Source organism: Corynebacterium crudilactis (assembly GCF_001643015.1).
Taxonomy (GTDB): Bacteria; Actinomycetota; Actinomycetes; order Mycobacteriales; family Mycobacteriaceae; genus Corynebacterium; species Corynebacterium crudilactis.
Window position 1 is genome coordinate 230,687 of the sequence record NZ_CP015622.1, and the last position, 115,343, is coordinate 346,029.

Genomic DNA, 115,343 nt, shown 5'->3' on the forward strand with positions numbered 1-115,343 from the left:
TTGATGGCGAGAGCTACGAGTTTGCGTGGTCACCCACGCATACGCTTCTCGACGCTCTCCTCCACGCCGATTTACCCGCCCGCTATTCCTGCATGGAGGGGCATTGTGGAACGTGCCAATGTAGTTTGACCGGCGGACCTTCTCATATGCTCAACAACGAAGTTCTGAGTGAGTATGAGATCACCGCCGAAAACCAGGTATTGGCCTGCCAAACAATTCGTGATGCGGCAGGCCCGTACCACTGTTCTTTTGATGATTAGCTCTTGTTAATGACATCCATCGCTTCTTGATAATTTGCTGTTGCTGCATCTTTGCCGTTCCAGCACGCAATATTGCGGACTTCTGGCAGCATGTCGCGGTGGAAGACAGGATCCAATCCAGCCTTCTTTTGGATGGTGTAATTCCGCAGCAGTTTCACTGCGACTCCACCCAGTGGGATGATTGCTGCCAGGTTGATAAGCACCATGATGCCTGCGAAAGTATCGCCCAGTGCCCAAATCAATGGCACTGAGGAAATCGCACCAAAGAACACGCTGGCCAAGACCAAAAGGCGGAAAATAGTCATCACAGTCTTGGAATCAGTAAAGTATTGAATATTTGACTGCGCCAAGTAGTAATTTCCCAGTACGGAAGAAAATGCCAGGAAGAACATCACTGCAGTAATAAAGTGAATGCCCCAATCGCCAACCACATTAGCTAGTGCTGCCTGTGTTAATGAAGAAGATTGAATTTCTCCCGTTGCGTATTCCACGCCGGAGAGCAAAATAATAAAAGCAGTTATGCTACAAACTAGCAGTGTGTCGAAATATACGCCCAAAGTCTGCACTAGACCCTGCTTGACGGGGTGGGACACTGTTGCAGTTGCAGCAGCATTCGGCACAGATCCTTCGCCAGCCTCATTAGAGAACAAACCGCGGCGCATACCATTCATGAACGCCAACCAGAATGCGCCCCATACAGAAGCAGTGGCAACCGGACGGAAACCGAAAGCACCAGCAATGATGTCATTGATCATCGCAGGGACCTGCTCAATGTTGATCACAATGACCAGCACGCCAACGATAATGTAGGCACCCGCCATGAATGGCACCATCCACTGAGTGACATTCGCGATGCGCTGCACACCACCAAAAATCACCAAGGCAGAAAGTGCAGCCATGCCCAATCCAACCAGTGCCTTTGCAGTGGTGGATGGGGTACCAAGCGATACCGTGATGGCCTCAACAACTGCGTTGGACTGCAACGCATTGTAGACAAAACCAAAGGTCAACGTGATAGCGACGCCAAAGACTACCGCAAGCCACCGGGCATTGAGACCCAGTGTCATGTAGTACGCAGGTCCACCACGATAGCTATCGCCATCCTTTACTTTCCACAGCTGTCCAAGTGTTGACTCGATAAACGATGTTGCTCCACCCACGAGCGCAATGATCCACATCCAGAACACCGCACCAGGGCCGCCAAGCGTAATAGCCAAAGCAACACCAGCAACATTTGCTGTACCCACACGTGAAGCCGCCGAAATAGTAAAGGCCTTAAACGCAGAAATATCCTGCTTATCTGCGAATTCACCTTCCTTAGCTGGCTTTTCGACGACAGCCTTGAACATTTCCGGGATCATCCGAATCTGAACCAGCATCGTTCGCCCGCCAAAATAAAGGCCAGCAGCAACAAGCAGGAAGGGCAAGATCATCCACAAATTGTCATTAATGACATTGGTGAAGAATGTCTCCAATATATCCATGCGCAGAATATTACGCCCGTGCTTCTTGTCTCCTCGTAAAGACCTAATCATTGATGATCAATCGTTATGTCGGGCTGTGTACAAGTGGGCGGATTGGTGCGTGGAAATGTCAGGTTGCGAGAGTAATTCGCCTTGTTTGCACCGTGACGCATCGGCATTGTGTACAAGTGGGCGGATTAGCTTGTGGAGGGGCACATTCTGGCCGGGAGTACGCCTTGTTTCGCACAGGAAGTTGTGGAGTGACAGCAGCGCGGGCGCAACGAGGCAGATTATGGTTCCAAACAGCCAATTTCACCGCACAGTCTGCCTTGTTTGGAACGTCAGGTTGTAGCGCTGTGCACATCAAGGCGGATTAGCACCTGAAACTGCGCACCCCAGTTGTTAGTTCGCCTTGTTTAGCACGCGCGGGAGGCAGCAACAGCACATCAATTTCAGGGAAGAGGGAACCTAACGGCTGGTTTTGGGGTCTAAGTAGGTATGGGGAAAAAACGGCGAGTGTGGACGGCGAAAGAATTGATCGAGAATAACTTTTCGAGGCGCAAGATCAGCAAGATGGTGCAGGAAGGGAAGATTTTTCGGATTTTGCACGGGGTGTATTCGTTGGATCCACTTTCGGGGGAGGTGGCGTGGGCTGCGGTGAAATTGATTAGGCCACATGCAGTGTTGGATGGGAAATCGGCGGTGGAGGTTTATCAGGGGAAGCCGTTGTCGCTGCCATTGCGGGTGCGGGTGAATACGTCGAATGTGTTGCGTGGTTCGCGAAAAGTCGTGGTGGCGGGGAGATCGCAACGGATGAGGTCCACGATTGAGCGTGGATTTCGGGTGGTGTCTTTGGTGGATGCTGCTGCAACGTGTCTTGATGACGGTAACGTTGACCGCTCTGAGCTGCGAAAAGTGGTGGAGATGAAATATAAATCGGGGCATGGGGTGAAGCAGTTGGAGTGGGATCTGAAGAGGCTAAAGACGCGGAAACGGGGGAGGTTGCAGGAGTTTTTGGATGATTGCATTTATGGATCGGATAGCGGTCTGGAGCGGAAATTGATCCATGAGCTGCGCAATGCTGGGTTTAAGACGAGGCAGAATGTGACGATTGATGGGTATCGCTGGGATATTCAGGTGGTGGGGGTCGCGCTGATTGATGTGGATAGTCGGAAATATCATCAGGCGAATTACCGGAATTTCATTATCGATCGCTGGAAGAGCAACGAAGCACTAGTGCAGGGGCATGTGCCGTTGCGGTTTACGGATGATTGCGTGAATTACGCGGAGAAAGACATCATCAAGTTGGTGAGACAGGTGGCGGAGTTTCGGAAGAAACATCCGCGCAGCCGGGTGAAAACTCCAGGCGTTGGGCCAGTGTTTAGGTGGCACAACGCCTTAGTTTTACCGTAGACCGTCTAACCAAGCTTCGATTCCACCATCAAGACTGCTCATGCCGGTGTAGCCAGCTGCTTCTAAAATGGTGATGGCTTGAGCAGATCGGACACCAGCTGCGCAGTAGATAATGACTGGTTTACCTGCGGAAACTGCAGGGGGAACAGCGCCTGATCTAATCGCAGAAAGCGGGACATTGTGTGCGCCGGGAATGGAATATGCGGCGAATTCAGTTGCTTCGCGGACATCAATCAGAGACACACCTTCAGGCAAGGAAGATACCCGAGGAACATCAAGCTCCTCAGCTGAAGCCGAAGGACCAGAAGAACCCGCAACAGCCAGTACCTTATCCAAAACAGAAGGCGATCCAACCACTGGAATATATTCCCAGGTGCCTTCGAGGGAGGAATAGTAGCCGAGCTTTCCGATTAGAGGGGTGCCTACGCCGGTGATGATTTTTAGTGCTTCCATGGCCATTGCGGAGCCAAGAATTCCGACGACTGGTCCTAAAACTCCTGCTTGAGAACAGGATGGGACGGATCCAGGAGGTGGTGGGGTGGGGAAGAGGTCTTCGTAGATGGGGCCGTGGCCTGCGTGGAAGACGGAAAGTTGGGCATCGAAGCCGAGGATGGAGGCCCAGACATGGGGAATTCCTAAGGTGGCTGCTGCCCAGGAGGCGAGGTGTCGGGTGTCGAAATTATCGGAGCCATCCAGCACGACGTCGAATCCGGAGAGTTCAGACAGTGCGTTTGACCAGTCTAATCGTTGCGTAGAAATCGTCACAGCCACAGAAGGATTCAATGCCAGCATGGCCTCGCGGGCGGACTCTGCCTTGGACGAACCCACGCCAGCGGTGGTGTGGATGACTTGGCGGTGGAGGTTAGAGAGATCGACTACGTCATCGTCGATGATGTGAATGTGGCCGATGCCAGCACCGGCTAGGTAAAGGAGGGCGGGTGAGCCGAGGCCGCCGGCACCGATGACGGCGACGTTGGCGTCGATAAGCGATTGTTGGCCGGTCTGGCCGATTTCGCCGAGCATGATTTGGCGGCGGTAGCGGGCGATGTCGAGGTTTTTCATAGGCCGACCCAGTCGATGGAGCCGTCGAGAAGCGTTTGCTCTTTCCAGATGGGGACCTGGGCTTTGACGGTGTCGGCGAGTTCGGAGCAGGCGGCGAAGGCGTCGCCGCGGTGGGCGGAGGCGGCGATGACGAGGAAAGCTGCCTCGCCGATTTTTAGGGGCCCGGTGCGGTGCGCGGTCCAGAGGCGGGTGCGCGGGTGTTTTGCCACAATCCCCAAAGCAATAGTGCGGATGACCTGCGGTGCGGTGGGGTGCGCGGTGTAATCCAGCGAGCTCACTCGCGAGCCACCGTCGTGGTCGCGGACGATGCCTTCGAAGGTGACCAGCGCGCCCATTGCTTCGGTGAGCACGTCTTTTTTGGCGGTCGCAAGCAGCGGTTCGAGTGGCTCGGTGGTGAGGAAGGCGTCGATAAGCTTGCCGGTTTGTGCGGCGACGTATGCGGGATCAGTGTTCATGGTTTCCTTGCAGAGTTCCAGTGATGTGATCAATGAGGGGGTCGAGGACAGCGACGGCATCGCGCGCGGCACCTGTGGAACCGGGCAGTGCCATGATGAATGTGCGGCCGATGATGCCGGCAACAGTGCGGGAAAGCACAGTCGTAGGCACAGCCTGCATGCTGTAATTCCAAAAAGCGTGCGCGATGCCAGGGATTTCCTTATTCAATCGCGGCAGCAAAGTATCTACCGTGATGTCATCGGGAGTCAGTCCCGTGCCGCCGGAGATGAGCACAACCTGCGGATATTTCAACTCGTCTAGGTATGCGGGCAGGTCTGCGTCAGCGACAATGACAGCATCGGGTGTATCAAAACCTTTCGAGCGCAACCACGCGACAAGGATGGGGCCGGAGCGATCTTTATAGACACCGGCTGCCGCGCGCGTGGATGCGACGATCACCAAAGCGGTCATTGCACAGCCCAGTCACCAGATTTACCACCAGTTTTTTCCAGCACGCGAATGCCATCAATCACGGCCATTTTATCCACGGCCTTGATCATGTCGTACACCGTCAGCGCAGCGGTGCTCACCGCAGTCAGCGCCTCCATTTCCACGCCAGTCACCCCACGCGTTTTCACAGACGCCTCAATGCGCACACCATTCTCAAGCTCCTCAAAATCCACCGTAATTTTGCCGAGCGGCAGCGGGTGGCACAGCGGAATAATCTCCGGCGTCTTCTTCGCCCCCATAATCCCCGCAATCCGCGCTACAGGCAGCGCGTCGCCTTTAGGCAGACCAGCACTAAATAGCAGCTTGACGACGTCCCCCCTCATCTTCACAAACCCTTCGGCAACAGCAGTTCTCGACGTTTCATTTTTGCCCGTCACATCCACCATATGTGCGGAACCGTCTTCTCGAACGTGGGTGAGCTCGCTCATTAAATTAACTCCTGTTAGTTGAATGGGTAGATCTTAACGATGTCGTTTTCCTCCACCGTAGTCCGCGCCGGGATCCTGATCAGACAGTTGGCTGTGGCAGCTTGAACCAGCAGGTGGGAACTGGTGCCGAGGAGAGGCGTGGCGAGGACCTTGCCGTTGGCATAATTGATGGTTCCGCGAAGGAATTGTTCCCGGTTGTCTTGCAAGCCCTGGACCGGGGCGGTGATGTGGGCATCGAGGTGGCGGAGCGGCTCGCGGTTGAGCGCTGGCGCGACGAAAAGTGTGAAACTCACCAAAGTGGAAATCGGATTTCCGGGAAGTGAAATGACAGGAGTTTCAGCAAAAGTGGAGATGCCTTGTGGGCCGCCAGGTTGCTGATCGACATGCCCAAACCAGGAGTTCGGGGAGTCTTCGAGGATCTGCCTGAACACCTCAAATTTTCCGTGGCTGATACCGCCAGAGGTGATGATGGCATCTGGTTGGTACTGGTCAATGGCGTTGTCCAGTTCAAAGCGGAGTCGTTCCGGATCGTCGTTGGTGTGTAGTCCTGCGATGACCTCGATGTTGTTGCGGGCGCACAGGGAACGAAGCAGAGGGCCGTTGGCGTCGGGGATCGTGGCGGGGCCGTGCTGTTCTGAAATTTCAGACCCGCCGGTGATGATGAGGACACGTGGCTTTGCTGCGACTTCAATGCTCTTGATCGACTGACTAGCCAACACCCCGCTGTGCACCGAGTTAAGCTCCGTACCTGCTGGAATGATCTCGTCGCCGGCAGTAATATCCGAACCCTGCAGGCGGAGGAACTGCCCCGGTGGGGTGGCGGGAATTTTTACCTGTGGGGCGTCGAAATTTCCCGGTGTGGTTTTCTCCACAGGAATGATCGCGGCGGTGTTTTTAGGAAGGCGCGCACCCGTCATAATCGGCGCGATGTCTTTTTCGATGCCTCGTGGGTACCACTGATCAGGATCATGACCAGCGGGAATGGTTGGACCGACTGCGAAGGTGCCACCGTTAAGATGTGAGGGGCCAAGCGCGAAGCCATCCATTTGGGAATTATCAAAACGTGGCGAATCCCACTGCGCAGTGACCGCTGAAAACGTGCGGCGTCCCAACGCTTCGCGCAGATTCACGAACGTGGACTTTTGTGGGGGAAGCAGCGCTGAAATTTCTGCCAAATGTTGCTCCGGCGAACGAGACATCAATTAAACCTTTCTCACCTTGGAAAACAATCGTAACGCTCCGATGGCTCCAATGATGAGGACATAGACAGCCAAAAGCATAATCACCGCTCCCAAGGCTTTATCCATGTCATTGGAACTCAAACCAAGCTCAATATGCAACGGAATGGTGCGGGTAACACCTGCAATATTTCCAGCAAAAGTCAGTGTCGCACCATACTCGCCCAACGCCCTGGCGAATCCCAAAATCATGCCGGTGAAAATTCCAGGCATGGCCAGCGGAATGATCATCTTGTGCATGATCTCCCAGCGGGTTGCGCCTTCAGTAGCTGCGATTTCCTCAAACTGCTTTGGAATGCCACGCAGTGCAGTAGTCACAGTGGAAATGAAAAACGGCAAGGCCACAAACACCTGGGCAAACACCACAGCCGTGGTGGTAAAAGCAATCGGCAATCCAACCTGATCAAACCAAGAACCTAAAAGACCACGCCTGCCCCACAAAAAAGTCAGCGCCAAACCAGACACCACCGGCGACAACACCAAAGGAGCATAAACCAGCACCGTCAAAACAGATGTCACCCTGGGGTGCGAACGCTCATATAAATGCAGCGCCAACGCCAGCGGGAAACCCATAATTGCGCACAGTGCGGTAGAAAACAGAGCAGTTCCGATAGATAACCGTGCGGTTTCTAAAGCTTCCGGCGCTGTAAGCAACTCCCATGACCTATCCCATGGGATCTGCAACAGCAAAGCAAAAATAGGTCCAATGATCAGCAGCATCGCCAGGGTGGCCGGGATGAGCAGCCACCCTGGGAGGATATGATTCTCGCTTCGACGCGTCTTTGTTTTTGGTGCTTTAGTTTGTGCCAAAACCATAGCTGGCAAGGATCTCCTTGGCACGATCGCTGCTGAGGAACTCTGCGAAAGCCTTCGCTACCTCATTGTCTTCACCGGAGGTGGTCAATGCCATTGGGTATTCGTTGGCGTCGATACCTTCGAGTTCAATGACAGTGTTGTCCTGAGTTTTAGCCAAAGACTGAGCATCGGTTTGGTAAACAAAGCCCGCATCAACTGCACCGGTGGAAATCTTCGTGGCGACATCAGCAACATTGGCTTCCTCAGAGCTGGTGTTCAACTCGATGTCTGCGTAGTCCAAAGCCTCGTGGGTGATGGTTCCACATGGAACTTCAGGAGCGCAGATAGCAACGAGGGAGTCCTTGACGTCGGCAAGCTCTGAAATTTCGCCGGGGTTGCCGTCTGCGGTGACCAGCACCAGCTTGTTGGTAGCGATGACCTTCGAGGTTGCGCCGGCAAATTCTGGAAGTGCCAGCGCATCGTCCATGTTGGCGATGTCCGCAGAAATGAACAGATCAGATGGTGCGCCTTCGCTGATCTGGCGAACCAGCGCGGAAGAACCAGCGAAGTTAAACTCCAACTTTGCATCAGGATTGTCTTCGTTGAACGCAGCCGCGAGATCCTCAGCAACGTTGGTCAAAGATGCCGCAGCGAAAACGCTAGCAGTTCCGGAAACCCCAGCTGCTTCGGTAGCAGAGGCATTCTGGGTGGTAGTGCTTGCGGTGTCTGAAGAAGAGCACGCTACGAGTGAGATACCCGCCGAAATAGTGATGAAACTGTAGAGAGCTCGACGGATACTTTTGTTCATCTGAGTGCCTTTCCTACGGTAAGTTCAGTGCTTAATCAGCATAACTGTGGGGTGGGAAACTTTCAGTGGGATTGGGTGGAAATTAAACGCTCCTTGTTTAAGTACTGCGCCTTTCCTACGATTAGTTCAGTACTTAATCCAGAGGGAAGTTTCAACAACATGGACATTCATTATTTTGCGGCAGCTCGGGCAGCTCGTGGGGTGGCGCAGGAAACTGTGGCACCAAGTGAACTTACACTCAGCGATCTGCTGAAACAGCTCGGTGAGCAGCACACTGAAACCACCGCAGCGGGCATGACGTTGGCGCAGGTGTTTGATCGCTGCACCTTCCTTATCGATGGCCGTTCGGCTGATTCTTCCGCCTCGCTCAGCGGGGCATCACGAGTGGATGTGCTCCCTCCTTTTGCAGGCGGCTAGAAACTAAACACCTTCTTCTGGGTTAGCGTGACGCTTTCGCCGACGTCGAATTTTTCCTCCGACACGGCGTGCCCCTCGGTGGTTTGCACAAGCCACTCGCGGCCCAAATACGTCACGGCTTCCACGGTCGCAGTGCCACCGCGGGTGAGCTGGGCGTCTTCGGGTCGCCATGCCTCCACGGCGTCCCCACGCCGGCGCACATTGAGCTCGGTGGGGGAGAGGAACTCGGCTATTTCTAGGGTTTTTGGCTTTTCGACGAGCTCCTCCGCCTCACCAACCTGCGCGACTTGGCCATCTACCAGCACGACAATTTGGTCGGCGAGCGCGAATGCCTCGGATTTGCTGTGGGTGACGTATACAAACGTCAGTCCCAACGATTGTTGAATTTTGCGCAGATCGGCCACAATATCGCGGGCTAAGGCTTGGTCGAGGTGGGCCATCGGTTCGTCGAAAAGGTAAACCTCTACGTCTCTGACCAGTGCTCGAGCAATGCCGACGCGCTGTTTTTGCCCGCCGGAGAGCTCGGTAATTTTCCGGCGGGCGAGGGGAGCAATTTCGAGCATCTCCAAAACATCACTCACCCGCTTTTTCACCACCTCATCTGCAGTATTGGTGGCTTTGAGCTTGAGCGGAAATGCCACGTTTTCCCTCACATTAAGGTGCGGATACAAAGGCGAATCCTGGAAACACAGCGCAGTGTCACCCAGCTTGGCGATCTTATTCCCAATGCTCACGGTGCCTTCATCGGGTGAATCAAGGCCTGCCAGCAAACGCAGTAACGTGGTTTTACCGCTACCGGACGGCCCGATGATGGCGGTGATGGAGCCTGAGGGGACGGTCAATGACACATCGTTCAAGGCGGTGGCATCACCGAAAAACCTTGATACGTGGTCAATGCTCAGATCCGCCATGGTTAGTCCTTTTTTGCACCGAGGAGGCCGGTAATGGGGCCAAGAACCCAGTTCACTAACGCCAGCACAATCGCACCCCAGAAGGCCGCACCGAAGGTTTCAATGTGTAGACCGAAACCGATCAAATCTGACACATACTCCGCCAGCAGCATGATTACCGCGTTGATGACCAGGGAGAACAGACCCAAGGTGATGATTGTCAACGGCAAACCAAGCAGCTTCAAGACGGGTTTCACCGTGGCATTCAACACGACAATGATTGCTGCCACCGCCAGGAATGTCAGCAGATTGTCATGCTGACCGTCCTGATAGAGAGGTGTGGTGGGAAAACTCAGGGAGATGCCGTCGATAAGCTTAATAACCACCCACAACGCCACCGCGCCTGCTGCGGTGCGCACCGCAAAACGCCAAAGACTACCCAGCATTGATGGCCTCCCACGCGCGCAGCAGCTTGTCAGTTTCCTCGGCGTTGGTCACCGAAATGCGCGCACCCTCGGGGAACGCGCGAATCACGATGCCGTGCTCGGCCAATTTAGCCGCCAACTCAGCGGCGCCCTCGCCCGGCAGCCAGACGAAATTGGCCTGCGTCGGCGCAGCACCAAGCGCTGCCACCACAGCATCACGCTTTTCGACGGTTTCCTCCACCCGTTCCATCAACTCATCGGCAGAATTCAAACTCGCAAGCGCTGCCGCCTGAGCTGCTGAATTCACCGCGAAAGGAATAGCCACCTTATTCATCGCTGCGATGATCTCTGCGTTTCCGAAGGCGTAACCAACACGCAAGCCCGCCAGGCCATACGCCTTGGAGAACGTGCGCAAACCAATCACGTTGTCGTGGCGGTGGATTTCCTCAGTGGCAACTGGGGTGTCGTCCGCGCGGTTGAACTCAAAATAAGCCTCATCCAGCCCAACAACGACATCGTTTGGAACCTTTTCCATGAAATTATCAAACTGCGCCTGGGTGATGGTGGTGCCCGAAGGATTGTTGGGGTTGCAGATGAAAATCAGGCGGGTCTTATCAGTGATCGCGGCTGCCATCGCATCAAGATCATGATTCTGATCAGCAGTCAGCGGAATGGCAACAGGAGTGGCGCCCGCGACCTGCGCGAAAATTGGATAAGCCTCAAAGCTGCGCCATGGAAAAATGACCTCATCGCCCTGAGCGCACGTTGCCTGAACCAGCTGTTGACACAGCGCAGACGAGCCGCAACCTACCGTGACCTGGTCAAACTCAACCTCTAAATGCTCTGCAAGAGCCTCACGGAGCTCAACCGCACCCATATCCGGGTACCGATTAGCCCCCTGAGTAGCCTCCGTCACCGCATCAACTGCTGCCGGGAGAGGGGAAAAACTAACTTCATTACTAGATAACTTCGTAGCATCAACAAGACGACGGCCAGGGACATAAGTAGGGATAGTTGCCAAATCTGCTCTAATCATGATTTACACAGTACTAGCCCCTATGGACACGCATCCGATTAAGTCATTTACCTGCAGGTTTGCTGAAATTTAGCAAGAGGGGGTACTGTAACATATCGGTTCTATCGGCCAGCCCGAGCGAACTAAGGAGACGTGCCAGAGCGGCCGAATGGGACTCACTGCTAATGAGTTGTCCTCTTAACGGGGGACCGGAGGTTCAAATCCTCTCGTCTCCGCTCTAGCTTGATTTCGATCAAGCGAGAAAGCGCCCGTAGCTCAACGGATAGAGCATCTGACTACGGATCAGAAGGTTGGGGGTTCGAATCCCTCCGGGCGCACAAGTAAAACCCCAGGCAAACACGCTGTTTGCCTGGGGTTTTGGTGTTCCTCCCTAACGCTGCCGAGTGTGATGGGGGTAAGCGTGTTGAAATAGCATGGAAAACTAGCCCCTCAGCACGGCATCCTGTAGTCGTATTACAGCTTCGCGTAGTTGTTTAACATGGGCTGAGTCTGAAAGCGCGAGTGCTTCCCTCAGTAGTGAGGTAAATTGCTGATCACTGAATTATGTCAGAAGTATCTTATCTATGACGCTGGACAGGATGTGGGTCGAAGCAGACATGTCTTCGGTGGTAGGCCTGGATGAGTCGCTTTCTGTGCGCGCTTCTAGCTTAAAGTTTATCGTCTCCGAATTATTCGTTGACTGTCCAGTGGACTAAATGTCGTTTTCATGGATACAAACCTCAAGTACGGACCTAAGTTTGATTTTCCATAGTCTCGTATTTCTCTTGATAGGCTCAGGTGCGCATAAAAACGAGGCCTGGTGCGAAAGAAGGTGTGTGCTATGAAGGAATTGGAGCTGGGTGAGGCACGTGACGTTGCTGCAACGTTGGAGGCCATGCCGATCCAGGAAGTCATTGATCAGGTAGAGCGAACCCCAATTACTGAAGGTGCGGTGTTGCTGCGCCTTTTGAGTAAAGATCGATCGTTATTGGTTTTCGATGCCCTGAATCCCCGCCTTCAGGCTGATTTGATTGGTGCGTTCCAGGATGCGGAAGTGTTGGATTATTTTGCGGACCTGGACCCGGATGACCGCGTTTCGTTGCTGGATGAGCTGCCGGCGTCGATAGCCGATGAGCTGCTGCGCAGCCTTGACCCGCAGGCTAAGCAGGTTACGGAGCTGGTCCTGGGTTACGCAAAGCGGTCGGTTGGGCGTTGGATGTCGCCCCAGGTTTTATTGCTTTATGACGACATGTCCGTCGCCGAAGTCTTAGACCATGTGCGTAATCATGCTGCTGAGGCTGAAACGATATATGCCTTACCTATTGTGAATCGTGCTCGACAGGTGGTCGGCGTGGTGTCGTTGCGAAAGCTGTTCATTGCGGATCCTGCATTGAAAGTTTCAGAGGTTATGGTACGCCCGGTTTCCGTTTTGGCTTCCGCGGATGCGGAGGAAACAGCTCGCTGGTTTTTGCAGCTGGACCTTGTCGCGATGCCTGTGGTGGATGAGTCGGACATGCTTGTTGGCGTGCTGACCTTCGATGATGCGCAAGACATTGTGGAGCAAGCAGACTCAGAAGACTCTGCGCGTAGTGGTGGTTCCGAGCCCCTCCAGCAGCCGTATCTTTCCACGCCAATTCGTAAGCTGGTGAAATCGCGCATCGTATGGCTTCTGGTTTTGGCTGTGTCGGCAATTTTGACGGTTCAAGTTCTTGATGTTTTCGAGGCCACCTTGGCCGAAGCTGTGGTCCTGGCACTGTTCATTCCGTTGCTCACCGGTACGGGCGGAAACACCGGAAACCAGGCTGCGACAACCGTGACCCGTGCCCTCGCATTGGGTGACGTTCGAAAATCAGATGTTTTCCGAGTTCTGGGCAGAGAAATCCGCGTTGGCCTCATGCTAGGCGCATTGTTGGGTGCCGTTGGATTTTTGATTGCTTCTCTTGTTTACGGCGTGCCCGTGGGCACCGTCATTGGTCTGACATTGTTGGCGGTATGCACGATGGCTGCATCAGTTGGTGGTGTCATGCCAATTATTGCCAAGGCGATCGGCGCGGATCCTGCCGTGTTCTCCAATCCGTTTATTTCCACTTTTTGTGATGCAACTGGCCTCATCATCTATTTTGCAATTGCCAAGGCGGTACTTGGAATCTAAAAGATTTTTGCTTTTCGACGTCCATTTCCAGTTCTTAACCGCGTTGGCCAGCCTGCCAGCTTCGGCATTTCTATGAAGTTTCTCTGTCGCGGTTAATCATCAAATTTGGAGCAAAGTTAAAAAAATTTTACTTCGCGTAACCATTGCACATTGGGGTGGGGCGGGTGTAATGCAAAACTTAGTAATATTTACCTACCGCCAAGAAACTAGTGGTCAGGCCAATCCTTTAAAAGGTGTGATGATTGACGGGGGAGGGGCTGAACGTGATCTTTCTGCCAATTCGCACTGCGAACGTTAATATTCCCTCGTTGGCTTACATGGTCATTGATGACCGGGCTGAATATGTGAGAAAATCCATCCCTTCTTTAAGCAAGGGAGTGAATTACAGAAAAGGATTGTTCAGCAATGAGCACACCTGACATTAAAGAAGGCTCGGCAGAATCACCGGGCGAAGTAATGGTCGTTGGAGACAGGCGAGAGTGGCGTCGACAAGCAACCGGCATCATTGCCGGCCTCGTCCTAGCCGCCCTGGTCTATCTTCTCTTCCCCTCGAACTCCGTGGAAACCGTCATGCAATCCAGTGGCGTCGATCCAGAAACTGAATACACCAACAACGCGATGCGTCTTACTGCTGCAGTCACAATCTTGATGGCAGTGTGGTGGATGACAGAAGCAATCCCACTAGCAGCAACCGCACTTATCCCGTTGGTTGCATTCCCTGCTTTTCAGGTCGTGGACTTTGGGAAGGCGGCAGCTCCGTATGCCAACCCTACGATCTTCCTCTTCTTGGGCGGCTTTCTCATGGCACTTGGCCTGCAGAAATGGAACCTACACCGACGCATGGCTCTAGCGGTCGTGCTAGCTGTTGGTACTAAGCCAAAGCAATTGGTCTTGGGTTTTATGGTGGCAACTGGATTTTTGTCCATGTGGGTGTCTAACACTGCAACGGCCGTGGTTATGTTACCGATCGGTATGTCGGTACTGGCACTGACCGCTGAGACTGTGGGCGGAATGAAAAACCAAAAGAAATTCGCCACTGGACTCATGCTGTCCATTGCTTATGCTGCTTCCATCGGTTCACTCGGCACCTTAATTGGCACGCCACCCAATGCCTTGCTTGCTGCGTATATGTCTGAATCGCATGATATCCACATCGGATTTGGTCAGTGGATGATTCTGGGTGTACCGATTGCTGTCGTCTTCACCATCATCGCGTGGCTTGTGTTGACCACCGTATTCAAGCCAGAAATGAAAGAAATCCCTGGCGGACGTGAACTGATCAAACGTGAAATCGCTGAAATGGGGCCGTGGACTGCACCTCAGGTCACAGTGGGTGTTATTTTTGCGGCAGCTGCACTGGCTTGGGTCTTCATTCCATTAACTCTAGATTGGACCGGTTCCCAGCTCTCTATCAATGACTCCCTCATTGGCATCGCTGCCGGCCTGCTGATGTTTATCGTTCCCGCTAACTTTAAAACCGGCGAACGCATTCTTGATTGGCGTACTGCAGGCGAACTTCCATGGGATGTTCTCTTGCTTTTTGGTGGCGGGCTTTCACTTTCTGCGATGTTTACCACCACGGGACTTTCCCTATGGATCGGTGAACTAGCTAAGGGACTTGATGCCCTTCCAATCTTCATTCTCATCTTCGCCATTGCTGTCCTGGTGTTGTTCCTGACCGAGTTCACCTCCAACACCGCAACAGCGGCAACCTTCCTGCCAATCATGGGTGGCGTCGCCGTAGGTATCGGACTGACCGCAGGTGGCGAGCAGAATGTTCTGCTGCTGACCATCCCAGTCGCACTGTCCGCAACCTGTGCGTTCATGCTTCCAGTGGCAACGCCTCCAAACGCGATTGCTTTCGGCTCCGGCTACATTAAGATCGGCGAAATGGTTAAGGGTGGTCTGTGGTTGAACATCATCGCAGTCATCCTCATTACGATTTTCACCTACTTCGTAGCGATCCCACTCTTTGGCATCATGCTTTAAAAGTTAACAGGCCCGCAGTGAACGTAAATGGCGTTGAACTGCGGGTTTGTTGTTCTTCCTGAAGCTGTGTAAAGTAATCGTCGTTGCAGAGAACGCCACACGGTAAAAAATCTGCACTGCGCCCGTAGCTCAACGGATAGAGCATCTGACTACGGATCAGAAGGTTGGGGGTTCGAATCCCTCCGGGCGCACAAATAAAACCCCAGGTTGATTAAAAAGTCAGCCTGGGGTTTTCGCGTGCGCCGGTGTGTACTTTGTGCACGTTCGACACCAAGATTTCGGCAAAATGGTGGCCAAAATTAAGAAATCTTGGTGTCGAATTCACATTAGGAATCGCCTGAGAATCATCAGCCGATAAAACTAGAACACTTCGATCCGTGCGCCGAGGGTTTCAGCGTGGATGAGCTGCTTCTCCCAGTTTGGTGTGCCCGGGTGGAGACGGAGCACTGGCCTGGATGAGGTGATGGTAGGGCTAACGGATTCTTTGGCGCGTCGCTGGCCGGAGCGGGCTTCGTAGCGGATGCGGGATCGGTAGCCGTTGTCGGCAAGTTGCTCGATGCTTGGCTGTTCTGCGGTGAGGCCTTCGCGGGCTTCGTGGAGGATCGCCAGTGCTTCGTCGAGGGCTTTGACCAGTGGGCCGGCATTGCTTTCACACATGGCGCGGACGAGTTCTGGGTCGGTGCCTGCAACGCGGGTGGAGTCGCGGTAGCTGCCAGCGGCCAAAGAGAGAGACAGTGCGCCACCGTTGTCACCGACGATGGCGAGGGTTTCAGCCAGGATGTGTGTTAAATGAGACACTCGTGCTGCTGCTGCATCGTGTGGGCCAACTCGGGATGGGACAACTTCAGCGCCCACGGCGAGTGCCATTTGGACGACGTCTTTCCAGATGCTGATCCAGGTGGAGTTGATGTCGGTGCCGTCGAAAAGCTGGTCGAAGGTGACCACCCATACTGCTCGTTTGAACAGTCCGTCCATGGATGCGCTCCAGCCGGAGTTGGCGGTGCCTGCCATGGGGTGGGATCCCACATAGCGGTGTTGCATGTTGCGGGCTTTTACTGCGTCGTAGACGGCGGTTTTTACGGATACGACGTCGGTGAAGCCGTTGTTTGGTGCGTGGGTGTGGATGGCGTCGAGAAGCGAATCGATTGCGGTCATGGGGACCGCGAGGACGATGAGCGCATCTTCGGCGGCTGCACGCTGGAGGGTTGTTTCAAGATCGGCGGAAACGTCGAAGCCTTCGTCGACGGCTGATTTGGCGCCGGAGCGTGAGCGGTTGTAGCCGAAGACAGAGTGGTTGGCTGCATGGAGGTCGCGGAGGAGGGATCCGCCGATGAGGCCGAGGCCCAGGATGCATACTGGGCGGGAAATGTCTTTGGTAGTCACCTGACAAGTGTGGCACATACCTACTACGGTTATCTCTATGAACACTGAAGAGGATGGCCTGAGCTTTGCAGTTACGGCTACCTTAGTTGAAGGTAAATGGCAGGTACGCGAGTTTGAGGATCACTTCTCCAAGCTCTCTACCTCTATTAATGCGGTTCGCTCGCTGCGTAGCGAGGGGCCGGCGTTTGCGCTGTTGTGCGTTGATGATGAATATTTTGTGATGGTGCGTCCCACCCCAAGTAGGGTATTCTTTTTCCTTTCGGATGCGCCGATGGCTGTCGACGATGATTTCGCCGCCGCGGTGATGGATGAACTCGATGCGGATCTTCCAGATATCAACCCTGATGATTTGGACGACATCGATCCATGGCCAGAAGGTGATTTCGATATTTTGGCGGATTTGGGGCTGTCTGAGGAGGTTCTTTCCGTGATTTGCGATGACATGGATTTGGATCCTTCCGAACAATTGCTGCGCATCGCGGAAGAACTCGGTTTTGATAATGATCTGGCTCGGGTGGTGGGATTCGACTAGTGGGCGTTTTACCTGTGCAGGCGCGCATCAAAGACGATGAGCGCCGCATGCGCCATGCTTTGGATATTGCTCGCCAAACCCCTGAGGGGGACGTTCCCGTTGGCGCCGTCATTTACGCGCCGACCGGGGAGATCCTGGCGACCGCAACGAACCGTCGAGAAGCAGACCGCGATCCCACGGCCCACGCCGAAATTATTGCTTTACGACGAGCCGCCCGCCGTTTTTCCGACGGCTGGCGACTGAGTGACTGCACCGCGGTGGTCACTTTAGAGCCCTGCAGCATGTGCGCTGGTGCTCTAGTAGGCGCCCGAATTGGGCGCATCGTCTTTGGCGCTTTTGAGCCGCGCACCGGTGCCTGCGGATCGGTATTTGACGTGGTCAGAGACCCTGCTGTGCTTCATAAAGTGGAAGTTAGCGGAGGGATTCTAGAGCCGGAATGTGCCGAACTTATGACCGAATTTTTTGGCCAACACCGATAACGAGTTCATATCGGTTGTATTAACAAGAAAGCGATTTGCTCAGCATGCTCCTAGGCTGGGGTCATCAAAGTCTGAACCCCTACTTAGGAGATGAGCAACACATGAGCGATTTTTCCAACAAGGCAGAAGATCTCGCCGGCAAAGCTAAAGAAGGCTTCGGCGAGGCAACCAACAATGAGTCTCTTGCAGATGAGGGTCGTGCAGATCAGGCAAAGTCAGACATCAAGGATGCTGTAGAAAACGCCGGTGAGAAGGTCAAGGACGCAGCTAACAAGGTTCTGGGTTCCTTCAAGAAAGACGACTAATTTTCATCATGGGCGCTGGGGTTATCGTTAGATTCCTGAATTAGCGTCTATCCTTTTGGCCGCATTATGGATTTGTTTGGTGCGTCACCGTTCCGATACACTGATTCGCGGTGGCGTGTCCGAGCGGCCGAAGGTCTTCGCCTCGAAAGCGAATGTTGGGCAAACCCCAACCGGGGGTTCAAATCCCCCCGCCACCGCCAGTTGTTAAAACCGGGTCTGAAAGTAGCTAAAACTACTTGAAGATCCGGTTTTTCATATTCTTCAACCTGACTTTTAAAACTATTGCTCGGTTTCCTTAAGTGTCAGGCCCTTGGCGCTGGTGTTGAGCAATCTGGTTGGGGCAACTTCCATACACTGTCGTGTTTGACCAAATCCATAGGTGAGCCATCAGGTGCTTTGGTCTCTATGCGAAGTGAGGCTAAAAACCTGCTTTCAGAGTGTGAGAAAGTGGCCCCACAGAATCGCGTTTAAGGCCCTGTGGGGCCTCAAACGATATTAAGCGCACCTTCTTAAAATTCAACTGCTTAAACGGCCCATAAAAGGTGTCGTCTGTAAAATCTGCGTTGGTCTGCTTTGAGGGACTAAATAAAAATTATGAAAGTTAAGGGTTCTTCAGCTTCCTGAGAAAACTGCATGCATCCCCATTATTCTCAGGCTATGAGTATTCCGATCTTTTATGCAATTGCTGTCTCTGTGTTGGTTGGTGTTTCTATTCTGCGGAAACAGTCGGGGCCAGAGCGGGTATTTCCGTGGTTTTGGGTATTTTTCCCGCTTCTCTTGGCCTCGATTGCTGGCCTATTCGCAGAGATTAAAGCGCTGAGCTATGTCCCATATGGCTGGACTATGAGCGATCCAGCTATATACAGCGATGAGGTTCAGCCAGACTTTTTCACTTCTTATAACACCTCAGCAATGCTGCTTGTGGTTTATGTTGTGACACTTGTGGTGGGCGTCATTGGTTCTGTGTGGTCGTGGAAGAAGCAGCGTATCTAAACAATTTTTCGGGGATTGGCAGCAACCACGGGTAAGTTGGTGGGGCGTAAAAAATTAGTACATTCAGAGGAGAAGCAACCCCGTGGCAAAACTGCTGTTTAGGTTGGGGCGATGGTCTTATAATCGCAAATGGATTGTGATTTCGGCGTGGCTGCTTATTTTGGCTATTGTCGGTGGACTCGCGCTCACGATGCAAAAGGGTTTTAGCAATACCTTCACCATCGATGACACTCCGTCGATTGATGCCACGAAGTCTCTGGTGGAAAATTTTCCGGATCAGACTAACCCCGTCACGGCTGCTGGAGTCAATCTGGTTTTTCAAGCGTCTGAAGGTTTAACGCTTGAAGATCCACAAATGATCACTGCAATCGATGCGGTGGTGGATCATATTGAAACTAATCTTGATGATTTTGGTGGGGGAGAGCGTTTCGGCAACCCTGCAGTGATCTCTGCGGATTTAGAGACCATGGTTATCGATCAGATGACCAGCATGGGATTGCCGGAGGATACCGCGAGGAAAGATGCGGCCAATCTGGCGATTTTGAGCGAAGATAAAACAATTGCTTATACCAGTTTCGATATTGATGTTGACGGTCCAGAGTCTGTCGAAGAGCGCCACCGCGATGTCATCAATGAAGCCATGGCTATTGGTGAAGATCTTGGCGTTCGGGTGGAGGCCGGCGGTGCTGCTTTCGGTGATCCGATTCAGATCAAAACAACCAGTGAAGTTATTGGCATCGGTATTGCCTTCATTGTTTTGATTTTCACCTTCGGTTCCCTCATTGCTGCTGGTTTGCCTCTGCTCACTGCTGTGATTGGCGTGGGTATTGGTGCTTTGGCCATCGTATTGGCCACTGCATTCACAGAGCTCAACAATGTCACTCCAGTGCTGGCTGTGATGATTGGTTTGGCCGTGGGTATTGACTATGCGCTGTTTATTTTGTCGCGTTATCGAGCCGAATATAAGCGGATGCCTCGAGCGGATGCTGCGGGAATGGCTGTGGGTACTGCGGGTAGTGCCGTGGTTTTTGCTGGCGCGACAGTAATCATTGCGCTGGTGGCTCTGGCAATCGCCGATATTGGCTTCCTCACTGCGATGGGTATTTCCGCTGCCTTTACCGTGTTTGTTTCCGTTCTGATTGCCTTGACGTTCATTCCGGCGTTGCTTGGTGCTTTGGGTGGGCGTGCGTTCAAGGGCAAGATTCCTGGCATTGGTGGAAATCCCACGCCAAAGGGCACCTGGGAGCAGGCGCTGAATCGTCGATCAAAGGGCCGTACCTGGGTGCAGTTTGTGCAGAAGGTACCTGGTCTTGTGGTGGCTGTCGTGGTGCTGGGACTTGGTGCTTTGACTATTCCAGCGATGAACCTGGAGCTTTCTTTGCCTTCGGATTCCACCTCCAATTTGGATACCACGCAGCGTCAATCAGCTGATTTGATGGAACAAGGTTTCGGCGCGGGCGTGAATGCACCGTTGCTTGTTATCGTCGATGCTCATGACGTGAACCCGGATGCCCTTGCTCTGCAGCCACTCGTGGAGGCGCAGAAGCCAGCTGAAGGTGACTTTGATCGTGAGGCGGCTGCTCGTTTTGCCACCTACATGTATGTCACGCAGACCTATAATTCCAATATTGATGTGAAGAACGCCCAGATTATTGGTGTGAATGGTGATGCAACTGCAGCCCAAATTTTGGTGACGCCATATACCGGTCCTGCGGATCCTGCGACCACTGAATTGATGCATGTGATGCGTGCACAGGAAACGCAGATTGAAGATGCCACCGGAGTTGCTCTGGGTACTACAGGACTGACTGCGGTGCAGCTAGACATCACGGAACAGCTAGAAGATGCGATGCCTATCTACTTGGCTGTGGTTGTTGGTTTGGCTATTTTCCTGCTGATTTTGGTTTTCCGTTCTTTGCTGGTGCCGCTTGTGGCTGGTTTGGGATTCTTGCTGTCTGTGGGTGCTGCTTTCGGCGCCACAGTGTTGTTCTGGCAGGAGGGTTTCGGCGGTTTTGTGAATACTCCTGGTCCGCTAATTTCCTTCATGCCGATCTTCCTCATTGGCGTGACTTTTGGTTTGGCAATGGATTACCAAGTCTTCCTGGTGACGCGTATGCGTGAGCATTACACCCACCACAATGGCAAGGGGCAGCCAGGTTCTAAGTACAGCGCGGTGGATCAATCGGTGATTGAGGGCTTTACCCAAGGCTCTCGCGTGGTCACTGCAGCTGCGTTGATTATGATTGCGGTATTCGTGGCGTTTATTGATCAGCCGTTGCCGTTTATTAAGATCTTCGGTTTCGCGCTGGGCGTGGGCGTGTTCTTTGATGCGTTCTTCATTCGCATGGGTCTTGTTCCGGCGTCGATGTTCTTGATGGGCCGTGCCACATGGTGGATGCCAAAGTGGTTGGATCGTCTGCTGCCAAGTTTAGATATTGAGGGCACAGCTTTAGAGAAGGAATGGGAGGAGAAGCAGGCTGCGCATTAGACTTAGGTTTCATGTCAGACCTCTCCTTCACGCTAAACAATAGGCTTCCCGATCAGGGCCCCGGCAAGCATGGTCGCACGGGTGTTATTCATACACCTCATGGTGATATTGCAACGCCTGCGTTCATTCCAGTGGCTACTAAAGCCACTGTGAAAACGCTGACTCCGGAACAGATCCGTGAGACCGGCGCTCAGGCTATTTTGTCCAATGCTTATCACCTTTACCTGCAGCCAGGTCCAGATATTGTGGATGAGGCTGGTGGCGTGTCCAAGTTTGAAAACTGGAACGGCCCAACCTACACCGATTCCGGTGGATTCCAAGTGATGAGCTTGGGCTCGGGCTTCAAGAAAGTGCTGGCCATGGACACCACCAACTTGACGCGCAATGACATCAAGGCGGCTAAAAAAGAGCGCATGGCGCTTGTCGACGACGACGGCGTGGATTTCAAATCAGTAATCGATGGCTCTAAGCACCGTTTCACCCCAGAGGTCTCGATGCAGATCCAGCACCAATTGGGCGCGGATATTATCTTTGCGTTCGATGAGCTGACTACTTTGATTGATACCTATGATTACCAGGTTGAATCTGTGGAAAGGACCCGTCGTTGGGCGCAGCGCTGCTTGCTGGAGCATGAGCGTTTGACCCAGGAACGTGTGGGCAAGCCACTGCAGTCCCTGTGGGGCGTGGTGCAGGGCGCACAGTTTGAAGATTTGCGTCGACAAGCAGTGCAAGGCTTGTTAGATCTAGACCGCAAGGCTGCTGATGAAGGCCGACGTGGCTTTGGTGGTTTCGGCATTGGTGGCGCCCTGGAGAAGGAGAACCTGGGCACCATCGTGGGTTGGGTGTGCGATGAGCTGCCTGATGAGAAGCCACGCCACCTGCTGGGTATTTCTGAGCCGGATGATCTGTTCGTGGCGATTGAAGCTGGCGCGGATACCTTTGACTGCGTTGCGCCAACCCGTTTGGGCAGGCGCGGAGGCGTGTACACCTTGGATGGGCGTATGAACCTGACGGGTGCGCGCTTCAAGCGAGATTTCGCCGGTATTGATGAAGAAGTGGGCGGCTACGCCAGCGAGAACTATTCCCGTGCGTATATCCACCACTTGCTCAAGGCCAAGGAATTTTTGGCAGGCACGTTGTGCACCATGCACAACCTGCACTTCATGATCACATTGGTGGATAAGATCCGCGCCAGCATCGATGATGGCACCTATTATGAATTCAAAGAAGAGTTCTTGGGCCGTTATTACGCACCGAAGATTTAGTATCCTTCGCGGCGTTTTACCCACGCGATGACTGCGTAGGTGATCGGCATGAGGAACACTTCGAGGAGTGTTTTCCAGACAAAGCCCACCACCACGTAGTTGATGAAATCAGTACCGGTGGCAATGCCGATCACCGGTGCTGCGATGGTACAAAAGAGCAGAGTATCTGCAAATTCGCCGACAACTGTAGAACCAATAAGACGCGCCCACAGAGATTTCTCTCCGGTGCGTTTTTTGATAGCTACCAACACTTTCGCGTTGAGTAATTGGCCCACAATATAGCCTGCGAGTGAGGCGACAACGATTTGTGGCACTAGGCCTAAGGTGGATTCGAAGGATGCTTGGCCGTCCCAGAAACTTGCTTCTGGCAGCCAGATCGCCACATAAAATGACAACACCGCCAAGATGGTGACACCGAATCCTATGAGGATGGCGCGGCGGGTGGATTTATAGCCGTAACATTCGGCAAGAACATCACCCAGGATATAGGCGATGGGGAAGAGGAAGAATGCACCATCGGTAATCAGTGGCCCAATTTGGACACCTTTGGTGGCATTGATATTGGAAATTAAGAAGACGGTGACAAAAAGCGCAAGCAAAATGGGGTAGAGGCTTGGCGGAACATGAATGAATGTGTTGTTGCCGGACGCAGCGGGTGTGTTGGCTGCGCCCTGCCCAGGCTGGGGTTTTTGTGATGTTGGTTGTTGTTGCACGCCCACAACCTTAACCACTTTTGAGAAGATGAAAAAATTTTAATCTTTGTTTCATCATGGTTTCATCATGGAGGTCTTAACTAGAGATTGTCAGCCGATAAAGCATCTTCTCTCCGAAAGGCATCCCCCTCATGACTATCACCCTCAACCAGCCAGTAACTACTTCCACTGTCTTGCCGTTGCCTGCTCGTTTTCAGGCAAGCTATACGACGCGCTTGGTGGCGGAAGGCGTCGAAAAGCGTGCTTCTGATTTTTGGCTGGAAACTGCGGGCACGCCAAAGGCGGGCGATGTGGTGATTGCTCGCGTAACCCAGATTAATAACCACAAGCGCGTGGAAACTCCGGAATCTCGCAAAGCCATTTTGTTTGAGGGCGCGTTGGTGATGCTGGCGTATGGCAACCGCTACGCTGCGGACCAGTTCTTGGCGCATGTGCCAGAGGATTTGGGACCATGCCATTTGGTGGCAGCCGGCGGCATCGCGGGCACTGTGACCGCGCTGCACGACCGCATGGATGAGCCAACTGAGATTGAACCGCTGGGACTGCTCACCGATGCTAACGGCACCGTCAATGTGCGCGATTTTGCTGCACACCAAAACCCGTTGAATGTGGAAGCAAAGCCGAACCGCCCACAGGTCATTGCGGTGCTTGGTACCTCCATGAACTCCGGAAAGTCCACCACCTTGGCATGCCTAGTCAATGGCCTGGATGCTGCGGGACACAAAGTCGCGGCCGGAAAAATCACCGGCACCGGCGCAGGCAATGACCGCATGATCTACCACGATGCCGGTGCGCACAGCGTCATCGATTTCACTGACTTTGGTTACCCAACCACTTTCAAACTGAACTTCGCCGAAATCCGTGCGCTGAGCATCAACATGATCAACGTACTAGCCGATACCGGTGCAGATACCGTCATCGTGGAAATCGCCGATGGCATCTACCAGGGCGAAACTTCCAGGCTCTTGCGCGATCAGCTGTTCCAGCACAGCATCGATCATGTGGTGTTCTCTGCCGTGGATGCACTGGGCGCCAAGGCTGGTGTTTCTGAACTACAAGCTGCGGGTCTCCACGTTGCCGCCGCCTCCGGTGTGATGACAGCGTCTCCTCTGGCAACCGCAGAAGCCACCGAAGTACTCAACGTTCCAGTCATCCCAACCTATGACCTCACCAACCCAGCGACCGTGACCGCGGTGCTCGCGACGGCACAAAAGTCCCATGCCTAAATTATGGCTTGGCCGACGACGCTCCCTGCTCACCCAACTCGCTTTCCTGGGTGTGCTGCAGGCATTGTTGGCGATCATTTTATCGCTGAGTGTCGCCGCAGTACTTGATGGGGACCGCGGATTAATCGCCCTGCTTTTGGCCACCACGCTGGGCTTAGGCATGGCGCAGTGGATCCAAAAAGTGGTTGCTGAAGATTTAGGCCAACACTATGTGCACGAAGTCCGCCGCGAATTAGTCGGCGCGGCCCTCGTGCCGGGTAAAGCAACCTCTTTGGGCGTGACTGTCACCAGAGCCAGCAATGATCTCACTGCTGTGCGCAATTGGTTGGCCTTAGGCATTGTTCCGATGGTCACCGGCATCCCCCTGATTGGGATTGTGCTCGTGGCACTGTTTGTCCAAGATATCCGCACCGGTGTGGCAGTGGCTGCTCCATTGCTTATCTGCATGGCATTTTTACCCGTGCTTGCCAGGTGGACGTTAATAAGAGCGCAAGAACTGCGCAGCAAACGTGGACGGATGGCCGCACGCATCGCTGATTCCGTGATGGCAGGCGAAATGCTGTGGGCTGTAGGCGGCGTCAACCGTGAGGTCAACGCAGTATCACGAGACTCTGATCGAGTCGTGGTCGCCGCTGTGAAACGTTCCTGGGCCACCGGCTTCACCCGCGCATTAATGGCCATGGCAGCCTCCTTGAGCACTGTCAGTGTCGTGGTCTCAGGACACCTGGACCCCAGCGAAGTCGCTGGAACCATGATGCTCCTTGGCGTTCTTGCCACCCCAGTGACCGAATTAGGGCGCGTAGTGGAATACCGCCAAAACTACAAAGCAGCAATACGCATCCTCATTCCTTTGCTGCAACGCGGTTCCGAATTTAAACAAACCCAAACGCAACTGCCTGGACTAAAAGTCTCAGAAGGAGTTCCGGGCGTCAACGTCAAAGGCATTGCCGCACGCCCAGGAGAACGCATCCACCTCACCGGAGAAACCTGTGACACCCGCGCCTGGATATCCTCCCTGATCGAAGAAGGCGACGGCGTAGTCAACGGCCAACAACTATCCCAACTGCCACTGAAACAACGCAGAATGCTCATCGGTATCGCTTCCACACACCACTACTTAAGCCGCGGCTCTGTATCGCGCTTAGCCAGCATCCGAGTACCCGATGCAACAGCTGAAGAAATCAGCGCAGCACTGGCACAAGTTGGCCTAGACAACGACAAAACCACACAAAAACAACGCCTCAAAAACGGCGGACAACCGTGGAACACCGCCCAGATCAACAAACTCAAACTAGCCAGCGCTACACTGCGCACCCCGCCACTGCTGGTCTTAGAAGGAATCGACCCCCACATAGTGAAGGACTACCCAGGCGTAGTCATCTCCACAGAAACCATCCCAGGCGAACAATGGCGACAGGTCAGCATCTAACCTAGACATATGGCAGGCAGATACGCACCGTCGCCAAGCGGCGACCTTCACTTTGGCAACCTCCGCACAGCACTCCTCGCATGGCTTTTCGCCCGAGCGGAAGGCAAACAATTCCTCATGCGCGTAGAAGACATCGACGAACAACGCTCCTCCCGCGAATCCGCCGAAAGCCAACTCGCCGACCTTTTGACTCTGGGAATCGACTGGGACGGAGACGCCCTCTACCAATCCACCCGCTTCGACGCCTACCGCACAGCCCTTGCCAAACTAGACACCTACGAATGCTATTGCTCGCGCCGGGACATCCAGGAAGCCTCACGGGCCCCGCATGCAGCTCCGGGCGTGTACCCGGGAACATGTAGGGATCTATCCTCGGAGGAACGCGTCGAAAAGCGGGCAAGTCTGGCTACTCAAAACCGACACCCCGCCATCCGTCTGCGCGCGCAGGTGACCGCGTTTGATTTTTATGACCGCCTTCTTGGACCTCAGACCGGACCTGTGGATGATTTCATTTTGCTCCGCGGCGGCCAGGAACCAGGGTGGGCGTACAACTTGGCAGTCGTGGTTGATGACGCATATCAAGGCGTTGACCAGGTAGTTCGCGGCGACGACCTGCTTGATTCCACAGCACGCCAAGCCTACCTCGGCTCATTGCTCGGCATACCAATCCCGGAATACATCCACGTGCCACTTGTCCTCAACGCCCGCGGCCAGCGGCTAGCCAAGCGAGACGGCGCCGTAACGCTTAAAGAAATGCTTCTCGACGCCTCCCTCCCGCAGATTTTCTCCGCCCTCGCCTCCTCCCTGGGCTACGAAGGCGTCACATCCGCCCCACAATTATTGGAAGTCTTCGACCCTGAAAAACTCAGCCGGGAACCCTATATCTATTAAGGACGTTGTGGCGGGGCCATGCCGTCTGGGCCTCCTGGAGCGTTGCCACCAGGACCTCCCATGGACTGAATCTGTTCAGTAGTGGGATCAATAGGGATATCAATCGATGCAATAAACCCATTGGTTGCATCGCCAGTGAGATGCGCCATCTGCTGATCCCAGCCATCGGAAAAAACATTGTCGGATTCGAGCGAAATGTTATTCAGGTTGCTCAAGGAATTGCCATAAACATCAAGTGCATAGACAGAAGCAGCTGCTGTCTCATCCAGAGCAATCTGTGACGTCAAAATATTATTAGTAGAATCCGTGATGCTGGCACGATCTGGGAACACTTCAAAGTGGATATGCGCCCAGCGCCCGGTATAACAACCAGGGAAAATGGTATCGAAAGTAACCTGGCCATACTTATCGGTGATTTGCACTCCACGCAGATAGGTTTCATTTGCGAGCTCAGAGTCATACATTGAGTACCGGCCAGGAGCATCACAATGCCAAATATAAACTGCAGCGCCCTCCATAGGTTGGTTGTTCTTGCTCATATCCACAATATTCATGGTCAACGTCAGTGGAACACCTTCTGCCACTGTGTCGGAGTCGATCGATGTGGTGATGTCTTGGCGCTCCACACCAGAAAGTTCCAACACATCTGGACCATTCGACCCATCTCCTGGATATGGTCCTGCAGTTTCTGATTTCAGCTCAGTAAATGCAGTGACTGCCTCGGATGTAGGCGTAGTCGTCGTAGTGGTGGTGGGTGCAGTTGTTGTGCTGTTTGGCGAACAGGCGGCAAGTGCAACACCAACGCCACTAAGCCCAAGTGCTCCCAGAACTGTCCGACGAGAAAACACAGTCCCCAGATCGAAGCCTAAACCTTGATCTTCTACATCATCTAATTGATGGGGAAGTGTTCTTCCTTCAAATTGACGCATCTGCTCCAACCTTTCCTGCTCGGATGTTTACGCTGCTAGGAATAGGCTAAATCAGATTTATGGACAGTTCCTGAATGCTTGCTGGGTAAAATAATTTAGATCATTACTAAATAGTCGCCCTTTTGTTGGCGGTTTTAAGTGTTGCTGCGGACTGGATATTGGTAGAGGCATTCCAATGTCGTTTACTGGCGTTTTAAGGGGCCGAAATTTTCGAATGAGTGTTTGTATGCCTGAAGATGTCTGGGGTCTTTAGAGGCGATTCTGGAGGGATACTTTTTCTGGGCGTCAGAGATGATTTTTAGCGAAACCAGACTGGGTGACCAAAAGCCAGGGGGCTGGCCAAATTTCGGTCACCTGGTCTGGTGCCGAGTTCTGGGAACCAGACCAGGCGACCAAAAACTTCCCAAAACTCTGTTCCCTTGGTCGCTGTGTCCGGTTTCTAGAATCCGACCACCCAGATCGATGGTTAAAGGGGAAAAGAGGAGTGCTTTTAACTCCCGTATCGATGAAATCCCCAAAAATCCAACCCCGGCAACCCTTGGAGACGAAAAAACAGCCCCTCACAAAAGTGAGGGGCTGTTAAATTTGCGGAGGATAGGGGATTTGAACCCCTGAGGGATTGCTCCCAACCCGCGTTCCAGGCGAGCGACATAGGCCGCTAGTCGAATCCTCCAGCTAGAACGGCTGCAACGCATGGCTGCTTTGTTCTGGAGATTAGATTACACAAAAGTTGTTCAAAAATTCAAATCCGCTCGCAGTTGGCGTTTTCTGGGGACTTTCCGCTAGAGTTGTGCGCAGGATCCCGTGCGGCGTTTATCTTGTGAACTCCCCCAGGGCAGGAATGCAGCAAGGGTCAGCGAGCTCTGACGGGTGCGCGGGATCCGCTTAAACGTCTAGAGTGGTGACTGAAAGGTTACTGCTCTTTTTTTGTGCCCTTTTTAGTCCGTTTATTTTTCCAACATTGCCACCACACGCGGAGGTACGCAGTTATGAGTTCAGTTTCGCTGCAGGATTTTGATGCAGAACGAATTGGTTTGTTCCACGAGGACATTAAGCGCAAGTTTGATGAACTCAAGTCAAAAAATCTGAAGCTGGATCTTACTCGCGGTAAGCCTTCCTCGGAGCAGTTGGATTTCGCAGATGAACTCCTCGCGCTTCCTGGTAAAGGTGACTTCACGGCTGCTGATGGCACTGATGTGCGTAACTATGGCGGATTGGGCGGAATCATTGATATTCGTCAGATCTGGGCAGAGCTGATGGGCGTTCCTGTGGAGCAGATCCTTGCGGGCGATGCTTCGAGCTTGAACATCATGTTTGATGCGATCAGCTGGTCTTATGCTTTCGGTAACAATGATTCGGAGCAGCCTTGGTCTAAGGAAGAGACTGTTAAGTGGATTTGTCCTGTTCCGGGCTATGATCGCCATTTCTCCATCACGGAGCATTTTGGTTTTGAGATGATCTCGGTGCCAATGAATGAAGACGGCCCAGATATGGATGCTGTTGAGGAATTGGTGAAAGATCCTCAGGTTAAGGGCATGTGGGTTGTGCCAGTATTTTCTAACCCAACAGGATTTACTGTGTCAGAGGACGTCGCAAAGCGTCTGAGCACAATGGAAACCGCAGCGCCGGACTTCCGCGTTGTGTGGGATAACGCCTATGCCGTGCATACTCTGACCGAGGAGTTCCCTGAGGTTATCGACATCGTTGGGCTCGGCGAGGCGGCAGGTAATCCGAACCGTTTCTGGGCTTTCACTTCCACCTCCAAGATCACTCTTGCGGGCGCTGGTGTGTCCTTCTTCCTCACTTCTGCGGAGAACCGTGCGTGGTACACAAGCCATGCGGGTATTCGCGGTATTGGTCCAAACAAGGTGAACCAGCTGGCTCATGCGCGTTACTTTGGCGATGCAGAGGGCGTGCGTGCGGTGATGCGTAAGCACGCTGGGTCTTTGGCTCCGAAGTTCGACAAGGTTTTGGAGATCATGGATTCCCGCCTTGCTGAGTACGGTGTGGCGCAGTGGACTGTTCCTACTGGTGGTTATTTCATCTCCCTCGATGTGGTTCCAGGAACTGCTTCGCGTGTAGCTGAATTGGCTAAAGAAGCCGGCATCGCTTTGACTGGCGCGGGTTCTTCTTATCCGTTGCGTCAGGATCCAGAGAACAAGAATCTTCGTCTGGCTCCGTCGCTTCCTCCAGTTGAAGAGCTTGAGGTTGCGATGGATGGCGTGGCAACGTGCGTGTTGTTGGCAGCGGCGGAGCACTACGCCAAGTAATTGAATACCGCGGAGACAGCACATTGGATTAACCGTTTGCTGCCTGGCGAACCAGAGTTTCACCAGGTTGGCGCGTTTAAAGTGGCAGGTTACACGCTTGATGATGAAGCGATTGCGTGTTCTGTTGATTTTGGGCGCGTCAACACTGGTCTGGTCACCGCAAGTGGCGCGGAAACTGTTGATGTGCGCAGTGAAATCCTGTGCCTTGCGCGGGCTGATGTGTCCGTTCCGGGTCGCGCCGTAGGCGCTGCTGCCACCATGCTTCTCGACGCCTCCCTTTCCCCTCAATCCACCATGCGTGCCCAGCCGGGGCAGATCCTTCCAGGAGTGGGCATCATGGCGAATTTGCCGCAAGAAGGCTATTCAGTTGTGCACGGAATTTTGGCGGATCCTCGTATCTGGGGGCCTGAGATTCCCTATGTGCGTGAAGAGGCCGGTCAGGTAAATATCGAAGCTCCCGACGAAGCTGGCGCACTGGCAAGGTTGACGTTGCCACTGCAGCTGATCTTGCTGACCGAAGCGGAGTTTTCCCTGGTTATCAATGAAGGCGGCGATATTTTGTTCCAACAAATGGCGGAGCAAGAAGTCGATCTTCTGGATCTGCATCGCTAAGACGGTAGGCTCAGTTCCGTGGCTTTGTATAGCAAGTATCGACCGGCAAGTTTTGGTGAGCTCGTAGGGCAGTCGCAGGTTACTGACCCCCTGTCTGCAGCTCTAGATAGTGGACGCATCAACCACGCATATCTATTTTCAGGTCCGCGTGGTTGTGGCAAAACATCGTCGGCTCGCATCCTTGCTCGTTCCTTAAACTGTGTGGAAGGTCCAACTTCCACGCCGTGTGGAGTGTGTAATTCTTGTGTGGCGCTGGCTCCTGGTGGACCAGGAACTTTGGACGTCACTGAGCTTGACGCAGCTAGCAACAATGGCGTCGATGATATGCGTGAGCTGCGTGAACGCGCTAACTATGCACCGGCGGAATCCCGCTACCGCGTCTTCATCATCGATGAGGCACACATGATTAGTACGCAGGGCTTTAATGCTTTGCTCAAGATTGTGGAAGAGCCTCCAGCTCACCTCATCTTCATTTTTGCCACCACTGAGCCAGATAAAATGATCGGGACGATCCGTTCCCGTACCCACAATTATCCGTTCCGCCTGCTCACTCCCGGCGATATGCGCAAGGTACTGAAAAACGCCGTCGAGGGCGAAGGTGTGCACGTCGATGAATCCGTCTACCCGCTGGTCATCCGCGCCGGCGGTGGCAGCCCGCGCGATAGCTTATCGATCCTCGACCAACTCATCGCCGGCTCTGGCCCCGAGGGCCTAACCTACGAGCGCGCGTTACCGCTGCTGGGTGTCACAAGCTTCACGCTTATCGACGATTCCATCCACGCTCTTGCCTCCAAAGACAACGCGAGCATGTTCACGACCATCGATGATGTCATCGAAGAAGGCCTGGAGCCTCGCCGTTTCACCATCGACCTGCTGGACCGCCTCCGCGATCTCATGGTCCTCCAAGCAGTCCCTGAAGCTCTCAACCTCGGATTGGTTGATGCTCCGACAGATCGCGCCGATGCTCTCCTAGAACAATCCGCATTGTTCAAGGGCAATGAGCTAGCCAATCTTGCCTCGATGGTGAACTCCGGTCTCGATGATATGCGTGGCGCCACCTCACCACGCCTGCTTCTAGAGATCCTGTGTGCACGTCTCCTGCTGGCCAGTAACACCGTGGCTGTACTAAGCGCAGCGTCTCCATCTGATGCTCCAGCTGTTGCTTCTTCTGGTGGACTCACCGGTGCTGCAGCTGCTCGTGCGAAAGCGCGGGAATATGGCCAAAAGAAAGCAGCGCCAGCGCCAGTTGCTGAGCCTGCTGTGGAGCCGGTGGCTACACCTGTGGCGAAGCCAGTGCCAACAACGCCGCCTGCTCCTGAGCCAGCACCTGCTGCGGAACCCGTGGCGGAGCCTGTGGCAGAACCAGTTGCTGCGCCTGTAAAGGTGGAGGAAGTGAGGCAGGAGGCGAGCGTCGAAAAGCAGCCTGATGTCCTGGAAACAATCCGCAGCCGTTGGGCGGAGCTACGTGCGGCTGTTGGTAAACAAAGCGTACGCACGGAAATTATGCTCACCGAGGCGCGTGTACTAGGGCTTCGTGGCGATACCCTCGTGTTGGGACACAGCACGGGTGCGCTGGCTGCGCGCCTCAATGCGCCTGATCACAACAGCATTTTGGTGAAGGTGCTGGCTGAGGAAACAGGGCAGCAGCTGAAGGTGGAATGTGTCGTCGGGACGAATCCTGCAGAGGCCGGTTTCACCGCTCAGCCTGTGGCACAAAAGAGCACGTGGAACCCGAACCACGACACCAAACCCGCTGCCTCGCATGCACCTGGCCAACAGCAAAATCCACCATCACGCGACTTTGCACCAAGCCAGCCAGAGGAGCCTGAGAGTTCGGCTGAATCTGCACAACCTCAAACAGGATGGGGCCAACCGGTAAAAATCGGTGGACCCGCAGCTGAACAGCAGATCCACACCCCGCCTGCCCAGGTGCCAGCAGCTCCACCTGCTCCTGTTGCGCCTACTGCTTCTGTTGCCGCTGGTGCTCCGGCGAAGCCTTCGTGGAAGGAACGTGCAGAACAAGCCGCAGCTAATGCAGCCCAGCAACGTCAGTCGCGGCAAGGCAGTTCGGAGCCTTTCGAGCGCGGTGTGCCGTTGCCTCCTGAGCCAGACGATCTGCCACCGGATCCTTATGGATACCCAGCTGATGAGGGCATTCCTGGCCGTAACCAAGGATTCCAACAGCAGTCCGCTCCGGAATCTACTCCAGCGGCGCAGCCTGCTCCGTCTGTTGTACAGCCAGTGCCGCAGCCGTCCGCGCAGCCACATAAGTTGTCCGAAGAGGAGCAACTAATCCGTGAGGCCGCTGAAGAACCTGGTCAGATGGATCGTCGCGATGCGAAGACAATCGCCATGGACTTGTTAGCGCAAGAGCTCGGCGCGAAACCTTTGTAAAGGCCTTTGTTGCAGCCGTTGTTGGAGCCTTTGTAAGCCGAGAGCGAACCTGTCAAAAGTAGGGGGCAGGTTCGCAGCGAGATCGGTAAGATCGGGCGAAGAAATCAACAAACCTTATTTAGGAGCCTTTCATGACACAGCCAGATATGTCCCAGATCCTCGCCCAGGCACAGCAGATGCAGGCTCAGCTGCAGGAAGCTCAGCAGGAAATCCTAGCAACCACCGTTGTCGGAAACGCTGGCAACGGTCTGGTTACCATCACTATGGCTGGTAACGGCGAAGTTTCCGCAGTAACCGTTGATCCAAAGGTTGTGGATCCGGAAGATGTTGAGACCCTGCAGGACCTCCTGCTCGGCGCTTTCAAGGACGCACACACCAAGGTGGCTAACGTCGCTGAAGAGAAGATGGGCCCACTGTCTCAGGGCATGGGTGGCCTTTTCTAAGCTGTCCTAAATGCAAGGCCGGGTTCCAGGTGAGCCCGGCTTTTGTCATGTGTGAGATAATGTTGCTTGTCCAATTTCTGTCCAGATAGGTTGTGTAAGACGTGTTTGAAGGCCCACTCCAGGATCTCATCGACGAACTTTCTCGTCTCCCCGGCGTCGGCCCGAAAAGCGCCCAACGCATCGCATTTCACCTGCTCAACGTGGATCCTGTTGATATCACTCGTCTCCAGGAAGCTCTCGGAAGCATCCGTGACGGAGTCCAGTTCTGCCGCATCTGCTGCAATATTTCCCGCGAAGAAGTCTGTCGCATCTGCTCAGACTCCGGCCGCGACGGCGGAACCATCTGTGTCGTCGAAGAACCCAAAGACATCCAGGTCATCGAGCGCACCGGCGAATTCTCCGGCCGCTACCACGTCCTCGGCGGCGCCCTCGACCCGTTGGCCAACATCGGCCCACGCGAACTCAACATTTCCCCCCTCCTGCAGCGCATCGGCGGCGTCCTGCCCGACCGCGAGCTCGCAGATTCCACGCCCGAAAATAAGCTTTTCGACGCAACCCCCAACGTCCATGAAGTCATCCTCGCAACCGACCCCAACACCGAAGGTGAAGCCACGGCCTCCTACCTTGGCCGCCTGCTGAAAGACTTCCCAAATCTCGTAGTCTCCCGCCTGGCCTCCGGAATGCCATTGGGTGGCGACCTCGAATTCGTCGATGAACTCACCCTCTCCCGTGCACTGAGTGGACGCTTGCAGATCTAGTTTCTTTTTGGCTTGTTGGGCTTTTGCCGTTTTGGCGTTTTGTCGTTCATAAGTGGGCGAACTTCGCGCTGGAATGCGCAGTTTGGCGGGGGAGTTTGCCTTGTTGTGTTCGGGGTGAACATAAGTGGGCGAGTTTTGATTTGGAGTTGACCGTTTAGGGGGGAAATTTGCCTCGTTTCGGCCGGGCGAACTTAACAGGGCAATCTTCGTTGCGGAACTGTCGGATCCACGAGGTGGTTTGCCTTGTTACGCACGGGGTGTGCGAAACAGGACAGGCTCTAGGTGGGAATGGGCCGCTCGGAAGACTAACTCGGCTTGTTGTGTTCGCACTACAAGAAAGAAACCCGAGTTTCCTCAAATTAGAAAACTCGGAAGACGGAAAACTAAGCGAGTGGTTCGACGCGGTGGCCGTTGACGGAAGCTAAGCCCAGAGTCACAGGGACACTTTTGCATTTATGGCTAGTCTCCGGCGGTGGATCGGAGCGGTGCACTTTCCTATCCGCGATAGTCGAATCGAAGGATAGTCTGGGCGAGGTTACGTAGCTTCGATATGTAAGGAGAAACTCTCTGCTCTCTGTGCTTCTGGATCAACGAATTACTCCAGTACGGGAAAGTCAAGTCTATTGGGGATTAAGATGTGAAGTGCCGTGGAATAGCAATCATGCTAAATTTGAAGGTATTTTTCCGTGCGGATTTGGGAGGGAAAGTTGAGGCGACCGAAGAGACCTGTCCGAACTCTTTCCGTCCTGGTCATTGTGATCGTTCTGGCCCTAGTTGCGTTGGTGATCCCAGTTGTTGTCTCTGAAGACGACGGTTTTGATTCCGCGGCTGACTGTACTGCCTATGGCATTTCGGCTGGTGATCCTCTATCAACCGCTGATCCGGTGATGCATTCAACTTCGACTGGTCTCTTTGACATATTCGACCAGGATGATGAAGAGACGTCGTGGTACACCAACCCTTGGGACACTGAAGATTACGTTGAGGCCGAGGGGGTGGCTCTGGGGCGGTCGTTCGGTGAACGGCATGACCGCAGCAATTATCATCTGTTCACCCGGGGAGTCGATTTTACTGAGCCGGTGGGTTTGCTGGTTCGCTTGCACGGAGACGGGGCTGAGGAGTATTTGTCCCCAGAGGGATTGAGCGCCTGCCTGGCTCTTGTGGCTGAAACCTACAACATGATCACGCTGGTACCCCGTACGCCAGACCAGCATTCAATGACTTGGTGGAGGAATTTGGAAGAGAATGTTGACTGGCTGAATTTGCTCGTGGCACAGATCAGCACAGAGTATGGCTTGGACGCTGAGTCGGTGTGGTGGATGGGATATTCCGGTGGGGCAGAGCTGATCAGCTACGGTCTCATTCCATACAGTGCAGAGTCTGTCACCGGCGGCGCGATCCTCCTCGGCGGTGGGGGAGCGCCGGAACGAAACCGACTAGATGTTTCTGTTTCTTTACGTGAGAGGATGCCTTTGTACTGGGTGACCGGGCAACGTGATGACGGTACTGACCCTGCGGAACCCTTCAATGCGATTGAAGCAGCGACTGAGGGAGCGCAGTGGTATCGAGATCATGGATTTGCACGCGTGCACACTGATTTCCCGGCCGAGCACGATCATTTCACGTTGCCGCACGCGATTATTCTTCAGGATATTTTGGCAACTGAAATAAAGTAGAAAGAATGCTGATAGTTTTCTTATATTAATTGAATAATTAGATAAGTTCGGGGGGAGCAGATTTTTTGATTTGAAAGGCGGAAAATCGATCCGAAAGTGAGTGGGATTTCGGGATGGATCAGCTTTTCTGCTGGAGGGGGACCTTCTCCCGAAGGTTTCGTGGCCCGTGGTTCAGGTTCCTATGCCGGGAAGTGAACCTTAAATTTAGGGTAAGGTCGGACTATTTCTCCTGCTGAGGCCTGGTGCGGGTGAAATAGGGAGCGATAAAGTAATGCTCAAGTCTTGCCAGCAGTATTTTTTGCTGGCAGGCACAGCTCGCTTTATCCGATGCTCCAAACTTGGCCAACGGCCTCGGTGAGAGCTTGGCCACCGGAAGGTTCGACATAATGAATAGATTTAATATTCCTATATTTCGACATTTTGGAAACCACGCGTTGCTTGCACAGCGTGACTCTTACAGCAGACTACTGCCTCAGGTAACCGCATCTTCTCGTGTTGGCTGTTCAATTACTCGGGGTGTCCGGGCAGAGACCGGCTACCAGTATGCCCCTCATTGCCTTGGATTCCGTCAGAAAGACCTAGTCGTGATGGGCTCGGGGGAATTATGAGCACCCAGGATCATCCGAAGTATGCGGTCTATGGCGTGGAGGTTCCTCCGCCGGAGTGTACTTTGATTGACATTGTCGATGCCACCGTTGCAGCGTACCCGGAAGTCCCCGGGCTGGAAGGCACCAACGGCACCTTAACCTACTCTGAGCTACGTGACACGATTGAGGTGGAGGTATGTAGGCTCCGCTCCGCAGGGGTTGGCCGTGGAGATCGAGTAGGAATCCGGGTCCCCTCCGGAACTGTCGATCTTTACGTCGCAATTTTGGCCACCCTCTACGCCGGTGCAGCTTATGTACCTGTGGACTGGGATGAATCTGATTCCAGAGCTCAGACGGTGTGGGAGGAAGCGGATGTCGCGGTAGTCTACGGTCTAAGCCTTAGCATCGATGTCCGCCGTCATGAACCTAACACTGATCACAGTCGTGCCACCCTAGATGATGATGCTTGGATAATCTTCACATCTGGAACCACAGGTAAGCCAAAAGGTGTCGCCATCACGCACCGCTCCGCTGCTGCGCTAGTCGAATCGGAACGGCTGCTTTACCTGGTTGATGCACCGCTGGGACCACAAGACCGAGTCATGGGAGGACTCTCGGTAGCCTTCGATGCCTCTTGTGAAGAAATGTGGCTCGCCTGGCGTAACGGCTCCACACTGGTGGCGGCTCCGCGTGATCTTGTGCGCTCCGGAGAAGAACTAGGACAGTGGATTGTCGATGAGAAAATCACCGCGGTGTCTACCGTGCCAACACTCGCGGCGATGTGGGATCCCGATTCCCTCACCGCGGTTCGACTACTGATCTTTGGGGGGGAGGCATGCCCGCTCCCATTGATCGAAAAGCTCTTCGTGCCAGGTAGAGAACTGTGGAACACCTACGGGCCAACCGAGACCACAGTGATCGTCAGCGGTCAGCTGATGACTCCGGAACCGCCGGTGCGGATCGGTCGTCCCATCGTTGGCTGGGAACTCGCGGTGGTCAATGAGGACGGCATTCCGGTGAACTGGGGTGAAACGGGTGAGCTGGTTGTCGGAGGTATTGGCCTCGGCCGCTATCTCGATGAAGAGAAGGACCGGGAATCCTACAGGGCTCTGCCAGCCTTAGGGTGGAACCGTTCCTATCACACCGGCGACCTGGTAAAAGCCGAGCCAGAGGGGCTCATCTTCGCTGGACGGGTCGACGACCAGATCAAGATCGGTGGTCGGCGTCTGGAGCTGGGCGAGGTGGATGGCTACCTTAACGACATCCCTGGTGTCGATGCTGCCGCAGCTGCGGTGCGCACCACCGAGTCCGGTAACGATGTGCTGGTGGGATATCTTTCTGGTGCAGATCCAGATGCAATCGACCTGCAGCAGGCCCGTAAGTTAGTCGCAGAGAAGATGCCCAAAGGTGTTGTTCCTTTATTGTGCGTTCTCGATGAGCTACCCATGAAGACCTCCGGCAAGGTGGACCGCAAAGCCCTGCCTTGGCCTTTGGCTACCCAACAGGACACTGGTGGGCTTCCGGAGCGTTACGCTGCCCTCGGTGAACTTTGGGTAGAGCAGCTTGGTCCGGTGTCGCTGACCTCAGACTCCAACTTCTTCGAACTCGGCGGTGGTTCTGTCGCAGTGGCTCGATTGGCTGCCCGTATCCGCGAGACCCACCCCGGAGCGGAGATCGGTGAGCTTTACCAGAATCCTTTCCTGGGAAGGATGTCGCACTACCTGGAGAGCCTGGTGTCGGATTCTGAGGAACGACCGATGCCAAAGCGTATCCCGCGGATAGGAGTTCTGTTCCAGGGCTTTTGGGTGTTATTCCTCTACCTGATTAATGCGCTGCGCTACGTCACTGGCGTCCTAATTGTGGTGTGGCTCTTGGAACGGTTCTTCGATGCAGGCTGGGTTCCTGGAATCTCCGGATTCCCGCTGTTGATTGCCTGGCTGGTGCTGTATTCATTGCCTGGCAAGGTGATGATTACGGCTCTGATCACTCGTCCGCTGACATTCCGGATGAAGGCGGGTCGTTACCGGCGCGGCGGATGGACGCACCTGAGGCTATGGGCGTCGCAACGCACTCTGACTTTCATGCAGTTGGAGAACCTGAACGGCACACCCTTCGCGCCGATGATGCACCGTCTTTTGGGAACGAAAGTGGGACGGAATACCAGCCTCTCCCATTCTCCTTCGGTCACTGGACTGCTGACCATCGAGAAAGGAGCGACGGTCGAGTTTGAAGCGGATCTGGAGGGGTACTGGATTGATGGTGACACTCTAATTGTGGACACCATCACGATCGGAGAAAATGTACGTGTCGGTGCACGCAGCATCATCCAACCTGGGGTGCGAATCGCGCCGGGGGCGGAGATCCTGCCAGGCACCAACGTGGACCGTGACATCGAGGGCCCTGAAACGTGGAGTGGCTCTCCGATGACCTATCAAGGGCCAGCAGGTGAAACCTGGCCTGCGACCACCCCAAGCAACACCCGGGAAACTCCGGTGATGGGTAGGCTTCGTTCTGGACTGACTTACGGTGGTGGTCTGCTGGTGCTTCGAATACTTCAGGTGGCGGCGCTAGTTCCGGGGTTCATGCTGGTTTTCCCATTTGTCTCCCATCTAGAGTTCTATGAACTGGTGTTCCCAATCCTGATAGTGTGGGTGCCTGTTTTCACTATTCTCATGGTGTTCACCTGGCTTCTGGGCGTGGTGATAGTTATTCGGATACTGTCTGTGTTCATTCGGCCTGGATATTTCCCACAGCGCAGTTTTACCGGATTTGCGGTTTGGCTCACGCACACCCTGATGCAGCGCACGCTGATTTCCACGTATCCAATCTATGCTTCCAGTTTCACTCCGCTGTGGTTCCGCTTGCTAGGCGCCCGGGTAGGCAAAGACGTTGAGATCTCCACTGTGGAGACGATCCCGCACCTAACCTGGATCCGAAGTGGCAGTTTTCTGGCTGACCATGCGCTGGCTAATTCCACACGGATGTGTCGGGGCTGGTTGCATGTTGGCACAACAGTGATTGGTGAAGGCAGCTTCGTCGGTAATTCAGCAATTGTTGGCCCGGACCGTGATGTGTCCGACGGAGCCTTGATGGCGGTGCTGTCCACGGCACCGTACCATCCGGAAGCTGGAAGCTCGTGGTTGGGACGACATCCGATGCAGATCACCCGGCAACGAGTCAAGGGCGAGGACAGCCTGACATATAAGCCGCCATTTCAGAGGAAGGTGCTGCGGGCGGGGGTTGAACTCTGCCGAATTATCCCAGCGATGATCAGTAACTGGATGGATCTACTGAGTGTGTACATCCTCACCTCCATCTACATGTACTACTGGCTGGGTGGGGAGACTCAACTTGATTCTCTGATGTTCGCGTCTTTGTGGTCGTGGCCGGTGCTGGTGGCTTCAGGATCTCTTGCCGCGTTGGTTGCGCTGATCGCTAAATGGCTGCTCGTAGGCAGATTCCGGGAACGTAGCGTGCCGCTGTTCAGTTCACTGGTGTGGCGCGGGGAGCTCGCTGATGTCTTCATTGAGTCCCTCGCAATTCCTGGATTCGTCCGGATGAGTCTGGGCACTCCGATGCTCAATCTGTGGCACCGCTGTCTGGGCGTGAAGATCGGTCGGAGCGTGTGGTGTGAGACCTGGTGGCTTCCAGAATTTGATCTCATCAGAATCTCAGACCTAGCTTCCGTCAACCGTGGCACTGTGCTGCAGACCCATCTTTTTCATGACCGCGTCATGTCCATGGAACCCGTCGTCTTGGAGGATGGTGCGACGTTGGGGCCCAACAGTTTTGTTCTTCCGGGTGCTGTGATCGGGGAGTGCACGACAGTGAGGACGGGGTCATTAGTGCAACGTCAGGAAGCCCTCCCTGATAACAGTGAGTGGGCAGGTAACCCCGTGCGTTATCTCGGCAGCACATCCAGTAACGCCGGTAGAGCAGAAACCGGGCAGGAAACCCTAGTTATGGAAGGTGAAGATCAATGACGAGCCATTTGGAAGAGAAACAGGTGCGAGTCCTGGAAGGAGACCTTCCGGTAGATGTTCGACCTCATTCTGGCTGGAGTGAAGAACGTTCGGTATGGACTGGTCATGGCGATGAAGCCCAGCCGATCAAGTTCGGCACCACCGCAGTGGGTACCTATCGGGCGGAGGAAGAATACGGTGCCGAACGGCAGTGGAGCAAGGGGAGGATCATTGGCATCAATGTTGCACGTGGTTTGGCCCTGTTCGGAATGTTTTCGGTGCACACCCTCGATCCATGGAATGAGGAGGCCGAGCGAGTCACCGTCCTGTGGATGATGACCGCAGGAAATGCCGCAGCCTTGTTCGCGGTGTTGGCAGGGGTGGGAATTGCGCTGTCCACCGGTGGATCCAAGGGGCTACGCCCGGAGCGTCGGATCCATGCTCGTGTGCAGCTCTTCGTCCGCGCACTGCTGATTCTCTTCATCGGTTTGCTATCCAATCTATGGCTGGATCCTCCAGTGTTCAATATCTTGCCGTACTACGCGGTACTTTTTCTGCTGGCCAGTCTTTTCCTTGGAGTTCGTAAACGAACTCTCTGCACCTGGGCATTACTAATCATGCTTGCTGGGCCGATCGCACAGTACTTCGTGCGGTCAGCGGAGCCGTATGAACGCATTCTCAGCCCTGTACCTGCGGATTTAATCTCCAATCCCGCAGATGTGTTGGGAACTTTGTTGTTCACCGGAACTTATCCGGTAACGACCTGGTCCGCCTACATGCTTGTGGGGTTGGCTCTTGGACGGATGCAATTGAACCGGATTCAGGTGCAACGGGGGTTGTTTGGCTTCGGCGCGTTTGCTGCAGTATCTGGCTGGCTGATGTCTCGTATGGCGGTTAATTTCCTGGGCGGATATGAGGGCATGCTCTACTCTGAGGTGCGGATTACTCAAGAAATGGTGGAGGCTTTCCTAACAGAAGGACCTGATGAGGATCTGCCGACTTCCTCATTCTGGTGGCTCACTGTCGCGGGGCCGCACACCAACACCTTTTTCTCGCTGCTGTTGAGTACCGGTGTGGCGGTGTCGGTTCTCGGCGCAACTTTGCTGATATGCCGAGTCTTCCCGAGATTGTTGTGGCCTCTGGCTGCAGCTGGTTCTATGACCTTGACGCTCTATGTCTGTCACATGGCTTTTCTGCACTTCTATGCGATCGGTGATTATTCCACAGATCAGGAGCTCAACTTGGCACTGGCGATCCAGATTTTGGGAGTGCTGATTATTTCTGGTCTGTGGAGCTTGCTTTTCCGTCGTGGACCTCTGGAATGGCTGGTGGGTGAGCTCAGTAAGAGGATTGCGGATCCGCGGAGAAAGTCAGCTGAAACTGGTGGTGCCCTGAAGTCTGGTTCGAGGGGTATGACGGGAAGTGGCTGGGGGCGTCACCGGGCAGTAAGTGGCAGACACAGCATGTAGCTCCTCCGGTTACTGCGGGGTGGGACGGGAAGCTAGGCCACCCGGAAGACTAACTCACCTTGTGGCAACAAAGAGAAACCGGGTTCCCTCAATGAGAGGAAACCCGGAACTCAAGAAAAACTACGCCAGGCGTTCGGCGCGGAGGCGGTCGATGACGTCGATGTCCAAAGGCTCCAGATCCTTTAGTGCGACACCCATTGCTTTTGCGAGCATGAGGTCGGCGAGTTGGGGGTTTCGGGCGAGTGCGGGGCCGTGCATGTAGGTGGCGATGATGCTGCCTTGGACGGCGCCTTCGGCGAATTGTTGGCGTTGGTCATCGGTGTTTTCGGAGGCTGCCCAGATATCGGTGTTGCCTTCGCCGCGGACGACTCGGCCGAGTGGTTCGGCGTCGGGGCCGAGCAGGGTGGCGCCCATGTGGTTTTCAAAGCCGGTGAGTCGTTCGGTTAACTCAGCGGTGAATCCGGCGCGGGTTGGTGTTGTTTCGACTTCTCCGATGGCTCGTTTTTGTAAAGAGACGGTGGTGGCGTCGATAAGCCCGAGGCCGTCGACGACTCGGCCGGCGGCGCGGAAGGAATCGCCAAGTACTTGGAGACCTGCGCATACAGCGAAAATTGGGTGGCCGGCGGTGGCTGCGGTTTGGAGGCCGCCGTCTTTTGTGAGGTGCTCGGTGGCAAGGATTTGTGCGGTGTCTTCGCCGCCGCCGAGGCAGTAGAGATCGAGTGAGGAGGGGACGGCGTCGTCGAGGGTGATGCGTGTGATTTCACAGGAGATGCCACGCATGCGAGCGCGTTGGCGCAGTACTAGTGCGTTGCCGTCATCGCCGTAGGTGCCGAGAACGTCGGGGAGGATGAGGCCGATGTTAAGGGTTGTCATTTATTGTTCGGTCCCTTTCTCCAGAGCCTTTTTGAGGTCTCGGAAGGCGGTGTAGTTTGCGAGTACTTCGATGCGGCCGGGTGGGCAGGCAGCGATGGCGTCGACTGGGTTGGCGAGAAGTTCGTGGTCGATGTCGGCGTAGGTGAGGCGGACTGCGAGGTCAGTGCCGCGTTCGCCGGAGGCCTTGACTGAGATGTTTTCGAAGTCTTCGAATTGCACGTCCCAGAGCCAGGAGAGGTCTTCGCCGTCGGCGACTTGGCCATTGACTGCGATGACCAGGCCATCGGCGGTGCGATCAACCATGGAGAGGGCTTCTTGCCAGCCTGCGGGGTTTTTGGCAAGGAGGAGGTGTACTTGGTGCTCACCGACCTGGATGGTGGAGTAGCGTCCGGCCACGTTGTTTACAGAGTTTACCGCTGGCAGTGAAGAAGACACTGGAACGTTGAAGACAGTTGCTGCCGCGATTGCTTGTGCCGCGTTGCCACGGTTGGCCTGACCTGGGAGGTTGAGATCCAAGGTGAGATCGCCGGATGGTGAATGGATGGTATCACCGTCAACCTCCCATGAGGGGGTGGGACGTGCGAAGGTGCGGCCGTCGAGAAGCGACTTCTCGGCGCTCCAGTGACGTCCGTCGTGGAGGATGCGGGATTCGGTGCGTGGGCAGGTGACTGATTCGCCTTGCCAGCCGGTGCCTGCGCCGACCCAGGTGACCTTTTCGGCGTCGAAGGCCACGGAGGTAACCAGCACGTCGTCGCAGTTGGCAATGACGGTCATTTCTGGGCGGGAGCGCACGGCGTCGCGGAGGACGCGTTCGATTTTGTTGATTTCGCCAACACGGTCGAGCTGGTCGCGGGAGAGGTTGAGCAGGATGAGCGCATCGGGCTTGAGGCGCTCAATGGCGGCGGGTACGTGCAGCTCATCGACTTCCAAGACCACGTGTGAGGCGTTTCGGCCTGCGAGCAGCGCAGAAATGATGCCGGCGTCCATGTTGTCGCCGCCTTCATTGGTGGCGACGGTGTAAGTGCTGCGCATCGCGGCGGCCAGCATGCGGGTGGTGGTGGACTTGCCATTTGTGCCGGTGACAAGCACAGTGGGCCGGTTATTGATAAGGGTGGACATGATGTCCGGGTCTACCTTGCTGGCCACTAAACCACCGATCATGCCGCCGGATCCGCGGCCGGTGGCTTTGGATGCGGATGTCGCAACTTTTGCTGAGACGATTGCGGCAGCGCTGCGCAAACGGCGTAGGGGTGCAGGCAGTGAAAGCTTCATGAAAAACGAGTCTAGTTAAGCATGTGCCACTAGTGCTTTTCGACGTCCACTTTCTTGCCTTCTTTTACTCTTTTAACAGCTGCTAAGAAGGCAACATCGGAAAGCAGCGGAATACCTTTGCGCTGGGCATGCATTGCTTTTCCGTCAATATCGCGCGTTTGATTGCACACCACCACAGAAGTCTGGCGGGTGAGCTTTTCCGAATAGGACAATCCCGCATCCACGCTGGCCTGAATAATGATGTCCGGATCCATCTCAATTTCCGGTGCCACAACAACTTCCATGCCGGAAATCAGCGTTTTACCTGGCTCATAAGGACCAGGATTGAGCAGCGTAGGGGTCGTTTCCTGTGCTTGTACTCTGATGATGGAACGCTGCAGCCCAAATTTATCGGCGCGCACTGATTGTGGATCAATTTCCGCGAGCGGTCCGCCTTCCTCCAACGTGCGGTATAGGCTCACTACCAGCATCGTTTCCTCGCGGCAGAGCTCGCGGTGCGGTGCTTGCGCGCGCTCCACAGAAGCCACTGCCAAAGGCGTGTTGAGGCCAAGCGCGTGCGCAACGCCGCGGATGCGTACATCGTCCAAGGTAATTGCTTGTCGACGCGCCGATGCAAGCGTATCGACGATCACCAGCGGCTTTGGGATGTGCCCAACCCGCTGCCTACGGCGGCCACGACCACCACGGCGATTACCACGATTGTTGTTGCGATTTGCTCGTGCCGCATCATTCATAGCGCGCTTAGCTTCAGAGACAATAAAGCCCCAGCCACGTGAAGCATTGTGTATTAATAAGGTACGTCCGTCGATGAGGCGATCCACGCTTTTTAGGATCTGCCCAAAACGCTTTGCAGTGGCGAATTCTTCCTCCGTGACACCATGCAGATGGAACGGGCCTGGATCAGTTTTAGAATCCAAAACGGCATGGAAGGTTTCCACAGGCTCCAACGCAGAAGACAGCGTGACGAGATCGATGGTGACCATTCGTGATGTCGATGGATGGATACCGCTCGACTGAATGGTGACAGCAACAAACGGAGCCGCCTCGATAGCTTCTTGGCGCTCAGCATCATTTTTGGCAGTTTGCTCTTGCGGCTCCCTATTAGTGCTCATTTTAACAACTCTAGTTGTTTGAAGAACTTTCATGGCATTGATTACTCGGTACAGCTGGACGCTGTTATAAACGGTGGATATTAATGTGATGCAAAATACATTTTTCTGATATGTGACTGGCAATGAAATCGACTGTGAAATTCAGTGAGATCCAATGAAATTCATTGATGAGGTATAAATGCCCTCATTTAGGGGTGAACTATAGGCTATTAATAATTAATTTTTAATAAGTTTAAGCACCTTTGAATTAAGCGTGCACTTATGTTTCTGGAGCAAATTCGGATTTCCTCATAAAGTCTTCTTAGAAACCTGAGAAAACTATGAATAGTGCAGGTAAAAGCCCGAAATCTATCGTGATTAAACCATGGCTTCACGGTTATAGTTCAGAACGGAATTAGGTTGACCCGGGCTCAGTGATTGGGAAAATACCTCTCCTGCATTCAAACAAAGAAAACATGTCACATCTGGAAAGGGCGACAATGCTTTTTAATTTAAATAACGGAAGAAGCCGAGAGGGGGTAGCACCTTGGGTTTCATTTGCAACGATTGTTGGTATTCTTGCGCTCATTTTGAGCATGATGACAATCGTCGCGCCGGCACAGGCATCTGCAGATGAAGCAGATACTGCGATTTCGCAAGAAGACACAGTGTCCCCGGCGGAAGATGATACAGTCGGCGATCTTGCTGATTCAATTAATAGCCTGAATAAGATTTTGGATGAGACAAACAAGGCTGCAACTGTTCTCGAGGGTGAAGTAGCTACATTTAACTCGGGCATTGTCGTCGATGTGGAAGAAATTTCCGTCGAGAATGCAGAGAAAGAGCTTGAGGTCGGAGATACCTTTACCGTTTACGGTACTTGGGACACTACCTTGGCTAAAGAGGAAGAAGGAACCTTATTCTGGGTTACCTTTCCTGCGGAGCTTGAGCTCAATGAGCTGCCTCTTGGATATGAAAAACTAACAACTGATGCAGGTGAAGTAATTGGCTTCTCCTTTGATACCGCCCAGGATTTCACCACTGGTGATTGGGAAGTGGAAGCAACTCTTGTTGGGGAAGCTGACTATAGTTTCCTCAACTTCCGTACTTCAGCGGATGCAGAGTTGGATGTTGCAGTTGATCTACCTAACGGTGCTGTTATTGACTCTGGGGCTCGTGCAGTAGCCCGGAGCATTTCTCCACTAGCTGCAGGCGATGATATCTCTGTAACAGTTGACTCCATTTTGAAAACACCTGCGCTTGATCCAGTAACTCAGTTGCAGGTTGGCGATAAGGCCCGTGTGGAGGGAACTTGGGATGCATCACATCTTGCTGTGACTGGTGGAGAAACTTTTAATGTCGGTTTCCCTGCTGAGTTATCCATTCCAGCTGGTTTCTCCTTCAATATGGTTGCAAATAATATTGATGGAATTGATGATGGTACGGTAATCGGTAATTGCGTTGTCAATGCTGATAACTCATTCACTTGTGAGCTTAATGACACTGTTGCAGGTAAAGAGGATGTCAAGGGTAGCTGGTGGATTGAAGCTGGAGCAGTTCGATACACCAACGCAGAAGAGCTCTCCTTCAAGATTCCAGGAAATACTATCACCGTTCCACTGCCTGGCAATGGCGGAGGAATTGACGATGGTTCAGGTCCACTCGAGACTAAGAAGTCCGGTGCTGTTCTTGCTGATAAGAAGTCCATTAAGTGGACTGTAGATATTGCGGGCCCATTGCTTGCTCCTCTCGCAGTTGGTAAAGTTGTCACTTTGGAAGACACCCTTTCAGAAGCTTTGAAGCTGTGTGAGCCTTCACGTGCGAGCCAGTTCAAGCTTTCTGCAGGACGTCCAGGACAGTTGAGCCCTGCTGGAGATCTGGTCATTACTGCCAACCCTGCAGATGCGCAAAAACTAGCTGTCACACTTAACCTCGCTGAAGAGGTTCGTACTGACTATATCTATCGCATTGAGTACATCACTTGTGCTACTGATGGAAATCTACTTCAGGCCGTTGCTGCAGACGATGACACCTACGCCAACGCGATTGTGATTGGCGATAAAACCTATGAAGGTGGCATCGGTAAATACGATGGTTGGAAGCCGCAGGTACTGGGTAAAACTGGTGGACTGTTAGGTGGAAAGGATCGTTTCCAAAAGGCACGTTGGAATATCACTGAAAATGGTGCCAAGCTTGTCGGCTTAGATGAGATCACCATTACTGATACTTTTGGTCCTAACCAAGAAGTTTGTGAAGGTGGATTGAGCATTTCTGTTCGAGAATACTCACACCTTCCAGTATGGAATGAAGAATCTGGCAGGTTTGATACTCCAAGTGTCAACGTGACAAATCAGTTCACTGGTACCACTATTGGTGCTAAGGGTGATACTAGCTTTAGTGCAACCCTGAAGTCAGTAGATGGCTTTGAGTTCAAGGAAAACGCTTATTACAGCTTTACTTACGACAACTGCCTAACCACCGGTAAAATCCCTGATGCTGGGTCTAAGTTCGAGAATAAAGCTGTTTTCAACGGTGCGGAAATTAAGGGATCTGCAAATGCTCCTGGCACTGTTGAGAAGAAGTCTGGCAAGCTGAACACATCTGCTAAGGATGTCGCAGGTGTATCTCAGCCGGCAGGTACTACCTTGGATTGGACGATCACTGTTAGTGGTCAGAAGTTCGAAGATCAAGAAGAGCTCGTCATCACCGATGAGTTCTCAGACACCATGGCTGTGTGTGCTGTTCCAGGAAAAACCCTGAAAGAGCAGCTCAACTTCAAGCTCATGGCAGTAGACTTCGTTGGAAATGGTGGTTTGACTTCTATCGACCTTACCGCTGCAACTGAGGTTTCTCTTGATGGACGTACTCTGGCCTTTACCTTGGATAAGGATGCATTTGGTGGTGTTCACTTCAGCCGTGATTACAACTACGAGCTGACCTACACCCTGTGCACCTCAAGCGGTGGACTTGATGCTCAAGGCACTACTTACAAGAACAAAGCCACAGCAACCGGCAATGAGATGTCTCAGACTGCTACTCAGAACTGGAATGGTGGCGCGGACGGAAGTGGCGTTTCCCGTGGTTCATTCAGCCTTCTGAAGGAAAAATCTTCTGAGTCTGTGCCGTTCGGCTCTGACCTAGTCTTTACTGTTAAGGCTGAAGAGTTTGCTCCAGTTCGTAATGACGCGGGTGTACTTGCTCCGGCAAACCTTGATGATCCTAATGTAAAGCCAACCGCAACTTACGAGATCAAGATTAAGGCAGACGGTACCCCAGTTTCTGGCCACTACAACCGTGGTAACAACTGGCAGATCCGCCTGACTGAAATCGGATTCCCAGAGAATTCTGGCTTCGCCTTCGGTCCAGGTAAGTTCCTGCCAGGACAGGGCGTTACTGTTAACGCTGATGGTTCTCAGGCAATCGTTGCTATCATCCCAAGCTCTAACGTTGGCGTGAAGCTGCAGAACACTGCTACACGTGGTGGCCTAAAGATTACTAAGCAGATCACTGGTAATGCGGCTGATTCTGTTCCTGAAAGCCTCACCTTTAGCGTAAATGCACTTATCGATCTTGATGGTAATGGCACTGTTGATGACACCCAGTCATTCAACCTGCTTGCAGGAATTCCTAAGCAGCTCAATGATCTGCCAATCGGCGCGAAGATCAAGTTCACTGAAAATCAGCCTGCGAATACTGAGACCATCACTTGGGGAACCCCAGTATTCTCACCAGCAGAATTGACGATTGGTACTGATCCTGCAGCGAATATTGTCACTCTGACAAATACTGCAGAGACAGCTCTTGGTACTTTCGATCTGCGTAAGGTTATTCAAGGCACTGAATCTGACAACCCGAACTTGCCAACGACTTACAAGGTCAAGGCTGAATGGGATGGTGGATCCAAGGATCTGAGCCTTCTAAAGGACGGTACTGTCGTTGGATTGGGTCTAGAACTGCCTGCTGGTACCGAAGTTACTTTAACTGAGGAAGTTCCAGGTAATGGAAACAACCTTGAGTGGGCAGCACCTGCATTCTCCGGCAACGGAGTAAGCATCGTGGATGGCAAGGCAGTTGTGACCATTGGTCGTGGCAATGCTGAGCTGACAGTCACCAACACCGTTGTTGAGATGGGTACCTTGCGTATCGCCAAGACTTTGGCAGGTGAAGCGGTAGATGGACTTTCCACTGATTTGATCTTCACTGTTAAAGCTGAATGGAAGCTTCCAAAGGAAGATAACTTCCATTCTAAGGATCTTCAGGTCAAGGCTGATGGCACTCCTGTTGAACTAGGTGAAAGCCTTCCTACTGGTACAGAGGTTCGTTTCACTGAAACTGCGAAGCCAAATGTTCCTGGTATTGAGTGGGGCACCGTAACGTGGAACGGCGATAGCTGGCTCAGCGTTTCAGGCCTAACTGCAACTGGCATTGTTTCTGATGACCCAGCTGAGGGTCGTTTGGTAACTCTGACTAACGAAGCTGTATTTGCTGATCGTCCGGTTTCTATCAAGAAGTCTGTCGAAGGTGAAGCTGCTAACTTGGTCGACCCTAATCTGCGCTACGTTGTTCAGGCAACCTTCCCAGCAACTGGTGAAGTTCGTAGCTTCAACATCGCTGCAGGAAATGCTGCGCTGATTGGTAACTTCCCAGTTGGAACTCAGATTGAATTCTCTGAAGTTGCTCCCGCAGACACTGACCAGATCACATGGGGTGAGCCAGTCTTCACTCCGGGTAATTCCATTACTGTTGGTGAAGATGATCTGACTGTTGAAATTGGTTTGACCAACATCGCGAACCCAACCTTCGGCACTTTCGAGATCAAGAAGTTTGTCACTGGACCAGAGCAGTTTAACGAAAATGTTCCAGCAACCATCGACGTTCGTGCGGAGTGGACTGATTCTGAAGGTCCGAAGAATAAGATTCTTACTCTTCCAACCAATGGATCACCTATTGGATTCGGCGAGGCACTGCTCAATGGAACAAAGGTCAAGCTGACTGAAATTGTTCCTGCTGATGGTAACGGTATTGCATGGGGTCTCCCAGTATTCTCCGGCGATGTCGAGATCGACGGACAGTCTGCTGTAGTAACAATTGGCAAGGACGTTCAGAACGTCAAGCTGAAAAACTACGCTGATACCAACACCGGAACTCTGCGTATCCTCAAGGGCATTAGTGGCGAAGCTGCTGAAGCAATTGCTGACGATGTGAAGTTCACTGTTGAGGCAACTTGGAATGACGGATCTGTCTACCAGACCCGTACCTTGGAAATCCTTCCAGGACAGACCACTGAACTAGGCGAAGATCTTCCAGTAGGCACCGAAGTAACCTTCAAGGAGATCAACCTCCCACAGGATATTCCTGGTGTTGAATGGGGCTCCATCACCTGGGGTACTAACCCAGAAGGAAACAACTGGCTTAAGACGAATGCTGATGGCACCGCCACCGGTATCGTTTCAGACGATCCAAATGAGGGTCGATTGATCACCTTGACCAACGAGGCTTTGTGGAAGCCAGGCGCAGTCTCTTACGAGAAGTACATCTTTGTCGATGGCGTGGACGAGCCAATTCCTGCCACCGAAGCTGATCTTCCAGAAGGAGCTCAGTTCGAGGTTCGAATTGAAAACATCGAGCTGCCTGCTGGTAAGGAAATACCAGCAGATGCTGGTATTGCGATCGGTGACATCATCCTTCTCAATGCTGAGAACAACTTCTACTGGGAGTCTGCAAAGGTTCTGCCTAAGGGAACCAAGATCACCTTCGGTGAGCTCGAGCCAGCACCGCTGCCGGGTATGGATTTTGGATTGCCTTTCTACTACGTAGTAGCTGATGCAACGGACGAACCAGGTGACCGCAACGTAGTTGAGGTTGAAGCTGACGAAGTTGCAGAAATCCAGATCCGTAACCGTCCGATCCCAACTACTGAGGTTGAAGTGGATAAGATCGTCACTGGTCTTAAGGGCAAGGACGTCATGAATGATGACAATGCGTTGTTCCAGGTCACTGCATCTTGGACTGATATTGATGGTTTCGAAAAGGTCTGCGTTCTTAACGTAGTTCCTGGCGAATCTGCAGTACCAACTGAGAACTGTGATGCAACTATTCTTGATGGAAAGGTTCAGTTCCCACTGAACACTGAAATCATCTTCAATGAAACTGGTGCACGCACCGATGTTTCTAACGTGAAGTGGAATGAAGTTGTCTGGACTGTTGCTGGCGATAAGGCTGACCTCGAAGCAATTGAAGGCTCGGACACTGCAGCAACTGTCATCCTCACTGGTGATCCTGCAGAAACTGTGACGCTTGGACTGGAAAACAAGACCAGCTCTAACGGAATGATCATCATTCCAATCCCAATTCCAGAGCTGCCTGAATTCCCAGTGAAGCCAGACGTGCCAGTAACCCCAGATGTTCCTGTGCAACCAGAAACATCAGTTCAGCCAGGTACGCCTGGATCTCCTGAATCTGTAGCTGGAAACAAGCCAGGAGAATCTGTAGCTGGAAACAAGCCAGCATCGGGTGGCCTTGCTTCTACTGGTGCTAATGTTCTCTGGCTTTCTGGAGGCGCACTGCTTTTGCTCGCTGGTGGTACAGCGTTGATCGTCCGCGGACGTAAAAACAAGGAAGCTTAAAGATCTAATCTTTAAGGATTCCTGAATAAGAAAAGGGTGGTTATAGGCAAGATAGTTGGTCTGTAACCGCCCTTTTTCTAAAAATATGACTTTAAGGAGAAAGCAAATGCTCAGCATTCCTTTGTTAATTGAAATCACGGATATCCAGGCAACTGGCTCTGTAGTTACTGATTTCTTGGCACGAATCACTGTTGCGATCTATGACCTTTTCGGAAACACGGGTAGCGTGAGCATTCCTGCTTCCGATATCGGAGATGGCATTATCTTCGAGAACGAGCTTTAAACGGTTCTAGATAAAAGGTGCTGCCCCACACTCTTTAAGAGTGTGGGGCAGCACCTTTCTGTAGCCGAAGTAGAGGGAAACGTCGTAAAGCTTAGACGCCGCCAGCCAGGACTGCCTCGTGGTTGACGTCCAGCGCGCGGTTCACGGCGGAGGTCACTGCCTTGAGGGAAGCGTAGGTGATGGAGCCGGCGATGCCGACGCCCCAGACCTTGCGGCCATTGACCTCGGCAAGGACATAAGCCGCTGCTTCGGCATCATCGCCTGAAGTGCGCGCATGCTGGGTGTATTCCTGGATCTCAACATCAATGTTGAGCTTCTCCAGCGCGTTGGCGTAGGCGGCCAATGGGCCATTTCCATGGCCATCGACGGTGATGTCCTGGCCGTTGTGGACCAATTCCGCGCTGATGGATGCATCCTCATTTTCGTTCTGGGCATTCTCGATGCGCAAAGCGATTTGCTCTACAGGTGCGGTGCGCTCCAGGTACTCGGTGGCGAAGATATCCCACATAGCCTTGGAGTTGACCTCGCCGCCCTCAGCGTCGGTGACGTTTTGCACGACGGCGGAGAACTCAACCTGCATGGATCGAGGGATCTGCAGACCGTGATCGGTCTTCATGATATAAGCAACGCCACCCTTGCCGGACTGGGAGTTCACACGGATAACAGCTTCGTAGTCGCGGCCCAGATCCTTCGGGTCGATGGGCAGGTAAGGAACCTCCCATTCGGTATCGCGCAGCTGCTCCCAGGAGACCTCAGTCGAGCTTGCACCTGGCTGAACCTTAGCTGCCATGGCATCCAGACCCTTGTTCACGGCATCCTGGTGGGAACCGGAGAACGCGGTGAAGACCAGGTCACCGCCGTATGGGTGGCGCTCAGGAACGCGCAGCTGATTGCAGTATTCAACGGTGCTGCGGATCTGGCGGATATCGGTGAAGTCCAACTGAGGGTCAACGCCCTGGGTCAGCATGTTCAGCGCCAAGGTGACCAGGCAGACATTGCCGGTGCGCTCGCCGTTGCCGAACAGGCAGCCTTCGATGCGGTCTGCGCCAGCCATATAACCCAGCTCAGCAGCAGCAACGCCGGTACCACGGTCATTGTGCGGGTGCAGGGACATGATGATGGAATCGCGACGGTTCAGGTTGCGGTGCATCCACTCAATAGAATCTGCATAAACATTAGGAGTGATCATCTCAACGGTGGAAGGCAGGTTGATGATCATTGGGTTCTCTGGAGTTGGGTCCATGACCTCAACCACGGCGTCTACAACTTCCTTGGCGTACTCCACCTCAGTGCCAGTGAAGGACTCAGGGGAGTACTGCCAGCGCCAGTTGGTGTCAGTGTAATCCTGCGCGATGGTCTTGATCAGTTCAGCTGCATCAGTGGCCAGCGTCTTTACCTTCTCCTTATCCATGCGGAACACAACATTGCGCTGCAGGATAGAGGTGGAGTTGTAGAAGTGCACAATAACGTTCTTTGCGCCTTCACATGCTTCGAAAGTGCGACGAATCAGGTGCTCACGAGCCTGCACCAGAACCTGAATGGTGACATCGTCAGGGATCATGTCCTTTTCGATGATCTCACGCACGAAATCAAAGTCAGTCTGAGAAGCTGAAGGGAAACCAACCTCAATTTCCTTGAAGCCCATCTGAACCAGCAGCTCAAACATGCGGCGCTTGCGTTCAGGTGACATTGGATCAATCAGAGCCTGGTTGCCATCGCGCAGGTCAACGGCACACCACTGAGGCGCAACGGTGATTTTCTTATCTGGCCAGGTGCGGTCTGGCAGGGAAATATCTTCTACCTCAACCTCGAAAGGCATGTAGCGCTTAACTGGCATCGAAGAACCGCGCTGCTTATTCCATGCAGGCTGGCCGTCATTGCGAGGACCAGCTGGGGTTTCAATCTTGGCAGGTGCGGAGATGAATGCATCATTAGGAGACATTGTGTTCAACCTTCTTAAAAGACTTCGGGTGGCTCCACGACCGGCAACACCAAACTCCGCGACGGGGTGCCGGTCGTGTTAAGACCTCTGGGACCCGCCGCGGCGAAGAAGAAGTAGATTCGCGCACGAAGTCATGTGGGGAATCCTACATGAAAAATGTGATGGGTGTGACAAATAGGGGGAGTGCTTAGAGATTGCGCGGATAGGGTGTGAAGGTGGGGTAATGAAATAAAGCAGACACGAGGCCTGATAGATATGAATTCGACCAAGAAAACATACAACACCCAGGAGCACTCGTGCCTGCCCTGCCATCATCTATCATTGACCCCCTCTGGCACCAATTCTCCAGGTTAATCCCACCACTGATCGACACCCACCCACTACGCTGTCACCGCCCACGGATCAGTGACCGGATCATCTTCGACAAACTCATCGCAGTTCTCGTCCTCGGTGCCTCCTATCTCAAGATCTCTGATTCCACCTGCTCAGCGACCACACGTCGGGCACGCCGGGATGAATGGATCACCGCCGGAATCTTCCACAAGTTGGAACAGATCTGCCTAGAGTCCTACGACCGTATTATCGGATTAGCCCTGGACAACATCAGTGTTGATGGGTGCATCGTTAAAGCACCGTGTGGTGGTGAGATAGCTGGAAGGTCTCCTGTTGACCGGGGAAAACAGGGCACGAAACGCTCCCTGATGGTTGATGGTAACGGGATTCCTTTGGGGTGTGTGATTGCTGGGGCGAATCGGCATGATTCAATTTTGCTGGTCCCAACATTAAAGACATTATCGAGGTTTGGGGATCATCTACCTGGTCGCATTACGGTGCATTTGGATGCTGGGTACGATTCGAAGAAAACCAGGAGTCTGCTGAGCGAACTCGGTTATGACTGGGTAATTAGTGCCAAGGGGCAGCCTTTGCAGGCTGGGGCTCGGTGGGTGGTGGAACGCACGAATTCCTGGCCCACCAGAGGTTTCAAGAAATTGGGGATCTGTACTGAGCGTCGGGGTCGGGTTGTTGAGGCGTTTATTGCGTTAGCTAATGCGGTGATCATTATCCGCAGGCTGATCCGGGAAGCATGGATCACCTATTGCTGGGACACCCGTTCGACACGTCGGCCTTAACCTATCCGCGCAATCTCTTAGATAGAAATAAAAGGAGGCTAAGTACCAAGAAAGGTACTTAGCCTCCTTTTTAATGTTGTATCTAAAACGCAGGAAGCCTTCTTAAGGCTCCATGCCTTTCCAGAGCAATTCAAAAGCCACCAATGCACGGTCTGTAGCTTCTTGATCTTGGAAGTTTTTCCACGACTGAAAAATTGATAATAAAACGTTCCGTAAAGTGCATCCAAAGCAGCTTCGATATCCACGTCTGCGCGGATTTCATTTCGATCTTTTGCTATTTGTAATGCTTGTAAAGGATATTGGCGTCGTTTTTTAGCATGGAAATTCCAGTACACCTCTTGGAGCTTTGAATCTGAAATAGTGAGAACCATACGTTTTCTGAAACGCTTCTCTGGATAAGTACCGGCTGGTAAAAGGTCGGAATAATTGAAGAATGCATTGATAAATCCGTCTTTAACCGTTCCGGAGAGGTCAATGGTAATTTCACTGCGCAGACAATCATCTAGTGCATCGGCAACGAGGTTGGTTAGCGAAGGCCAGCGTCGATAGACTGCAGCTCGAGAGACTCCACTTTCTTTAACTATCGCGTTAATGGTGACTTTCTCATCACGTTCTATCAGTTGCCGCGCAGCCTCTGTGATTTTTTCTTCGAGTCCTTCCTTCCGAGGACATCCAAGCCGACGGAAACCTCCTTGGAAGGTAGACATGTAAGGACTCCTATTTCAATACTGGCGTTGAGTTGTAGGCAGCGCGGAATGGTCTTTATTCTGGCGCAGGCGTTCAGAACTATAAAGTTTTTATAATATTACCTGTTCAGGGCAATATTTATTCTACGTTTGTACGAAGAACATTTCAGTAGATTTCTCAGCAAAAGGATTGCACAGCGTGCTTGTAGATCTTGAACTTGCCCAAGCTGATTTAAATCCTGCAGGAAAGAGCACTTCTTTATTGTGATTTTGGTGAGGCTGGCAGCGTGCTAGTGCGTGAAAGAGCGACAGTAGCAATAATCATGACCAGTAAGGCTGCCGACATTGCAATCCATTCCCAGTCCACGACTTGGAATTTTTCTCCCAGCACCAAGTATCCCAAGCTAAAAGCAACGATTGGTTCGGCAATAGTCATTGCTGGAAGAGATTTTTGTAGCTCTCCTGCATTGAAAGAATACTGTTGTACTACGGTGCCGAACACTGCGGTCAAGATCAGGCCGTAGCCTTCCCAGTTGAAGATAAGACCCAGGATTCCTTGATTAATAAAGATATCCACAGCGGCTTTGGACATCACTGCAACGTAACCAAAAAGTGCACCTGTAACCAGGCCCAAAATTAAGGCTTTGTCGCGTTTCAATACGTATTGGGCCATGAGCCACATGACACCCATGACTGCAGCACCAATGAGTAGAGCAGGGATCCATCGATCGAGTGGTGGGTGGGGATTGCCTGGAAGTGGGCGCCCCAAAATAATCATGATGCCTACGGCCACGGTGAGTAATAATGCCCAAGAAATTTCTGCCTTACGCAGGCGGTAGCCATTGAAACGGGCTGAAAGTGGCAGCGTAAACATGAGTGATAATACGAGAACAGGCTGTACAACCAGAAGGGTTCCGAAACCTAAAGCGACAGTTTGCAAAAAATAAGCAAGCATTGCTGTACTCATGCCTGCCCACCACATTGGTGTCATCATGGCATTGAGAAGAGGGGAGCTCCTCAGAGTCCCATCTTTTGGGGTGCGGAGCGCGATTCGATGTCGAACGACGGTTCCCCACGCGATTGTTAATGCCGATGCCAGGGCGAAAAGCACGGCGAGCAGATTGCTTTGCACTTGATTCAGGGTAGTGGACTTGACGGAAGCTCGCGAAGTTAACCCAATGTGTGTTGCCGAAGAGGATAAATATACGTATCAGTATGCGGTCTCCGAATGAGACTATGTCCCAGTAGTTGGGATGTGCATCCTAAATTCCCAGCAAGCTCCAACAGAATGAAAACTTTCCTCTGGCTAGGTAGTCACCGTCTATAAAGGTAGAGTTGAGCAAGTAACTGTCAGCACGTAGATCGAAAGGTGCACAAAGGTGGCCCTGGTCGTACAGAAATATGGCGGTTCCTCGCTTGAGAGTGCGGAACGCATTAGGAACGTTGCTGAACGGATTGTTGCCACCAAGAAGGCTGGAAATGATGTCGTGGTTGTGTGCTCCGCTATGGGCGACACCACGGATGAACTTCTAGAACTTGCAGCGGCAGTGAACCCCGTTCCGCCAGCGCGTGAAATGGATATGCTCCTAACTGCTGGTGAGCGTATTTCCAATGCGCTCGTTGCCATGGCTATTGAATCCCTGGGAGCAGAGGCGCAGTCCTTTACTGGTTCTCAAGCAGGTGTGCTCACTACTGAGCGTCACGGAAACGCGCGCATTATTGATGTCACACCAGGTCGTGTGCGTGAAGCTCTCGATGAGGGCAAGGTCTGCATCGTCGCTGGTTTTCAGGGTGTCAATAAGGAAACCCGAGATGTCACCACTCTTGGTCGCGGTGGTTCTGATACCACTGCAGTTGCTTTGGCGGCTGCACTACATGCCGATGTGTGTGAGATTTACTCCGATGTTGATGGCGTCTACACCGCTGATCCACGTATCGTTCCAAATGCTAAGAAGCTAGATAAACTTAGCTTTGAAGAAATGCTGGAACTTGCTGCGGTTGGCTCCAAGATTTTGGTGCTGCGCAGTGTTGAATACGCCCGTGCATTCAATGTGCCACTGCGCGTACGCTCGTCTTATAGTAATGATTCCGGCACACTAATTGCCGGCTCGATGGAGGATATTCCTGTGGAAGAAGCAGTCCTTACCGGTGTCGCAACCGATAGCTCCGAAGCCAAAGTAACTGTCCTGGGTATTTCAGATAAGCCAGGCGAAGCAGCCAAGGTATTCCGCGCATTGGCTGATGCAGAAATCAACATTGACATGGTTCTGCAGAATGTTTCTTCTGTGGAGCACGGCACCACCGATATTACTTTCACCTGCCCGCGTTCCGACGGCCCGCGCGCAATTGAGATTTTGAAGAAGCTTCAGGTTCAGGGCAACTGGACTAACGTGCTTTACGACGACCAGGTCGGCAAAGTCTCTCTCGTGGGAGCTGGCATGAAGTCCCATCCAGGCGTGACTGCAGAATTCATGGAAGCTCTGCGCGATGTCAACGTGAATATCGAACTGATTTCCACTTCTGAGATCCGCATTTCCGTGTTGATCCGTGAGGGCGATCTCGATGCTGCTGCACGTGCATTGCACGAGCAGTTCCAGCTCGGTGGCGAAGAAGAAGCCGTCGTTTACGCAGGCACTGGTCGCTAATTTTCTTTACGTTTAAGGAGTAGTTTTTACAATGACCACCATCGCAGTTGTTGGTGCAACCGGTCAGGTTGGCCAGGTTATGCGCACCCTTTTGGAACAGCGTAACTTCCCAGCTGACACTGTTCGTTTCTTTGCTTCCCCTCGTTCTGCTGGCCGTAAGATTGAATTCCGCGGCACTGAGATTGAGGTGGAAGACGTTACTCAGGCAACCGAAGAATCCCTCAAGGGCATTGATGTTGCACTGTTTTCTGCTGGTGGCTCTGCTTCCAAGCAGTACGCACCACTGTTTGCTGCTGCTGGCGCAACCGTGGTGGATAACTCTTCTGCATGGCGCAAGGACGATGAGGTTCCTCTCATCGTTTCTGAAGTGAACCCTTCCGCTAAGGATGCACTGACCAAGGGTATTATTGCGAACCCAAACTGCACCACCATGGCTGCTATGCCAGTGCTGAAGCCTCTGCATGATGCAGCAGGTTTGGCCAAGCTTCATGTTTCCTCCTACCAGGCTGTTTCTGGTTCTGGCCTGGCTGGCGTAGAAACCTTGGCTAAGCAGGTCTCTACAGTTGGCGATCACAACGTAGAGTTCGTCCATGATGGTCAGGCTGCAGATGCTGGCGATGTCGGACCTTATGTTTCACCAATCGCTTACAACGTGCTTCCTTTCGCTGGAAATCTTGTAGATGATGGCACTTTCGAAACCGATGAAGAACAGAAGCTGCGCAATGAATCCCGCAAGATTCTTGGTCTTCCAGATCTTAAAGTTTCCGGAACCTGCGTTCGTGTGCCAGTGTTCACCGGCCACACCTTGACCATTCACGCAGAATTCGACAAGGCAATCACCGTTGAGCAGGCGCAGGAAATCTTGGGCGCTGCTCAGGGTGTCAAGCTTGTCGACGTCCCAACCCCACTCGCGGCAGCCGGCCAGGATGAGTCCCTGGTTGGTCGTATCCGCCAGGATTCCACTGTCGATGACAGCCGTGGCCTAATATTCGTCGTTTCTGGCGATAACCTACGCAAGGGCGCAGCACTGAATACCATTCAGATCGCTGAGCTGCTGGTTAAGTAACTCCCACAGCTAAAGCCCGCCAGAGCGTTGAGCTCCAGGCGGGTTTTTTCATGCTTGCAGAGCGGAAATAGGGGTTAGCCCCGTGCGGATTTTCCATCTTTGGAAGAGGGTTTTTCGGTGGCAGTTGCGGCGATGAGGTCTGCTCGGGCGCGCGCTACGCGTGAGCGGATTGTACCCACACGGACGTCGGCGATTTTTGCGGCTTCTTCATAGGTATAGCCCAAAACTTGGGTAAGGATTAAGGCTTCTCGACGCTCGGGTGGGAGGGCGTCGATAAGCGTGCGGACGTCAATCCACTCAGACCAGATGCCTGCATTGCTGGCGTCTGTGGCACCTGTATTTTCGTATTCAATGATGGATTTGCGTGGTCGTGCCATGTCATGGCGGATATTGTCCACCCATACGCGCCGGGCAAGTGAAAGCAGCCAGGTGCGTGCGGATGAGCGCGCAGCGAAGCGGGGGAGTGCGCCCATGACGCGCAGATAAGTCTCTTGTGTGAGGTCATCGGCAATTTCATGGCCCCCGAGGTGGGCTAAAAGGCGCCACACATCGTCCTGTGTTTCCCGGATGAATTCAGTGAGCGCGGCGCGGTTTCCACCGCCGGCGGCAAGGGCCAGCTCGGTGACGTGGGCGTCGTTTCGCTCATTGGACTTCACAATGCCACAGAATACCAGCTCAGGCAGGGGTCACACTAAAGGTAGGTCGGGGGTGTCATTGTAGGCAAAAAGAATCAAACTTTTGTCTTTTTGCTGGCAGTTTACGCATGGGTTGCTTAATCGGTGGCGCGAAGCGACATTCTCGGGTAGGCTATTAATGAGAATTAATAAATAGGTATCTCACATAAACGGAAGGAAATGCTTATGTCTGAGAAGTCAGTAGCAGATCAGATCGTAGATCGCGGAATGCGTCCAAAGCTTTCTGGAAACACCACCCGCCACAACGGAGCTCCAGTTCCATCTGAGAACATCTCCGCCACCGCAGGCCCACAGGGTCCAAACATTCTCAATGACATCCACCTCATTGAAAAGCTTGCACACTTCAATCGTGAGAACGTTCCCGAGCGTATTCCTCATGCAAAGGGCCATGGCGCTTTCGGTGAGCTACACATTACTGAAGATGTTTCTGAATTCACCAAGGCAGACCTGTTCCAGCCGGGCAAGGTCACCCCAATGGCTATTCGCTTCTCCACCGTTGCTGGTGAGCAGGGCTCCCCAGATACTTGGCGCGACGTCCACGGCTTCGCTCTTCGTTTCTACACCGAAGAGGGAAACTACGATATCGTAGGCAACAACACCCCAACCTTCTTCCTTCGTGATGGCATGAAGTTCCCTGACTTCATCCACTCCCAGAAGCGCCTTAATAAGAACGGTCTGCGCGATGCAGACATGCAGTGGGATTTCTGGACCCGTGCACCTGAATCCGCACACCAGGTGACCTACCTGATGGGTGACCGCGGTACTCCTAAGACCTCCCGCCACCAGGACGGCTTCGGCTCCCACACCTTCCAGTGGATCAACGCTGAGGGCAAGCCAGTATGGGTTAAGTACCACTTCAAGACCCGTCAGGGCTGGGATTGCTTCACCGACGCTGAGGCAGCAAAGGTCGCGGGCGAGAACGCTGACTACCAGCGCGAAGATCTCTATAACTCCATCGACAACGGCGACTTCCCAATCTGGGACGTCAAGGTTCAGATCATGCCTTTCGAGGATGCTGAGAACTACCGCTGGAACCCATTCGACCTGACCAAGACCTGGTCTCAGAAGGATTACCCACTGATCCCAGTCGGTTACTTCGTTTTGAACCGCAACCCACGCAACTTCTTCGCTCAGATCGAGCAGATTGCACTGGATCCAGGCAACATCGTTCCAGGTGTCGGCCTGTCCCCAGACCGTATGCTGCAGGCTCGTGCCTTCGCATACGCAGATCAGCAGCGTTACCGTATCGGTGCTAACTACCGCGATCTGCCAGTGAACCGCCCAGTCAACGATGTCAACAGCTACAGCCGCGAAGGCTCCATGCAGTACATCTTCGACGCTGAAGGTGAGCCTTCCTATAGCCCTAACCGCTACGACAAGGGCGCAGGCTACCTGGACAACGGCGAGGATTCTTCCTCCAACCACACCTCCTACGGCCAGGCTGAAGACATCTATGTCAATCCAGACCCACACGGCACTGACCTCGTTCGCGCTGCATACGTCAAGCACGAGGATGACAACGACTTCATCCAGCCAGGCATCCTTTACCGCGAGGTTCTAGATGAGGGCGAGAAGGAGCGTTTGGCAGACAACATCTCCAATGCAATGCAGGGCATCTCTGAAGTAACCGAGCCACGTGTTTACAACTACTGGAACCAGGTTGATGAGAACCTCGGCGCACGCGTCAAGGAGCTTTACCTACAGAAGAAGGGTGCATAAGCACTCCTTTTAAGTCCACTGTGACTTGAAAATAAGGGGCCTCCCACGATCTGGTGGGAGGCCCCTTATTTGTTATTTAGGCCAGTGACTGGCCAAGGGGTAATTCTGCGCCCACCATGGGCTAAAAATTATGCTTTTCGACGCTTCCCTGCGGAGGCGTGTTATGAAAAAGCAAAGTCCGCACGTTCCCCTTGAAACGGGGCACGTGCGGACTTTGTGTTGCAGGAAAACTTAAGCAGACAGAACAGCAGAGCCGACTATGCCAATGCCTAAGAATGGCGCAATGATTGGGAGCAGGATGCCTGCGGTGCTGTTCAGTGCAACAGAACCAGCGGTGCTTTGTAGTGCAGATTCTGCGTCGGCGTAAGAGGTGCCTGGGAGGAAGTTCTGCACGGTGTTAACGAATTCGCGAGGGATCTCAATCATGGAGCTTGGGCTGGCCTGCTGTGCATTTGCTACGCCGGCGGTGCCACCCATGATCAGAGCGGTGGATAGCGCAACTGCTGCTACTGATTTGAAACGCATGGAATCTCCTTAAAATGAATTGTTTTCAACTATAAGGATAGGTGATAGCAGATTGCATTTCTTGGCTTTGACCAGAACTTTTATCGCATATTTTCGTTGGGTAAATATTATTTATCCTGAGTTTAGTTTAGGTAAATTTTTAGCAATTAACGTAGCTAAAAGGAGAATTCAACATCATCAAATCAGCATTGTTTGCATGCCGTTGGCAATGGCGGAAAATCTCAGTTGACGGCAGCGCTTGCCCATAAGGATGCGCCAGATTTTGTGGAGATTTGTTCTGCGGGCACTAAGCCAGGCGCAGGTCTTAATCAGCTCTCCGTTGTATCCATCGCGGAGGTGGGCGCTGATATATCTCAAGAGTTTCCCAAAGCAATTGATCCGGAGCTTTTATGAATAGTTGATCGAGTGATCATTTTGGTCGATGATGCACAGCTGAAGCTGCCTGCATATGCGGCTGGCACATTAGAGCGGTGATCAATTGCGGAGCCAGCTGCACAGGGGATGGAGCGGATGCGGATTTATGCGGGGGATCAGATAGACACGCAGGTTCACGTGTTGTTTAAGGCTGAAACTAGTTATTTAGAACGTCTGTTATCCACCACGGTGACACCGTAGATAGCGCGTCCCATATAGAAGGACCCTACGGAACCGATAATCCAGACGCCAAGGATTGCGATGATGGCGCGGATGAGATTGTTCAGGTTAAAACCATCAGTAGCCCAGGTATGAATAAGCAGTGCTGTGATCAGCAGCGGAATAGAGACACCAACGGTGGGGCCTAGGAGATTGGCGCGGGTGAGGGGATCTGGCGCGCGCCACAACGCGAGTGCAGTGCCGAGGGCGAAAATACCTGCGATGATCACGAGGATGGAGACGATGATCTCTGGAATGGTCATCATTTACCTGCGTCCCTTCGAAATAATGCGAGCCATGGACAGTGTTGGAAGTACGCCACCGAGTACTGCGGCAAGGAGCGCGATTTCAAAGGCGATGGAGGTGGGGTTGTTGAGAACCCAGATCAAGTAGATCGCAATCATGGAGTAGAAAACCATGTCGGAAAGCACCGCGCGGGTGAGAAAATCTTTGGTGCGCAGAATCAGCAGCAGCGCAGATAGCAAAGAAAGCGCGAACATGCATATGCCAATAGCAGTGACAATTTCAAAAGCAGTCATGTCTTAGAACTCCCTCTCGTCTCGGCTTACGGTGTTTTGGGCGGTGTCGGCGATTTCACGGCTTGGCCATTCCGAATCGCCAGGGCGAATGTCCTTGTGAGGGCCTTGCCCCGGAACACCGTGATCGATCGCTGCCACTGCAGGTGCCAGACGCTGTTCCATATCTGCGATGGATTCAAAAACCTCAACTGGATCAGAACCAAACACTGCTTGGATCAGCAAAATGGTGGGGTCGCCGGGCTTGCGGGGTTCGCGTAGGCCAAGGGACAGGGTGGAAGGAGTCGCGGTGATGCACGTTGACAGGGCTGCGATCTGGAAGTCCGTGGTCACTCGAAGTGGGTAGCGGATAACAACGGGGTTGAAGCCGGTGTCTTTTTTCACCGCAGCGGTGATCACGCTGAAGCCAGAGAGGAAAATCTGGCCGATCAGCCATGGGATGAATTTCAGGGCGTTAAGCATTAGTTTCCTCCCTGGTAGCTAGGGCTTGGCACTCCGATGGCGTTTTCACCGAGCACAGCCTGCTGGTATGCATCGGTGTTCAAGAGGCCGTCGGTGGCGGTGAGGGTCGCGTCGATAAGCGGGCCCGCGAAGATGAACATGCCTACCGATAAAATGATCAGGCTGAGCGCTGGGGCGATTTTTGCTGCGCTGATGCGCAGCTGCGGCGAGACGCCGCGCTGGTGCATCGTGCCACCCCAGAAGACTTCGCGCCACACGCGAATCATGGAGAGTAGCGCGCCGATGCTGGCGATGATGATTGCGGCGATGGCGATCCATGCAGCGACATTGCCGACGCGGGCGATCTCGAGCAAGATGAGCGCTTTGCCCCACATGCCCGAAAACGGTGGGAAACCGACAACGGAGAAGGCACCTGCAGCAAACACTGCTGCGACGACAGGTTCGCGGCGTGCAAGGCCAGACAGCTTGGACAGCATGCCGGTGCCGTAGGTTTCTTCGATTGCGCCAGAGGTCAGGACCAGCGCACCGATGGTGATCATGTGGTGCAAGGTGTACAAAAGACCGGCGGCGAGTGCGCGCTGTGGATCGTCGGAGGTAAACGCCATCATGATGAGAATGAACGGCATACCGTTGACCATTTGGTAGGCAAGGACGCGGCGAATGGAGTTTTCACCAAGGCCTGCGAAGCCACCGATCAGCATGGATACCACCATGAAGGCCACGATCAGCCAGTTCCAGGTGGGATCCATGTCAAAGATGTGCACCCAAATGCGGTAGAGCATGTAGACCGCGACTTTGGTGTGCAAACCAGAGAACAAGCCCATCACGGCAGCTGAGGTGCCGGGGTAGGTGCGGGGCAGCCAGGTGTGGACGGGGAAAACTCCGGCCTTAACGGCGATCGCGATAACCACGATGCCCATGGCGGTGGCTGCCAGTGGGTTGCCTTCCACGACATCTTGAAGCGCTGCGATATTCACGGAACCAACGACACCGTAGACAATCGCCACGCCAGCAACCAGCAGGGTGGACGCGGACAGGTTAACCAGCACGAAAATTCGGCCAGAAGCCAGGCGTGCCCAAGTACCAGTCATGGCGATCAAACCGTAGGACGGCAGCAGCATGACTTCGATGAACACGAAGAAGTTGAACAGATCGGCGGTCAGCAGAGCACCGTTAACGCCCGTGATCAGCATCAATGTGAGCGCTGGGTAGAAACGTGCGCGGGTTTCACCAACGATGGTGGCAAACCAGTTGGCGGTGACAGCCACGATGGAGGTGGTGATCAACATGATGGCGCTGAACGTATCGGCAGCAAAGGGGATTGCCACGCCGCCAACATAAAGGCCCACGTTGTGAGCAATCGGGCCGTGTTCAGCGGTGTGTGCAAACAGCCAGATGCCAGCAAAAATACCCGCGAAAGGCACGATGATGTGCAAAATATCGCGGATGAGACGCCACGGCAGAAGCACCGCAATGGCAGAGGCCGCAAGGGGAACTGCAACGAAAATAGGAAGGAGAATATCCATAGCCATTTAAGCTCGGTCCTCCTGATCTGTTGGGTTGGTGACTGAACGAGCGCTAGTAGTCAAAGGCGATTGATCGTCATCTGGTTCGATGGACCGGGTGTCGTCGCTGCGTCCCAGTGCTGCCAAGGCCAACATGATGGTTGTGGTGGCCATCGCGATGACGATGGCGGTGAGGACGAACGCTTGGGGGAGTGGATCGGCGGCGTCGGTAAGCGGGGTCCTGTCGGGGAAGGCTTCGCCGCGCCACGTGGGCACACCGGCGTACAGGATGGTCAGGTTCGCTGCGTGGCCGATCAGTGACATGCCGAAGACGATGCGCACCATGCCGCGTTGCTGAATGAGGTAGACACCTCCGCCGAATAGGATTGCCACGGTGAATGCGAGAATCATCGGGTTACCTCCTTAGAGTTTCCACTTGCTGGGTTCATTGGCTCCGGCCAGTCTTCATCGCCATCTGGCTCAGGTTCCACAGCTGGGGTTGCCGGAAGTGGTCCGCTTTGGCGGGCGTAATCCAGATCCTTGATGTCAGAGCCTGGGCGCAGGTAACCGCCGAGGCCGTTGATAGCCATGGACACCATGCCGAGCACGGCGAGGTAAACGCCGAGGTCGAAGATCATCGAAGTGGTCCAGTGCTGGCCTGCGAAGTTGAAGTGGATGGCGTAGAGGAAGGAACCGTGGGTCAGTCCCAAAACTCCGGAGAACACGGCCATCAAAATGCCAATGCCCGTGAGGATGAAGGGGACATTTTGGTTGAAGATACGTCCGTCGCGAGCCCTGGACAAGTAGAGGAACATCAAGGCCGCACCGGCGATCAATGCTGCGATGAATCCGCCACCTGGATCATTGTGTCCACGCATGAACACAATGAAGCTTAAGAAGCACAGCGCAGGTACGAGCACCTTGACCAGCATGCGCAGTGGGATCGAGTTGAGGTTCGACTGGCCGAATGGGCGCGGGTGGGTGCCCTTGGCAAAAGGATGTCGTGGCATAGAAGACACAACAGCACCGATGACCACAGCAGCCATACCCAGGACGGAGAGCTCGCCCAAAGTATCTAGTGCGCGGAATTCCACCAAAATGGTGTTCACCACGTTGGAACCTGATGTAATTTCAGGTCCTTCGTTGAGATACCACATGGCAAGCTCAGAACGTTCATGGCGGCCAAGCAGCCCCCATACCGTCATGAATGCGGCGAACGCTGCCAGTACGGATATCAAAACGGTACTGCGCCTGCGGCTGTGTTTGATGCGCTTGAACTTAGCTGGCTGGTGTCGGATCACCATCATGATGATCACCACCACGAGGCCTTCTACGAGGAACTGAGTGAGCGCCACATCGGGAGCACCCAGCAGCAGCATTTGGAAGGACACGCCCACACCAGCGGTGCCAGCCAAAACGGCAGAACTGAGGCGGTTTCGAGTGGTGACAAGGCCAAACACTGACAAAGCGATGATGGCCAATGGAACCAGATCAATCCAGCGATCAATGCCTGGCTGCTTTGGCGCAAGCTGCACAGATGGATGCAAGGTGGCAACAGTAGCCAGCGCCCACAGCAACACAATCACACTGACCAAGTGCCTGCGAGGGCTCATAGAATCAGCCATGCGTCCGAAGAATTTACCCATACGATTAGCGCGGTAGACCAGCATGGACAAGGAATCATTGCCCGTTGCAATGGGGAATGGATTCGCCTCTGCGATCTTCCAAAGTTCCTTGCGGAAAAGCACTCCAATGATGCCCAATGCCAGCACCCCGAGGGAAATCAGCAGCGGAGTGTTGATGCCATGCCAGAGCGCCAGGTGCATCTGCGCTGGTTCCCCGGCAGCGGAGGTTGCTGCGGCGGAGAGGGGGGCATCGAAAAGCGAAAGAGCAAGGATCAGCGGCAAAGACGCAAGCCCAGGAAGCGCGGCCGGAAGCCAGAGGGCGACAGGCGCTTCTTTGACATGTGACATATCGCGAGGGCCATCGACGAATGCGCCGAGGACCAATTTGGCTGAATAGGTGAAGGTAAGAACCGCACCAATTGCAGCACCAACCAGCAGCAACACCACATAGGAATTACCGATCGGGGCGTCCATAAACGCAGTCAGCATGCCTTCTTTAGACACAAAGCCCAGCAATGGCGGAACCGCCGCCATCGACAGCGCGCCCACTAAGACGGACACGAAAGTAAACGGCATCTTTTTGACCAAAAAGCCCAGACGGCGGATATCGCGAGTGCCTGTTTGATGATCAATAACGCCAATGAGCATGAACAATGATGACTTAAAGAGCGCATGGCTGAGCGTATGCACGATGGCTGCACCCAAAGCGAAAGGAGTGCCCACGCCGATTGTCGCCACGATCCAACCCAAATGGGACACCGTGGAATACGCCGTGAGCTTTTTTAGATCAGTTTTCTGTACCGCAAAATACGCGGACATAATCGCAGTACCCATGCCCACGCTGATGAGCAACCAATTCCACACGGCGACATCATGAAACACAATGCTAAAGCGCAGCAACAGGTAAATACCTGCCTTGACCACCGCTGCAGCGTGCAAAAACGCCGACACCGGAGTGGCCGCAGCCATGGCCTCTGGCAACCAGAAATGGAATGGGAACTGTGCAGATTTCGTAAACGCCGAGGTAGCAATCAAGACAGCAATCACAGCAGTGAGAATTGGCTTTTCTGCCCAGAACTCAGCATGCAAAATGCCATCCAAGCTGGTGGTTCCAGCCTGAGTTGCCGCGATCGATACCGCCGTAAGCAGCGTTAAGCCACCGAAAAACGTCAGAATCAACGTACGAATCGAACCGGATTCTCCAGAAGAACCAGAGCGCGCAATCAGCATAAATGATGCCAAGGACACCAATTCCCAAGCGACGAAAAGTACAAAGACATCATCGGCAAGCACAAACAGTAAAATTGCTGCGGTGAAAGCCGTCATGATGGTGTAGAAACTGGTGTTTCCCTTATTCTTCGGTAAATATTCCGCCGAATAAATAAACACAATTGCGCCGATAACCAGTGCTAACAACGCAAAGAACAAACTCAAAGCATCTGCGCGCAGAGCAAATTTCACATCCACGCCAGTGCCGAGCAGATCCCGAACCCACGTGATATCCCAGGTCAGCGCCTGGCCATCCAAAATTGGTCCGGATTCACGTACCAAAAAGTATGCAGCAACCGCAAAGATTGCAGCCAAAGGCCATCCGGCTTTTCGGTCTACTACCTTGACCGAAATTGGTGCAAAAATCACTGAGATCACCGCAAGTGCCACAACAAATAGCAAACTCATGCATTATCCCTAATTACCCGTTGGACCCTGATCTAATTATGACCTAGGAGGGTATTTACCTTTAAATATTGATTATCTACAAAACTACTTCAGTAGGTTAGCAAGAGCACATTTCGGTGCGCCTCCCTGATAATTCGCACAACCCAAACTAGATTGCACACTATGTCTGCCACTGCTTCTTTATCAAGAAAAATCTTGGCTGTTCTTCTGCTCTTAGTCCCGCTTGTCGCGGGTACGATCTATGCCGCAGCCATGAATCTGGATGTCTCGCGCGCATGGTCTTCCGCAGAAGAGGTGACAGGAGCACCTGCTGCTTCCATCGCCACCAACAACGAGGAGCTTATCGACGCCCGCCGCGCCGCCGGTGAGGCCGGCGCTCAAGCGGGGTTCCTCACCTCCGGAACTGGTGAGTTAACCACCGGAACGCAACAGCTTGTCGACGGCGCGCAGCCCCTCGAAGACGGCGTCACAGCCGCGGCTGATGGTGCACAGCAACTCCACGATGGACTTGTACAACTCCAGGCCGGCACCGGACAAATGGGAACCGGTGCCACAGAAATTGCTGATGGAGTCCAAAGCGCTGTGGAACAACTCGGCGGCTTGGTTATTGTGCAGCAACAACTTCTCGGTGCCTTAAATGAAGCAGACAAACACCTTGCAGCCAGCAAAATCCCCGAAGCTGAAGAGCTCCGCAAACAGATCACAGAGGTTCGCAGACACCTCGACAACTTTGGTATCTCAGTAGAGATGACCGACCAGCTGGATCTCCTCCGCAGCGGCACCCGTGATTTGGCCAACCAACTGGCAGTTCCCGGTTATGGCTTCCATGACGGCATCTACAGCGCCACCAAAGGCGCAGCAGAACTATCAGCTGGACTGAAAGAACTCGAAACTGGCGTCGGCACAGCTGTGGAAGGATTCACCGCATTAGATGAAGGCGCCAACCGACTAGGTGCAATGGCTTCGCTCAACGAAGAAAAAACCTCTGCTGTCCAACGAGCCCTTCCAGTACCGCAGGTTCCCGCAGGCTCTGTAGAAGCCGCTGCTGAAGAAGAACGCACCAGCGCACTAGCGCCAATGTATGCCTTCCTCATCTCAGCTCTAGTGATGCTCGCAGGCGCAGCGCTAGGCTGGGCAGGTTTTAAAAACAACTGGTTACTCGCCTTTGTTGTTCTTGGTGTAACTGCCATCGGTGGCATTATCTTGTTCACTGTTTCCCTCGGAATGTCCATTGCTGCTCTGTCCGGAGCTTTGGGAATCCTGCTTCTCGCCACCGTTGTTGCCGGCATTCTCTCCCGCGTTCTACTCCAAATGATGGGCGTTACCGGCGCAATTATTGTCACTGTGCTGGGCTGGATCGCCCAAGCCGCCGTGATCGGTCACGTATGGAGCGTGACTGCCGTATCCGATATCGCACTTGTCTGGCGCGTAATTGCAGGCATGATGCCTTTGCACTACCCAACCTTTGCAGTGACCTCCATCGGTAATGGAGGAACCATGTCCGCCGTGTGGATGGCAGTTGCTGTTCTTGTTGCGATGGGCGTAATCGGTGCAATAGCGCTGCGGAAACCTAAGGCTGTTGCTGTTCCAGTTGCTGTTGAGGAAGAAGAGGAAGACCAGACCATGTGACCAAGAACGATGGTTTGGTGGTGTCTTTTGGTCGTATAGGACGGTTTGGAGTTTGGGCAACCAGACAGGGCGACCGAGGTTGGTGATTTTTTACGGGTTCTCGGTCGTCTGGTCTGGTTTGTTGGAGTTAGCGCAGACGGTAGCCCGAACCACGGATGGTTTCCACCCGCTGGGCACCAATCTTTTTCCGGAGTGCACGGACGTAGACATCCACCACATTTGAACCAGGATCCCAATCCATATCCCACACCAATCGGAGGAGTTGGGCGCGGGAGAGAATCTGGCCGGGATGGCGCATGAGCGTTTCTAAGAGATCGACTTCGCGACGGGAAAGGTCGTGCCAGGAGCCGTCGATAAGCACGCGCTGGGTACGCAGATCAAGCTCCAAGTCGCCGTTGCGCAGTACACGCGTATCGGTTTGCGTTTCTTGTGGGGTGTGCTTGGCGAGGCGTAATTTGATGCGCGCGAGTAACTCTGCAAATTGGAATGGCTTCGGCATATAATCATCTGCGCCGCCTTCGAGGGTACGGAGACGATCTTCGATGTTGGTGCGCGCGGTCAGGACGATAATGGGCAGCGTGACCTTGAGGTTTCTTAGCTGTTCGAGGACATCGGCTCCATCCATATGAGGTAGGCCAAGATCCAAAATCATGAGATCGAAATCGCCTGAATGGGCACGGGCGAAAGCTGTCGCACCAGACTCGGCGACTTCGCACTCAAATCCTTCGCGGATTAGGCCACGGATGATGAAGTCCGAGATGCCGGCATCGTCCTCAGCGAGGAGAATCTTACTCATGAATATCTTCCTGTAATTCTTCTGGTGCGGGGATTTCAAGCCCGAAAATGGAACCCAAACCTGGGGTGGAATCAACAAACGCGCGACCACCGTGTGCATCACCGATTGCTTTAACAATGGATAATCCTAAGCCAGCACCACCCGGTCGGCTCGTGTGTTTTTGGGAACCGCGAGTAAAACGCCCGAATAGAGCTTCCTGGTCCTCCAGTTCGATGCCTTTGCCTTTGTCCCTCACCCAGATGCGGAACACTCGGTCAGCGCCAGCGCCACGGAAATCAGAACACAGCTCCACCATTCCTTCGCTATAGCGCAGTGCATTACCGAAAAGCTCCAGTATTGCTTCGGTGATGCGCTGCTCATCGAGGCTGACTTGGCCTTCGGCGGCGTCGATAAGCAAAATTCGATCGCTGATGGTGCGGGCTTTGTCCTCGATATCAATCGTGAGGTCGGTGACATCAGTTGGTGCCAGATGGATGAACTCGCCTGAATCAGCCACGGCCAGTGTCAATAGATCATTGACCATGCGGGACATGCGATCCAGCTCTGTTGTAGCAAGGGTGATTGACCTTTCCTGTTCTTCCGAGGGAGTAGAGCTGAGCAACTCTAATTGGCCACGCACCACGGTGATTGGTGTGCGCAGTTCATGGCCAGCATCATCAACAAACTGGCGTTGGTCGTTATAAGCAGCTTCAATGCGGTCAAGCATGGCATTAAAAGTCCTCGCCAGCTGCGCAATCTCATCTTGTCCCTGCACTGGAACGCGCTGGGTGAGATCTGAGTTGTTGATCTTTGCGGATACTGAACTTAATTTTCGAATCGGCGCGATTACCTGTCCAGCAATGAGCCACGCAATCAGAATTGAGGCAGCCAAACCACCAGAACCGATCAACACCAACACTTGGATCTGTCGATTTACCTGCTCTTTGAGATTATGGGCGAAAAACGAAACAACGAATTCACCATCAGCTTCACCAGTGGAAGTAGCGAATGCAACCTTTCCCCAGTGCGCTGCACCGCGTTCAGCATCACTAAACACACCGGAATTAATGGCAGATTGTCTAATCTCAGTAATCAATGGCTCTGTATGCTCCAGGGGCGCGGGATGCGCTCCGTGCAACTGGGAATAATCAACCTGAATAATCTCACCTGGAAAAATGCCAATGATGGCTTCATTCTCATCTGGAATTTGCCGTGAAAGATAAACCTCCATCAGGCGATGACCAGATTCAAAAGGTTGAGCAGTCGTGGGGTCGATGCCATCAGAGGCGAAACGACGAAACTCTTCAATTTCCTGTTCCACCGCAGAGTTTGCAGTGTTGGTGACTTCTGACAGGAGTACTGAACGAGTAATGATCACTACGCTGGCCAAGGTTAAAAAGACGACTGCAGTCATCCAAAAAACGATTCGCCAGCGCAGTGATGCATTTCGGGGAGTGGATTTAGCCATGGAGAAAATTATCTAGAAGCTGTCTTAGTCATTGTCCCCGTCATCATCCCAATCATCGTCGTCCCAGTCGTCATAATCATCATCATCCCAATCATCGTCATAATACTGATAGTTGAGCGGAACTTGAGGAGCTGGAGCAGGTGGAACATATGCAGGAGTAGGCGCTGGGGCAGGAGCGGGTGCCTGGGCGGGCACGGATGCCTGCACGGGTGCCGGGGCTGGATGAGGGGCGTGACCATCATCTCGAGCCGAGTCCTGACCAGGCTGTGAGTCAGCATTAGGTTCAGTGGTTTGTGTTTCAGAGCGTGCAGTAGAAGTAGCGGGATGCTGGCTGATTGTGGCAGGTTCACTTTCTACCTGAGGGGTAGACCTGTTGTTGGCTAGCGCTGAGCCACCAATTGCTACAAGAACAAGCAATGCCAAAATGGTGATCAGCGGAGCAAACCGGGGCAGTGTCTTCATTGGGAGTTCTCCTTCAAACAACTATTCTTCCTTCCATTGTTGAGTATCAACATGAAATGAAAATGAGAAGTATAAAGTTGGGAGAATTAACCAGGTAAATACCAAGAATTGCCAGGAATGATGATTATTATCGGCTCTTTATGAAGCATCTCGTGCATTGTTTGTGTGTGATTGCCGAAGACTTTTAATAAAGGAACCTCTTTGACTGATCAATTGGTGACCTGGGTGGAAACACTCATGGCGGCCTCTGTGTTTTATCCAGTGTTATCGCTAGCTGTCATCATTGACTGCATTTTTCCATTAATACCCAGCGAAACGATTCTTGCATTGGCTGGTGCCTGGTCAGGTGCCCGGGGAACACCCAATCTCTTTTTGATCATTGTGGTGGCTACGGGTGCCGCCATTGTTGGGGATAATTTGTGCTATTTCTTTGGAACCAGGTTTATCAACATTGTGAACCGGATTCCTGGCAACTCTAAACGAGGACAAGCTTTAGAGTGGGCACGGAAAAATTTGAATGAAAGAGATGTCTCCACCATCATCATTGCCCGTTTCATTCCGTGGGCGAGATGGTTTGTCACCTTGATCCTGGGATCTGTGGGGTATCCCTGGTCGCGTTTTATCTTGTGGGACTCAATCGGAGCCCTTATCTGGGCTACACAGGCCACCTTGTTGGGGTATCTGGGCGGATGGCTTTTCCAAGATCAGCCTCTGATTGGACTTGTGGTTGGTGCGACCCTGGGAATTGTCTTTGGTTTCTTCCTGCAGTGGCTCAACCGGATGTGGGAGAAACAACGAGCGGCTAAAGCCACAATCTAGGGTTTCCCTAAACCCCTAAACTCACCCTTGAACAACAAAAAATCCCTCTATTAGTTTAACTAATAGAGGGATTAAACTTGTCGGGGCGACAGGATTCGAACCTGCGACCCCCTGCTCCCAAAGCAGGTGCGCTACCAAGCTGCGCCACGCCCCGAAGTAATGTTTCCAACTAGTCGGAATCAGTACGAGAGTTTACTGTAGTCCGGAGTTGCACGAAGGTCAAAATGGCTGCTCAGTGATCTTAATTAGAGTGGCGCTGGGGCGGCAGAAGAGGCGGAATGGCACGAACTTGGAATTTCCAAGACCGTTGGAGACATGCATCCACATATCTCCAAATTTGTTTAGGCCTCGAGCGCGCTTTCTATCGATGCCACAGTTGGTCACGATTGGACGGCTGCCGGGGAGGCAGAGCTGACCACCATGGGTGTGCCCAGAAAGTGAGAGCTGGTATCCATCTGCCTCAAATTTTTCGAGTACGCGAGGCTCTGGCGCATGAAGTAACGCGATAGCAAGATCTGCATCGACATTGGGCGAGCCAGCGATTTCAGCGTAATCATCGAGGTTGTGATGGGGATCGTCAACGCCAGAGATAGCAAGGCGAACTGAGCCTACCTGGAATTCAAGCCGTTTTTGGTTGGCGTCTTGCCAGCCGTGCTCAATAAATGCAGCGCGCATGGAACGCCACGGGAGATCAATGTGGCTAACTTCGCGCTTTTTTCCTAGGAGATACCCGAAAGGATTTACCGGCCGAGGTGCCCAATAATCATTAGTGCCGAAGACAAACGCGCCGGGACGTTTCATTAGTGGGCCGAGTGCTCGGAGGACATCGGGTACGGCTTTTTCATCGCTAAGGTTGTCGCCGGTGTTGATGACTAAATCAGGGTTTAGCGAATCAAGCGCGGAAACCCATGCTTTTTTAGTCTCTTGACCTGGAATCATGTGGAGATCTGAAATATGAAGAAGGCGGAATTCCTTCTTTCCGCGAAGCGTTCCGGGCTCCAGAATTGGTAGTTCTACCGTTTTGAGCTCGAATTTTTTGAGTTCGGAGTATCCCCATACCGCCGTGGCGATACCAGTTCCGAATAGTGCGGCAGCTGAAAAAGTGAGTGTTTTAGCGATAGTTGACACCTTATTCACACTACCTGGGGAGTACCCTGGGCAAACATGAGTGAACTAAAAGATAAATTAAGGGCAGATCTGACCACTTCAATGAAGGCTCGTGACAAGGAAACCACTGGTACCTTGCGCATGCTGCTTTCTGCATTGACGCAGGAAGAGACCACTGGTGCTAAGCATGAGCTGAATGATGATGAAGTATTGAAAGTAATCGCACGTGAGATTAAAAAGCGTCGTGAGTCTGCTGAGGTGTACACCGAAAATGGTCGTCAGGAATTGGCTGATGTGGAGCTGAAGGAAGCTGCCATTTTGGAAAACTACCAGCCTGAGCAGCTTGATGATGATCAGCTGAATGCTTTGATCGATGAGGCAATCGCTGAAGTCGGTGGCGAAGCAGACATGAAGAAGATGGGCCAGATCATGAAGGCAGCTACTGCTAAGGCTGCTGGACGTGTAGATGGAAAACGACTCTCCACTGCAGTGAAGAGCCGTTTAAGCGCTTAAGAGATTATCGGAAGAACTGGTTGATGGCGTCGTTGATGGCGTCTTCAATAGTTGTTCCACGTCCACCTGCTGGTGGTGGCGTAGGCGTGTCTCTATCGGAGTTATCTTCGTTTGTTGGGGCTGCAGGAGCAGGGCTTGAGCCGTCGGAGATATTAAGAACCACGGTCGAGCCGTCGATAAGCACAGCGCCCTCGGGCATTGCACTGACAACGGTGCCGCGGGGCCTGCCGGACCCGGTGATGGTGCGTGTGGTGACCTTGTAGCCTTCGGACTCAATGAGTCGGCGGGCGGCTGCTTCGCCCTGGCCGATCACCTTGTTGAGGAGCTCGCCTGAAGTTCCGAGACGGAAGGAATCAGTGCTGTTCGGCAAGGAGCCTTGGGCTGCCGCGCCAACGTTGTTTGCCATGTGGAACCAGGTTTGAGCTGGCTCATTGCCGCCGAATAGGTTGCCGCTGCCACACTGGCGCACTGGTCCGCTGCACAGTGGTGTGGTGGAGGTGCCGTCATTGTAGATATAAGGCACAGCTGCAAATTTGTCGTTGAAGCCCATGAATGATGAAGACTGGTTGGATTCAGTAGTACCAGTTTTTGCGGCAGTAGGAAGTCCCCAGCCGTACATATTTGCTGCTCCGGAGGCTGTTCCGCTGACGATATCCTTGCTCATGCCAACCGCTAATGCTTCGGCGGTTTTGCGCTCGACTGCACGTTCGCACGTAGGGCGATCGATATAGACTTCATTACCACCGCGATCATGGACGCTGATGATTGGATTTGGTTCGCACCACATGCCGCCAGAGGCAATAGTGGCTGCAACATTGGAGAGCTCAAGAGGATTTACGGAGGTAGGTCCCAAAGTATAAGAGCCCAAGTTGTGGTCTTTCATATAATCCGCAATAGAGCTCTCACCATCGAAAGAGCCTTCATCGGTGTAGCTGCGGAGACCCAACTTCACGGAAAGATCCACCACGGTATCCACGCCAACTTGTTCAATCATCTGAATGAAGGTGGTGTTTGGGGATTGTGCAAGGGCATCCTGCAAGGTCATGCGGGGTGCATAAGAGCCAGCATTTTCCACACAGTAGGTGTTTGCTGGGCAATTTGATGCACCACCAGTGCCCATGCCCTTGACTTCATAGCGGGCTGGAACATCCAGCATGGTGTCTAGGCCTGCACCCTTTTGGATGGCTGCAGCAGCGGTAAAGATCTTGAAAATAGAACCTGCGCCGTTACCCACTCGGGAAGTGGCCTGAGGCAGCATCGTTTCGCCGGCATCAAGATCAAGTCCGTAGTTTCGAGATGATGAGATGGCGAGGATATCGCGGGAGTTTTCACCAGGTTTAATAACATTGACAACCTCAGCCACACCAGGGGCGGTGGGATCAACGTGGGAAGATACCGCAGCGTGTGCTGCATCTTGAACGGTAGGGTCCAAAGTCAGCTTGATGGTGTAGGAATCTTTGGACAACATGTCCTGGGTAATACCTTGTTCAGAGAGGTATTGCAGGGCGTAGTCGCAGAAGAAACCACGATCGCCGGCACCGATACAACCATTGGACAAGCCTCGAGGGGTTTCTAGAACTCCCAATGGTTCCTGTTGGAATGCAGCGGCTTCTTCCGCGGTGATTGCTCCGGTATCGGCCATCGCGCCAAGCACGGTATTTCTGCGTTCAAATACACCGTCGTGGTTGGTGTATGGATTGAGATAAGACGAAGACTGCACAATTCCGGCTAGCATTGCAGACTGTGGAACGCTTAGTTCTGCCGCTGAAATATCAAAGTAAGTGCGAGCTGCGGCCTCGATGCCATAAGCACCATTGCCAAACGGCACGATGTTGAGATAACGAGTGAGGATTTCATCTTTGGAAAGGGTGGTTTCCAGATCCGATGCCATCTTCATTTCGCGGAGCTTGCGGGGAATCGAAGTTTCCACAGCTGCAGCTTGCTCTGCTTCATCAGTAGCTTCCACCAACAGCAGGAAGTTCTTCACGTACTGCTGATTGATTGTGGACGCACCCTGTTCAACACCACCAGCAACGAGGTTGGTCAGCATTGCGCGGCCGAAGCCCTGCAGATCCACACCATCGTGTTCATAGAAGCGACGATCCTCAATGGAGACGATCGCATCTTTCATTGATGTCGAAATCTGATCCCCACCGACCTCGAAACGCCGTTGCGCATAAATGTATGCAATCGGCTGGTCTGTGGAATCCGTAATCGTCGTGACACCAGGCCCGCGACCATCCGTTAGGTCCGAAAGGTTGGTCTGCATCGTTTCATTGGTTTGGGCAACCGCAGCGCCAGATAGGCCAGCGATCGGAACCAGTGCGATTGCGCCAAGAAGGCCAGCAGCGACGGTTGATGCAACGAGTTTCATCAAAGAATTGGTGGTGGACACTCCAACAGCCTAGCGATAACGCAGTGAATCGTGAACCCGAGATCGCAATAATGGTAGCCATTCTTTGCAGATGTGTAGATTACTTCTGGGCTACTTTTCGAGGTGGGAAAGCAATTCTATGGAATTTTGCGGTAGTTAAAGATAAATCAGAGGTCTATGAATAGGGATGGGATAAGTGCTGTTGTGGGAGGTGGGGGCGGGGTTGTAAAGCTCTCCCATTGCAGAATTAGCAGTGTGGCGACTTAGGTATTGCCCCCGAAGGTGTGATGCATTCGACAGTGATTTAGCTGTGTGACTACACTTACGAGTGTATTAAGTATTAGGTCGTGCATATGTAGCGCATTCTAAGGAGATTGTCATGACGTCTGTGATTCCAGAGCAGCGCAACAACCCTTTCTATAGGGACAGCGCAACGCCTGCTTCCTCTGACCATGCAGAGCGCGGCGAATGGGTTACTCAGGCAAAGTGCCGCAACGGCGATCCAGATGCGTTGTTCGTTCGTGGTGCAGCACAGCGTAGAGCTGCCGCAATCTGCCGTCACTGCCCAGTGGCAATCCAGTGCTGTGCAGACGCACTAGACAACAAAGTGGAGTTTGGTGTTTGGGGTGGTCTGACCGAACGTCAGCGCCGTGCACTTCTTCGCAAGAATCCTCATGTCACCAATTGGGCTGAATATTTAGCCCAGGGCGGCGAGATCATTGGAGTCTAAAAACCGGGCAAATTCGGAGTTTTAAGCTCAGAGCTTAAGTTATGGAAGGCTGGCTATTTAGATGGCTGGTCTTTTTGCTTTGCAGGAAGCTTATGGGAGATTGCGGGAAGGCTTCGTCTAGAAGCGTGTCAGCAGGGGGTCCCGCCAGAGACTCTGCGCTAGTGAATCCTGTCAGCACCTCACAGCTAGGTTCCCCGGTAGGATGATTCCCATGACTAAATGGGAATACGCAACTGTGCCACTAATTACGCATGCTACTAAGCAGATCCTTGATACTTGGGGAGAAGATGGCTGGGAACTAGTAACAGTTATGCCTGGCATGAACCCTGAAAATCTTGTTGCTTATATGAAGCGCGAGGTGGCATAAAAATTATGGCTACTAATTCTGAGCGTCTTGAGCAGCTGGGTATTACTCTTCCTACAGTTGCCGCGCCGGTTGCAGCTTATGTGCCTGCTATCCAGACTGGTAACCAGGTGTGGACTTCTGGCCAGCTGCCTTTCGTTGATGGTGCTCTTCCTGCGACTGGCAAGGTAGGCGCAGAGGTTTCTGCTGAAGATGCGCAAGCTTTGGCTCGTGCTGCTGCATTGAACGCTCTTGCTGCGATTGATGCTCTCGTGGGTATTGATAAGGTCACCCGCGTGCTCAAGATTGTGGGATTTGTTTCTTCTGCTGAAGGTTTCACTGGTCAGCCTGCTGTTATCAATGGTGCGTCCAATTTGATGGCTGAGGTTTTCGGCGAGGCTGGCGCACATGCGCGTTCTGCTGTCGGCGTTGCTGAATTGCCACTCAACGCTCCTGTTGAGGTTGAGGTAATCGTCGAAATCGCTTAAAAATTTCGCTTTTCGACGCAAACTGCCGGCTTCGCACGATGTGCGAAGCCGGCAGTTTATGTTTTATCTAGTGCTCGTAAGTAGCTAGATCATGATCTTTAGATTCTTTGGTGATGGTAATTGCGATGATGGAAACCACTGACATGGACGCCAGGAAGACAATTACTGGAGTAACGGAAGATCCGCCACCAGGACCGGCATAGAGGCTGGCCAGGATGGTAGGGGTGAATCCGGCACCGATGAGTGTTGCTAGCTGATAGCCAAGGGATGCTCCGGTGTACCGAGAAGAGGTGCCAAATTGTTCGGAGATGAACGCTGCTAGCGGGCCGTACAGCATGGCGTGTAGTGCCAATGCGATGGTGAATGCAGCCAAGAGGATGAACCAGTTGTCAGAGGTGAGCATCCGGAAGAAAGCTGGGAGGAAGGCGACGAAAAGCACAAGCGCAATGATCATTACGGGGCGGCGTCCGAATTGATCAGAAACTCGGCCGAAGAGTACTACGAAGAAGACAGAGAATACGGAGGCAACTGCGAAAGCGTAGAGGACATCGGAGCGTGCAATACCGGATTGGGTTGCGTAGCTGATGGAGAAAGTGGAGAGCAAAACTTGTAGTCCGAAGCCGGAAGCTCCACCGAGCATGGTGAGGATAAGTGCCTTGGGGCGGCGAAGTACCTGGAAGAGAGGAACTTTCTTTTCAGTGGGTGCGGCTTTTTCAGCTTCGACGGCTGCGGTGAACACTGGTGATTCACTGACTTTTGCGCGAATGATCAGTCCGACGATGAGAAGCACGAAGGACATGAGGAACGGAATACGCCAACCCCAGGAGAGGAATTGTTCCTGAGTAAGAACTGCAGATGCGGTGCCGAGCGCGAAAGTTCCAAGTGCTGCGCCGGTTGGTGCGCCTGCATTGGTGAAGGATGCTGCAAATCCACGCTTCTTAGAGTCGGAGTGTTCCAATGCCATCAGTGCAGCTCCACCCCATTCGCCACCGACAGCGATGCCTTGGCAGATGCGGAGGAGAATAAGGATAACGGCACCCATGCTGCCAATCATTGCGGCACTTGGAACAAGTCCAATAAAGGTGGAAGCAATGCCCATGATGAGCATGGAGAGCACAAGCATTTTCTTGCGTCCAAGGCGGTCTCCATAGTGACCGAAGATTGCTCCGCCTAGTGGTCGAGCAAGGTAGCCAGCTGCAAATGTGCCATAGGCTGCGATTGTGCCTGCAAGGGGATCCAAATTGGTGAAAAACACTGCTGGGAAGACTGTTGCTGAGGCTGCAGCGTAGAGAAGGAAGTCATAGAACTCGATTGTGGAGCCAAAATAGCTGGATAGAATCGCGCGGCGGGATTCTTTTTTGCGCTCTTCAGGGCTTAAATTTTGCAGAGCTGCGGACGGTGAGGCCGTCGTGGATATAGTCATGGTGATCTCCAATTACTCAAAAAGCATGGTTGTTTAAGAAATAGGGATGATGGAATCGCGCAGGATATTTTTTTGAATTTTTCCTGTGGCATTGCGTGGCAGCTGGTCGATGATGTGTATTTCTCGAGGAAGTTTGTAGCGAGCCAGTACATTGCCAAGTTCTGCTCTTAGTTCTGGGCCAGTTGGTGCGTTTTCGAGGAAGCTATTGCGGAGCGACACAAATGCGATGCCTGTTTCTCCCCAGCGTTCATCGGGGACTCCGATCACTGCAGCATCGAGGACGGATTCCAGTTCTTGGAGGCCCTGCTCGACTTCTGCTGGATAGATATTTTCTCCGCCAGAGATATACATATCCTTGATGCGATCCTTGATGGTGTAGTAGCCATTTTCATCTTTGATCGCGATGTCTCCGGAGTGGTACCAGCCATCTTTAAGTGCAGAGGCAGTGTCTTCAGGGCGGTTCCAATATCCAGCCATGACGTGTGGTCCGCGGATGAGTACTTCGCCGGCAGTTCCGGTGGGGACTTCTTCGCCAGTCTTTGGATCTACCAGTTTGATATCGGTGAAAAAATGCGCACGACCTGCAGTTCCCAGGTGAGTATTGGCATCTGCAGCTTCGAGGAGGCAAGCGCCAGGAGCAGTTTCTGTCATGCCGAATCCCTGCACGATTTTTACTCCGCGTGCCTGCCAGATGCGCAGTACGCGTTCGCTCACTGGTGATCCACCAACCATGATGGCGCGGAAGGAAGAAAGGTCTCGATCTGCAAAGGATGGATCGTTGGAGAGCATGTCAACCATGGCCGGCACCATGAAAGATTCGCTTACTTTAGATTGTTCAATTTCATCTAGTACCTGTGCAGGGCGGAATTCGCGGTGAATAATTACTTTTCCACCCTTCATGATCACTGGGATGGTGGTCATGTTGAGGCCAGCGATGTGGAAGAGCGGTGCCACAGAAAGTAGTACTGCGCCTTGTTCGATTTCTTGGCCGAGTAGGGCGTTGAAATAATTGAAATACAGATTGCGGTGGGAGAGCATGGCGCCCTTTGGGCGGCCGGTGGTGCCAGAGGTGTACATGAGCAATGCGATATCGTCATCACTGACAGACAGTTCAATATCAAGGTCGCTTGAAGCTTCTTTAAGTGCTTCTCGACGCAGCCCTGGTCCTTCATCGCCTTCCACTGCCACCATGGTGATTTCAGGATGTAGCTCTTGGAGGTATTCAGCTTCCTGAATGAGATCAACGCCGTAAAAAATTACGCTCGCGCCGCTGTCCTCGATGATGTAATCAATTTCTCCTGCGGAAAGACGAGGATTGACCAACACTGGAATAGCACCAATGAGGTTGGCTGCAAAGAATACTTCAAGCAAAGCTGGGTGGTTAAAGCCCACGTAGGCGACTCTGTCCTGGTGTTTAACACCGAGACCTAAGAGAGCATGGGCGAGGCGGTTAACTCGTTTGCTGAATTGTCCATAGGTGATGCTGGTGCCTTCGAACTCAATAGCAATTGATTCTGGACGAACTACAGCGCGTCGACGTGGGTAGGTTCCTATACCGAGATTCACTTTCATTCCCCTTTGTGTTGTTAGTCACGTTTGAAGACATTAAATGCATAAAGGTTTAAAAAGTCAATCATTTTAAAAACGTTCTATAGAAAAATTCATCTCTTTTTAATGCTTCGGGGGTGGCATTAATGTTCTTGACCTTTACTTTTGCGGCAATCGGAGGGATTTTGCCCCCGTAAAACAATTTTTTTGAGAGGGAAATGCATAAAGGGGCACTGCCACTGATGTGGCAGCGCCCCTTTATGGGCATGGAGATTTTTAGAAAGCGATTTTTAGTAAAAGCTCCCTCAGTAGTTCGCGTTCTGCGGAAGAGAGATTTTTAAGAGAATCACTTTCCGCCTTAAGGAGGCGTTGTGTGGCGTCTTTGTGGATTTCTAGTCCGGATGTGGTGGCAACGATAATTTTGGACCGTCGATCTCGGGGGTCCGCTTCTCTAGTAACTAGCCCTCGATCCTCGAGGAAATCGATCAGTGCAACGATCTGACTTGGGTCTAAGTCCAGGAAGACGCCTAATTCTCGCTGTGTGGGTTTTAGTCCGCTGGCGGCAATTGATAGGGCGGAGTATTGGCGAACTTTGAGGTTTAGGTCCTCGAGTGCCGCATTTCCTTTTGCTGTTCCTTTGGCTCTGGCGCGGGCGGCGAGGAATTGAATTTGCTGAGACAAGTCGGCCTTAAGGAATCGTTCTGGTCCGCCAATAATTTCAGTGGCTGAGGGGCTGGTGGTGGTCATTGTGGCTCCATGTGGGATAGCTGAGAAATAGTTTCGATCTTCAATCATTTCAACATGCATCTATTGTGTGCGTCAAGCGAACGATTTAAGTTTTTAAAATTAATAGTTGACATTTTCAATGTTATGAGTTTTTATTGGAATCACAGCCAGATGAAGTGTCTGGACTCACAAAGCTTAAAAGGAGTTTGATATGTCTCTCAATGGAAAAGTTGCCATCGTTACTGGATCCGGCGCAGGACTTGGTCGTTCCTTCGCACAGGAACTTGCACGTCAGGGTGCAGCCGTAATCGTCAATGATGTTAACCAGGGCGCTGCCGATGAAACTGTTGCGGCAATCGTAGATGCCGGCGGACAAGCTGCTGCTGTTATCGCTCCAGTTGGTTCCTCTGAAAGTGCCAACTTGCTCGTTCAGGAAGCGGTGGAAAAGTTTGGTCGTCTAGACATTCTTGTTACCAACGCAGGTATTCTCCGTGATAAGTCATTGCTCAAGATGACTGATGAGGATTTTGATGCCGTGATCAACGTACACCTCAAGGGAACCTTTACTTGTGTGCGCTCCGCATTCGGATACTTCAAGGAAAACGGTATCGCAGGACGCATCGTTACCATCGGTTCCCCAACCGGTCAGCGCGGCAACTTCGGACAGTCCAATTACGCAGCAGCGAAGGCTGGCATCGTAGGCATGGTGCGCACCTGGGCACTCGAGATGAAGCGTGCTGGAGTCACCATTAACGCCATCATCCCTGAAGCTGCCACTGACATGACGAAGACCATTCCATATTTCCAAAAGGCTGTGGAAGCGGATGAGCGTGGGGAGGCTATGCCACCGTTCTTCCGTGAAACCTTGGGCTTTGGAACTCCACAGGATGTTGCAGGTCTGGTTGCATTCCTGTCTTCTGATGAGGCTGAAAATATCTCTGGCCAGGCAATCGGCGCTGGTGGCGACCGCATGCAGGTCTGGGCGCACCCTGAACCAGCGGTAACTGAATTCAACCAGGGCGGTTGGACCTATGAGGCTCTCCAAGCCCATGGCAAGAACATCATTGAAGATAACTTGCAGTCCGTAGGTGTTGTGTTCCCTGCGCTACCGGAAGAACTACAGCCACAGGTTCCTGTTAAGGCTTAACGCAACTCAAGGATATTGAAGGAGAAGTCATGAGCGATCAAGTTGTGAAGTATGAGTGCGCGGTTGATGTTGATCAAATTGTCGCAGTGGATATGCATGTACACCTTGAAGTAGACAGTTGCGGGCATGAATCGATGCCGGCTGACATTATGGAAGCTTCATCGAAGTATTTTAAGGCTGCAGAACGAACCCCTTCGGCCGATACGATTGCCGATATTTATCGTGCACACAAAATGGCTGCCATTGTGTTCACCGTTGATGCGCGCACTCAGATGGGGCATCTACCCAATTCGATCGATGATCTGGTCGCCAATTGTGCTCGTAACAACGATGTCTTAATTCCATTTGGCAGTGTAGATCCTCGCATGGGTGAGGATGCATTAGTAGAAGCACGCCGCCAGGTCGAAGATTTGGGTGTGTGTGGATTCAAATTCCACCCTTCAGTTCAGGGCTTTGATCCCTCTTCCGAAGAGTTCTATCCACTGTGGGAATTGCTTGAAAGCTTTGGCCTGCCTTGTATTTTCCACACGGGCCAAAACGGGATGGGTGCTGGTTTGCCCGGTGGACGTGGAATTAAGCTGCGTTATTCCAATCCACTTTTGCTGGATGATGTTGCGGCTGATTTCCCGAAACTGACCATCATCATGGCGCACCCTTCAGTGCCGTGGCAGGATGAGGCTAACTCAATTGCGACGCACAAATCCAATGTTTATATTGATCTTTCCGGTTGGTCACCAAAGTATTTCCCAGAATCTTTGGTTAAGCAATCAAATAATGTGTTGTCTAAGAAGGTGCTTTTTGGAACTGATTTCCCACTGATCACTCCAGAAAAGTGGTTGAGTGCTTTTGCTGAGCTGCCGCTTAAGGATGAAGTTCGTCCAGGAATTTTGAAAGATAATGCAGTCAAGGTTTTAGGGCTGGGTGCAGTGTCTAAGCAGGCTGATGCGAAGGAAGATCAGTATGCGTGATCCAATCCAAGGTGAGGTGATTCCTTCTGATCTTTTTGGTTTTGCCGAAGTGCTGACAACAGCAGAGCGCACTGTACTGCACGAGGCCCGCAAGGTGCTCGATGAAGAGGTCAAACCACATCTCAATGAGGCGTGGGACAAGGCAGTTTTCCCTGAAGAGATCGTGCAGCCGTTGCAAGATCTGCAGTTGCTTGATCCACCTGCTTTGAGGGAAGCGGGGGAGTCGGTGCGAGATATTTTCACTGGATTCCGCAATTTTGAGCTTGCTCGCTGTGATATCAATGTGGGTACTTATTACAACGCTTCTGCGGGACTTTTTCGGACTGCGTGTGTGATTGGTGGTTCTGCAGAGCAAGCTGAGAAATTAGATGCGCAGATTAAATCAGGCGAAGTGAAGGGCGTTTTTGCTCTGACGGAACCTGAGCATGGCTCTGATATTGCAGGTGGTTTATCTACAACTGCAACCAAAGATGAGTCCACCGGCGAGTGGAGCATCTCGGGTGAAAAGCGGTGGATCGGTGGTGCATCTACTGCGGATCTTATTGCAACTTTTGCTCGTGATACTGCGGATGGCCAGGTGAAGTGTTTCCTTGTCTCCCCTCAAGCACAAGGCGTATCAATGACAATTATTGAGCGCAAGGCTTCACTGCGCATCATGCAAAACGCGCATATTTCTTATGACAATGTGCGGGTTAGTGAAGATGCTCGTCTGCAAAATATCAATTCTTTCAAAGATGTTTCAGAATGTTTGCGCCGCATGCGCTCTGATGTGGCATGGATGGCAGTTGGCGCTCAGGCTGGTGCATATGAAGCAGCTGTGAAGTATGTGCGCAGCAGGGAGCAGTTTGGTCGCCCAATCGCGGGCTTCCAGTTGATCCAGGAGAAGCTAGCTTTGATGCTCGGTAACCTCACGGCATCACTGGGCATGATGGTCAGGCTTACTGAACAGCAGCAAGCGGGAATTTTCAAAGAGGAAAACTCGGCTCTGGCCAAGATGTTTACTTCGCTCAAACTTCGGGAAACCGTTGGTTGGGCACGTGAGATCTGCGGTGGCAACGGAATTATTTTGGACAATGATGTGGCCAGATTCCACGCCGATGCAGAAGCTGTCTATTCATATGAGGGCACTCACGAGATCAATGCACTCATCGTAGGTCGCGCCATCACTGGCGTTAGCGCCTTCGTCTAATCCCCAAAACCTTTAAAAACACTTCCAAGGAGGAAGATCATGACTACTGCAACTACCCCAAACACCATTGTTTCTTTCGAAGATGCGCCGAACCTCACCGGCCAGGATCTCGGCTTTTCCGAGTGGCGTACGGTTACTCAGGAGATGGTGAACACCTTCGCGGATGCCACTGATGATCAGCAGTGGATTCACACCGATCCTGAGCGCGCTAAGGACGGCCCGTTTGGTGCTCCTATCGCTCATGGTTTCCTTACTTTGTCCATGATTATCCCATTCTGGGGTGAGCTGCTGGATGTTACTGGCGTTTCTACAAAGGTGAATTATGGCCTGGATAAGGTGCGTTTTACCTCCCCAGTCAAGGTGGGTTCTCGCATTCGCATGGGCGCTGTGGTTCGGGAGATCACTGAGGTAAAGGGCAACGGTTTGCATTTGGTTGCCGATGGCACCATTGAGATCGAAGGTCAGGAGCGTCCGGCGGTTGTCGCCACCTTCCTCACTCGCTTCTACGCTTAAAAATTACGCTTTTCGACGTTCAAACCCATCCGGCGCATCCCCTTAAATGAGGGGATGCGCAGCTACTTTTCTCCCCAGTTCTACGAATCGACTTAATGTGACTAAGCTTGTGCCCATGGAGCATCCTGCTTACAGCCAATTGCGGCCGGTTACCTCATCCGCTTCTGTTGTTTTGTGTCCTAATCCTGGTTACAGCTCGTTGGAAGGCACTAATTCTTGGGTTATCCGAGCAGCAGAAGACCCTCGGAGTATCGTCATCGATCCAGGCCCTGAAGATGAGGGCCACCTTAATGTCTTGAATGCCAAGGCAGAGGAGGTGGGTCTGATTCTTTTGACCCACCGTCACTATGATCATGCTGATGGCGCACAGCGCTTTCGTCAGCTGACTAGCGCACCAGTGCGTGCGATGGATCCTACTTACTGCGCAGGCGCAGGAGCGGTCCAGGATGGTGAAATTATCACGATTGACGGTGTCACCCCACAGATCGAGGTTGTGGCAACACCTGGCCATACTCGTGATTCTGTGTCTTATTTCATCTGGAGTGGGGTGCCACATGAGTCCACTCTTGAAGGCATCATTTCTGGCGATACCATCGCTGGTCGTCACACCACGATGATCTCTGAGACTGATGGTGATTTGGGCGAGTACCTGAATTCCCTGGCGATCCTTGAGGAGCGCGGTAAAGATATTCCGTTGCTTCCTGGGCATGGTCCAGATGGCGAAGATGTCGCATCATTTGCTCGCAAGTACATTGAGCGTCGTGAGTTGCGCCTGAACCAGATCCGTGAGATCTGGGAGGTTAAAGGCCGTGACGTATCTATGAAGGATCTGATTGACGCGATTTATGATGACGTCGATCCAGTTCTGCGTGGTGCTGCTGAGCAGTCTACTCACGTGGCGATTCGTTACCTGCAGGCTCAGGAAGCTTCCGCTACAAACTAAAACCTAAACAACATAAGAAAGCACCTCATCAGTCTGAACTGATGAGGTGCTTTTCGTTTGTGCTTAAGTGAGAAAGCTTAACGTGCGCGACGTGCCAAGTGCTCGGTGTCCACGATGAGGACAGACTTGCCCTCGAGGCGGATCCAGCCACGGTGTGCGAAGGTAGCCAGAGCCTTGTTCACGGTCTCACGGGAAGCGCCAACGAGCTGAGCGATTTCTTCCTGGGTGAGGTCGTGGTTGACGCGAAGAGCGCCTGCTTCTTGGGTGCCGAAGCGGTTAGCCAGCTGCAGAAGGGTCTTAGCAACGCGGCCTGGAACATCGGTGAAGATGAGGTCAGCGAGAGAAGCGTTGGTGCGGCGTAGGCGACGAGCCAAAACGCGCAGCAGCTGCTCAGCGATTGCTGGGTGATCAGCAACCCAGTTGCGCAGCATGTCAGAGTTCATGGTTGCTGCGTGAACTTCGGTGACACACACTGCAGAGGAAGTACGTGGGCCTGGATCGAAGATGGAGAGCTCACCGAACATATCGGAAGGACCCATGATGGTCAGCAGGTTTTCGCGACCGTCTGGTGCGTGGCGTGCAAGCTTCACCTTGCCAGAGGTGATGATGTACAGGCGGTCGCCTGGTTCACCTTCGTCAAAAATGGTTGCGCCGCGAGGAAAACGAACAGTCTCCATGTCTTGGATAAGGTTGTTTACCGCTGTTGGGTCAACGCCTTGAAAAATTCCGGCGCGCGACAGGATTTCCTGTACACCTTCCACTGCTTTTCTCCTTCATCTGCCACATCTTGTTTGAGTCCGGATGAGTGGCAACACCTGTGGTGTTAGGTTTGAGATAAAATCCGGATGACACCTAACGGGAGGTGTCTAATGATGTGGCAAAGACCACTCTACTATGCAATTGGTCACCATCTTAGTGCATTTGGCTAAAATGTCACAGTCTAAAAACTAATATTTCAATATTCACAGATTACCAGCAGCTTAAGTATATTCTGATTAAATCTTTTGATTTAACTCAGGTTTAGGCAGCTGATGCTTCATGTACTTCATGCTCTTGTGAGTCACTATCTGCACTGACAGCGTTCTTCGCTAACTTTACATCAGTGTCATTGGACGCGTCGGAGTGCAAAAGGGAAGACTCGATTCGCTCCATCGCAAATGCAAAAAGCATCAATAAGAGTGGGATGATCACCACAAGCAAACCTGTCATGGAACTTATTCTAGTGATGAATCATTTTCGCGCTAACTTAAGGGTATGGCATCGATTACTCCACAGAAGCGACCTCGCGTTGGTTCTCATCTCGCGAACAAGGGTGAAGAGACTGAAATAGGGACTAAACGTCGAGCTCGACGCATCAATCGCACGCTTACTCAGGCGTATCCGGATGCGCATTGCGAGCTGGATTTTACAAATCCGCTAGAGCTCACTGTGGCAACTATTTTGTCCGCCCAGTGCACAGACGTCCGCGTCAACCAGGTAACGCCGGCATTATTTCGGCGTTATCCAACAGCTGCGGATTACGCCACCGCCGATCGTGCTGAGCTAGAAGAATTGATTCGGCCAACTGGATTCTTCCGCAACAAGGCAAATTCCTTGATCGGACTTGGTCAAGCACTCATTTCGCTTCACGACGGCGAGGTCCCTGCCACGCTAGCTGAGCTGGTGGAGTTGCCGGGAGTGGGACGCAAAACTGCCAACGTGGTGCTGGGCAATGCTTTTGGCGTGCCGGGCATAACAGTGGATACACACTTCGGTAGGTTGGTGCGCCGCATGAAACTTACTGCTGAAGAAGATCCAGTCAAAGTAGAAAAGGTGATGAACGAACTTATTGAAAAGCCTGAATGGACGATGTTTTCTCATCGTCTAATCTTCCACGGACGTAGGATATGCCATAGTCGACGAGCTGCTTGTGGAGCATGCATGCTTGCAGCGGATTGCCCATCCTTCGGTTTGGAAGGGCCAGCAGATCCATATGAGGCTCAAAAACTAATTAAAAGCGATGATAGGGAGCACCTGCTGAACATGGCAGGGATGTAAAACAAATGACAAGCAGTGCAAAATGGTCCATCGTTGGTGTTGTCGTCATCCTGGCTGTGCTTGTGGCGTTGATTCCTCAGCTTGTGGGAGGAAGCAGTACTGAAGACGCACAGGGGGAGACGTCGACAAGCGTTATCGCGGGGCGCCCTGACTGCGTGGCCTCTGGCGCGGCGGGTGTGGAGCTGCCGTGTTTGGGGGGCGCCAATGGCGCTGGCAACCAGCTGGCCACCGTGGTGAATCTGTGGGCCTGGTGGTGTGAGCCGTGCCGTGCGGAGCTGCCGATCTTTGATCAATTTGCGCAGGCGCATCCTGAACTCAATGTGATGGGTGTGCACGCTGATAAAAATGCGTCCAATGGTGCCGCGTTGCTCGATGATTTGAATGTTGCTTTGGCGAGCTATCAGGATGATTCCAATTTATTCGCCGGTACTTTGGGGCTGCCTGGAGTCGTGCCCATCACCGTGGTTGTTTCTCCTGAAGGTGATGTTGTGGGTACTTTCCCACAGCCTTTTGAATCAGTTGAGGAGCTAGAAAACGCTGTGGCAGGGGTGCTATAAACATGCAGATTTTCCCTGATCTCCCTCATGATTTCCCAGGTCACAACACTGAGCTTGCTCCGGCAAAGGCGCCCGTGTGGATGCACCGCCTCATTGATCGGATTCACACTGGGCGCATGGTAGATCCTCTATCCGGCTCCGAGCCTATTGGGCAAACCGAAGCGACAAAGCGCGCGGCTGTGCTCATGCTCTTTTCTGGCTCCGAAACCTCTTTTGATCTGCCCAACGATGCTTCCGTATTACTCACACATCGCACCCCAACCATGCGCTCCCATGCTGGTCAGATTGCTTTTCCTGGTGGCAGAATTGATCCCACCGACGTCAACGCGGTGGATTGTGCATTTCGTGAGGCTTGGGAAGAAACCGGCCTGGATCGTAGAACGGCAACTCCATTAGTCCAGCTCAATGAAGTGCATATTCGCGCTACTGGCTATCCTGTGTCTCCGATTTTGGGGCATTGGCACACACCTTCTCCTGTGGCGGTAGCCAGCCCGCATGAAACCGACGAAGTATTTGATGCGCCACTCTATGATCTCATTGATCCCAAAAACCGTCTCGTGGTGGGGTGGAAACAATGGCATGGCCCAGCGTTTAGAGTAAACGATTACATCATTTGGGGCTTCACTGGCGGCTTGCTTTCTGCGATTTTAGATACCGCAGGTTGGGCGACTGACTGGGATGCCAATCGCATCTATGACCTGGAAAATACTTTGTCCACATCTCGCAACAATGAGCGAATGCGTTAGGTTGGCACGTCCCTGGTGGCCTAAAATCGAAATGATCAAAAAATTCCAGCGATTTTCGAAAGTGTAGAACACTAATCAATTGTTGAGCCCGAGCCTGGTAGTCGATGCCATCATCATCCTCGTTATGGCATTTGCCCTGTGGGGCGGTTGGCGTCAAGGCGCCTTCACCTCATTGCTATCCACTGTTGGTGTGGTCTCTGGCCTGGTGGTTGGCGCGGCGGCCGCTCCATTTGTGATGGGGCTGACCGACTCTACAGCGTTGCGCTTTCTGCTCGCGATCGGCACCGTCGTGCTGTTGGTGGGACTGGGAAATCTGATTGGCGCGCATTTGGGCGCAGCAATTCGGGACAATATTAAATTCCGCAGCTCCCGAGTATTGGACTCCGCCATCGGCGCTATTTTCCAAGTGCTGGCAACCCTGATCGTGGTGTGGCTTGTGGCAATTCCCCTGGCCGCTGGTCTGCCCGGACCAGTGGCTAGCGGCATTAGAGATTCCCGAATTTTAAGTTTTGTTGACCAGTTCACACCGCAAGGGCTGGATAAGCTGCCTTCAAAAATTGCTGCAATGCTCAGCGAATCAGGCCTTCCACCACTGATTTCACCATTTACTGGCGGATCTTCTGTAGAAGTAGATGCGCCAGAAATTAACGTGGACAACGTCGCACTCGTAGAAGCCATGCGACCTTCCGTCATCCACGTGATGGGCGATGCCCAAGAATGTAGTCGCCGACTCATGGGATCTGGTTTCGTGGCAGCACCAGATTATGTGGTGACCAACGCGCACGTGGTTGCAGGTACTTCTACGGTAAGTCTCGATACGATGATCGGCACGCGTTCTGCTGAAGTGGTGTTCTATGATCCAGATGTAGATATTGCTGTGCTGTACAGCCCTGACCTTGGCCTTGATCCACTGCCCTGGGCTTCTATGCCGTTAGCAACGTCCGATGAAGCGATCGTCATGGGATTCCCACAATCTGGACCGTTTAATGCTTCGCCAGCACGAATCCGCGAGCGCATCATGATCACCGGCAGCAATATTTATGCCAATGGTCAGCATGAGCGCGAGGCTTATTCTGTGCGCGGTTCCATTCAGTCTGGAAACTCTGGTGGCCCTATGGCGAATGAGGCCGGAGAAGTAGTGGGCGTGGTGTTTGGTGCAGCGATTGATGGTTCCGATACCGGATATGTACTCACTGCCGAAGAGGTACGGAACCGCATTGGTGATATTTCCGCACTGACTCAGCCGGTGGACACCATGCAGTGCGCGGTCTCTTAAGCATCGAGGTATTACCAATGCTGTGTGCTGTTTTAAGACCCTGTAACCAAGTTTATGGGTAAAAGGGTGCGGGAGATCCTTTAAAGCTCTTAAACGGCCGTTGTGGAGAGCCCCGGTTTTTCTGCTATTCGGAGAAAACTAGACCAGGTGACCAAATCTTTAGAGATCCCTCGGATCTCGGTCGCTGTGTCCGGTTCCTTGGTTGAGCGACCAGACTGAGCGATCGAAGCCTTCTTGTTTAAAGGTCTCTTTGGTCACCTGGTCTGGTTTTTATACTGCCGAGCGTGCAAACTTGGCAATCGTTGCGGCGAACTCCGCTGGATGCTCCAAATAGGGCAGCTCAAAGCCACCGGGAATGGCAATTGTTGTCATGGCTCCTGTGACGCGAGCTCTGGCGGTAGTGGCCAGATGCTCCCAACGCCTCGTGTTTGTTTTCAAGATCAGCACCGGTGCAGAAATGGTGTTCCGTGCATTTTTGCTCGGTAGACCTGCGACCAAATATCGATTGGTGCGGATAATCGGCGTGGTGGTGTGATCGATGGACAGGGCTTTTTTACGCAATCGCACAGTATCGGTGAAGGCGTTGCTGCGCTGATAAGACGGGGAGGTGTTGTTGGCGATTTCTCGCCGTGCCACACGGGAGACGGAAAAATGAAATGCTTTGTGGAGCAACGTCGGAACGCGGAAAAGAAGCAAACGGCCGATATCTGCCAGGTGGAGATAAGGTTTGCGTCGGATGGCGCGACGCATATCCAGGGGGTGGATGGCGCCGAGGGATACCAGTCCGTTGACTCGCTCTGGGTATATCGAGGCGGTAGCCCATGCGATGCTAGCACCGGTGTCGGAGCCGACCAGAAACGCATTATCATGGCCAAGAGCTGCGATAAGGCTGCTGATTTCACCGGCGGCGTGGCGGAGATCGTAACCAGTTGGGGGCTTATCAGACATGCCGTAGCCGCGGAGATCAATGGCTGCGACGTGGAAACCTGCATCTGCAAGTGGTCCGATGACATCGCGGAAATCGTACCAACCGCCAAAAGCCCCATGGATCAAAAGAACCAAGGGGTTGGTGGGGGAGCCTGCCTCAGCTAGATGGAGGCGGATGCCACGGACGGAAACGTGGTCATGGGTGAATGGTCCATCGAGGGCAACGATTCCAGGGGAACGCTCAATTGAGGCGATCGTGTGGGCAAGGCGCCGTTGGGCGGTTGCGGTTTTGGAACGGTTGCCGGGGATGAAACGGGTGAGGGGAGACGTCGACAAGCTAAAAAGGGCCATCGAAGTCTCCTAATTTTTAGTGCTTGTCGGTTACAGCGCCAGGGCTGTGGAAAGATGCAGCGGTGTAGAGGCCGCGCTGGTTAGCGCGCTCTAGCTTCTCGGTGGCCTGACCTGGAACAAGGTTCTTCAGCTCATTGACCGATTGGATGGTGTTTTTCGGTGCCCCCATCTTCTTCACCTTGCGCCAGCCGAACAGCGCCAGGGAAGCTGCGATAACGAGCATGAACAGGAACACGATCAAAAATGCTGCCCACGGCTTAATCCAGAGGCACAGCAGCGCTGCGACGAAGAAGAAAAAGAAGAAAGAGCTGTACAAAGCGATAACTCCAGCAACGCTGAATGCACCGCCGCCGATAGCAGCTTTCTTTGCTTCGCCTGCAAGTTCAGTCTTAGCTAGCTCGACTTCAGCACGGAAAAGGCTGGACATCTGGGATGTTGCGTTGGACATCAGTGTGCCAATTGAGGCTTCACCGCTCACGCTGGTGTCCACATCGCTGAGGGGAATTGAGTCTACTTTCGGTGCAAAAGTGCTGCTACCGTCTGTAAAAAGGCCATCTTTGTTGCTCACGTGGAAGCTCCTCCAGTGTTTAAAATTAGCGTTCGTTATTCCCAATCGTGCCACGAAATCTCATCTTGGGTGAAGTTTATCGTGACCAGACATTCGAAATACATATTAATCCATGCTTGTCGACGCACCCACCCACCATGCCCTAAGGCTTGTACAGGTGAGGTTTAGGCCGAACCGTGCCGCGCGCGTCTCATCCACCAAATACTACCTGCAGCTACCGCTGCAATGCCCGCGACCACTCCGGTGCCGATGCTGACCTCGCGAGTACTGGGCATTTGAAACAGTGGTTCGGGGTTTTTGAAGCTTAAGATTTTCCATCCGCGTTCCAGGGCGATCTTTTTAAGTGCGCGATCTGGGTTGACCGCTGTCGGATTTCCGACTGCTTCTAGCATGGGGAGATCGGTGAAGGAATCTGAGTAGGCGTGGCTTTGGGAAAGGTCGTAATTATGGGCTTTTGCTAGGTCTAAAATGGACTGCGCTTTGGCAGCGCCTTTGCAGTAGAAGAGCACGTCACCGGTGTAGAGACCGTCCTCGGACTCCAAAATAGTGGTGACAGTTTTTTCTACACCAAGTTCTTTGGCGATGGGCTCCACGAGCTCTTTTACCGATGCAGAAATGATGATGACATCGTGGCCGAGTTCTTGGTGGTGTTCGATCAGTTCACGTGCTTCCGCATAAATAGTGGGCGTGACCACCGTATGCATGGTCTCCTCAGCGATGGAACGTACTTGTTGCACATCCCAGCCACGGATCATGGCAGTGAGCTGATCGCGAGTGTTATCCATTTGTTCGCTGGTGTGGCCGGCGACCATATAGGTTGCTTGCGCGAGGCTTAATTGCAGTGCTTCCACAGGTGAGATGAGCCCGCTGCTCATAAATTCACGGCCATAGGCGTAGGTGGAGCTCATCGCAATAATTGTTTTATCCAGATCAAAAAACGCAGCCACCTTTGTGGGGGTGCTGGTATCTAGGCCCTGTGGTTTCGGGGCTGGATCTGGCTGATTCACATGGCACAGTTTAGCGCCTTTTCATAACTTTCCAAGACCTCAGCTGAAACTCATGTGGCCAATGTGATTCAAGTGACTTCCTTTTGGGCGTGCTGTGGGGCTGTTTGGAGCGTGATTTGCAGCAGTCTTTATGAATCACATTATTCGAATGAATAATCGGGTTTGATGTTGTCTTGTGGCGTTTGATATGCCATAATTTCAGGTGCAAGGCCCCGATATACTGTGTGGCCTGCCCCGGCACAATCCCCCCGTTGCCGGGTTACTGACGGCCCGCGCACACCCCCCCCGAGGCGCGGGCCGTCCCTTATTTTCTAGTAACATTCCAGATTTTCCTAGCAGATTATCTGCAGTCATGTATCTCAACGTAGAAATTATCCACAGGCTTGGGGCTGAAAAGAGCTTAAAGAGTAAGTTATCCACAGCCCTGAGATAGCAACGTTGTGGGAACTTAAACGCCGCAGCACAGTGGTGGCTATGAACAGCACGACGAACCAAGCAATACTTATCGCAGTGGAAGATCCAGTCCTTCACCCAGAAGCAATGCATGTGGCTGCGGCAACGGGACGGCCAGTTATTGAAACAACACATATTGGAGATATCACCAGGCATTTTCACCGTGCCTCAGCGGTTCTTATCGATGCAGCGGTGGCAGCGCAGATAAACAATGCGAAGCGGCGCAGCAGAGTCTTTTTGCTGGATTCTGATCCAGGCCCCTCCGATTGGAAAACAGCCATGGCAATCCATGCGGAGCAAGCGATACTGTTGCCTGCCCAAGCGGGAGAATTGCTGAGTGCTCTAGGCCGAAATGATAAACAGATTGCGGTTGCCGCAGGCCACATGATTGGTGTGGTTGGGGCAGTGGGTGGAACCGGGGCAAGCACCTTAGCTGCAGCATTAGCGAAACGCCGGGCAGTATCGGCCACCACGGTGTTGATAGATGGGGTTCCTTCCTCCGGGGGTATTGATCTGTTATTAGGGGTAGAAGATGCCCCCGGCGCGCGCTGGCCGGATGTGGGTGTGCGTCGGGGCACTGTGCAGGCTGCTGATGTACTGAAAGCGTTGCCGAGTACTCCTGATTCTGTGGTGGTGTTATCTACGGCGCGTTCTACTATTTTGGATCCTTTTGTGTTGTCTTCGCAGGATGTTTCTGCAGCTATTGATTGTTTTGTGGAGGCGGATCAGCCGATTGATGCGATTGTGGATCTGCATGCAGAGCAGCTGGATGAAGATCTTGTGGGGCGATTGACGCATCTTGTTCTAGTTATTCCGGCAGAGGTGCGGGCTGTTGCTGCAGCTCGGGCGCTTTATCTGGAATTACAACAATTTCATGTGCCCATCACGTGTGTGTTGAGGCACCGCGGTTGGTCTGGTTTGGATGTGTCAGAAGTCGAGGAGATTTTGGGTGTGGAGATCACTGCTGAAATCGGTTCTATTCACAAATTGGCTAAATCGGTAGAAATGCATGGTTTGAGTGGCTCCTTGCCGCGGGTGTTAAGCACCGCGTGCGATGCCGTCCTGGGGGAGGTGTTGGCGTGATGGTGGATATTGATGGCGTGGTGGAAGCGGTGCAAAGAATTATTGCCACTCAAAAGGAGGCGCCCACATCGGCAGAAATCGCCAGTATCGTGCGGGAGCACGCCGGGGTGATCATCAGCAATGAAGACATTGTGACAGTGTTGCGTCGATTGCGGAGTGATTCGGTTGGCGTTGGTCCGTTGGAAGCTTTGCTTGCTACTCCTGGGGTGACAGATGTGTTGGTTAATGGGCATCACAGCGTGTGGATTGATCGAGGTCGTGGGGTGGAAAAGACCGACTTGGATCTTGGCTCCGAAGATGCCGTGCGCCGGTTAGCTACGCGGTTGGCGTTGACATGTGGCAGGCGTTTGGATGATGCGCAGCCTTTTGCTGATGGGCGTATCTCCAGGGATGATGGCAGCGTCCTGCGTATCCACGCGATGTTGGCACCATTGGCGGAATCCGGGACATGTATTAGTTTGCGCGTGCTGCGGCAAGCACGTTTAACGCTCGACGATCTCATCCACAACGGAACTGTTCCAGAAGATATTGCGCTCGCGCTGCGAAATATCATTACACAGCGGCGTTCTTTTCTGGTCGTTGGTGGCACAGGAACAGGAAAAACCACCTTGCTATCTGCGCTGCTCACTGAGGTGCCGCATGACCAGCGCATCGTCTGCATTGAAGATACGGCCGAGCTGCATCCATCCCACCCCAGCACAATTAACTTGGTCTCGCGTCAGGCAAATGTGGAAGGTGCAGGAGCCGTGACCATGGCGGATTTGTTGAAACAATCTTTGCGCATGAGACCGGATCGACTTGTTGTTGGTGAGATTCGTGGTGCTGAGGTAGTGGATCTACTCGCTGCCATGAACACAGGGCATGACGGTGGGGCGGGCACAATTCACGCCAATTCCATTGCAGAAGTCCCCGCCCGCATGGAAGCCCTGGCGGCAACGGGTGGTTTGGGCCGCATGGCACTGCACTCACAACTTGCTGCAGCCGTAGACATTGTTCTTGTCATGAAGCACACTGCTTCTGGCCGGCGGCTTGCCCAGCTGGGAGTTTTGCAGGGCAATCCTGTTACTGCCCAGGTGGTGTGGGATATCGACCATGGTGTGTACGAAGAAAACGAGGCCACGGCATGGCTTATGCACTAGGAATTTTAGGATTCGCCGTCTGGATATCTGGCACTGGCTCAACAGGTCCGAGCCGTCGTACCACCTCTGTGAGACCTGGAAATAATATCCACCTTCTCGCACTGCTGGCATTATTTGCCCTGGCGACAACACTGTTTATCGTTGTCGATGCCTACACCATGACAGCTGGCATTATCATCGCCGCAGTCTTGAGCTGGTACCTGCGCAGCACCCACACGATGGCACGTGATGCTAAACAATCTCACCTTCTCGCAAGTTTCCTCGGACTGTGTGCCGGCAACCTACGCGCCGGGCTCACCATGGTTGATGCGATGGATTACGCACTGGCTAATACCGCGCAAGACAACCACATCGGCCCAGTGCTCCAGACCGCAGCGCGGCAAGCGCGGTCGGGTGGAAGCGGTCCGAAAGTGCTTATCGACGCCCCCGTCCCCGATCTACAACGCCTCGGCCATCTCTGGGAAACCTCCGAAAGACACGGCATTCCGCTCGTCGCTCTCATTGATCAGATGCGTTCCCGTATTTCTTCCAAACAACGCCATCGAGAATCTACCAAAGCAGCGCTCCAAGGTCCGCAAGCTACTGCAGTGATCTTGACAGTGTTGCCACTGGTAGGAGTGCTCATGGGCACTGCGATGGGCGCGAACCCTTTGGGCATACTCACTGGTGGAGGGATTGGAGGCTTACTGCTGGTGGTGGGCGTTGGGTTGGATGCCGCCGGATTTGTGATCACCCACAAGATTTTGCAGAGCGCGAGCCCATTATGAGTTCTCTGTTCATGGCGCTGCTGCTTGCCTCCATCAGCATGGTTGTTTCGGCCCCTCACCCTGGAAACCGTGGTGGATTACTTCGCCTCAAACGATATAAAAACCTGCGTATCCGAGCTGGCCCCACAAAGCTTCGCATTGCTGATCCCATAGATGTCTCCGCAGATATCGAATTGTTTTCAGCATGTTTGGATGCGGGATTAAACACGCGTGATGCAGCCCAAGTGGTTGCTCGTGTCGCAGCAGTATCCCACCGGCAGATATGGACACATGTAGTGGCGTTGTTATCGATAGGTGTGAGTGCCCCACAAGCATTTTCATTAATGGCTCACATTGATGGACTCGATGAAGTAGCCAACCTTGCTACCGTGTCGCATCGTTCCGGCAGTGCATTGAGCAGCGGGTGCAGAAACATTGCCGTTGCCCTGCTGTCCTCTGCCGGTGATCGCAGGACAGCAGCTGCCGAACGCGCAGGAGTGTTCATCGCACTGCCACTAGCGCTGTGTTTCCTTCCCGCATTCATGATCGTTGGGCTGGCGCCAGTGGTGCTCAGCTTGGGTACGCAACTCATCAATTTCTAAATCACAAAAATCTCAAGGAGAAGATCCCACATGTCCATTCACACACACCAACTTTCCCGTCGAGCACGCGCAGTATTAACCCAAGAAGACGGGCTCACCACCGTCGAATACGCCCTCGGAACCCTAGCTGCGGCAGCTCTGGCAGCAGTGTTGTACATGGTAGTCAATAGTGATGCCGTGTCTTCTGCATTTGAATCCATTATCAACGATGCTCTAAGCGCGAGACCATAACTGATGCGCGACCAGAACCAGCGGGATCCTCCACCACGACTGCGCAGCGATGACGGATCAGTCAGCGTCGAGGCTGCGCTAGCGCTGTCTTCCTTGGTTATCGTGTGCGGATTGATTATCGCCGCAATGGCAACCTTGGCAGCCTATTTGGCCGCAGTGGATACTGCGGGAGCAGCTGCCAGGGCCCATGCCATTGGGGAACATTTTGAACCCACACGAGGACAACTCGACGTACAAGAAATAAGCGGCATGCTCACTGCCACCGCCACCATCCCAGCACCTTTTGGCGAGGTGAGTGCACGTGCGGTTTTCCCAGTGGAAAACTAACGAAGACGGCTACATGACAGTTGCCAGCGCCGGTATCGCTGCGATCTTAATCAGCCTTTTTGCCGCACTTGCCTGGCAAGCCGGAAACCTCGTGGACAAAGAACAAGCACAGGTGGCAGCAGATCTCTCCGCTGTAGCTGGCGCCTATGCCTTTGCCCGCGGTGACCTGCCGGCGGTTGCCTGCACCACTGCCCAACACATCGCTGAAGCCAACAACGCAGAGCTACACACCTGCACCACTGCTGGGGAGGATCTCACCGTGGTAGTCGCTGTACGCGGACAACACGCTCGTGCCAAAGCCGGACCGCTATGACGTTCCCAACAACGTCACCAGCGCCCCCAGCAACTTCATGGCACCAGCCTTATCCAGCGGATTATTTCCATTGCCACATTTGGGAGACTGCACACAGCTAGGACAACCCGATTCACAACCACAGCTGCGCACCACCTCAAATGTGGCCTCAATCCACTGCGCAAAACGTCTAAAACCAGAATCAGCAAAACCAGCCCCACCGTCCATGCCGTCATAGACAAAAACCGTAGGTAAACCCGTATCCGGATGCAGCGCTGTGGAAACACCGCCAATATCCCAACGATCACATGTGGCAAGCAACGGCAACATACCAATTGCCGCATGTTCAGCAGCATGAAGAGCACCAGGAATAGCAGCCGGAGAAATCCCCATCGCATCAAGAGCAAGTGGATCAATCGTGTACGCAACCGCACGCGTATGCAGAACCTGAGGAGGTAGATACAACGGAGTCGCATCCAACGTGGTCCCATCCGGAAGCTTCGTGACATAGCCAGTCACACGATCCGTGACCTGAACATCCACATTGGCAACCCACAACCCACCCCCGGCATCAAAGACTTCCTCATCTGTAGGAGCCGCAGTGATACGAATATCAGTGTCACTGCGCGCATAGGTGGTGTACTCCGGCAACTCCGGACGTGCCAACACCAAATGCTCCTCCAAATCCAGCTCATCAATCACAAAAGATTCACCCTGGTGGAGATATACCGCGCCGGGATGGGTTTGTGACATGGCTTTGGCGGAATCGATGGTGCCTAAAAGACGGCCATCGCTGATATCCACGATCATGAATTCAGTGCCGGAACCACCACGCAGGCTGACTTGTTGGTGCGCGACATCAGGACTGAGTTCATCGGCGTTATCTGTTGCGGGTTTTTCCACCGCGAACCATCCGCGAGGGCGGTGGCGGAGGAGCCCTTCAGCTTCTAATTCTGCCACTACTTTTTCGGCACCAAAGGCTGCGATTTCAGGTTCTGTGAGGGGTTTTTCCACCGCAGCACAGTAAATATGGCCACGGATGACATGTGGGTTGGTGGGATCAAAGACCGCTGCTTCCACGGGTTTGTCTAAAAGCGCTTCAGGATGATGGACCAAATAGGTATCCATCGGTTCATCGCGGGCCACTAAGACGACAAGGGAACCTTGACCACGTCGGCCGGCACGTCCAGCTTGCTGCCAAAAGGAGGCGACAGTTCCAGGGAAGCCGGCGGTGACAACAGCATCGAGTCCGCCCACATCAATGCCGAGTTCTAAAGCATTGGTGGAGGAGACACCGAGGAGGGAGCCGTCGTCAAGCATTCTTTCCAATTTGCGGCGGTCTTCTGCCAGGTATCCCGCCCGGTAGGAGGCGATGCGGCGGGCAAAATCCGGGCGCCCCAGGGTGCTGAGCTCTTCCTGCGCGCGCAGGGCCACGATTTCTGCTTGTCGACGAGACCGAACAAATGTAAGTGTGCGCGCTCCTTCGGCAATCAACGTGGCCATGATATTAGCCGCTTCGGTGCTGGCAGCACGTCGCACCGGAGCACCATTTTCGCCTTCGGCACCGTCGATGAAACCGGGTTCCCACAACATGATCGTGCGCTCACCAGTGGGAGCGGCATCTTCGGTGACTGCGATAACTGATGTGCCAAGCAACCTGGATGCATGAATCTCGGGGTCTGAGCTGGTCGCAGAGGCGAGAATAACCGTTGGGTGGGACCCATAGAATGCAGCGATACGCAGCAAACGGCGCATCACCATGGATACATTCGCCCCAAAAACACCGCGATACGCATGGCATTCATCAATCACAATGAACTTCAAATGGCGGAGTACACGTGCCCACCGTGGATGATTAGCCAGCATGGACGCATGAATCATATCGGGATTGGTGAACACGAAACGGCTGAGCTCACGAATGCCGGATCGTGCCTCGCCCGGGGTATCGCCGTCATAGGGGGCAGGATTGATGGGGTGAAAATCCGGGATATCTTGAAGCAGCGCGGAGATAGAGGTTAATTGATCTGAACCAAGTGCTTTGGTGGGAGTTATATACAATGCACAAGCCGTGGGATCGGTACCCAATGCTGACAAAATAGGCAGCTGATAGCCCAGAGATTTTCCTGAAGAAGTACCTGTGGCAACCACAACATGCTGGCCAGACCAGGCGAGGCTTGCAGTGCGTGCCTGATGGGCAAAGAGGTTTTCCACACCACGATCCTGCAACGCACAACGAAGTGTCGAGGGCACCCAGTCGGGCCAATTTTCGTAGGTCGCCTTCGACGCGGGGAGTGTTACCAGATGGGTGAGTGAGGATTCAGAATAACGCTTGGAAATGACCTCTGAGAGCTCTTCTCCGAAGAGATAAGAGACCTGCTTTATACCGTGATTCTTTTCCTGCTCAAAATCGGGGGTATTCAAGGTTTTACCCCTTTCGTTAAACTGTTTAAACCGGATTGACCTGCCAAAACTTAAAACAAATTCAATATAGACTATCGCTCGGGGTGTAAACATGACAGACTTGTTCCCAGGTCGCAGTTTCAATGCGCAGTGTTTAACGCTCGCAAGGATAGACGTGAGCGTTCGATATTTATACCGTCAGCGTTCGTTTAAAAACGGCCAGATGCTGCACTTCTCGCATGGCAAGGGTGTCGCATCGAACCCGGTAGTAATTCCAATTAGTAAAGGTAAGACATATGGCACAGGGCACTGTTAAGTGGTTCAACCCAGAGAAGGGCTTTGGCTTCATCGCTCCTTCCGACGGATCCGCTGACGTTTTCGTCCACTACTCCGAAATTGAGGGCAACGGCTTCCGTACCCTCGAGGAGAACCAGCTCGTCGAATTCGAAATCGGCGAAGGCGCAAAGGGTCTCCAGGCTCAGGCTGTTCGTGCAGTCTAATCCCAACTGATGTGAAAACCGGTAGCTTATGTTGCCGGTTTTTTTAATACCCAAAATGGCTGTAGAAGATGATGGGCCGCAGGCTGCTTTGGGCGTTTTTTTGAGTGGGTTGTCTCATCGATGTGAGGGGTCAGATTCTGAAAACCGGACACAGCGACCAAAAGGAACCCAGCATCTGACTTCTTGGTCGCCCTGTCTGGTGCCGAGTTGTGGATACCAGACAGGGCGACCAAAACTTGGCCCGGAATCCCCATTTTTGGTCGCTGTGTCCGGTTTAGCCAAAAAGCACTTTTGCAGCCTAAGAAAAGTGTCCCTCCAGAATCGATTTTAAGCGCCTCCCGCGATCCTTTTGGTGCGGCTGCCCATTCTTGAAAATTGACCCCTTAAATCGGCGCGTGCCAACACGCAGGTGACATGCATGAGAAAGCCTAACTGCGGGGGTAGCAAGCCTCTGAATTACTAGGATCGCGGGAAAAACTCTAGAACTGTAGGAAAATCGCAGGAATTTGCCTAGGGTGTGCAGGAGACCCTATTAATACTGTGTACCGTGTTAGGGAAACACGACGTATAAAAGTGTCGGGGTCCAACAATTTAAAGTGGTGTGCTTCCCCCATGAAGGGCACCGGATTCAGTGAAAGCTACACACTTGTGGTTATGCTTTCCAAGAGTGAACGTTTACGTGTTCGATAAATTTGGGCACAGTAGGTAGAACACACGCAATAGTAAACAGTGTCTTTCTGGGTGTTGTACAAGACTCAGCGAGGCAAGGCAGTTAACGAGAGGGATGCATTCCCGTGGCAGACACCGCAGGTAAAGCAAATGCAGTGGGCGAAAAAGGATCGAATAAGAAGTACTTGGTGATCGTCGAGTCGGCGACCAAGGCTAAAAAGATCCAGCCCTACCTAGGCAACGACTACATCGTCGAAGCCTCGGTTGGTCATATCCGCGATCTGCCGCGCGGTGCTGCTGATATTCCTGCGAAGTACAAAAAAGAGCCATGGGCGCGCTTGGGTGTGGATACCGATCATGGTTTCGCGCCGCTGTATGTGGTCAGCCCTGACAAGAAGAAAAAAGTCGCGGATCTGAAAACCAAGCTCAAGCTGGTTGATGAACTTCTTCTGGCAACAGACCCCGACCGTGAGGGTGAAGCTATTGCCTGGCACCTCCTTGAGGTGTTGAAGCCAACTGTTCCTGTGCGCCGCATGGTGTTCAACGAGATCACAAAGCCAGCAATTTTGGCGGCTGCGGAAAATACTCGTGAACTAGATGAGAATCTGGTGGATGCGCAGGAAACCCGCCGTATTCTGGACCGTCTTTACGGTTATGAAGTTTCTCCAGTGCTGTGGAAGAAAGTTATGCCACGGTTGTCTGCTGGTCGCGTGCAGTCGGTAGCAACACGTGTGATTGTGGAACGTGAACGCGAGCGCATGGCGTTTGTGTCTGCAGATTATTGGGATCTCTCTGCAGAATTCAGTACCGGTGCAAACACTGCGTCGGATAAGGATAATCCTTCTGCTTTCACTGCGCGTTTGTCCACGATTGATGGGCAGCGTGTTGCTCAGGGACGCGATTTTAATGATCGGGGAGTGCTGACCTCGGAAGCAGTTGTCGTCGATAAGCAGCGCGCTGAGGCCTTGGCTCAGGCTCTGGACGGACAGGAAATGGCCGTGTCCGGGGTGGAAGAGAAGCCTTATACCCGTCGCCCTTATGCACCATTTATGACTTCTACGCTGCAGCAGGAAGCCGGCCGCAAGCTGCACTTTACCTCTGAGCGCACGATGCGTATTGCGCAGCGCTTGTATGAAAACGGCCATATTACCTATATGCGTACCGACTCCACGTCCTTGTCCGCGCAGGGGTTGAAGGCTGCTCGCGATCAGGCGCTGGAGCTTTATGGCCCGGAGTACGTTGCGCCGAGTCCGCGTACTTATGACCGCAAGGTAAAAAACTCCCAGGAAGCGCACGAAGCGATTCGCCCAGCTGGCGAAGCTTTTGCCACCCCAGGTCAGCTGCACAGCCAGCTGGATGCAGAAGAATTTAAGCTTTATGAACTGATTTGGCAGCGCACCGTGGCCTCCCAGATGTCCGATGCCAAGGGCACGTCTATGAAGGTCACCATCAGTGGCACCGCAACAAGCGGTGAAAAGACGGAGTTCAACGCAACTGGTCGTACCCTCACTTTCCCGGGCTTCCTGCGCGCATATGTGGAAACCACCCGCACCGCCGATGGCCGCGATGTTGCAGACAACGCCGAAAAGCGCCTGCCCCTGCTGTCTGAGGGCGATCTGCTCAAGGTTCTTGGTCTCGAAGCCGATGGACACAGCACCAACCCACCTGCGCGTTTCACTGAAGCATCGCTGGTGAAGAAGATGGAAGATCTCGGCATCGGTCGACCTTCCACCTACGCCTCGATTATTAAGACGATCCAGGACCGCGGTTACGTCTACTCCCGCGGCAACGCGCTGGTCCCATCCTGGGTGGCATTTGCCGTGGTTGGGCTGCTGGAAGCCAACTTCACCTCCCTGGTGGATTATGATTTCACCTCCTCCATGGAAGACGAGCTGGACAATATCGCCGCCGGCCGCGAGGGCCGTACCGAATGGCTTAACGGTTTCTACTTCGGCGATGCCGACGCGGATGATTCCATGGCGGAATCAGTTGCGCGACAGGGGGGCCTCAAGGCGCTTGTCGACGCCAACCTGGAGCATATCGACGCCCGCTCGGTGAACTCACTGAGGCTTTTCGACGACTCCGAAGGCCGTGCCGTCAACGTTCGTGTTGGACGTTATGGTCCATATATCGAACGCATCGTAGGCACCACTGAGGAAGGCGACCCAGAATTCCAGCGCGCCAACCTGCCAGAAGAAACCACACCTGATGAGCTGACTCTTGAAGTGGCAGAAAAGCTCTTCGCAACCCCTCAGGGCGGACGTGAACTAGGCACCAACCCGAACAACGGACGCACCGTGGTGGCTAAGGAAGGGCGTTTCGGTCCTTATGTGATTGAGCAAGTCACCGAATCTGAACGCGAAGGTGCAGAAGCCCAAGCCGAAGAAGTCGTTATTGCTGAACGCAAGGCTGAAGATGAACAGCGCGCCACCGATGGTATGCGTCCAAAGAATTGGGAAACCAAAACGGCCGCAAACCAAAAAGAAAAGCGCATCAACCAGTTGGTAGAGGAAAACCTCAAGCCAGCAACTGCGTCCCTATTCACCGGGATGGAACCAGCAACTGTCACGCTTGAAGAGGCACTCAAGCTGCTGTCCCTGCCACGCGAAGTGGGCGTTGATCCTGCCGATAACGAAGTCATCACTGCCCAAAACGGTCGCTATGGCCCATACCTGAAAAAGGGTAGCGATTCTCGCTCGCTATCCAGCGAAGCACAGATCTTCACCATCACTCTGGATGAAGCTCGCCGCATCTACGCTGAACCAAAGCGCCGTGGACGTGCAGCAGCACAGCCACCATTGAAGGTACTGGGCGATAACGATGTCTCCGGCAAGCCAATGACCGTCAAGGATGGTCGTTTCGGCCCTTATGTCACCGACGGCACCACCAATGCTTCGCTGCGCAAGGGCGATGTTCCAGAATCCTTGACCGATGCGCGAGCCAATGAGCTTTTATCTGAACGCCGCGCCAAGGAAGCTGCCGATGGCGGTGCTCCAGCGAAGAAGACCGTAAAGAAGGCTGCTAAAAAGACGGCTGCGAAGAAGACGGTAAAGAAGGCGCCAGCAAAGAAAACCGCTGCGAAGAAGACGGTAAAGAAGGCGCCAGCAAAGAAAACCGCTGCGAAGAAGACGGTAAAGAAGGCGCCGCCAAAAACCACTAAGAACGTGGTGAAGGCCGGCACCAGGAAGAAGTCTTAAACAATGTTGAACGGGTTCGTGACCAAGACACGCCAGGGCGCAACTGCCTTGGTGAAAGCCGTAGCCAAGTCTGCCTCTGAACCCGAGCGAGCTGCTTTTGTAGCAGCTGCCAGCATCAACATTGGCGCAAGCCTACTCGGAGTTGCGCGAGCGAAGAAGCTAAGCAAACCAGTACTCATGCCACTTTTAGCAGGCAGAGTACTGCGTTCTTCCCACACACCAGGTGAAAAAGCCCTCGGCATCGCTGGACTTGGCGGCGGCTGGGCAGGAGATCTGGTGTTGATGAAACCCAACTCTTTGCCCCAAGGTGCTGCCGGTTTCGCCATCAATCACGCTGCATACATCACGTTATTGCTGGCTAAAGGTGCACGACCAAGCACGCTGCGCACCACCATTCGAGCTGTCCCTCTAGCTGCCGCAGCCGGATTCGCCGCACTTCGCGAACCCAAACTAGTACCCATGGTGCTGAGCTATGGTGGCCTGCTTGCCACGACATCATTGCTTGCGGATGATCCCCACCTGCACGATTCTTCAGTCCCAGCAAGCTTTGGTCTTGGACACGGAGGAAACTTGTTCCTGATCTCTGACGCAGTCCTATTTGCCCGTGAAATGTTCCTTTCAGAGGGCACGCCTGCTGCACAATGCGCCGATGGCATGGTCATGGGAACTTATACGATTGCGCAGCTGCTTTTAGTAGACGGATTGTTTAGCAAGTAGAGCTTTTCTTTTAGGCCAAACAGGGTGGCTAAACAGCCCAGGCGACCAAAACTTAGTCAGAATTTTGATCTTTGGTCACCCAGTCTGGTTTCAGAGAGTCGAACCAACCCAGGTGACCAAGAAGTCAGATGTCGGGTTCCTTTTGGTCTCTGTGTCCGGTTTGTAGAATTCACCTAGTCTGTTGCATTAAAAAATCCCCTCGCCGAACACAGCGAGGGGATTTTTATAACACCAAAAAGCTAAGAACGGTCCGCCAAAGTAGGGCGGATTGGGCGCGCGATCTGAGTCATTTGACCGCGTCCGCGTAGCTCTACGGATTTCATGAGAGTCCAGCGAGCTTGTTCTGCTTCATTGGCTTCACGCAGGGTGGCTGCATTGGTGACGGTGCGGCCAGGAGTGGTTTTGGCGATTTCAGTTAGTCGGGCTGCCTGGTTTACTGCATCGCCAATAACGGTATATTCAAATCGAGCATGCCCGCCGATGTGTCCTGCCACGACATGGCCAGTGGCGACACCGATTCCTGCTTTAAGTTGAAGATCTTTCAGTTCTGAGCGCAGTTCACGAGCAGCTGCCAGGGCATGTCCGGTGGCATCGGAAAGAGGTAGGGGAGCGCCGAAGATTGCTAATGCAGCATCGCCCTGGAATTTATTGATAACGCCCTTGTTGCGGTGTACAACTTCTACAACGTGTTCAAAGAACTCATTGAGTGCTTCCACGACTTCTTCTGGGGTGTGGTTGACCGCAAAAGTGGTGGAACCAATGACGTCGACGAAAAGGACAGCTACCTTGCGGTCTTCGCCGCCCAAAGTTGGACGTTCTTCTAGAGCACGGCGTGCCACTTCTGTGCCCACATAGCGGCCGAAGAGGTCACGCACACGTTGGCGTTCACGCAGACCACGCATCATTTCATTGAAACCAGCTTGGAGAACGCCGATTTCGGAGCCGTCATAAATATCGACCTGGACATCGTGTTCGCCGCGGCGCACGCTGTTGATGGCTTCTTGGAGTTCACGGATGGGATCCACCACAGAAGACACCACGAGCCTGTTTCCTAGGTATCCGGTGAGCAGCGAAGCAATGGCCAGTGCTGCGATTGCGGGCAAAATCTTCGAGGCGTCTCCGCCGAATACGCCTTGAGTATGGCCGAAAATGAGCAGCAAAATTCCGAATACTGGAATGCCTAGAGTTAGCAGCCATGTCACGCGCAGACGTTGGCTTACTGGTGGTTCTAGGGTGGAATCTTCAAAACGGCGAGCCAGTGCAGAAGCCGCGACGGGACGCACAAGACGTTCTGCTTCCAAGTATGTGAGCAGCACGACGATAGCGCAGGCCATCAGCGTGGACGCAGCGATCACCAACGCCAGGCTTGTCGATACACTTGCTGCGATTCCTGTGGCGATCGCAATACCAATGAGCCATACCACCGCGCACAGAATCGCCTGGTAGATGGGGATGCGCATGACCAAATTGCGCACCATATTCCGGTCATGGTCTTCTGGATGTCGTTGCCAATCAAGTACCGGGCGGAACATCAAAAATGTCACCACTATGCCAGCCACGATGGCAAAGGCAAGGTAGGCGAAACCTACCGCAGGTAGATAGGAGATCTCGGCATTGAAATTGGATGCATCTGGCTGCGGAATGAGGAAGCGCACAAACAGCATAATTGCCAGTGCGCCAAAGACATTCGTGCCAAGTACCGTCGCAGCATACAGTGGCCACGAGGTACCCCACAGCCATTTCAGTGCTTTCAGCAATCGACTCATGCCAATACTCTAACGTGCCAGTGCGACATCGCGAGGAAGTAGCAAGGAAGTAGTGTAGAGATCGTGACTAATTCGAGTGTGTTTGACAGTCTCGCCGGCTCCAAAATAGTGGCTAGAACGCTTTTCGACGCGGCCTCCAGCGCGCGTGTCCTTGTCCACGCCCGAACCACTGAGCGTGCCCGTGCACGGGCAGCCAATGATAATCCCGAAATGATCCACAACTCTGGTTTTGCTCAGTCGTGGCTTTTTACTGGCCCTCCGGGGTCGGGTCGTTCTGTTGCCGCAAAGGTTTTTGCTGCCACTCTTGTGTGCTCGAATCCAGATGTCGTGGGTTGCGGTCAATGTGAAGATTGTCGTGCTGCCATGGGTGGAAGCCATCCAGATATTGAACACATCGTTCCGCAGCAACTATCCATTGGTGTGGAAGCTGCTCGAAAGGTCATTAAAGCCGCAGCAGTGAGCCCAGTGTCAGGTAACTGGCGCATTGTTATTTTCGAAAATGCCGACCGTTTAACCATGCAGGCAGCGAATGCCTTGCTGAAAACGGTAGAGGAGCCGACCGAAAGTACCGTGATGATTTTGTGTGCTCCCACCACAGATCCCCGGGATATTGCGATTACGTTGCGTTCTCGGTGCAGGCACCTCTATATCCCGACTCCCACTAACGCTGAAGTAGCACGCATCCTGGTTGCTGAAGGCAATGTCAGCCAAGCGGATGCAGAGCTGGCATCAGCAGCCTCTGGAGGTCATATTGGGCGGGCGCGACACTTAGCCCATAACAATGCAGCGCAACGCAGGCGATCGAGCATCCTGAACTTGTCTGAGCTGATTTTCCACGGCGATACGGCATTCCGAGCTGTCAACACCCTAGTCAAGATGGTGGAAACCGAAGCCAAAGATAGCAATAAGGATAAAGAAGAAGCAGAGCTGGAATCCCTCAAAATTTCACTCGGCATGGGTGCCAAAGGAAAAGGCGTCCACAAAGCTGTGAGGGGAGGCGCTGGTGATTTCAAAGCTTTGGAAGATCAACACAAGCTCCGTCGCACCCGTTTCCTCCGCGACAGTCTTGATCTTGCCCTGGTAGATCTTGCTGGCATTTACCGCGATGCCTTGATTCTGGCGTCACAAGCTCCAGTGGGCCTTACTCATCCAGATATGGAAGGTCTGTCTCAAGAGTTGGCAACCAAAGTGACTCAAGAAGGATTACTTTCTTGTCTTGATGCAATCTCTAAATGTCGAGAATCTTTTGGCTTCAATGTGCGCCCCATCGTGGCGATGGATGCGCTGGTAGGACGCCTGCGCAAGGCCTATAAAGTGTCCTAACCGCCCCGAATTATTGAACTCAATATCTCATCGGGTAAAGTGTCCAATCGGTATAGATACCGTGCCGCTTTAGCTCAGTCGGTAGAGCGTCTCACTCGTAATGAGAAGGTCTGGGGTTCGATTCCCCAAAGCGGCTCCAATAAAGTCCCAGCTCAAGGTCACTCTCCAGGAAAAGGGGAGTGACCTTAGCTCATTTTGGTACACACTCAGTACACACCGACCACACACCATGAATATTCCAGGGTAAAAGTTTCCTATTTTGGGAGTACCGACAGTACTATGCGGGGACGTGTAGATTATGTGGGCTCTGGGCATTACGCCAGCCGTATATCAATTATTGGATGCTTAAAGTTTTTTCAATAATGACTAAGGAGTTGAAGTGGCGACGCGTCAGGAACAGTCTGCGATTACGCGCCAGAGCATCATTGATGCAGGGTTTGAGCTTTTTGCTGAGCTTGGGTTCGAAGCGACAACTATTAGTCAGATTGCTCAACGTGCTGGGTTTAGTCGGGTGACTGTATATCAGTATTTTGCTAATAAACCGCAGATTATTCTGGGTCGTTTGATGCAGATTCAGCCGGAAATCCATCGGCCGTTTGAGCCTTTGTTTGCGCGCAAGGTGCATACCGAGGAATCCACTTATGAATTTCTGATGGAAATGAAAAGTTTGTGGAATCGCTATGGGGTGGAGTTCGCTGCCATTGAAAAGGCGATGACTAGTGATGCGGATATCGCAGCGCAGTGGTTGGAAACGCTGCGGAAATTGAGTTTGGAATTTCCTGGGGTGGCGCTTGATCCTGCGAATGCACAGGAGTTTACGGCGCTGGTGATGAGCCTCGACCGTAATTTTTATTTCCTTTACGGCCGAGGTCATGACGAAAATGAGGATGGGGTGCTGCGTGGACTGGTCAAGCAGTGGATGACACTGCTTGGGCCAGTCTCGGAAGCTGCCGAATTAGCGGGAGAGAACTAGCTTCGGGCAGCCTTGGGCAGCGCGGGAGACGCAGATCATGGCAGTGGTGTTTGCCTCTTGCTCTGCTTCTGTGAGGATGGAATCTCGGTGGTCTACTTCGCCGGAGACCACGGGGGTTTCACAGGTGCCGCAGGTGCCAGTTTTGCAGGAAGAAATAACGGTTAAACCAGCCTTGGCGGCAGCGTCGAGGATGGATTCATCGGCGCTCACGGTGAGGGTTTTTCCGGATTCGGTGAATTCGACTTCGAAGGCTTCATCCTCGTAATCGCGAGTGATTTCCTTTGGTGCGAAGCGTTCTAGGCGTAGGGAGTTTTTCTCCCAGTGGCTAGCTCCAGATTCCACGGCGGTGAGGAGGCCTTCTGGGCCACAGCAGTAAATCAGGGTGTTTTCTGTTGGCTCACCAAGCAGTGAGTTCAGATCGATATTGCCCTTTTGATCTGCGGGGATCAGTTCCACTCGTTCGCCATAAGCTGCAAGTTCTTCGCGGAATGCCATTGTATCCAGGCTGCGCCCACCGTAGGTCAGGTTCCAGTTGGCGCCCTTTTCTTCGGCTTCTTTGATCATCGGCAGAATTGGTGTGATTCCGATGCCACCCGCGATGAACGTGTAGTTCTGTGATGCGGTGAAGCGGAAGTTATTGCGTGGCCAGGACACTGTAATGCTATCGCCGGTGTGCACGCTGTCGTGTGCGGCTTCAGAACCTCCGCGACCAGCTACTTCGCGCAGAATTGCAACGCGGTAGCTGCTGCGATCGTGTGGATCGCCGGATAGCGAGTACTGGCGCACGGTGGGGTTGCCGTCTGCATCCTCGAGCGGCAGATGCAGATCAATGTGGGCGCCAGGCTTCCACTGCGGCAGCTGGCCGCCATCAGGGTGGACCAGACGCAGTGAAATAACGCCGTCAGATTCTTCGCGGCGCTCGGCGATGCTGAGGTTCAGCGTACGCACCTGTTGCTGCTTAGAGCGCTCGATATCTGCGATATCCCAATGCACCTCAAGCGAGCGGCGCGCAGGCAGCAGGGCAAATTTAATGAAGTCCACGGCTTCCGGGTCGTCAACGCTTATCGACGGCAACCTCTCGTACAACACCTTCAGGCCAGTCGGACCCTGTACTCGGGCTAGGGGATTGCCGAGGCACTTGTGTCGGCCCGTCGAAAAGCCTAAGTGGTCTTCTGAGTCTGGGCGGTGGATATCGAAATCAAAAGGATTTGGGGTGTGGCTTGGATCGGTGTTCGCACCGGTCAAAGCAACGAGTACGCGGTCATTGGCCTTGATTTCCACGTCCCCGATCATGACATCTTTAGTAGCCTGACGCGCGGTGAATGTGGAAGAATTGCGGCGGCGGATAGTTTCTTCGAAGACTCGTGGCCACAGCTCAGGCTCTAGAAGTGCATCATTTTTGGCTTCTGGATTTGCCTGCAGGAATAGAATCGCATTCGCCATCGCTTGCGCGGTGGTGTCCGTGCCGGCAGCCGCGAACTCGGTGATGTGCACGGCAATTTGCTCAGCGCTGAGAATATATTCGCCAGCGTCGTTCTTTTGCTTCGCCATCATGGAGATGATGTCGCGGTCTTCGGAATTGCGACGTGATTCAATAATTTCACGCAAGCGCAGATTGCCTTCGGTGTAGCGAGTCCACACCTGGGAGCGCAGTGGTTCTTCAAAAGGCTCATGCGCAGAGGAGAGCACCATGAAGAAATCATCACGGAGGTTCTGCACGAATTCTTTTTCTTCGTAGCCAAGACCAAAGTGCGCAAGAATAGTTTGGGTGGTCAGCTCTAGGCAGTAATCTTCCAGCAGGTTGCCGGAGCCCTGAGCTTCAAAGGTGTCGATGATGCGGTGCGCGCGGGATTCAATCTCCGGGCGCAGAGCTTCCATATCGGCCTGCAGGAAACCAAGCTGCGCCACACCACGAGCAACGGTGTGCCCATCTGGATCAGAACCGAGAATAACGCGCGACATCAGTTCACTGGAGATCTCGCTCTGGTATTCCTCAGGAACACTAATGGCAGATGCCTTGGAAGAAAAACGCTGCCAATCAGAGAGCACATCAACAGCATCGTCATATTTGGTGACGATCCACGCGTTCATGTGTGGGTAGAAGAACGTGGGAGTTTCTTCACTGAAACGCTGCAGGTACTTTGCTGGGTCGATGTAGTAATCATCGGCCATCGCATCGAAATTATGGGCGACGGGGCATTTGCCGGTGGTCATGGTCATGGTGTGTGAGGCTCCTTGTTACACAATCGCTGCGGCGACCATGGTGGAAATGCGCTGGAAACGTTCGACGTTGTCTGCTTCGTCGAGCACGCCGGAGGATAGGAAAGTGAAGGTGACGTCATTGACTGGATCAACCCAGTAGAGGGTGGAACCTGCACCGTTGTTGCCAAAGGCTGCAGGGTTCACGAATGGGCCGAACATATTTGGTGCGTGGCCTTCGCCGGAGACGACAACGCCGAGCCCGATATTGCCCTTTGGTGCAGGCCAGCCGCGACCCTGGTTGACCACGGTGTAGAGGTCATTCATCATGTCGCCGGTCTGAATGCGTGCGGCTTCTTCAATGATGGACTTGCCGATGAGCTGCTCGCCGTTGAGCTCACCCTTGCGACGCAGGAGTTCTACCCACTTGAAGGTATCGTCGATGGTGGTGGTTGCGCCGACCCATGGCATTTCATTTTCGCCGGCGATGACATCGTTGAGGCACTCAATATCATCTGCGGACAGGAAGCCTTCTGGATCGACATAAACCTTGAGCGGAACGACGCGGTCTTCGCGTTCTGCAGGGAGACCAAAGGCGGTGTCGGTCATGCCGAGTGGCTCAAAGATGAGGTCATTGGTGAGGTCGCGGAAGTGGTCGTAGCCGTAGACACGACGAGCCATTTCACCCATGAGTGCGTGGTTGATAGATGGTGCGTAATTAACCTGAGTGCCAGGATCGTGCACAGCATCGACAGCACCCAAAGCTGCAATAACGTTGGAGAGGTTTCCGAAACCATCTGGTCCAAGTCCTGGGTTTGGAGTGGACGGCATACCGGAGGTGTGGGTGAGCAGGTTCCAGAGGTTGATCTGATCCTTGCGCATCATGTGGAAAGGATCGGTGCCCATGAACTCTGGGATGATATCGATGACGCGAGTAGATAGCGCCAGCTTGCCTTCGCTTAGTGCGCGGTAGATGACACCGTTTGTGAAACCCTTA

The 115,343-nt window shown here is 53.2% G+C and carries 100 protein-coding genes, 7 tRNA genes, 1 other RNA gene and 1 pseudogene (2 of these 109 running past the window's edge); 62 read left to right on the forward strand and 47 right to left on the reverse strand.

Features of this window, described 5'->3' with window-relative positions; translation table 11 throughout:
• Positions 1-260 carry the 3' portion of a 2Fe-2S iron-sulfur cluster-binding protein gene (locus ccrud_RS01095; protein WP_066563679.1) on the forward strand. The gene continues 22 nt to the left of window position 1, outside the view, so only the last 260 of its 282 coding nucleotides appear in the window; its start codon lies off the left edge, out of view; it ends in the stop codon at positions 258-260.
• Here ccrud_RS01095 and ccrud_RS01100 read toward each other — a convergent pair.
• Complete coding sequence (locus ccrud_RS01100; RefSeq protein ID WP_066563681.1) at positions 257-1,744, reverse strand: alanine/glycine:cation symporter family protein; 1,488 nt, start codon at positions 1,742-1,744, stop codon at positions 257-259. The genes ccrud_RS01095 and ccrud_RS01100 overlap by 4 nt on opposite strands.
• A gap of 477 nt (positions 1,745-2,221) precedes the next feature.
• Between ccrud_RS01100 and ccrud_RS01105 the strand changes: the two genes are divergently transcribed.
• On the forward strand, positions 2,222-3,136 hold the full coding sequence (locus tag ccrud_RS01105; RefSeq protein WP_066563683.1) for a type IV toxin-antitoxin system AbiEi family antitoxin domain-containing protein: 915 nt from the start codon (positions 2,222-2,224) through the stop codon (positions 3,134-3,136).
• Here ccrud_RS01105 and ccrud_RS01110 read toward each other — a convergent pair.
• From ccrud_RS01110 to modA, 7 genes are read right to left on the reverse strand one after another with little or no spacing between them, the layout of a single operon-like run.
• Positions 3,128-4,198: a ThiF family adenylyltransferase gene (locus ccrud_RS01110; RefSeq protein WP_066563687.1), complete on the reverse strand. Its 1,071-nt coding sequence runs from the start codon at positions 4,196-4,198 to the stop codon at positions 3,128-3,130. The genes ccrud_RS01105 and ccrud_RS01110 overlap by 9 nt on opposite strands.
• Positions 4,195-4,653 (reverse strand): molybdenum cofactor biosynthesis protein MoaE, encoded by a 459-nt coding sequence (locus ccrud_RS01115; protein ID WP_066563688.1) that lies wholly within the window; start codon positions 4,651-4,653, stop codon positions 4,195-4,197. The genes ccrud_RS01110 and ccrud_RS01115 overlap by 4 nt, the downstream gene beginning before the upstream one ends.
• Positions 4,643-5,104, reverse strand: coding sequence for a MogA/MoaB family molybdenum cofactor biosynthesis protein (locus tag ccrud_RS01120; protein ID WP_066563690.1), 462 nt, complete (start codon positions 5,102-5,104; stop codon positions 4,643-4,645). The genes ccrud_RS01115 and ccrud_RS01120 overlap by 11 nt, the downstream gene beginning before the upstream one ends.
• Positions 5,101-5,571, reverse strand: a complete 471-nt coding sequence (moaC, locus tag ccrud_RS01125; RefSeq protein WP_066563692.1) for a cyclic pyranopterin monophosphate synthase MoaC — start codon at positions 5,569-5,571, stop codon at positions 5,101-5,103. Before moaC ends, ccrud_RS01120 begins: the two co-directional genes overlap by 4 nt.
• Before the next feature lie 14 nt (positions 5,572-5,585).
• Entirely contained in the window at positions 5,586-6,770 is a 1,185-nt protein-coding gene (locus tag ccrud_RS01130) for a molybdopterin molybdotransferase MoeA (RefSeq protein WP_066563695.1), read from the reverse strand.
• Between the two features lie 3 nt (positions 6,771-6,773).
• Positions 6,774-7,625 (reverse strand): ABC transporter permease, encoded by an 852-nt coding sequence (locus tag ccrud_RS01135; RefSeq protein ID WP_066563699.1) that lies wholly within the window; start codon positions 7,623-7,625, stop codon positions 6,774-6,776.
• Entirely contained in the window at positions 7,606-8,412 is an 807-nt protein-coding gene (gene modA, locus ccrud_RS01140) for a molybdate ABC transporter substrate-binding protein (protein ID WP_003863407.1), read from the reverse strand. The genes ccrud_RS01135 and modA overlap by 20 nt, the downstream gene beginning before the upstream one ends.
• A gap of 159 nt (positions 8,413-8,571) precedes the next feature.
• On the opposite strand from modA, the gene ccrud_RS01145 reads away from it, so the two are divergent.
• On the forward strand, positions 8,572-8,829 hold the full coding sequence (locus ccrud_RS01145) for a MoaD/ThiS family protein (RefSeq protein WP_003863405.1): 258 nt from the start codon (positions 8,572-8,574) through the stop codon (positions 8,827-8,829).
• On the opposite strand, the gene ccrud_RS01150 is transcribed toward ccrud_RS01145, so the two are convergent.
• The 3 genes from ccrud_RS01150 to hisC are packed head-to-tail and all read right to left on the reverse strand — an operon-like array spanning position 8,826 to position 11,180.
• On the reverse strand, positions 8,826-9,740 hold the full coding sequence (locus ccrud_RS01150) for an ABC transporter ATP-binding protein (protein ID WP_066563702.1): 915 nt from the start codon (positions 9,738-9,740) through the stop codon (positions 8,826-8,828). The genes ccrud_RS01145 and ccrud_RS01150 overlap by 4 nt on opposite strands.
• A 2-nt stretch (positions 9,741-9,742) precedes the next feature.
• Positions 9,743-10,165, reverse strand: coding sequence for a phage holin family protein (locus tag ccrud_RS01155; RefSeq protein ID WP_003857613.1), 423 nt, complete (start codon positions 10,163-10,165; stop codon positions 9,743-9,745).
• Positions 10,155-11,180 (reverse strand): histidinol-phosphate transaminase, encoded by a 1,026-nt coding sequence (gene hisC / locus ccrud_RS01160; protein WP_038582141.1) that lies wholly within the window; start codon positions 11,178-11,180, stop codon positions 10,155-10,157. The genes ccrud_RS01155 and hisC overlap by 11 nt, the downstream gene beginning before the upstream one ends.
• A 126-nt stretch (positions 11,181-11,306) precedes the next feature.
• Between hisC and ccrud_RS01165 the strand changes: the two genes are divergently transcribed.
• From ccrud_RS01165 to ccrud_RS01185, 5 genes are all read left to right on the forward strand, one after another.
• A tRNA-Ser gene (locus ccrud_RS01165) sits at positions 11,307-11,395 on the forward strand.
• 29 nt (positions 11,396-11,424) lie between these two features.
• A tRNA-Arg gene (locus ccrud_RS01170) sits at positions 11,425-11,497 on the forward strand.
• Positions 11,498-12,000: 503 nt separating this feature from the next.
• The gene (mgtE, locus tag ccrud_RS01175) at positions 12,001-13,311 is read left to right on the forward strand and encodes a magnesium transporter (protein ID WP_066563709.1); all 1,311 of its coding nucleotides are present in this window, start codon (positions 12,001-12,003) and stop codon (positions 13,309-13,311) included.
• Positions 13,312-13,716: 405 nt separating this feature from the next.
• Positions 13,717-15,300, forward strand: coding sequence for an SLC13 family permease (locus ccrud_RS01180; RefSeq protein ID WP_066563712.1), 1,584 nt, complete (start codon positions 13,717-13,719; stop codon positions 15,298-15,300).
• Between the two features lie 118 nt (positions 15,301-15,418).
• Positions 15,419-15,491: transfer RNA gene (locus ccrud_RS01185), tRNA-Arg, on the forward strand.
• 169 nt (positions 15,492-15,660) lie between these two features.
• Here ccrud_RS01185 and ccrud_RS01190 read toward each other — a convergent pair.
• Positions 15,661-16,683, reverse strand: a complete 1,023-nt coding sequence (locus ccrud_RS01190) for a prephenate dehydrogenase (RefSeq protein ID WP_066563715.1) — start codon at positions 16,681-16,683, stop codon at positions 15,661-15,663.
• A 37-nt stretch (positions 16,684-16,720) separates the two neighbouring features.
• Here ccrud_RS01190 and ccrud_RS01195 point away from each other — a divergent pair, with 37 nt between their 5' ends.
• The 7 genes from ccrud_RS01195 to tgt all read left to right on the forward strand — a co-directional run bounded on the left by ccrud_RS01195 (position 16,721) and on the right by tgt (position 22,745).
• The gene (locus tag ccrud_RS01195; RefSeq protein ID WP_066563716.1) at positions 16,721-17,215 is read left to right on the forward strand and encodes a tRNA adenosine deaminase-associated protein; all 495 of its coding nucleotides are present in this window, start codon (positions 16,721-16,723) and stop codon (positions 17,213-17,215) included.
• Positions 17,215-17,694 carry a tRNA adenosine(34) deaminase TadA gene (tadA, locus tag ccrud_RS01200; RefSeq protein WP_066563719.1) on the forward strand — a complete coding sequence of 160 codons (480 nt, stop codon included), beginning with the start codon at positions 17,215-17,217 and terminating at the stop codon, positions 17,692-17,694. Before ccrud_RS01195 ends, tadA begins: the two co-directional genes overlap by 1 nt.
• A gap of 101 nt (positions 17,695-17,795) precedes the next feature.
• Positions 17,796-17,999, forward strand: coding sequence for a CsbD family protein (locus tag ccrud_RS01205; RefSeq protein WP_066563722.1), 204 nt, complete (start codon positions 17,796-17,798; stop codon positions 17,997-17,999).
• Positions 18,000-18,108: 109 nt separating this feature from the next.
• Positions 18,109-18,199, forward strand: a tRNA-Ser gene (locus ccrud_RS01210).
• A 457-nt stretch (positions 18,200-18,656) separates the two neighbouring features.
• Positions 18,657-18,992, forward strand: a complete 336-nt coding sequence (locus ccrud_RS01215; protein ID WP_099092699.1) for a hypothetical protein — start codon at positions 18,657-18,659, stop codon at positions 18,990-18,992.
• 82 nt (positions 18,993-19,074) lie between these two features.
• Entirely contained in the window at positions 19,075-21,480 is a 2,406-nt protein-coding gene (locus ccrud_RS01220; protein WP_066563741.1) for an MMPL family transporter, read from the forward strand.
• Between the two features lie 11 nt (positions 21,481-21,491).
• On the forward strand, positions 21,492-22,745 hold the full coding sequence (tgt, locus tag ccrud_RS01225) for a tRNA guanosine(34) transglycosylase Tgt (protein WP_066569347.1): 1,254 nt from the start codon (positions 21,492-21,494) through the stop codon (positions 22,743-22,745).
• Here the strand turns inward: tgt and ccrud_RS01230 are convergent.
• Positions 22,742-23,476, reverse strand: coding sequence for a queuosine precursor transporter (locus tag ccrud_RS01230; protein WP_066563744.1), 735 nt, complete (start codon positions 23,474-23,476; stop codon positions 22,742-22,744). The two genes, tgt and ccrud_RS01230, sit on opposite strands and share 4 nt — an antisense overlap.
• 113 nt (positions 23,477-23,589) lie before the next feature.
• On the opposite strand from ccrud_RS01230, the gene ccrud_RS01235 reads away from it, so the two are divergent.
• Genes ccrud_RS01235 through gluQRS form a run of 3 tightly spaced genes read left to right on the forward strand, consistent with a single transcriptional unit; the run spans position 23,590 to position 27,004 of the window.
• Positions 23,590-24,684 (forward strand): DUF1611 domain-containing protein, encoded by a 1,095-nt coding sequence (locus ccrud_RS01235; RefSeq protein ID WP_066563747.1) that lies wholly within the window; start codon positions 23,590-23,592, stop codon positions 24,682-24,684.
• A complete protein-coding gene (locus tag ccrud_RS01240; protein WP_099092681.1) occupies positions 24,677-26,113 on the forward strand; it encodes an ABC transporter transmembrane domain-containing protein in 1,437 nt (478 codons plus the stop codon). Before ccrud_RS01235 ends, ccrud_RS01240 begins: the two co-directional genes overlap by 8 nt.
• A gap of 9 nt (positions 26,114-26,122) precedes the next feature.
• The gene (gene gluQRS / locus ccrud_RS01245; protein WP_066563749.1) at positions 26,123-27,004 is read left to right on the forward strand and encodes a tRNA glutamyl-Q(34) synthetase GluQRS; all 882 of its coding nucleotides are present in this window, start codon (positions 26,123-26,125) and stop codon (positions 27,002-27,004) included.
• On the opposite strand, the gene ccrud_RS01250 is transcribed toward gluQRS, so the two are convergent.
• Together ccrud_RS01250 and ccrud_RS01255 are read right to left on the reverse strand one after the other, a co-directional pair.
• Entirely contained in the window at positions 27,001-27,933 is a 933-nt protein-coding gene (locus ccrud_RS01250) for an intradiol ring-cleavage dioxygenase (RefSeq protein ID WP_066563750.1), read from the reverse strand. The two genes, gluQRS and ccrud_RS01250, sit on opposite strands and share 4 nt — an antisense overlap.
• A gap of 588 nt (positions 27,934-28,521) precedes the next feature.
• A tRNA-Ser gene (locus ccrud_RS01255) sits at positions 28,522-28,606 on the reverse strand.
• A 120-nt stretch (positions 28,607-28,726) separates the two neighbouring features.
• On the opposite strand from ccrud_RS01255, the gene ffs reads away from it, so the two are divergent.
• The 9 genes from ffs (at position 28,727) to ccrud_RS01300 (ending at position 42,104) form a co-directional block, all read left to right on the forward strand.
• Positions 28,727-28,823: signal recognition particle sRNA small type (gene ffs, locus ccrud_RS01260), an RNA gene on the forward strand.
• Positions 28,824-28,922: 99 nt separating this feature from the next.
• Positions 28,923-30,203 carry an aspartate aminotransferase type Ic gene (locus ccrud_RS01265; protein WP_066563753.1) on the forward strand — a complete coding sequence of 427 codons (1,281 nt, stop codon included), beginning with the start codon at positions 28,923-28,925 and terminating at the stop codon, positions 30,201-30,203.
• Positions 30,204-30,815: a hypothetical protein gene (locus ccrud_RS01270; RefSeq protein ID WP_066563756.1), complete on the forward strand. Its 612-nt coding sequence runs from the start codon at positions 30,204-30,206 to the stop codon at positions 30,813-30,815.
• A gap of 18 nt (positions 30,816-30,833) precedes the next feature.
• Positions 30,834-33,209 (forward strand): DNA polymerase III subunit gamma and tau, encoded by a 2,376-nt coding sequence (locus ccrud_RS01275; protein WP_066563758.1) that lies wholly within the window; start codon positions 30,834-30,836, stop codon positions 33,207-33,209.
• 131 nt (positions 33,210-33,340) lie between these two features.
• Positions 33,341-33,652 (forward strand): YbaB/EbfC family nucleoid-associated protein, encoded by a 312-nt coding sequence (locus ccrud_RS01280; RefSeq protein ID WP_066563764.1) that lies wholly within the window; start codon positions 33,341-33,343, stop codon positions 33,650-33,652.
• 101 nt (positions 33,653-33,753) lie between these two features.
• Complete coding sequence (locus ccrud_RS01285; protein ID WP_066563766.1) at positions 33,754-34,410, forward strand: recombination mediator RecR; 657 nt, start codon at positions 33,754-33,756, stop codon at positions 34,408-34,410.
• Positions 34,411-35,117: 707 nt separating this feature from the next.
• Positions 35,118-36,086, forward strand: a complete 969-nt coding sequence (locus tag ccrud_RS01290; protein ID WP_245670325.1) for an alpha/beta hydrolase — start codon at positions 35,118-35,120, stop codon at positions 36,084-36,086.
• Positions 36,087-36,690: 604 nt separating this feature from the next.
• Entirely contained in the window at positions 36,691-40,656 is a 3,966-nt protein-coding gene (locus ccrud_RS01295) for a Pls/PosA family non-ribosomal peptide synthetase (RefSeq protein WP_066563770.1), read from the forward strand.
• Entirely contained in the window at positions 40,653-42,104 is a 1,452-nt protein-coding gene (locus ccrud_RS01300) for a heparan-alpha-glucosaminide N-acetyltransferase domain-containing protein (RefSeq protein WP_066563773.1), read from the forward strand. The genes ccrud_RS01295 and ccrud_RS01300 overlap by 4 nt, the downstream gene beginning before the upstream one ends.
• 120 nt (positions 42,105-42,224) lie before the next feature.
• Here ccrud_RS01300 and ccrud_RS01305 read toward each other — a convergent pair whose 3' ends face one another.
• From ccrud_RS01305 to ccrud_RS01315, 3 genes are read right to left on the reverse strand one after another with little or no spacing between them, the layout of a single operon-like run.
• On the reverse strand, positions 42,225-42,977 hold the full coding sequence (locus tag ccrud_RS01305) for a type 1 glutamine amidotransferase (protein WP_066563775.1): 753 nt from the start codon (positions 42,975-42,977) through the stop codon (positions 42,225-42,227).
• Positions 42,978-44,249, reverse strand: a complete 1,272-nt coding sequence (locus tag ccrud_RS01310; RefSeq protein ID WP_066563777.1) for a Mur ligase family protein — start codon at positions 44,247-44,249, stop codon at positions 42,978-42,980. It lies immediately after the preceding gene.
• A 29-nt stretch (positions 44,250-44,278) separates the two neighbouring features.
• Positions 44,279-45,394: a DNA polymerase III subunit epsilon gene (locus ccrud_RS01315; protein WP_074025348.1), complete on the reverse strand. Its 1,116-nt coding sequence runs from the start codon at positions 45,392-45,394 to the stop codon at positions 44,279-44,281.
• A gap of 542 nt (positions 45,395-45,936) precedes the next feature.
• Between ccrud_RS01315 and ccrud_RS01320 the strand changes: the two genes are divergently transcribed.
• A complete protein-coding gene (locus ccrud_RS01320; RefSeq protein WP_157775999.1) occupies positions 45,937-51,966 on the forward strand; it encodes a DUF5979 domain-containing protein in 6,030 nt (2,009 codons plus the stop codon).
• Between the two features lie 106 nt (positions 51,967-52,072).
• Positions 52,073-52,249 carry a hypothetical protein gene (locus ccrud_RS15495; RefSeq protein ID WP_169816461.1) on the forward strand — a complete coding sequence of 59 codons (177 nt, stop codon included), beginning with the start codon at positions 52,073-52,075 and terminating at the stop codon, positions 52,247-52,249.
• A 91-nt stretch (positions 52,250-52,340) separates the two neighbouring features.
• On the opposite strand, the gene leuA is transcribed toward ccrud_RS15495, so the two are convergent.
• A complete protein-coding gene (gene leuA, locus ccrud_RS01325; protein ID WP_066563793.1) occupies positions 52,341-54,191 on the reverse strand; it encodes a 2-isopropylmalate synthase in 1,851 nt (616 codons plus the stop codon).
• 296 nt (positions 54,192-54,487) lie between these two features.
• Between leuA and ccrud_RS01330 the strand changes: the two genes are divergently transcribed.
• Positions 54,488-55,321 (forward strand): IS5 family transposase, encoded by an 834-nt coding sequence (locus tag ccrud_RS01330; protein ID WP_066563802.1) that lies wholly within the window; start codon positions 54,488-54,490, stop codon positions 55,319-55,321.
• A gap of 38 nt (positions 55,322-55,359) precedes the next feature.
• On the opposite strand, the gene ccrud_RS01335 is transcribed toward ccrud_RS01330, so the two are convergent.
• Together ccrud_RS01335 and ccrud_RS01340 are read right to left on the reverse strand one after the other, a co-directional pair.
• Entirely contained in the window at positions 55,360-56,028 is a 669-nt protein-coding gene (locus ccrud_RS01335; RefSeq protein WP_245670326.1) for a TetR/AcrR family transcriptional regulator, read from the reverse strand.
• Between the two features lie 238 nt (positions 56,029-56,266).
• Positions 56,267-57,139 (reverse strand): DMT family transporter, encoded by an 873-nt coding sequence (locus ccrud_RS01340; RefSeq protein WP_074025351.1) that lies wholly within the window; start codon positions 57,137-57,139, stop codon positions 56,267-56,269.
• 247 nt (positions 57,140-57,386) lie between these two features.
• Here ccrud_RS01340 and ccrud_RS01345 point away from each other — a divergent pair, with 247 nt between their 5' ends.
• Together ccrud_RS01345 and ccrud_RS01350 are read left to right on the forward strand one after the other, a co-directional pair.
• Entirely contained in the window at positions 57,387-58,652 is a 1,266-nt protein-coding gene (locus ccrud_RS01345) for an aspartate kinase (protein ID WP_066563812.1), read from the forward strand.
• A gap of 31 nt (positions 58,653-58,683) precedes the next feature.
• The gene (locus ccrud_RS01350) at positions 58,684-59,718 is read left to right on the forward strand and encodes an aspartate-semialdehyde dehydrogenase (protein ID WP_066563814.1); all 1,035 of its coding nucleotides are present in this window, start codon (positions 58,684-58,686) and stop codon (positions 59,716-59,718) included.
• Positions 59,719-59,792: 74 nt separating this feature from the next.
• On the opposite strand, the gene ccrud_RS01355 is transcribed toward ccrud_RS01350, so the two are convergent.
• The gene (locus tag ccrud_RS01355) at positions 59,793-60,374 is read right to left on the reverse strand and encodes an RNA polymerase sigma factor (RefSeq protein WP_066563816.1); all 582 of its coding nucleotides are present in this window, start codon (positions 60,372-60,374) and stop codon (positions 59,793-59,795) included.
• Between the two features lie 246 nt (positions 60,375-60,620).
• Between ccrud_RS01355 and ccrud_RS01360 the strand changes: the two genes are divergently transcribed.
• Positions 60,621-62,132, forward strand: a complete 1,512-nt coding sequence (locus tag ccrud_RS01360; protein ID WP_425394210.1) for a catalase — start codon at positions 60,621-60,623, stop codon at positions 62,130-62,132.
• A gap of 231 nt (positions 62,133-62,363) precedes the next feature.
• Here the strand turns inward: ccrud_RS01360 and ccrud_RS01365 are convergent, their stop codons facing one another.
• Positions 62,364-62,657, reverse strand: a complete 294-nt coding sequence (locus ccrud_RS01365) for a hypothetical protein (protein WP_066563822.1) — start codon at positions 62,655-62,657, stop codon at positions 62,364-62,366.
• Between the two features lie 176 nt (positions 62,658-62,833).
• On the opposite strand from ccrud_RS01365, the pseudogene ccrud_RS01370 reads away from it, so the two are divergent.
• Positions 62,834-63,272 (forward strand): annotated as a pseudogene (locus ccrud_RS01370) (arsenate-mycothiol transferase ArsC).
• Here ccrud_RS01370 and ccrud_RS01375 read toward each other — a convergent pair.
• The 6 genes from ccrud_RS01375 to ccrud_RS01400 are packed head-to-tail and all read right to left on the reverse strand — an operon-like array spanning position 63,233 to position 69,095.
• Entirely contained in the window at positions 63,233-63,553 is a 321-nt protein-coding gene (locus ccrud_RS01375; protein ID WP_066569361.1) for a Na+/H+ antiporter subunit G, read from the reverse strand. The pseudogene ccrud_RS01370 and the gene ccrud_RS01375 sit on opposite strands and share 40 nt — an antisense overlap.
• A 3-nt stretch (positions 63,554-63,556) precedes the next feature.
• The gene (locus tag ccrud_RS01380) at positions 63,557-63,829 is read right to left on the reverse strand and encodes a cation:proton antiporter (RefSeq protein WP_066563825.1); all 273 of its coding nucleotides are present in this window, start codon (positions 63,827-63,829) and stop codon (positions 63,557-63,559) included.
• A gap of 3 nt (positions 63,830-63,832) precedes the next feature.
• Positions 63,833-64,288, reverse strand: coding sequence for a monovalent cation/H+ antiporter subunit E (locus ccrud_RS01385; RefSeq protein ID WP_066563828.1), 456 nt, complete (start codon positions 64,286-64,288; stop codon positions 63,833-63,835).
• Complete coding sequence (locus ccrud_RS01390) at positions 64,288-65,814, reverse strand: monovalent cation/H+ antiporter subunit D family protein (protein ID WP_211271326.1); 1,527 nt, start codon at positions 65,812-65,814, stop codon at positions 64,288-64,290. Before ccrud_RS01390 ends, ccrud_RS01385 begins: the two co-directional genes overlap by 1 nt.
• 6 nt (positions 65,815-65,820) lie before the next feature.
• The gene (locus tag ccrud_RS01395; protein WP_066563833.1) at positions 65,821-66,204 is read right to left on the reverse strand and encodes a cation:proton antiporter subunit C; all 384 of its coding nucleotides are present in this window, start codon (positions 66,202-66,204) and stop codon (positions 65,821-65,823) included.
• Positions 66,201-69,095, reverse strand: a complete 2,895-nt coding sequence (locus ccrud_RS01400; RefSeq protein WP_066563837.1) for a DUF4040 family protein — start codon at positions 69,093-69,095, stop codon at positions 66,201-66,203. The genes ccrud_RS01395 and ccrud_RS01400 overlap by 4 nt, the downstream gene beginning before the upstream one ends.
• A gap of 162 nt (positions 69,096-69,257) precedes the next feature.
• On the opposite strand from ccrud_RS01400, the gene ccrud_RS01405 reads away from it, so the two are divergent.
• Complete coding sequence (locus ccrud_RS01405; protein WP_066563841.1) at positions 69,258-70,724, forward strand: YhgE/Pip domain-containing protein; 1,467 nt, start codon at positions 69,258-69,260, stop codon at positions 70,722-70,724.
• 127 nt (positions 70,725-70,851) lie between these two features.
• Here the strand turns inward: ccrud_RS01405 and ccrud_RS01410 are convergent, their stop codons facing one another.
• The 3 genes from ccrud_RS01410 to ccrud_RS01420 are packed head-to-tail and all read right to left on the reverse strand — an operon-like array spanning position 70,852 to position 73,429.
• Positions 70,852-71,520 carry a response regulator transcription factor gene (locus ccrud_RS01410; protein WP_066563844.1) on the reverse strand — a complete coding sequence of 223 codons (669 nt, stop codon included), beginning with the start codon at positions 71,518-71,520 and terminating at the stop codon, positions 70,852-70,854.
• Positions 71,513-72,967 (reverse strand): sensor histidine kinase, encoded by a 1,455-nt coding sequence (locus ccrud_RS01415; RefSeq protein WP_066563848.1) that lies wholly within the window; start codon positions 72,965-72,967, stop codon positions 71,513-71,515. Before ccrud_RS01415 ends, ccrud_RS01410 begins: the two co-directional genes overlap by 8 nt.
• 24 nt (positions 72,968-72,991) lie before the next feature.
• Complete coding sequence (locus ccrud_RS01420; protein ID WP_066563850.1) at positions 72,992-73,429, reverse strand: hypothetical protein; 438 nt, start codon at positions 73,427-73,429, stop codon at positions 72,992-72,994.
• 201 nt (positions 73,430-73,630) lie between these two features.
• Between ccrud_RS01420 and ccrud_RS01425 the strand changes: the two genes are divergently transcribed.
• Positions 73,631-74,248, forward strand: a complete 618-nt coding sequence (locus tag ccrud_RS01425) for a DedA family protein (RefSeq protein ID WP_074025353.1) — start codon at positions 73,631-73,633, stop codon at positions 74,246-74,248.
• A gap of 80 nt (positions 74,249-74,328) precedes the next feature.
• Here the strand turns inward: ccrud_RS01425 and ccrud_RS01430 are convergent.
• Positions 74,329-74,402, reverse strand: a tRNA-Pro gene (locus tag ccrud_RS01430).
• Between the two features lie 65 nt (positions 74,403-74,467).
• The gene (locus ccrud_RS01435) at positions 74,468-75,376 is read right to left on the reverse strand and encodes a metallophosphoesterase (protein WP_066563852.1); all 909 of its coding nucleotides are present in this window, start codon (positions 75,374-75,376) and stop codon (positions 74,468-74,470) included.
• Between the two features lie 36 nt (positions 75,377-75,412).
• On the opposite strand from ccrud_RS01435, the gene ccrud_RS01440 reads away from it, so the two are divergent.
• A complete protein-coding gene (locus ccrud_RS01440) occupies positions 75,413-75,868 on the forward strand; it encodes a GatB/YqeY domain-containing protein (protein ID WP_066563855.1) in 456 nt (151 codons plus the stop codon).
• A 4-nt stretch (positions 75,869-75,872) separates the two neighbouring features.
• On the opposite strand, the gene ccrud_RS01445 is transcribed toward ccrud_RS01440, so the two are convergent.
• Positions 75,873-78,263 carry a transglycosylase domain-containing protein gene (locus ccrud_RS01445; RefSeq protein ID WP_066563858.1) on the reverse strand — a complete coding sequence of 797 codons (2,391 nt, stop codon included), beginning with the start codon at positions 78,261-78,263 and terminating at the stop codon, positions 75,873-75,875.
• Positions 78,264-78,621: 358 nt separating this feature from the next.
• Between ccrud_RS01445 and whcA the strand changes: the two genes are divergently transcribed.
• From whcA to ccrud_RS01455, 3 genes are all read left to right on the forward strand, one after another.
• Positions 78,622-78,972: a WhiB family transcriptional regulator WhcA gene (gene whcA / locus ccrud_RS01450; RefSeq protein ID WP_066563861.1), complete on the forward strand. Its 351-nt coding sequence runs from the start codon at positions 78,622-78,624 to the stop codon at positions 78,970-78,972.
• Positions 78,973-79,183: 211 nt separating this feature from the next.
• Positions 79,184-79,339, forward strand: a complete 156-nt coding sequence (gene sp36, locus ccrud_RS15295; RefSeq protein WP_006770232.1) for a Sp36 family protein — start codon at positions 79,184-79,186, stop codon at positions 79,337-79,339.
• Between the two features lie 5 nt (positions 79,340-79,344).
• A complete protein-coding gene (locus tag ccrud_RS01455; RefSeq protein WP_066563864.1) occupies positions 79,345-79,803 on the forward strand; it encodes a RidA family protein in 459 nt (152 codons plus the stop codon).
• 67 nt (positions 79,804-79,870) lie between these two features.
• On the opposite strand, the gene ccrud_RS01460 is transcribed toward ccrud_RS01455, so the two are convergent.
• From ccrud_RS01460 to ccrud_RS01470, 3 genes are all read right to left on the reverse strand, one after another.
• Positions 79,871-81,226 carry an MFS transporter gene (locus ccrud_RS01460; RefSeq protein WP_066563865.1) on the reverse strand — a complete coding sequence of 452 codons (1,356 nt, stop codon included), beginning with the start codon at positions 81,224-81,226 and terminating at the stop codon, positions 79,871-79,873.
• Positions 81,227-81,259: 33 nt separating this feature from the next.
• A complete protein-coding gene (locus tag ccrud_RS01465) occupies positions 81,260-82,798 on the reverse strand; it encodes an acyl-CoA synthetase (protein ID WP_066563866.1) in 1,539 nt (512 codons plus the stop codon).
• Positions 82,799-83,050: 252 nt separating this feature from the next.
• A complete protein-coding gene (locus ccrud_RS01470) occupies positions 83,051-83,521 on the reverse strand; it encodes a MarR family transcriptional regulator (RefSeq protein ID WP_066563868.1) in 471 nt (156 codons plus the stop codon).
• A gap of 190 nt (positions 83,522-83,711) precedes the next feature.
• Between ccrud_RS01470 and ccrud_RS01475 the strand changes: the two genes are divergently transcribed.
• The 5 genes from ccrud_RS01475 to ccrud_RS01495 all read left to right on the forward strand — a co-directional run bounded on the left by ccrud_RS01475 (position 83,712) and on the right by ccrud_RS01495 (position 88,260).
• Positions 83,712-84,647 carry an SDR family NAD(P)-dependent oxidoreductase gene (locus ccrud_RS01475; RefSeq protein ID WP_066563870.1) on the forward strand — a complete coding sequence of 312 codons (936 nt, stop codon included), beginning with the start codon at positions 83,712-83,714 and terminating at the stop codon, positions 84,645-84,647.
• Positions 84,648-84,676: 29 nt separating this feature from the next.
• Positions 84,677-85,615 carry an amidohydrolase family protein gene (locus ccrud_RS01480; protein ID WP_066563874.1) on the forward strand — a complete coding sequence of 313 codons (939 nt, stop codon included), beginning with the start codon at positions 84,677-84,679 and terminating at the stop codon, positions 85,613-85,615.
• The gene (locus tag ccrud_RS01485; RefSeq protein ID WP_066563878.1) at positions 85,608-86,804 is read left to right on the forward strand and encodes an acyl-CoA dehydrogenase family protein; all 1,197 of its coding nucleotides are present in this window, start codon (positions 85,608-85,610) and stop codon (positions 86,802-86,804) included. Before ccrud_RS01480 ends, ccrud_RS01485 begins: the two co-directional genes overlap by 8 nt.
• Before the next feature lie 39 nt (positions 86,805-86,843).
• Positions 86,844-87,317 carry a MaoC family dehydratase gene (locus tag ccrud_RS01490; protein ID WP_066563885.1) on the forward strand — a complete coding sequence of 158 codons (474 nt, stop codon included), beginning with the start codon at positions 86,844-86,846 and terminating at the stop codon, positions 87,315-87,317.
• A gap of 115 nt (positions 87,318-87,432) precedes the next feature.
• Positions 87,433-88,260: an MBL fold metallo-hydrolase gene (locus tag ccrud_RS01495; RefSeq protein ID WP_066563888.1), complete on the forward strand. Its 828-nt coding sequence runs from the start codon at positions 87,433-87,435 to the stop codon at positions 88,258-88,260.
• Positions 88,261-88,337: 77 nt separating this feature from the next.
• On the opposite strand, the gene glxR is transcribed toward ccrud_RS01495, so the two are convergent.
• Both glxR and ccrud_RS01505 read right to left on the reverse strand, forming a co-directional pair.
• A complete protein-coding gene (glxR, locus tag ccrud_RS01500; RefSeq protein ID WP_003855810.1) occupies positions 88,338-89,021 on the reverse strand; it encodes a CRP-like cAMP-activated global transcriptional regulator GlxR in 684 nt (227 codons plus the stop codon).
• 259 nt (positions 89,022-89,280) lie between these two features.
• Complete coding sequence (locus ccrud_RS01505; protein ID WP_066563891.1) at positions 89,281-89,469, reverse strand: hypothetical protein; 189 nt, start codon at positions 89,467-89,469, stop codon at positions 89,281-89,283.
• Positions 89,470-89,514: 45 nt separating this feature from the next.
• On the opposite strand from ccrud_RS01505, the gene nth reads away from it, so the two are divergent.
• From nth to ccrud_RS01525, 4 genes are all read left to right on the forward strand, one after another.
• Positions 89,515-90,297 carry an endonuclease III gene (nth, locus tag ccrud_RS01510; protein ID WP_066563894.1) on the forward strand — a complete coding sequence of 261 codons (783 nt, stop codon included), beginning with the start codon at positions 89,515-89,517 and terminating at the stop codon, positions 90,295-90,297.
• A 5-nt stretch (positions 90,298-90,302) separates the two neighbouring features.
• Positions 90,303-90,854, forward strand: coding sequence for a TlpA family protein disulfide reductase (locus ccrud_RS01515; RefSeq protein ID WP_066563897.1), 552 nt, complete (start codon positions 90,303-90,305; stop codon positions 90,852-90,854).
• A gap of 2 nt (positions 90,855-90,856) precedes the next feature.
• The gene (locus ccrud_RS01520; RefSeq protein ID WP_066563900.1) at positions 90,857-91,600 is read left to right on the forward strand and encodes an NUDIX hydrolase; all 744 of its coding nucleotides are present in this window, start codon (positions 90,857-90,859) and stop codon (positions 91,598-91,600) included.
• Positions 91,601-91,679: 79 nt separating this feature from the next.
• Positions 91,680-92,876 carry a MarP family serine protease gene (locus tag ccrud_RS01525; RefSeq protein ID WP_066563902.1) on the forward strand — a complete coding sequence of 399 codons (1,197 nt, stop codon included), beginning with the start codon at positions 91,680-91,682 and terminating at the stop codon, positions 92,874-92,876.
• A 270-nt stretch (positions 92,877-93,146) separates the two neighbouring features.
• On the opposite strand, the gene ccrud_RS01530 is transcribed toward ccrud_RS01525, so the two are convergent.
• The 3 genes from ccrud_RS01530 to ccrud_RS01540 all read right to left on the reverse strand — a co-directional run bounded on the left by ccrud_RS01530 (position 93,147) and on the right by ccrud_RS01540 (position 95,729).
• Positions 93,147-94,154, reverse strand: coding sequence for an alpha/beta fold hydrolase (locus ccrud_RS01530; RefSeq protein ID WP_066563904.1), 1,008 nt, complete (start codon positions 94,152-94,154; stop codon positions 93,147-93,149).
• Positions 94,155-94,170: 16 nt separating this feature from the next.
• A complete protein-coding gene (locus tag ccrud_RS01535) occupies positions 94,171-94,722 on the reverse strand; it encodes a phage holin family protein (protein WP_066563908.1) in 552 nt (183 codons plus the stop codon).
• Positions 94,723-94,886: 164 nt separating this feature from the next.
• Complete coding sequence (locus ccrud_RS01540; RefSeq protein ID WP_066563911.1) at positions 94,887-95,729, reverse strand: HAD family hydrolase; 843 nt, start codon at positions 95,727-95,729, stop codon at positions 94,887-94,889.
• A 474-nt stretch (positions 95,730-96,203) separates the two neighbouring features.
• Here ccrud_RS01540 and ssd point away from each other — a divergent pair, with 474 nt between their 5' ends.
• From ssd to ccrud_RS01575, 7 genes are read left to right on the forward strand one after another with little or no spacing between them, the layout of a single operon-like run.
• On the forward strand, positions 96,204-97,265 hold the full coding sequence (gene ssd, locus ccrud_RS01545) for a septum site-determining protein Ssd (protein WP_066569373.1): 1,062 nt from the start codon (positions 96,204-96,206) through the stop codon (positions 97,263-97,265).
• A complete protein-coding gene (locus ccrud_RS01550) occupies positions 97,265-98,404 on the forward strand; it encodes a TadA family conjugal transfer-associated ATPase (RefSeq protein ID WP_066563912.1) in 1,140 nt (379 codons plus the stop codon). Before ssd ends, ccrud_RS01550 begins: the two co-directional genes overlap by 1 nt.
• The gene (locus ccrud_RS01555; RefSeq protein WP_066563914.1) at positions 98,389-99,171 is read left to right on the forward strand and encodes a type II secretion system F family protein; all 783 of its coding nucleotides are present in this window, start codon (positions 98,389-98,391) and stop codon (positions 99,169-99,171) included. The genes ccrud_RS01550 and ccrud_RS01555 overlap by 16 nt, the downstream gene beginning before the upstream one ends.
• On the forward strand, positions 99,168-99,752 hold the full coding sequence (locus tag ccrud_RS01560; protein WP_245670328.1) for a type II secretion system F family protein: 585 nt from the start codon (positions 99,168-99,170) through the stop codon (positions 99,750-99,752). Before ccrud_RS01555 ends, ccrud_RS01560 begins: the two co-directional genes overlap by 4 nt.
• Before the next feature lie 30 nt (positions 99,753-99,782).
• Positions 99,783-99,983 (forward strand): DUF4244 domain-containing protein, encoded by a 201-nt coding sequence (locus tag ccrud_RS01565; RefSeq protein ID WP_066563916.1) that lies wholly within the window; start codon positions 99,783-99,785, stop codon positions 99,981-99,983.
• A gap of 3 nt (positions 99,984-99,986) precedes the next feature.
• Positions 99,987-100,310, forward strand: coding sequence for a hypothetical protein (locus tag ccrud_RS01570; RefSeq protein WP_066563920.1), 324 nt, complete (start codon positions 99,987-99,989; stop codon positions 100,308-100,310).
• On the forward strand, positions 100,285-100,623 hold the full coding sequence (locus tag ccrud_RS01575; RefSeq protein ID WP_245670330.1) for an Rv3654c family TadE-like protein: 339 nt from the start codon (positions 100,285-100,287) through the stop codon (positions 100,621-100,623). Before ccrud_RS01570 ends, ccrud_RS01575 begins: the two co-directional genes overlap by 26 nt.
• Here the strand turns inward: ccrud_RS01575 and ccrud_RS01580 are convergent.
• A complete protein-coding gene (locus ccrud_RS01580; protein ID WP_245670331.1) occupies positions 100,618-103,023 on the reverse strand; it encodes a DEAD/DEAH box helicase in 2,406 nt (801 codons plus the stop codon). The two genes, ccrud_RS01575 and ccrud_RS01580, sit on opposite strands and share 6 nt — an antisense overlap.
• Positions 103,024-103,298: 275 nt before the next feature.
• Between ccrud_RS01580 and ccrud_RS01585 the strand changes: the two genes are divergently transcribed.
• From ccrud_RS01585 to ccrud_RS01600, 3 genes are all read left to right on the forward strand, one after another.
• On the forward strand, positions 103,299-103,502 hold the full coding sequence (locus tag ccrud_RS01585; RefSeq protein ID WP_066563933.1) for a cold-shock protein: 204 nt from the start codon (positions 103,299-103,301) through the stop codon (positions 103,500-103,502).
• Between the two features lie 824 nt (positions 103,503-104,326).
• The gene (topA, locus tag ccrud_RS01595) at positions 104,327-107,368 is read left to right on the forward strand and encodes a type I DNA topoisomerase (protein ID WP_099092701.1); all 3,042 of its coding nucleotides are present in this window, start codon (positions 104,327-104,329) and stop codon (positions 107,366-107,368) included.
• A gap of 18 nt (positions 107,369-107,386) precedes the next feature.
• On the forward strand, positions 107,387-108,085 hold the full coding sequence (locus ccrud_RS01600; RefSeq protein WP_245670333.1) for a lysoplasmalogenase: 699 nt from the start codon (positions 107,387-107,389) through the stop codon (positions 108,083-108,085).
• 239 nt (positions 108,086-108,324) lie between these two features.
• On the opposite strand, the gene ccrud_RS01605 is transcribed toward ccrud_RS01600, so the two are convergent.
• Positions 108,325-109,851, reverse strand: a complete 1,527-nt coding sequence (locus ccrud_RS01605; protein WP_066563943.1) for a class III adenylate cyclase — start codon at positions 109,849-109,851, stop codon at positions 108,325-108,327.
• 63 nt (positions 109,852-109,914) lie between these two features.
• Here ccrud_RS01605 and ccrud_RS01610 point away from each other — a divergent pair, with 63 nt between their 5' ends.
• From ccrud_RS01610 to ccrud_RS01620, 3 genes are all read left to right on the forward strand, one after another.
• Positions 109,915-111,174 carry a DNA polymerase III subunit delta' gene (locus ccrud_RS01610; protein WP_066563945.1) on the forward strand — a complete coding sequence of 420 codons (1,260 nt, stop codon included), beginning with the start codon at positions 109,915-109,917 and terminating at the stop codon, positions 111,172-111,174.
• Positions 111,175-111,237: 63 nt separating this feature from the next.
• Positions 111,238-111,313 (forward strand) — tRNA-Thr (locus ccrud_RS01615).
• A 240-nt stretch (positions 111,314-111,553) separates the two neighbouring features.
• A complete protein-coding gene (locus ccrud_RS01620) occupies positions 111,554-112,147 on the forward strand; it encodes a TetR/AcrR family transcriptional regulator (RefSeq protein ID WP_066563947.1) in 594 nt (197 codons plus the stop codon).
• Here ccrud_RS01620 and ccrud_RS01625 read toward each other — a convergent pair.
• Together ccrud_RS01625 and ccrud_RS01630 are read right to left on the reverse strand one after the other, a co-directional pair.
• Entirely contained in the window at positions 112,130-114,367 is a 2,238-nt protein-coding gene (locus ccrud_RS01625) for a cytochrome P450 (protein ID WP_066563949.1), read from the reverse strand. The genes ccrud_RS01620 and ccrud_RS01625 overlap by 18 nt on opposite strands.
• Positions 114,368-114,385: 18 nt before the next feature.
• Positions 114,386-115,343 carry the 3' portion of a serine hydrolase domain-containing protein gene (locus ccrud_RS01630; RefSeq protein ID WP_066563951.1) on the reverse strand. Its footprint extends 197 nt past the window's final position, so 958 of the gene's 1,155 nt are visible here — the last part of the coding sequence; its start codon lies off the right edge, out of view; it ends in the stop codon at positions 114,386-114,388.

Excerpts from the sequence above, each read along its gene's own strand:
- ccrud_RS01105 (WP_066563683.1), top strand. The coding sequence starts at position 2,222 with ATGGGGAAAAAACGGCGAGTGTGGACGGCGAAAGAATTGATCGAGAAT.
- ccrud_RS01110 (WP_066563687.1), bottom strand. The coding sequence starts at position 4,198 with ATGAAAAACCTCGACATCGCCCGCTACCGCCGCCAAATCATGCTCGGC.
- ccrud_RS01250 (WP_066563750.1), bottom strand. The coding sequence starts at position 27,933 with ATGCGTCAATTTGAAGGAAGAACACTTCCCCATCAATTAGATGATGTA.
- ccrud_RS01570 (WP_066563920.1), top strand. The coding sequence starts at position 99,987 with ATGCGCGACCAGAACCAGCGGGATCCTCCACCACGACTGCGCAGCGAT.
- ccrud_RS01605 (WP_066563943.1), bottom strand. The coding sequence starts at position 109,851 with ATGAGTCGATTGCTGAAAGCACTGAAATGGCTGTGGGGTACCTCGTGG.
- ccrud_RS01305 (WP_066563775.1), bottom strand. The coding sequence starts at position 42,977 with ATGACAACCCTTAACATCGGCCTCATCCTCCCCGACGTTCTCGGCACC.
- ccrud_RS01490 (WP_066563885.1), top strand. The coding sequence starts at position 86,844 with ATGACTACTGCAACTACCCCAAACACCATTGTTTCTTTCGAAGATGCG.
- whcA (WP_066563861.1), top strand. The coding sequence starts at position 78,622 with ATGACGTCTGTGATTCCAGAGCAGCGCAACAACCCTTTCTATAGGGAC.
- ccrud_RS01205 (WP_066563722.1), top strand. The coding sequence starts at position 17,796 with ATGAGCGATTTTTCCAACAAGGCAGAAGATCTCGCCGGCAAAGCTAAA.
- ccrud_RS01240 (WP_099092681.1), top strand. The coding sequence starts at position 24,677 with ATGCCTAAATTATGGCTTGGCCGACGACGCTCCCTGCTCACCCAACTC.
- ccrud_RS01415 (WP_066563848.1), bottom strand. The coding sequence starts at position 72,967 with ATGGCTAAATCCACTCCCCGAAATGCATCACTGCGCTGGCGAATCGTT.
- ccrud_RS01585 (WP_066563933.1), top strand. The coding sequence starts at position 103,299 with ATGGCACAGGGCACTGTTAAGTGGTTCAACCCAGAGAAGGGCTTTGGC.
- ccrud_RS01560 (WP_245670328.1), top strand. The coding sequence starts at position 99,168 with ATGAGTTCTCTGTTCATGGCGCTGCTGCTTGCCTCCATCAGCATGGTT.
- ccrud_RS01295 (WP_066563770.1), top strand. The coding sequence starts at position 36,691 with ATGAGCACCCAGGATCATCCGAAGTATGCGGTCTATGGCGTGGAGGTT.
- ccrud_RS01475 (WP_066563870.1), top strand. The coding sequence starts at position 83,712 with ATGTCTCTCAATGGAAAAGTTGCCATCGTTACTGGATCCGGCGCAGGA.
- ccrud_RS01145 (WP_003863405.1), top strand. The coding sequence starts at position 8,572 with ATGGACATTCATTATTTTGCGGCAGCTCGGGCAGCTCGTGGGGTGGCG.
- ccrud_RS01315 (WP_074025348.1), bottom strand. The coding sequence starts at position 45,394 with ATGAAAGTTCTTCAAACAACTAGAGTTGTTAAAATGAGCACTAATAGG.
- ccrud_RS01465 (WP_066563866.1), bottom strand. The coding sequence starts at position 82,798 with ATGAAAGTGAATCTCGGTATAGGAACCTACCCACGTCGACGCGCTGTA.
- ccrud_RS01515 (WP_066563897.1), top strand. The coding sequence starts at position 90,303 with ATGACAAGCAGTGCAAAATGGTCCATCGTTGGTGTTGTCGTCATCCTG.
- nth (WP_066563894.1), top strand. The coding sequence starts at position 89,515 with ATGGCATCGATTACTCCACAGAAGCGACCTCGCGTTGGTTCTCATCTC.
- modA (WP_003863407.1), bottom strand. The coding sequence starts at position 8,412 with ATGAACAAAAGTATCCGTCGAGCTCTCTACAGTTTCATCACTATTTCG.
- ccrud_RS01460 (WP_066563865.1), bottom strand. The coding sequence starts at position 81,226 with ATGACTATATCCACGACGGCCTCACCGTCCGCAGCTCTGCAAAATTTA.
- ccrud_RS01555 (WP_066563914.1), top strand. The coding sequence starts at position 98,389 with ATGGCTTATGCACTAGGAATTTTAGGATTCGCCGTCTGGATATCTGGC.
- ccrud_RS01485 (WP_066563878.1), top strand. The coding sequence starts at position 85,608 with ATGCGTGATCCAATCCAAGGTGAGGTGATTCCTTCTGATCTTTTTGGT.
- ccrud_RS01400 (WP_066563837.1), bottom strand. The coding sequence starts at position 69,095 with ATGAGTTTGCTATTTGTTGTGGCACTTGCGGTGATCTCAGTGATTTTT.
- moaC (WP_066563692.1), bottom strand. The coding sequence starts at position 5,571 with ATGAGCGAGCTCACCCACGTTCGAGAAGACGGTTCCGCACATATGGTG.
- ccrud_RS01155 (WP_003857613.1), bottom strand. The coding sequence starts at position 10,165 with ATGCTGGGTAGTCTTTGGCGTTTTGCGGTGCGCACCGCAGCAGGCGCG.
- ccrud_RS01380 (WP_066563825.1), bottom strand. The coding sequence starts at position 63,829 with ATGACTGCTTTTGAAATTGTCACTGCTATTGGCATATGCATGTTCGCG.
- ccrud_RS01385 (WP_066563828.1), bottom strand. The coding sequence starts at position 64,288 with ATGCTTAACGCCCTGAAATTCATCCCATGGCTGATCGGCCAGATTTTC.
- ssd (WP_066569373.1), top strand. The coding sequence starts at position 96,204 with ATGAACAGCACGACGAACCAAGCAATACTTATCGCAGTGGAAGATCCA.
- ccrud_RS01115 (WP_066563688.1), bottom strand. The coding sequence starts at position 4,653 with ATGAACACTGATCCCGCATACGTCGCCGCACAAACCGGCAAGCTTATC.
- ccrud_RS01390 (WP_211271326.1), bottom strand. The coding sequence starts at position 65,814 with ATGGATATTCTCCTTCCTATTTTCGTTGCAGTTCCCCTTGCGGCCTCT.
- ccrud_RS01470 (WP_066563868.1), bottom strand. The coding sequence starts at position 83,521 with ATGACCACCACCAGCCCCTCAGCCACTGAAATTATTGGCGGACCAGAA.
- ccrud_RS01130 (WP_066563695.1), bottom strand. The coding sequence starts at position 6,770 with ATGTCTCGTTCGCCGGAGCAACATTTGGCAGAAATTTCAGCGCTGCTT.
- ccrud_RS01235 (WP_066563747.1), top strand. The coding sequence starts at position 23,590 with ATGACTATCACCCTCAACCAGCCAGTAACTACTTCCACTGTCTTGCCG.
- ccrud_RS01505 (WP_066563891.1), bottom strand. The coding sequence starts at position 89,469 with ATGACAGGTTTGCTTGTGGTGATCATCCCACTCTTATTGATGCTTTTT.
- ccrud_RS01625 (WP_066563949.1), bottom strand. The coding sequence starts at position 114,367 with ATGACCATGACCACCGGCAAATGCCCCGTCGCCCATAATTTCGATGCG.
- ccrud_RS01265 (WP_066563753.1), top strand. The coding sequence starts at position 28,923 with ATGAGTTCAGTTTCGCTGCAGGATTTTGATGCAGAACGAATTGGTTTG.
- ccrud_RS01310 (WP_066563777.1), bottom strand. The coding sequence starts at position 44,249 with ATGAAGCTTTCACTGCCTGCACCCCTACGCCGTTTGCGCAGCGCTGCC.
- ccrud_RS01365 (WP_066563822.1), bottom strand. The coding sequence starts at position 62,657 with ATGCGTTTCAAATCAGTAGCAGCAGTTGCGCTATCCACCGCTCTGATC.
- ccrud_RS01405 (WP_066563841.1), top strand. The coding sequence starts at position 69,258 with ATGTCTGCCACTGCTTCTTTATCAAGAAAAATCTTGGCTGTTCTTCTG.
- ccrud_RS01480 (WP_066563874.1), top strand. The coding sequence starts at position 84,677 with ATGAGCGATCAAGTTGTGAAGTATGAGTGCGCGGTTGATGTTGATCAA.
- mgtE (WP_066563709.1), top strand. The coding sequence starts at position 12,001 with ATGAAGGAATTGGAGCTGGGTGAGGCACGTGACGTTGCTGCAACGTTG.
- ccrud_RS01195 (WP_066563716.1), top strand. The coding sequence starts at position 16,721 with ATGAACACTGAAGAGGATGGCCTGAGCTTTGCAGTTACGGCTACCTTA.
- ccrud_RS01495 (WP_066563888.1), top strand. The coding sequence starts at position 87,433 with ATGGAGCATCCTGCTTACAGCCAATTGCGGCCGGTTACCTCATCCGCT.
- ccrud_RS01320 (WP_157775999.1), top strand. The coding sequence starts at position 45,937 with ATGATGACAATCGTCGCGCCGGCACAGGCATCTGCAGATGAAGCAGAT.
- ccrud_RS01135 (WP_066563699.1), bottom strand. The coding sequence starts at position 7,625 with ATGGTTTTGGCACAAACTAAAGCACCAAAAACAAAGACGCGTCGAAGC.
- ccrud_RS01395 (WP_066563833.1), bottom strand. The coding sequence starts at position 66,204 with ATGATTCTCGCATTCACCGTGGCAATCCTATTCGGCGGAGGTGTCTAC.
- sp36 (WP_006770232.1), top strand. The coding sequence starts at position 79,184 with ATGACTAAATGGGAATACGCAACTGTGCCACTAATTACGCATGCTACT.
- ccrud_RS01300 (WP_066563773.1), top strand. The coding sequence starts at position 40,653 with ATGACGAGCCATTTGGAAGAGAAACAGGTGCGAGTCCTGGAAGGAGAC.
- leuA (WP_066563793.1), bottom strand. The coding sequence starts at position 54,191 with ATGTCTCCTAATGATGCATTCATCTCCGCACCTGCCAAGATTGAAACC.
- ccrud_RS01565 (WP_066563916.1), top strand. The coding sequence starts at position 99,783 with ATGTCCATTCACACACACCAACTTTCCCGTCGAGCACGCGCAGTATTA.
- ccrud_RS01530 (WP_066563904.1), bottom strand. The coding sequence starts at position 94,154 with ATGGCCCTTTTTAGCTTGTCGACGTCTCCCCTCACCCGTTTCATCCCC.
- ccrud_RS01120 (WP_066563690.1), bottom strand. The coding sequence starts at position 5,104 with ATGACCGCTTTGGTGATCGTCGCATCCACGCGCGCGGCAGCCGGTGTC.
- ccrud_RS01335 (WP_245670326.1), bottom strand. The coding sequence starts at position 56,028 with ATGTCTACCTTCCAAGGAGGTTTCCGTCGGCTTGGATGTCCTCGGAAG.
- ccrud_RS01375 (WP_066569361.1), bottom strand. The coding sequence starts at position 63,553 with ATGACCATTCCAGAGATCATCGTCTCCATCCTCGTGATCATCGCAGGT.
- ccrud_RS01410 (WP_066563844.1), bottom strand. The coding sequence starts at position 71,520 with ATGAGTAAGATTCTCCTCGCTGAGGACGATGCCGGCATCTCGGACTTC.
- ccrud_RS01360 (WP_425394210.1), top strand. The coding sequence starts at position 60,621 with ATGCGTCCAAAGCTTTCTGGAAACACCACCCGCCACAACGGAGCTCCA.
- ccrud_RS01150 (WP_066563702.1), bottom strand. The coding sequence starts at position 9,740 with ATGGCGGATCTGAGCATTGACCACGTATCAAGGTTTTTCGGTGATGCC.
- gluQRS (WP_066563749.1), top strand. The coding sequence starts at position 26,123 with ATGGCAGGCAGATACGCACCGTCGCCAAGCGGCGACCTTCACTTTGGC.
- ccrud_RS01550 (WP_066563912.1), top strand. The coding sequence starts at position 97,265 with ATGGTGGATATTGATGGCGTGGTGGAAGCGGTGCAAAGAATTATTGCC.
- ccrud_RS01180 (WP_066563712.1), top strand. The coding sequence starts at position 13,717 with ATGAGCACACCTGACATTAAAGAAGGCTCGGCAGAATCACCGGGCGAA.
- hisC (WP_038582141.1), bottom strand. The coding sequence starts at position 11,180 with ATGATTAGAGCAGATTTGGCAACTATCCCTACTTATGTCCCTGGCCGT.
- tgt (WP_066569347.1), top strand. The coding sequence starts at position 21,492 with ATGTCAGACCTCTCCTTCACGCTAAACAATAGGCTTCCCGATCAGGGC.
- ccrud_RS01100 (WP_066563681.1), bottom strand. The coding sequence starts at position 1,744 with ATGGATATATTGGAGACATTCTTCACCAATGTCATTAATGACAATTTG.
- ccrud_RS01455 (WP_066563864.1), top strand. The coding sequence starts at position 79,345 with ATGGCTACTAATTCTGAGCGTCTTGAGCAGCTGGGTATTACTCTTCCT.
- ccrud_RS01350 (WP_066563814.1), top strand. The coding sequence starts at position 58,684 with ATGACCACCATCGCAGTTGTTGGTGCAACCGGTCAGGTTGGCCAGGTT.
- ccrud_RS01280 (WP_066563764.1), top strand. The coding sequence starts at position 33,341 with ATGACACAGCCAGATATGTCCCAGATCCTCGCCCAGGCACAGCAGATG.
- ccrud_RS01420 (WP_066563850.1), bottom strand. The coding sequence starts at position 73,429 with ATGAAGACACTGCCCCGGTTTGCTCCGCTGATCACCATTTTGGCATTG.
- ccrud_RS01520 (WP_066563900.1), top strand. The coding sequence starts at position 90,857 with ATGCAGATTTTCCCTGATCTCCCTCATGATTTCCCAGGTCACAACACT.
- ccrud_RS15495 (WP_169816461.1), top strand. The coding sequence starts at position 52,073 with ATGCTCAGCATTCCTTTGTTAATTGAAATCACGGATATCCAGGCAACT.
- ccrud_RS01215 (WP_099092699.1), top strand. The coding sequence starts at position 18,657 with ATGAGTATTCCGATCTTTTATGCAATTGCTGTCTCTGTGTTGGTTGGT.
- ccrud_RS01440 (WP_066563855.1), top strand. The coding sequence starts at position 75,413 with ATGAGTGAACTAAAAGATAAATTAAGGGCAGATCTGACCACTTCAATG.